The organism is Nocardia sp. NPDC050175 (assembly GCF_044459885.1).
Taxonomy (GTDB): domain Bacteria; phylum Actinomycetota; class Actinomycetes; order Mycobacteriales; family Mycobacteriaceae; genus Nocardia.
The window spans coordinates 558805-668644 of the sequence record NZ_JBITJI010000005.1 but is presented as its reverse complement, the minus strand read 5'-3'; the positions used below and the strand labels follow the sequence as shown (position 1 = coordinate 668644).

The 109840-nt window shown below is 66.3% G+C and carries 118 protein-coding genes (1 of these 118 cut by a window edge); 57 read left to right on the top strand and 61 right to left on the bottom strand.

Translation table 11 applies throughout. The annotated features are described in order from the left end of the window. From ACIBK2_RS20950 to ACIBK2_RS20935, 4 genes are all read right to left on the bottom strand, one after another. Positions 1–231 carry the beginning of a class I SAM-dependent methyltransferase gene (locus ACIBK2_RS20950; protein ID WP_396969181.1) on the bottom strand. 1074 nt of this gene lie to the left of the window's left edge, so the window shows 231 of its 1305 coding nt (coding positions 1–231); its start codon is at positions 229–231; its stop codon lies off the left edge, out of view. Between the two features lie 98 nt (positions 232–329). Then, the gene (locus ACIBK2_RS20945; RefSeq protein ID WP_396969180.1) at positions 330–608 is read right to left on the bottom strand and encodes a hypothetical protein; all 279 of its coding nucleotides are present in this window, start codon (positions 606–608) and stop codon (positions 330–332) included. After that, positions 605–1180: a MauE/DoxX family redox-associated membrane protein gene (locus ACIBK2_RS20940; RefSeq protein ID WP_396969179.1), complete on the bottom strand. Its 576-nt coding sequence runs from the start codon at positions 1178–1180 to the stop codon at positions 605–607. The genes ACIBK2_RS20945 and ACIBK2_RS20940 overlap by 4 nt, the downstream gene beginning before the upstream one ends. Positions 1181–1311: 131 nt before the next feature. Beyond that, on the bottom strand, positions 1312–2526 hold the full coding sequence (locus ACIBK2_RS20935; protein WP_396969178.1) for a M20/M25/M40 family metallo-hydrolase: 1215 nt from the start codon (positions 2524–2526) through the stop codon (positions 1312–1314). A 158-nt stretch (positions 2527–2684) separates the two neighbouring features. On the opposite strand from ACIBK2_RS20935, the gene ACIBK2_RS20930 reads away from it, so the two are divergent. Both ACIBK2_RS20930 and ACIBK2_RS20925 read left to right on the top strand, forming a co-directional pair. Then, positions 2685–2912, top strand: a complete 228-nt coding sequence (locus tag ACIBK2_RS20930; RefSeq protein ID WP_396969177.1) for a hypothetical protein — start codon at positions 2685–2687, stop codon at positions 2910–2912. Between the two features lie 82 nt (positions 2913–2994). After that, the gene (locus ACIBK2_RS20925) at positions 2995–4017 is read left to right on the top strand and encodes a winged helix-turn-helix domain-containing protein (RefSeq protein ID WP_396969176.1); all 1023 of its coding nucleotides are present in this window, start codon (positions 2995–2997) and stop codon (positions 4015–4017) included. A 24-nt stretch (positions 4018–4041) separates the two neighbouring features. On the opposite strand, the gene ACIBK2_RS20920 is transcribed toward ACIBK2_RS20925, so the two are convergent. Then, positions 4042–5046 carry a LacI family DNA-binding transcriptional regulator gene (locus tag ACIBK2_RS20920; RefSeq protein WP_396969175.1) on the bottom strand — a complete coding sequence of 335 codons (1005 nt, stop codon included), beginning with the start codon at positions 5044–5046 and terminating at the stop codon, positions 4042–4044. Between the two features lie 138 nt (positions 5047–5184). On the opposite strand from ACIBK2_RS20920, the gene ACIBK2_RS20915 reads away from it, so the two are divergent. From ACIBK2_RS20915 to ACIBK2_RS20875, 9 genes are all read left to right on the top strand, one after another. Next, on the top strand, positions 5185–6201 hold the full coding sequence (locus tag ACIBK2_RS20915; protein ID WP_396969174.1) for a substrate-binding domain-containing protein: 1017 nt from the start codon (positions 5185–5187) through the stop codon (positions 6199–6201). Further along, complete coding sequence (locus ACIBK2_RS20910; RefSeq protein WP_396969173.1) at positions 6198–7172, top strand: ABC transporter permease; 975 nt, start codon at positions 6198–6200, stop codon at positions 7170–7172. The genes ACIBK2_RS20915 and ACIBK2_RS20910 overlap by 4 nt, the downstream gene beginning before the upstream one ends. 7 nt (positions 7173–7179) lie before the next feature. After that, positions 7180–7965 carry an ATP-binding cassette domain-containing protein gene (locus tag ACIBK2_RS20905; RefSeq protein WP_396969172.1) on the top strand — a complete coding sequence of 262 codons (786 nt, stop codon included), beginning with the start codon at positions 7180–7182 and terminating at the stop codon, positions 7963–7965. Continuing rightward, a complete protein-coding gene (locus ACIBK2_RS20900; protein WP_396969171.1) occupies positions 7962–8948 on the top strand; it encodes a ribokinase in 987 nt (328 codons plus the stop codon). The genes ACIBK2_RS20905 and ACIBK2_RS20900 overlap by 4 nt, the downstream gene beginning before the upstream one ends. A gap of 14 nt (positions 8949–8962) precedes the next feature. Then, entirely contained in the window at positions 8963–9316 is a 354-nt protein-coding gene (gene rbsD, locus ACIBK2_RS20895; protein WP_396969170.1) for a D-ribose pyranase, read from the top strand. 103 nt (positions 9317–9419) lie between these two features. Then, positions 9420–10487: a hypothetical protein gene (locus tag ACIBK2_RS20890; RefSeq protein WP_396969169.1), complete on the top strand. Its 1068-nt coding sequence runs from the start codon at positions 9420–9422 to the stop codon at positions 10485–10487. Positions 10488–10559: 72 nt separating this feature from the next. Further along, on the top strand, positions 10560–11492 hold the full coding sequence (locus tag ACIBK2_RS20885; protein ID WP_396969168.1) for a DMT family transporter: 933 nt from the start codon (positions 10560–10562) through the stop codon (positions 11490–11492). A gap of 170 nt (positions 11493–11662) precedes the next feature. Beyond that, on the top strand, positions 11663–12298 hold the full coding sequence (locus tag ACIBK2_RS20880) for a vancomycin high temperature exclusion protein (protein ID WP_396969167.1): 636 nt from the start codon (positions 11663–11665) through the stop codon (positions 12296–12298). 15 nt (positions 12299–12313) lie between these two features. Beyond that, the gene (locus ACIBK2_RS20875; protein WP_396969166.1) at positions 12314–12766 is read left to right on the top strand and encodes an SRPBCC family protein; all 453 of its coding nucleotides are present in this window, start codon (positions 12314–12316) and stop codon (positions 12764–12766) included. A gap of 500 nt (positions 12767–13266) precedes the next feature. On the opposite strand, the gene ACIBK2_RS20870 is transcribed toward ACIBK2_RS20875, so the two are convergent. Then, a complete protein-coding gene (locus ACIBK2_RS20870; protein WP_396969165.1) occupies positions 13267–13908 on the bottom strand; it encodes an LppP/LprE family lipoprotein in 642 nt (213 codons plus the stop codon). 148 nt (positions 13909–14056) lie between these two features. Then, positions 14057–14788: an LppP/LprE family lipoprotein gene (locus tag ACIBK2_RS20865; RefSeq protein WP_396969164.1), complete on the bottom strand. Its 732-nt coding sequence runs from the start codon at positions 14786–14788 to the stop codon at positions 14057–14059. A gap of 360 nt (positions 14789–15148) precedes the next feature. On the opposite strand from ACIBK2_RS20865, the gene ACIBK2_RS20860 reads away from it, so the two are divergent. Continuing rightward, positions 15149–16048 (top strand): serine hydrolase, encoded by a 900-nt coding sequence (locus ACIBK2_RS20860; protein WP_396969163.1) that lies wholly within the window; start codon positions 15149–15151, stop codon positions 16046–16048. A 1-nt stretch (position 16049) separates the two neighbouring features. Here ACIBK2_RS20860 and ACIBK2_RS20855 read toward each other — a convergent pair whose 3' ends face one another. The 13 genes from ACIBK2_RS20855 to ACIBK2_RS20795 form a co-directional block, all read right to left on the bottom strand. Continuing rightward, a complete protein-coding gene (locus tag ACIBK2_RS20855) occupies positions 16050–16514 on the bottom strand; it encodes a group II truncated hemoglobin (RefSeq protein WP_396969162.1) in 465 nt (154 codons plus the stop codon). A gap of 146 nt (positions 16515–16660) precedes the next feature. Beyond that, the gene (locus ACIBK2_RS20850; RefSeq protein WP_396969161.1) at positions 16661–17236 is read right to left on the bottom strand and encodes a hypothetical protein; all 576 of its coding nucleotides are present in this window, start codon (positions 17234–17236) and stop codon (positions 16661–16663) included. After that, positions 17233–17745, bottom strand: a complete 513-nt coding sequence (locus ACIBK2_RS20845; protein WP_379288193.1) for a F0F1 ATP synthase subunit B — start codon at positions 17743–17745, stop codon at positions 17233–17235. Before ACIBK2_RS20845 ends, ACIBK2_RS20850 begins: the two co-directional genes overlap by 4 nt. A gap of 6 nt (positions 17746–17751) precedes the next feature. Beyond that, positions 17752–18009: a F0F1 ATP synthase subunit C gene (locus tag ACIBK2_RS20840; RefSeq protein WP_379288191.1), complete on the bottom strand. Its 258-nt coding sequence runs from the start codon at positions 18007–18009 to the stop codon at positions 17752–17754. 47 nt (positions 18010–18056) lie between these two features. Continuing rightward, on the bottom strand, positions 18057–18854 hold the full coding sequence (gene atpB / locus ACIBK2_RS20835) for a F0F1 ATP synthase subunit A (RefSeq protein WP_396969160.1): 798 nt from the start codon (positions 18852–18854) through the stop codon (positions 18057–18059). Beyond that, positions 18851–19252, bottom strand: coding sequence for a hypothetical protein (locus ACIBK2_RS20830; protein ID WP_379288189.1), 402 nt, complete (start codon positions 19250–19252; stop codon positions 18851–18853). Before ACIBK2_RS20830 ends, atpB begins: the two co-directional genes overlap by 4 nt. A gap of 406 nt (positions 19253–19658) precedes the next feature. Then, entirely contained in the window at positions 19659–20234 is a 576-nt protein-coding gene (locus ACIBK2_RS20825; RefSeq protein ID WP_396969159.1) for a DUF2165 domain-containing protein, read from the bottom strand. Positions 20235–20415: 181 nt separating this feature from the next. Continuing rightward, entirely contained in the window at positions 20416–21696 is a 1281-nt protein-coding gene (locus ACIBK2_RS20820) for an ABC transporter permease (protein WP_396969158.1), read from the bottom strand. Then, complete coding sequence (locus ACIBK2_RS20815) at positions 21696–22868, bottom strand: ABC transporter permease (RefSeq protein ID WP_396969157.1); 1173 nt, start codon at positions 22866–22868, stop codon at positions 21696–21698. The genes ACIBK2_RS20820 and ACIBK2_RS20815 overlap by 1 nt, the downstream gene beginning before the upstream one ends. Continuing rightward, positions 22865–24376, bottom strand: coding sequence for an ABC transporter ATP-binding protein (locus tag ACIBK2_RS20810; RefSeq protein ID WP_396969156.1), 1512 nt, complete (start codon positions 24374–24376; stop codon positions 22865–22867). The genes ACIBK2_RS20815 and ACIBK2_RS20810 overlap by 4 nt, the downstream gene beginning before the upstream one ends. 24 nt (positions 24377–24400) lie before the next feature. Continuing rightward, the gene (locus ACIBK2_RS20805) at positions 24401–25495 is read right to left on the bottom strand and encodes a BMP family protein (RefSeq protein WP_396969155.1); all 1095 of its coding nucleotides are present in this window, start codon (positions 25493–25495) and stop codon (positions 24401–24403) included. Positions 25496–25633: 138 nt separating this feature from the next. After that, a complete protein-coding gene (locus ACIBK2_RS20800) occupies positions 25634–26776 on the bottom strand; it encodes a metallophosphoesterase (RefSeq protein WP_396969154.1) in 1143 nt (380 codons plus the stop codon). A gap of 149 nt (positions 26777–26925) precedes the next feature. Then, positions 26926–27642, bottom strand: a complete 717-nt coding sequence (locus tag ACIBK2_RS20795) for a hypothetical protein (RefSeq protein ID WP_396969153.1) — start codon at positions 27640–27642, stop codon at positions 26926–26928. A 274-nt stretch (positions 27643–27916) separates the two neighbouring features. Between ACIBK2_RS20795 and ACIBK2_RS20790 the strand changes: the two genes are divergently transcribed. The 3 genes from ACIBK2_RS20790 to ACIBK2_RS20780 all read left to right on the top strand — a co-directional run bounded on the left by ACIBK2_RS20790 (position 27917) and on the right by ACIBK2_RS20780 (position 29982). Then, complete coding sequence (locus tag ACIBK2_RS20790) at positions 27917–28099, top strand: hypothetical protein (RefSeq protein ID WP_396969152.1); 183 nt, start codon at positions 27917–27919, stop codon at positions 28097–28099. 273 nt (positions 28100–28372) lie between these two features. Then, on the top strand, positions 28373–29359 hold the full coding sequence (locus ACIBK2_RS20785) for a hypothetical protein (RefSeq protein WP_396969151.1): 987 nt from the start codon (positions 28373–28375) through the stop codon (positions 29357–29359). 11 nt (positions 29360–29370) lie between these two features. Continuing rightward, positions 29371–29982, top strand: a complete 612-nt coding sequence (locus ACIBK2_RS20780) for an LGFP repeat-containing protein (RefSeq protein ID WP_396969150.1) — start codon at positions 29371–29373, stop codon at positions 29980–29982. 7 nt (positions 29983–29989) lie between these two features. Here ACIBK2_RS20780 and ACIBK2_RS20775 read toward each other — a convergent pair whose 3' ends face one another. Then, on the bottom strand, positions 29990–30910 hold the full coding sequence (locus ACIBK2_RS20775; protein ID WP_396969149.1) for an aldose 1-epimerase family protein: 921 nt from the start codon (positions 30908–30910) through the stop codon (positions 29990–29992). A 204-nt stretch (positions 30911–31114) separates the two neighbouring features. Here ACIBK2_RS20775 and ACIBK2_RS20770 point away from each other — a divergent pair, with 204 nt between their 5' ends. From ACIBK2_RS20770 to ACIBK2_RS20755, 4 genes are read left to right on the top strand one after another with little or no spacing between them, the layout of a single operon-like run. After that, on the top strand, positions 31115–31423 hold the full coding sequence (locus tag ACIBK2_RS20770; RefSeq protein WP_396969148.1) for a hypothetical protein: 309 nt from the start codon (positions 31115–31117) through the stop codon (positions 31421–31423). Continuing rightward, the gene (locus ACIBK2_RS20765; protein WP_396969147.1) at positions 31420–32781 is read left to right on the top strand and encodes a hypothetical protein; all 1362 of its coding nucleotides are present in this window, start codon (positions 31420–31422) and stop codon (positions 32779–32781) included. The genes ACIBK2_RS20770 and ACIBK2_RS20765 overlap by 4 nt, the downstream gene beginning before the upstream one ends. Beyond that, the gene (locus ACIBK2_RS20760) at positions 32778–33269 is read left to right on the top strand and encodes a hypothetical protein (RefSeq protein ID WP_396969146.1); all 492 of its coding nucleotides are present in this window, start codon (positions 32778–32780) and stop codon (positions 33267–33269) included. The genes ACIBK2_RS20765 and ACIBK2_RS20760 overlap by 4 nt, the downstream gene beginning before the upstream one ends. Before the next feature lie 31 nt (positions 33270–33300). Beyond that, the gene (locus tag ACIBK2_RS20755) at positions 33301–33651 is read left to right on the top strand and encodes a YbaB/EbfC family nucleoid-associated protein (protein WP_396969145.1); all 351 of its coding nucleotides are present in this window, start codon (positions 33301–33303) and stop codon (positions 33649–33651) included. A gap of 4 nt (positions 33652–33655) precedes the next feature. Here the strand turns inward: ACIBK2_RS20755 and ACIBK2_RS20750 are convergent, their stop codons facing one another. Both ACIBK2_RS20750 and ACIBK2_RS20745 read right to left on the bottom strand, forming a co-directional pair. Further along, positions 33656–34504: a slipin family protein gene (locus ACIBK2_RS20750; protein WP_396969144.1), complete on the bottom strand. Its 849-nt coding sequence runs from the start codon at positions 34502–34504 to the stop codon at positions 33656–33658. Between the two features lie 9 nt (positions 34505–34513). Continuing rightward, positions 34514–34969, bottom strand: coding sequence for a DUF5994 family protein (locus ACIBK2_RS20745; protein WP_396969143.1), 456 nt, complete (start codon positions 34967–34969; stop codon positions 34514–34516). Between the two features lie 116 nt (positions 34970–35085). Between ACIBK2_RS20745 and ACIBK2_RS20740 the strand changes: the two genes are divergently transcribed. Then, positions 35086–35817, top strand: a complete 732-nt coding sequence (locus tag ACIBK2_RS20740) for a TetR/AcrR family transcriptional regulator C-terminal domain-containing protein (protein WP_396969142.1) — start codon at positions 35086–35088, stop codon at positions 35815–35817. 5 nt (positions 35818–35822) lie between these two features. Here ACIBK2_RS20740 and ACIBK2_RS20735 read toward each other — a convergent pair whose 3' ends face one another. Further along, positions 35823–36638, bottom strand: a complete 816-nt coding sequence (locus ACIBK2_RS20735; RefSeq protein WP_396969141.1) for a TetR/AcrR family transcriptional regulator C-terminal domain-containing protein — start codon at positions 36636–36638, stop codon at positions 35823–35825. A gap of 94 nt (positions 36639–36732) precedes the next feature. On the opposite strand from ACIBK2_RS20735, the gene ACIBK2_RS20730 reads away from it, so the two are divergent. Together ACIBK2_RS20730 and ACIBK2_RS20725 are read left to right on the top strand one after the other, a co-directional pair. Then, the gene (locus ACIBK2_RS20730; protein ID WP_396969140.1) at positions 36733–38025 is read left to right on the top strand and encodes a fatty acid desaturase family protein; all 1293 of its coding nucleotides are present in this window, start codon (positions 36733–36735) and stop codon (positions 38023–38025) included. Next, entirely contained in the window at positions 38022–38516 is a 495-nt protein-coding gene (locus tag ACIBK2_RS20725; RefSeq protein WP_396969139.1) for a DUF5994 family protein, read from the top strand. Before ACIBK2_RS20730 ends, ACIBK2_RS20725 begins: the two co-directional genes overlap by 4 nt. On the opposite strand, the gene ACIBK2_RS20720 is transcribed toward ACIBK2_RS20725, so the two are convergent. Continuing rightward, a complete protein-coding gene (locus ACIBK2_RS20720; protein WP_396969138.1) occupies positions 38517–39326 on the bottom strand; it encodes an SAM-dependent methyltransferase in 810 nt (269 codons plus the stop codon). It abuts the gene before it with no gap. 94 nt (positions 39327–39420) lie between these two features. On the opposite strand from ACIBK2_RS20720, the gene ACIBK2_RS20715 reads away from it, so the two are divergent. The 5 genes from ACIBK2_RS20715 (at position 39421) to ACIBK2_RS20695 (ending at position 43294) form a co-directional block, all read left to right on the top strand. Next, the gene (locus ACIBK2_RS20715; RefSeq protein ID WP_396969137.1) at positions 39421–40602 is read left to right on the top strand and encodes a cytochrome P450; all 1182 of its coding nucleotides are present in this window, start codon (positions 39421–39423) and stop codon (positions 40600–40602) included. Positions 40603–40665: 63 nt separating this feature from the next. Continuing rightward, positions 40666–41271: a M23 family metallopeptidase gene (locus tag ACIBK2_RS20710; RefSeq protein WP_396969136.1), complete on the top strand. Its 606-nt coding sequence runs from the start codon at positions 40666–40668 to the stop codon at positions 41269–41271. 31 nt (positions 41272–41302) lie between these two features. Next, positions 41303–42271, top strand: coding sequence for a DNA polymerase domain-containing protein (locus ACIBK2_RS20705; protein WP_396969135.1), 969 nt, complete (start codon positions 41303–41305; stop codon positions 42269–42271). 55 nt (positions 42272–42326) lie between these two features. After that, positions 42327–42866: a hypothetical protein gene (locus tag ACIBK2_RS20700; RefSeq protein ID WP_396969134.1), complete on the top strand. Its 540-nt coding sequence runs from the start codon at positions 42327–42329 to the stop codon at positions 42864–42866. A 110-nt stretch (positions 42867–42976) separates the two neighbouring features. After that, on the top strand, positions 42977–43294 hold the full coding sequence (locus ACIBK2_RS20695; protein ID WP_396969133.1) for a hypothetical protein: 318 nt from the start codon (positions 42977–42979) through the stop codon (positions 43292–43294). A gap of 211 nt (positions 43295–43505) precedes the next feature. Here ACIBK2_RS20695 and ACIBK2_RS20690 read toward each other — a convergent pair whose 3' ends face one another. Next, positions 43506–44162, bottom strand: coding sequence for a TetR/AcrR family transcriptional regulator (locus tag ACIBK2_RS20690; protein ID WP_396969132.1), 657 nt, complete (start codon positions 44160–44162; stop codon positions 43506–43508). A gap of 149 nt (positions 44163–44311) precedes the next feature. Here ACIBK2_RS20690 and ACIBK2_RS20685 point away from each other — a divergent pair, with 149 nt between their 5' ends. Together ACIBK2_RS20685 and ACIBK2_RS20680 are read left to right on the top strand one after the other, a co-directional pair. Then, complete coding sequence (locus ACIBK2_RS20685) at positions 44312–44668, top strand: EthD domain-containing protein (RefSeq protein ID WP_396969131.1); 357 nt, start codon at positions 44312–44314, stop codon at positions 44666–44668. Positions 44669–44928: 260 nt separating this feature from the next. Further along, positions 44929–45204 carry a chitin binding peritrophin-A domain-containing protein gene (locus ACIBK2_RS20680; RefSeq protein ID WP_396969130.1) on the top strand — a complete coding sequence of 92 codons (276 nt, stop codon included), beginning with the start codon at positions 44929–44931 and terminating at the stop codon, positions 45202–45204. 349 nt (positions 45205–45553) lie between these two features. Here the strand turns inward: ACIBK2_RS20680 and ACIBK2_RS20675 are convergent, their stop codons facing one another. The 3 genes from ACIBK2_RS20675 to ACIBK2_RS20665 form a co-directional block, all read right to left on the bottom strand. Next, positions 45554–46546, bottom strand: coding sequence for an aldo/keto reductase (locus ACIBK2_RS20675; protein WP_396969129.1), 993 nt, complete (start codon positions 46544–46546; stop codon positions 45554–45556). 89 nt (positions 46547–46635) lie between these two features. Next, positions 46636–47127 carry a hypothetical protein gene (locus ACIBK2_RS20670; RefSeq protein ID WP_396969128.1) on the bottom strand — a complete coding sequence of 164 codons (492 nt, stop codon included), beginning with the start codon at positions 47125–47127 and terminating at the stop codon, positions 46636–46638. A 209-nt stretch (positions 47128–47336) separates the two neighbouring features. After that, on the bottom strand, positions 47337–48170 hold the full coding sequence (locus ACIBK2_RS20665) for an enoyl-CoA hydratase/isomerase family protein (protein ID WP_396969127.1): 834 nt from the start codon (positions 48168–48170) through the stop codon (positions 47337–47339). Positions 48171–48292: 122 nt separating this feature from the next. Here ACIBK2_RS20665 and ACIBK2_RS20660 point away from each other — a divergent pair, with 122 nt between their 5' ends. From ACIBK2_RS20660 to ACIBK2_RS20645, 4 genes are all read left to right on the top strand, one after another. Beyond that, the gene (locus ACIBK2_RS20660) at positions 48293–48673 is read left to right on the top strand and encodes a winged helix-turn-helix transcriptional regulator (protein WP_396969126.1); all 381 of its coding nucleotides are present in this window, start codon (positions 48293–48295) and stop codon (positions 48671–48673) included. 242 nt (positions 48674–48915) lie between these two features. Next, positions 48916–49326, top strand: a complete 411-nt coding sequence (locus ACIBK2_RS20655; protein WP_396969125.1) for a hypothetical protein — start codon at positions 48916–48918, stop codon at positions 49324–49326. A 448-nt stretch (positions 49327–49774) separates the two neighbouring features. Further along, on the top strand, positions 49775–50722 hold the full coding sequence (locus ACIBK2_RS20650; RefSeq protein ID WP_396969124.1) for a decaprenyl-phosphate phosphoribosyltransferase: 948 nt from the start codon (positions 49775–49777) through the stop codon (positions 50720–50722). A 260-nt stretch (positions 50723–50982) separates the two neighbouring features. After that, the gene (locus tag ACIBK2_RS20645; protein WP_396969123.1) at positions 50983–51531 is read left to right on the top strand and encodes a GNAT family N-acetyltransferase; all 549 of its coding nucleotides are present in this window, start codon (positions 50983–50985) and stop codon (positions 51529–51531) included. Between the two features lie 198 nt (positions 51532–51729). Here the strand turns inward: ACIBK2_RS20645 and ACIBK2_RS20640 are convergent, their stop codons facing one another. Continuing rightward, positions 51730–52038, bottom strand: a complete 309-nt coding sequence (locus ACIBK2_RS20640) for a hypothetical protein (RefSeq protein WP_396969122.1) — start codon at positions 52036–52038, stop codon at positions 51730–51732. A gap of 567 nt (positions 52039–52605) precedes the next feature. Further along, positions 52606–53190 (bottom strand): flavodoxin family protein, encoded by a 585-nt coding sequence (locus ACIBK2_RS20635; RefSeq protein ID WP_396969121.1) that lies wholly within the window; start codon positions 53188–53190, stop codon positions 52606–52608. A 126-nt stretch (positions 53191–53316) separates the two neighbouring features. On the opposite strand from ACIBK2_RS20635, the gene ACIBK2_RS20630 reads away from it, so the two are divergent. From ACIBK2_RS20630 to ACIBK2_RS20620, 3 genes are all read left to right on the top strand, one after another. Next, positions 53317–54069 carry a TetR/AcrR family transcriptional regulator gene (locus ACIBK2_RS20630; RefSeq protein ID WP_396969120.1) on the top strand — a complete coding sequence of 251 codons (753 nt, stop codon included), beginning with the start codon at positions 53317–53319 and terminating at the stop codon, positions 54067–54069. A gap of 333 nt (positions 54070–54402) precedes the next feature. Further along, positions 54403–54786, top strand: coding sequence for a hypothetical protein (locus ACIBK2_RS20625; RefSeq protein WP_396969119.1), 384 nt, complete (start codon positions 54403–54405; stop codon positions 54784–54786). Positions 54787–55239: 453 nt separating this feature from the next. Continuing rightward, positions 55240–56115, top strand: a complete 876-nt coding sequence (locus ACIBK2_RS20620) for an alpha/beta fold hydrolase (protein WP_396969118.1) — start codon at positions 55240–55242, stop codon at positions 56113–56115. Here ACIBK2_RS20620 and ACIBK2_RS20615 read toward each other — a convergent pair. The 10 genes from ACIBK2_RS20615 to ACIBK2_RS20570 form a co-directional block, all read right to left on the bottom strand. Further along, positions 56112–57599 (bottom strand): alpha/beta hydrolase, encoded by a 1488-nt coding sequence (locus ACIBK2_RS20615; protein ID WP_396969117.1) that lies wholly within the window; start codon positions 57597–57599, stop codon positions 56112–56114. The genes ACIBK2_RS20620 and ACIBK2_RS20615 overlap by 4 nt on opposite strands. Positions 57600–57653: 54 nt before the next feature. Further along, positions 57654–58217 carry a phospholipase D-like domain-containing protein gene (locus ACIBK2_RS20610; protein ID WP_396969116.1) on the bottom strand — a complete coding sequence of 188 codons (564 nt, stop codon included), beginning with the start codon at positions 58215–58217 and terminating at the stop codon, positions 57654–57656. Positions 58218–58270: 53 nt separating this feature from the next. Then, positions 58271–59173: an N-acetylmuramic acid 6-phosphate etherase gene (gene murQ, locus ACIBK2_RS20605; RefSeq protein WP_396969115.1), complete on the bottom strand. Its 903-nt coding sequence runs from the start codon at positions 59171–59173 to the stop codon at positions 58271–58273. 47 nt (positions 59174–59220) lie between these two features. Further along, complete coding sequence (locus tag ACIBK2_RS20600; protein WP_396969114.1) at positions 59221–60096, bottom strand: MurR/RpiR family transcriptional regulator; 876 nt, start codon at positions 60094–60096, stop codon at positions 59221–59223. Next, entirely contained in the window at positions 60083–61255 is a 1173-nt protein-coding gene (locus tag ACIBK2_RS20595; protein WP_396969113.1) for an anhydro-N-acetylmuramic acid kinase, read from the bottom strand. Before ACIBK2_RS20595 ends, ACIBK2_RS20600 begins: the two co-directional genes overlap by 14 nt. Then, positions 61255–62784: a sodium:solute symporter gene (locus ACIBK2_RS20590; RefSeq protein ID WP_396969112.1), complete on the bottom strand. Its 1530-nt coding sequence runs from the start codon at positions 62782–62784 to the stop codon at positions 61255–61257. Before ACIBK2_RS20590 ends, ACIBK2_RS20595 begins: the two co-directional genes overlap by 1 nt. Positions 62785–62857: 73 nt before the next feature. Beyond that, the gene (locus tag ACIBK2_RS20585) at positions 62858–63784 is read right to left on the bottom strand and encodes a BadF/BadG/BcrA/BcrD ATPase family protein (protein WP_396969111.1); all 927 of its coding nucleotides are present in this window, start codon (positions 63782–63784) and stop codon (positions 62858–62860) included. 196 nt (positions 63785–63980) lie between these two features. Continuing rightward, positions 63981–64535, bottom strand: coding sequence for a hypothetical protein (locus tag ACIBK2_RS20580; RefSeq protein ID WP_396969110.1), 555 nt, complete (start codon positions 64533–64535; stop codon positions 63981–63983). Positions 64536–64706: 171 nt separating this feature from the next. Continuing rightward, positions 64707–65312: an NADPH-dependent F420 reductase gene (locus ACIBK2_RS20575; protein WP_396969109.1), complete on the bottom strand. Its 606-nt coding sequence runs from the start codon at positions 65310–65312 to the stop codon at positions 64707–64709. A gap of 38 nt (positions 65313–65350) precedes the next feature. Further along, positions 65351–66163, bottom strand: coding sequence for an inositol monophosphatase family protein (locus tag ACIBK2_RS20570; RefSeq protein ID WP_396969108.1), 813 nt, complete (start codon positions 66161–66163; stop codon positions 65351–65353). Between the two features lie 116 nt (positions 66164–66279). Here ACIBK2_RS20570 and ACIBK2_RS20565 point away from each other — a divergent pair, with 116 nt between their 5' ends. The 4 genes from ACIBK2_RS20565 (at position 66280) to ACIBK2_RS20550 (ending at position 70305) form a co-directional block, all read left to right on the top strand. Next, on the top strand, positions 66280–67212 hold the full coding sequence (locus ACIBK2_RS20565; RefSeq protein WP_396969107.1) for a LysR family transcriptional regulator: 933 nt from the start codon (positions 66280–66282) through the stop codon (positions 67210–67212). A gap of 119 nt (positions 67213–67331) precedes the next feature. Next, entirely contained in the window at positions 67332–68939 is a 1608-nt protein-coding gene (locus tag ACIBK2_RS20560; protein WP_396969106.1) for an ABC transporter substrate-binding protein, read from the top strand. A gap of 129 nt (positions 68940–69068) precedes the next feature. Further along, positions 69069–69500, top strand: coding sequence for an anti-sigma factor (locus ACIBK2_RS20555; protein ID WP_396969105.1), 432 nt, complete (start codon positions 69069–69071; stop codon positions 69498–69500). After that, positions 69490–70305 (top strand): RNA polymerase sigma factor SigF, encoded by an 816-nt coding sequence (locus tag ACIBK2_RS20550; protein ID WP_396969104.1) that lies wholly within the window; start codon positions 69490–69492, stop codon positions 70303–70305. The genes ACIBK2_RS20555 and ACIBK2_RS20550 overlap by 11 nt, the downstream gene beginning before the upstream one ends. Here the strand turns inward: ACIBK2_RS20550 and ACIBK2_RS20545 are convergent. After that, on the bottom strand, positions 70294–70989 hold the full coding sequence (locus ACIBK2_RS20545) for a DUF998 domain-containing protein (RefSeq protein WP_396969103.1): 696 nt from the start codon (positions 70987–70989) through the stop codon (positions 70294–70296). The genes ACIBK2_RS20550 and ACIBK2_RS20545 overlap by 12 nt on opposite strands. Before the next feature lie 132 nt (positions 70990–71121). Here ACIBK2_RS20545 and ACIBK2_RS20540 point away from each other — a divergent pair, with 132 nt between their 5' ends. The 3 genes from ACIBK2_RS20540 to ACIBK2_RS20530 all read left to right on the top strand — a co-directional run bounded on the left by ACIBK2_RS20540 (position 71122) and on the right by ACIBK2_RS20530 (position 72800). After that, positions 71122–71739 carry a hypothetical protein gene (locus ACIBK2_RS20540; protein ID WP_396969102.1) on the top strand — a complete coding sequence of 206 codons (618 nt, stop codon included), beginning with the start codon at positions 71122–71124 and terminating at the stop codon, positions 71737–71739. Positions 71740–71798: 59 nt separating this feature from the next. Further along, positions 71799–71954 (top strand): DUF6131 family protein, encoded by a 156-nt coding sequence (locus ACIBK2_RS20535; protein WP_396969101.1) that lies wholly within the window; start codon positions 71799–71801, stop codon positions 71952–71954. Between the two features lie 99 nt (positions 71955–72053). Further along, on the top strand, positions 72054–72800 hold the full coding sequence (locus tag ACIBK2_RS20530; RefSeq protein ID WP_396969100.1) for an NYN domain-containing protein: 747 nt from the start codon (positions 72054–72056) through the stop codon (positions 72798–72800). Between the two features lie 13 nt (positions 72801–72813). Here the strand turns inward: ACIBK2_RS20530 and ACIBK2_RS20525 are convergent, their stop codons facing one another. Continuing rightward, positions 72814–74334, bottom strand: a complete 1521-nt coding sequence (locus ACIBK2_RS20525) for a multicopper oxidase family protein (RefSeq protein WP_396969099.1) — start codon at positions 74332–74334, stop codon at positions 72814–72816. 204 nt (positions 74335–74538) lie between these two features. Here ACIBK2_RS20525 and ACIBK2_RS20520 point away from each other — a divergent pair, with 204 nt between their 5' ends. From ACIBK2_RS20520 to ACIBK2_RS20500, 5 genes are all read left to right on the top strand, one after another. Then, positions 74539–75720 carry a sensor histidine kinase gene (locus ACIBK2_RS20520; RefSeq protein ID WP_396969098.1) on the top strand — a complete coding sequence of 394 codons (1182 nt, stop codon included), beginning with the start codon at positions 74539–74541 and terminating at the stop codon, positions 75718–75720. After that, positions 75717–76352, top strand: coding sequence for a response regulator (locus ACIBK2_RS20515; protein WP_396969097.1), 636 nt, complete (start codon positions 75717–75719; stop codon positions 76350–76352). The genes ACIBK2_RS20520 and ACIBK2_RS20515 overlap by 4 nt, the downstream gene beginning before the upstream one ends. A 95-nt stretch (positions 76353–76447) precedes the next feature. After that, positions 76448–76921 (top strand): helix-turn-helix domain-containing protein, encoded by a 474-nt coding sequence (locus tag ACIBK2_RS20510; protein WP_396969096.1) that lies wholly within the window; start codon positions 76448–76450, stop codon positions 76919–76921. A 64-nt stretch (positions 76922–76985) separates the two neighbouring features. Continuing rightward, positions 76986–77603 carry a PIN domain-containing protein gene (locus tag ACIBK2_RS20505; RefSeq protein WP_396969095.1) on the top strand — a complete coding sequence of 206 codons (618 nt, stop codon included), beginning with the start codon at positions 76986–76988 and terminating at the stop codon, positions 77601–77603. 123 nt (positions 77604–77726) lie between these two features. Further along, positions 77727–79493: a gamma-glutamyltransferase family protein gene (locus ACIBK2_RS20500; protein ID WP_396969094.1), complete on the top strand. Its 1767-nt coding sequence runs from the start codon at positions 77727–77729 to the stop codon at positions 79491–79493. Here ACIBK2_RS20500 and ACIBK2_RS20495 read toward each other — a convergent pair. The 3 genes from ACIBK2_RS20495 to ACIBK2_RS20485 form a co-directional block, all read right to left on the bottom strand. After that, positions 79475–80353: a hypothetical protein gene (locus ACIBK2_RS20495; RefSeq protein WP_396969093.1), complete on the bottom strand. Its 879-nt coding sequence runs from the start codon at positions 80351–80353 to the stop codon at positions 79475–79477. The two genes, ACIBK2_RS20500 and ACIBK2_RS20495, sit on opposite strands and share 19 nt — an antisense overlap. A 52-nt stretch (positions 80354–80405) precedes the next feature. Further along, positions 80406–83105: a discoidin domain-containing protein gene (locus tag ACIBK2_RS20490; protein WP_396969092.1), complete on the bottom strand. Its 2700-nt coding sequence runs from the start codon at positions 83103–83105 to the stop codon at positions 80406–80408. 140 nt (positions 83106–83245) lie between these two features. Continuing rightward, positions 83246–84193, bottom strand: a complete 948-nt coding sequence (locus ACIBK2_RS20485) for an SMP-30/gluconolactonase/LRE family protein (protein WP_396969091.1) — start codon at positions 84191–84193, stop codon at positions 83246–83248. A 246-nt stretch (positions 84194–84439) separates the two neighbouring features. Between ACIBK2_RS20485 and ACIBK2_RS20480 the strand changes: the two genes are divergently transcribed. The 3 genes from ACIBK2_RS20480 to ACIBK2_RS20470 all read left to right on the top strand — a co-directional run bounded on the left by ACIBK2_RS20480 (position 84440) and on the right by ACIBK2_RS20470 (position 88043). Then, on the top strand, positions 84440–84907 hold the full coding sequence (locus ACIBK2_RS20480) for a PaaI family thioesterase (RefSeq protein WP_396969090.1): 468 nt from the start codon (positions 84440–84442) through the stop codon (positions 84905–84907). Positions 84908–85333: 426 nt separating this feature from the next. After that, positions 85334–85660 carry a transglycosylase family protein gene (locus tag ACIBK2_RS20475; protein WP_396969089.1) on the top strand — a complete coding sequence of 109 codons (327 nt, stop codon included), beginning with the start codon at positions 85334–85336 and terminating at the stop codon, positions 85658–85660. A 439-nt stretch (positions 85661–86099) separates the two neighbouring features. After that, a complete protein-coding gene (locus tag ACIBK2_RS20470; RefSeq protein WP_396969088.1) occupies positions 86100–88043 on the top strand; it encodes an MFS transporter in 1944 nt (647 codons plus the stop codon). 8 nt (positions 88044–88051) lie between these two features. Here ACIBK2_RS20470 and ACIBK2_RS20465 read toward each other — a convergent pair whose 3' ends face one another. The 11 genes from ACIBK2_RS20465 to ACIBK2_RS20415 form a co-directional block, all read right to left on the bottom strand. Next, entirely contained in the window at positions 88052–88261 is a 210-nt protein-coding gene (locus tag ACIBK2_RS20465) for a molybdopterin-binding protein (protein WP_396969087.1), read from the bottom strand. A 53-nt stretch (positions 88262–88314) separates the two neighbouring features. Then, the gene (locus ACIBK2_RS20460; protein ID WP_396969086.1) at positions 88315–88893 is read right to left on the bottom strand and encodes a pyridoxamine 5'-phosphate oxidase family protein; all 579 of its coding nucleotides are present in this window, start codon (positions 88891–88893) and stop codon (positions 88315–88317) included. A gap of 103 nt (positions 88894–88996) precedes the next feature. Continuing rightward, on the bottom strand, positions 88997–89737 hold the full coding sequence (locus ACIBK2_RS20455) for an SDR family NAD(P)-dependent oxidoreductase (RefSeq protein ID WP_396969085.1): 741 nt from the start codon (positions 89735–89737) through the stop codon (positions 88997–88999). Next, positions 89734–90753, bottom strand: coding sequence for a phosphotransferase family protein (locus ACIBK2_RS20450; protein ID WP_396969084.1), 1020 nt, complete (start codon positions 90751–90753; stop codon positions 89734–89736). The genes ACIBK2_RS20455 and ACIBK2_RS20450 overlap by 4 nt, the downstream gene beginning before the upstream one ends. 40 nt (positions 90754–90793) lie before the next feature. Continuing rightward, a complete protein-coding gene (locus ACIBK2_RS20445) occupies positions 90794–91963 on the bottom strand; it encodes a thiolase family protein (protein WP_396969083.1) in 1170 nt (389 codons plus the stop codon). Positions 91964–92117: 154 nt separating this feature from the next. Continuing rightward, a complete protein-coding gene (locus tag ACIBK2_RS20440) occupies positions 92118–92816 on the bottom strand; it encodes a hypothetical protein (protein ID WP_396969082.1) in 699 nt (232 codons plus the stop codon). 306 nt (positions 92817–93122) lie between these two features. Continuing rightward, positions 93123–94172, bottom strand: a complete 1050-nt coding sequence (locus tag ACIBK2_RS20435) for an ABC transporter ATP-binding protein (RefSeq protein ID WP_396969081.1) — start codon at positions 94170–94172, stop codon at positions 93123–93125. Further along, entirely contained in the window at positions 94169–94978 is an 810-nt protein-coding gene (modB, locus tag ACIBK2_RS20430; protein WP_379288214.1) for a molybdate ABC transporter permease subunit, read from the bottom strand. Before modB ends, ACIBK2_RS20435 begins: the two co-directional genes overlap by 4 nt. Further along, entirely contained in the window at positions 94978–95757 is a 780-nt protein-coding gene (modA, locus tag ACIBK2_RS20425; protein ID WP_396969080.1) for a molybdate ABC transporter substrate-binding protein, read from the bottom strand. The genes modB and modA overlap by 1 nt, the downstream gene beginning before the upstream one ends. A gap of 11 nt (positions 95758–95768) precedes the next feature. Beyond that, on the bottom strand, positions 95769–96167 hold the full coding sequence (locus ACIBK2_RS20420) for a TOBE domain-containing protein (protein ID WP_357377790.1): 399 nt from the start codon (positions 96165–96167) through the stop codon (positions 95769–95771). 475 nt (positions 96168–96642) lie between these two features. Continuing rightward, entirely contained in the window at positions 96643–97899 is a 1257-nt protein-coding gene (locus ACIBK2_RS20415; RefSeq protein WP_396969079.1) for a PucR family transcriptional regulator, read from the bottom strand. A gap of 296 nt (positions 97900–98195) precedes the next feature. On the opposite strand from ACIBK2_RS20415, the gene ACIBK2_RS20410 reads away from it, so the two are divergent. Continuing rightward, positions 98196–99557 carry a lipase family protein gene (locus ACIBK2_RS20410; RefSeq protein WP_396969078.1) on the top strand — a complete coding sequence of 454 codons (1362 nt, stop codon included), beginning with the start codon at positions 98196–98198 and terminating at the stop codon, positions 99555–99557. Here the strand turns inward: ACIBK2_RS20410 and ACIBK2_RS20405 are convergent. Beyond that, the gene (locus tag ACIBK2_RS20405) at positions 99549–102710 is read right to left on the bottom strand and encodes a tetratricopeptide repeat protein (RefSeq protein ID WP_396969077.1); all 3162 of its coding nucleotides are present in this window, start codon (positions 102708–102710) and stop codon (positions 99549–99551) included. The two genes, ACIBK2_RS20410 and ACIBK2_RS20405, sit on opposite strands and share 9 nt — an antisense overlap. Positions 102711–102957: 247 nt before the next feature. Here ACIBK2_RS20405 and ACIBK2_RS20400 point away from each other — a divergent pair, with 247 nt between their 5' ends. From ACIBK2_RS20400 to ACIBK2_RS20380, 5 genes are all read left to right on the top strand, one after another. Further along, entirely contained in the window at positions 102958–103167 is a 210-nt protein-coding gene (locus ACIBK2_RS20400) for a hypothetical protein (RefSeq protein ID WP_396969076.1), read from the top strand. Between the two features lie 74 nt (positions 103168–103241). Beyond that, complete coding sequence (locus ACIBK2_RS20395; RefSeq protein ID WP_396969075.1) at positions 103242–104606, top strand: glutamine synthetase family protein; 1365 nt, start codon at positions 103242–103244, stop codon at positions 104604–104606. Next, complete coding sequence (locus tag ACIBK2_RS20390; RefSeq protein WP_396969074.1) at positions 104587–105351, top strand: gamma-glutamyl-gamma-aminobutyrate hydrolase family protein; 765 nt, start codon at positions 104587–104589, stop codon at positions 105349–105351. Before ACIBK2_RS20395 ends, ACIBK2_RS20390 begins: the two co-directional genes overlap by 20 nt. Further along, entirely contained in the window at positions 105348–106709 is a 1362-nt protein-coding gene (locus tag ACIBK2_RS20385; RefSeq protein WP_396969073.1) for an aldehyde dehydrogenase family protein, read from the top strand. The genes ACIBK2_RS20390 and ACIBK2_RS20385 overlap by 4 nt, the downstream gene beginning before the upstream one ends. Then, positions 106706–107503 (top strand): 3-oxoacyl-ACP reductase, encoded by a 798-nt coding sequence (locus ACIBK2_RS20380; RefSeq protein ID WP_379288093.1) that lies wholly within the window; start codon positions 106706–106708, stop codon positions 107501–107503. Before ACIBK2_RS20385 ends, ACIBK2_RS20380 begins: the two co-directional genes overlap by 4 nt. Before the next feature lie 115 nt (positions 107504–107618). Here ACIBK2_RS20380 and ACIBK2_RS20375 read toward each other — a convergent pair whose 3' ends face one another. The 3 genes from ACIBK2_RS20375 to ACIBK2_RS20365 all read right to left on the bottom strand — a co-directional run bounded on the left by ACIBK2_RS20375 (position 107619) and on the right by ACIBK2_RS20365 (position 109646). Further along, complete coding sequence (locus ACIBK2_RS20375; RefSeq protein ID WP_396969072.1) at positions 107619–108053, bottom strand: hypothetical protein; 435 nt, start codon at positions 108051–108053, stop codon at positions 107619–107621. 314 nt (positions 108054–108367) lie between these two features. Beyond that, entirely contained in the window at positions 108368–108847 is a 480-nt protein-coding gene (locus tag ACIBK2_RS20370; protein ID WP_396969071.1) for a hypothetical protein, read from the bottom strand. A gap of 328 nt (positions 108848–109175) precedes the next feature. Continuing rightward, entirely contained in the window at positions 109176–109646 is a 471-nt protein-coding gene (locus ACIBK2_RS20365; protein ID WP_396969070.1) for a hypothetical protein, read from the bottom strand. Positions 109647–109840 lie beyond the last annotated feature (194 nt).

Sequence of the window (109840 nt, the reverse complement as noted above, 5' to 3'; positions counted from 1 at the left end):
GTCCAGGTCGACCAGACCGGACACGAACGCCCGCCCGATGCCGAGTTCGCCTGGCGCCCAGACCATATGGCTCAGCGCGTCCTTGGAGTTGATCCGGATCGTCCCCGCGCTCGCGCCCTCGGGTTCGATCGAGCTGCCGTCCCAGAACTCGAATCGCACCGACGGATGCGCCCCGAGCGCGGCCCGTGCCAAAGGTTCGAACACCGCCGCGACCGTCGTCTTGTTACCCATGAGTCCACTATGGCCCGAGTCACCCACCGACCAGGTCAACGACTGGCGGAATTTCCGAGTCGTGCGATCGGTGGGTGCGGAGAACGTCGCGGGACAGGTCAGGGACAGGTGCTCGGTGCGGGCTCCCAGTTCTGGTTGTCCTTGGTGCACCAGCAGGCACGCGGACCGCCGTTCAGCTGCAGGCACTTGCCGTCTTTGTATCCGTTGCATTTACATCTCGCGGCGCACGGTGCATTGCTTGTGCCGCTACCGCACAGTGTGTTCGCTGGTGCGGCGTGCGCGAACTCGGGAAAGATCGCGGCGAGTGCGGTGGCGACGGTGCCACCGACGACGCCGAGACCGGTGCGCTGGAGAAAGGACCGCCGGGAATTGGTCATAGTGGTGGCATTTCTACTCGACGAGTATCGGGTGAATTGGCAGCTACCGGAATACGTTCGGTGTCATGCGCCGGGTGGTGCTGCCGCCAGGACAGCAGTGCGACGACCGCGAACAGCATGGCGATGACCACGAGCTGCGTCGATGCGCCGAACATCGTGATGGTCGCGCTGAGTCCGTGTGCGGCCAGCCCGCTGAGCGCGGCGATGAATAACAGGTTGCGGACGACGATCCGCCAGGAGATGAGGTCGCCGAGCGTCCCGAAGCATCCGCAGGAAACCTGCAGGCCGCGCAGCAGCGCACTGAACACCGCCACCGTCACGGTCACCAGGACCGCGACCGCGGCCAGCACGCTCACGCGGCCGAAAGCGCCTAGTAGTAGCCAGATTCCGACGACCACCTCGGTGAGCGGCACCGCCCACGCGATCGGCCGAATGAGCATCCCGGGAACGAGCTCATAGGACGCCAGCCAATCCTGCCGCCAGCCCGCGGTCGCGGATAGCTTGGCGAAACCGGCGGCGATGAACAGGGCGCCGACGATAGTGCGTACGAGAATTTCGATACCGATCCACACAGGTTCTCCCGCCACTCGGAGGAAAACGCAAAGGGAAGCCGAAAACTATTGCCCGCCAATCAGGTACTACTATCCCACAGCTAACGTCCAGCCATCGGCTTTCGGCGGAAATAGAGCCGACCGGTGCGACGTCACTGCAGCAGTTCCCGTGCGTAGAGGGCGTAAACGGCTGCGGCCGAACGCATCTCATGCTCGTCGACGTACTCGTGCGGCCCATGTGAGACATCGAGCCGCCCGGCGCCATAGGCGAAGGCGGGAATGTCGAGTTGGGCGTACCAGCGGGTGTCCAGGATGCCCGCGCACATCTCGAAGGATGGTTGCGCGCCCGTCGCCTGCGAGATGCATTGGGCGAGGGCCTGTCCGGCCGGATGGTGTTGATCGGTGCTCGCCGAGGGCTGGAATTGGGTCAGCTCTACGGTCACCTCGGCGCCGATGGAGTCGGCGGCGTTCTCGATGATCGTGGTCAGGTTCTTCAGTTCGACCTCGAGGTCTTCCTCGGGATTGAACCGGCTGTCGAGGGTGAACCAGGTGGTGCCGGGGACCACGTTGAAGTTCGACCCACCGCCGGACAGCCCGCCGACGACGACCATCGATCCGCGCGCATCCTTGCCATCCATCGCGTACGCCGTGTGCTTGTCCAGCATCGTGCGGACGTACTTCTCCAGCGGCGCCGCGATCCGCACCATGTGCTGGAACGAGTTGATGCCGAAGTTCGCCTGCCCGACATGCGCCTCGCGCCCATGCACGGTGACCCGCAAACTGACTGCCCCGCGCGCGGCGTGCCAGATCTTGCCCGCGCTCGGCTCCGCGGTGACCATGGCGACCGCGGTCGGATCGATCAGGCCGTGCTGCCGCAGAAAACCCGACCCGGCGACGCTGCCGGTCTCCTCGTCGCACACCAGGTGGATCACGATCTTGCCGTCGCCGAGCAGCCCGAGTTCCTTCGCCGCGGCGGCGCCGTACAGCATGCTGACGATCCCACCCTTCATATCGGCGGTGCCACGCCCGATGATCTTGCCGTCGGCCCGCCGGGCGGCGAACTGCCCGCGATCCTGCACCGGCACGACATCGAAATGCCCATGGAAATACAGGGTTTTCGCGCCGTCACCGACGGTCGCGCGGACGATGCACGGATCCTCCTGCGCGTCCACCGCGGGCACCCCGATGATCTCGCCGTCGAGACCGAGCCCGCCCATGGCCGCGCTTAACGCACGCGCGCAATCACGCAGCCCACGGCCGGGCGGATTCTCCGTCTCGTGCGCGACCAGCGCGGTCAGCAGGTCGGCCATCTCATCGGCGCGTGGTTCGAGCCAGGAACGCACCTGGGTGGAGCAGTCGATCGTCACGAATTCGAGTGTCGCCGACCGCGGATCATTCTGTGCGCGGTTCACTCCGAGTGCCTTTCGCTCGCCGGTTGCTCGGTGTTTCGGCCTGAACCGAATCATGGTGACCGCGCACCCTCCTCCTTCATAGGCTCTGAACAGTGATAACGAGGAGTTGGAAGATGACCGAAAACGTAGCGGTACGCGCCGACGGCGGTGCCGCGCTGGTGTTGACCCGACTGGCCGACAGCGTGCTGGCGGAATGGAAACGGGGGCGGCAGCGGTTGGCACCGATGTGGTCGCGTCGCGACGAGCTGGCGGCGCAGGAGTCGCTCGCTCCGGCGCATGTCGACGACCTTTTGATGGAGCTGGACCCGCTCATCGCGGTACGGTGGCGAGGTTCTTGGTGATCGGAGGTGCCGTCTTGCGGTATCGAATGGGCGGGGGACCGGGCGTGGCCGATCCGTCGGGGCGAAGGCGGGGTAGCCGCGGATGAAGCAGATCCACTGCACGCCAGAAGACTTGATGCGCGTCCGGATCGGCCCCCCGCTCGGCGCCATCGCGGAAACGATGCTGGCCACGCGCGTGATTCAACGCCGGAACATCGCGGGTTTCGCGGGCTGGCGTAGCCAGGTGCGCGGCGCGATTCCGGACAACTTCGGCGTGCTCGCCGACATCCTGCCCGCCGACGACGCGTTCCTGGACCTGATCACGCCCACCCTCGGTGCCCGCTCGATGCCCGCGGGCATCGAGGCGCTGCATCTGGCGTCCCGCGACGAACTCCGGATGGAGCTGGACAGCGTCGGCCGCCGCCGCGCGGAGGTCGGACAGCCGCCGTTGCCCTCGTGGACGCGGGAGCTGTCGGAGCGCGACGGTGCCGCGCGCCACAATGTCGCGGCGGCCGTGGAGGCCTTCCACTCGGTGGCGTTCGCCGGGCGCTGGGCGCACATCCAGTCCCATCTCGAAATGGCCGCCGAGCGGATGGCTCGAACGATCGCCACCGAAGGCGTCGAGCAACTGTTCGCCGGGCTGGCACCCTATGTGACCTGGCGCGCGCCGATGCTCCAGGTGCACAGGATGTTGCACTGTCACAACGAGAATCTCGGCGGCCGTGGCTTGGTCATCGTGCCCTCCTTCTTCGCCTGGCCCGAACCGCTGACCCTGATGTCCCTGGCGGACAAGGAAGCGCCGATGATGCTGGTCGTCCCGGTGATGCGCGATATCAGTGATTTCGCCGCCGCGTGGGGGCCGCGCGCGACCAACGAGGCATTGACCGCCCTGCTCGGCCGGACCCGTGCCGCCGCGCTGCAGGTGATCGCGGAAGGTTGCAGCACCACCGAACTCGCGCGCCGACTGAGTGTTTCACCCGCCACGGCGAGCGAGCACGCGTCGATCCTGCGCGAGGCCGGGCTGATCGACAGCTGGCGGCACCGCAACGCCATGCGCCACGAGGTGACGACCCTCGGCGCCGCACTCCTCGACGGTGATCTGAGCAGCAGCGTCCGTATCGCGTAATACCTTGCGTGCCAGGGGGATAACTCAGAACTCATCCGCACAGCCGCAGGAGCCGCGTGTCTTCAATTCCGCGCCGAGGCTGACCACGCCCGGCTCGGCGGATCCGGTGTCGATCTGCTTCAGCAAGAGTTCGACCGCCAGCTCGCCCATCTTCCGGGTGGGCTGGACCATGGTCGTCAAACCCGGCCTGGTGTAGCGGGCGTACTCGATACCGTCGAACCCGACGATCGCGAGATCGTCAGGGACGCGCAGGTTCGCGTCGTAGGCCGCGCGCAGCATGCCCATCGCCTGCAGGTCGCTGGTCACGAATACCGCAGTGGGCGTGGTCGTTCCGCTCATCAACTCGCTGAGCGCACGATAACCCGCGGCACCGCCGAATTCGGCACGCACCACGACACTTTCGGGCAATCCGGCGGCTGCCAGCGCCTGCCGATAGCCCGCCACCCGCTCGTCGGCGGTCGACACGTGCGGGCCACTGAGGCAGGCGATCTCGCGATGGCCGTGAGATATCAAATGCTCCACCGCGATTCGCGCCCCGGCGAGGGAATCACACATTACGTGCGCGCAGCGCGCCGGGTCGATGATCCGGTCCACCGCGACCAACGCCATGTCGGCCGCCGCGCAGGCGTCGGCGATGCCCGACTCCCAGGACGACGAAATCGCAAGCAGCCCTTCGACCCGGCGGTCGATGAACGCACTCACATACGCGCGCTCTCTCGCCTCGTCGCCCGCGGCATTCCCGACGATCAGCGGGAAGCCGCGCGCGAACGCGGCCGCCTCGACGACCGCGGAGAGCTCGGCGAAGAACGGGTTCGCGCCGTCGGGAATGACCATCCCGAGCGCATGCCCTCGATTCATCCGCAGGCTGCGCGCGGACATGTTGGGGCGGTAGCCGAGCTGCTCGATGGCGGCTTCGATGCGGGCCCTGGTCGCCGGCGCGACGCTGCGTGGGCCGTCGTTGAGGACGTAGCTGACCAGGGCGGGTGAGGTGCCTGCGAGCCGGGCCACGTCGGCTCGGGTGACTGCCATCGGGTCACTCCTGTCGTGCTGGCAATTCGTGCGAGCTGCCGAAGAACCCTTGACAGTCTCGTGATGCGGGTCACACACTACACATCAACTCGTGTTGTCAACACGAGTTGAACTCGTACAGGATAGGTCGAAAACCAGATGAGCACTCGATACCGGATCGGGCTTGTGGCCCTGGCCCTCGTCAGCGCGGCGGCCCTCACCGCCGGATGCGGCCGCGGCGGCGACGCCTCGTCCGACTTCAAGATCGCCGTAGTCACCCGCAACTTCACCAACCCGTACTGGGCGGCGCTGCGCGACGGCGCGCTGGCGGAGGGCAAGCGGCTCGGGGTCGACGTCGCAGTGCAGGCGGGGCAGTCGGAGACCGACGCGGACGGCGAGAACGCCCAGATCTCCACCTTGGCCGCGCAGGGCTACGACTGCTTCGGCGTGGTTCCGGTCAACGCGACCAACGTGATCACCCCGCTGGTTCCGGTGGCCCGCAAGAACATTCCCATCCTCAACCTGGACACCCAGATCGATGTGAACGCCTCGAAGCAGGCCGGGGTCGACTTCGCGAGCTTCATCGGCTCCGACAACCTCGCGGCGGGCAAGATCGCCGGCGAGAAGATGCTCGACGCGCTCGGCGGCAGCGGCAAAGTGATTGTGCTGCAAGGCATCGCGGGCGAGCAGAACGGCATCAACCGGGACAAGGGCTTCACCGATACCGTCGCGGGCAAGCTGGAGATCGTGCAGCGCGCACCGGCCGACTACGAACAGGACAAGGGCCTCACCGTCACCGAGGCGATCCTGAAGGCGCACCCCGACATCACCGGCATCTTCGCCGCCAACGACACCATGGGGCTCGGCGCCGCGCAGGCGATCAAGAACGCGGGCCGGACCGGGCAGATCAAGGTGATCTCGGTCGACGGCATCCAGGCGGCGCTGGCCGCGGTGAAGGCGGGCACCGTCTACGGCACCGTGACCCAATACCCTTACGCCGAGGGCCAACTCGCGGTCCAGGCCTGCCTTGCGAAGCATCAGGGCAAGACCATTCCGGACCGGGTGGTCGCGCCGATCGCGTTCATCGGCCAGGACAACGTCGACCAGCAGATCAGCGCGTTTCCCCAGCCCATCGCCACGTTCGACAATCCGCTGGCCGGGCTGGTGAACAAATGATCAGCATCGCCGAGGTCGCGCGCGCCGCACCCGGGCGGCTGGGTGAGCGGCGCATTCCGGCCAAGCTTGCGGATTACGCGGCCCCGATCGCGCTGGTGATCGTGTGGCTCGGCTTCTTCATCGCCACGCCGAACTTCTTGACTGCCAGCAACATCGACGATTTGCTCGTCGCGTCCACGATCCTCACCGTGCTCGCGCTCGGTCAGCAGTTCGCCGTGGTGGTCGGCGGCATCGACCTGTCGGTCGGTGCGACGCTGCCGTGGTCGGCGGCGCTGCTCGGCTATTTCACCAGTCACGGCTATCCGGTGACGACCGGCATCGTGGTGGCGATTCTGGGCGGACTGCTGGTCGGGGTGATCAACGGTGTGCTGATCGGGCACTTCCAGATGACCGACTTCGTCGTCACGCTCGGTTCGTTGAGCGTGCTCAGCGGCTGCACCCTGCTGCTCACCAGCGGCAACAGTGTGGCGGTGAATTCGTCGTTCCTGCAGAGTCTCGCGTTGGACGGTGCCGGACCGCTGCGCTGGTTCTGGCTGCTCGCCCTGGTCGCGGCGCTCGGTGTGGCGGGCATTCTGTTCCGGACCAGGGTCGGCACGCACCTGCTCGCCACCGGCGGCAATATCGACTCGGCCAGGGAAACCGGCATTCCGGTGCGCCGGATCCGGTTGCTCGCCTACAGCGCCTGCGGGCTGCTGTGCGGTGTCGCCGGGGTGATGCTGGTCGCCCGCAACGGCGGTGCCGACCCGTCGCTGCAAACCACCTATCTGTTGAGTTCGATCGCGGCGGTGGTGCTCGGCGGTTCGTCGTTGAGCGGCGGCAAGGCGTCAGTGCTCGGCACCGTGTGTGGCGCGATCCTGTTCACGTCGCTGATCAACGGGTTCACCATTCTCGGCATCTCGCAGTACTACCAGCCGATCGCGGTGGGCGCGGTATTGCTTCTCGCCGCGGCTATTTCGCGATTCCGGAAGTAGGTACGACATGACCAAGCCGATGCTCGAGGCGCGTGGGCTGACGAAGTCGTTCGACTCCGTTCGTGCGCTCGATGATGTCTCGCTGACGATTCCGGAAGGGGAGGTCACCGCGCTCGTCGGTGACAACGGGGCCGGCAAGTCCACCCTGGTGCGCTGCCTGACCGGTGTGCACCCACCCGATTCCGGGGAGATGCTGTTCGGTGGCGCGCCGGTGCGGTTCGGCTCGCCGGAGGATGCCCGGAAGATGGGGATCGAGACCGTGTATCAGGATCTCGCGCTCATCGACGATTTGACCGTGTGGCAGAACCTTTTTCTGAACCGGGAACTCGTCTATCCGTCCTGGCCGATCAAGATCGTCAATCGGAAGGCGATGATCAGCCGGAGCGGGGAGATCCTGCGGGATCTCGACGTGGACGTGCCCTCGGTCCGCACCACGGTGCGGCGGATGAGCGGTGGTCAGCGGCAGAGCATCGCCATCGCCCGGGCGGTCGCCTGGGGTAAGTCGATGGTGATCATGGACGAGCCGACCGCCGCGCTGGGGGTGCGGGAGACCGCTGCGGTGGAGAAGCTGGTGCGCGGGCTGCGCGATCGCGGGGTGACCGTGTTGATCATCAGTCATGATCTGGCGCAGGTGATGCGGATCTGCGACAACGTGGTGGTGCTGCGGCGCGGTCGCTCGGTGGCGGCGCATCGGGTGGGGGAGATCGATGGTGACCGGTTGGTCGCGTTGATCACCGGGGCCGCGCCGGGCAACCTGGAGGCGAAGCCTGCTGTGGAACAACAGGTCTCGTGACCGGGCGGATCACGGTCATCGGATCGATGAACCAAGATGTGGTCTGCGAGGTGGCCAAGCTGCCCGGGCCGGGGGAGACCGTGCTGGCAGTCGGGTCGCGGACGAACCCGGGTGGCAAGGGGGCCAACCAGGCGGTCGCCGCGGCGAAGGCGGGCGGGAGGGTGCAGTTCGTCGGCCGGGTCGGCGGTGATTCGGTCGCGGCGGGCCTCTTGGATTCGATGGCCGCGGCGGGGGTGAAAACGGCTGGGCTGCGGGAGGTTCCGGGCGTGCGGACCGGTCGGGCTTACGTCACGGTCGCTGCCGGGGAGAACCAGATTGTCGTTGATCCCGGTGCCAACTTCGCTTGGGAGTCCGACGCCGAGTTGGCGGTGCTGGCCGAGGCGGAGCTGATCACGTCGGCGGATGTGGTTGTTGCACAGCTGGAGATACCGCTCGCGGTGGTCACCTGGGCCGCAGGACTGGCCCGCCGGTTCGTCCTCAATGCTGCTCCAGCGGCGGAACTCGACGATGAACTGTTGGGTCGGTGTGATCCGCTCGTGGTGAACGAGTACGAGTTGGCCACGATCAGCGGGGCACCGACCGCGACCAGAGAGCAAGCAGGTCACGCCGCGCGGTCGCTGTGTTCGCGCGGGGCGCCGTCGGTCGTTGTCACGTTGGGTGCCGCCGGTTCGATCCTGGCCCGGCGCTCGGCAGGGTCCGTCGACGTCACGTATCAGCCCGCGCCGCAGGTGGACTCGGTGGATTCGACCGGGGCGGGTGACGCATACGTCGGTGCGCTGTCCACCGCGCTGGCCGATGGGGCCGATCTCGGTGCGGCGGTAGCCTTTGCCACCGCCGCCGCGGCCCTGTCCGTCCAGTCGCCGGGCACCCACGCCTCCTATCCCACACGGGAGCGGGTTGTCGCGGCGCTCACCGCGCTGCCGCCCGCCGACTCGAGTTTCCGCACAACCAGATTGGAAACACCTTGCGCACCGGTGGATTGATTCACGCCGAACTGATGTCGGCACTCGTCGCCCTCCGCCACACGGACACCTTCGCCGTCAGCGACTCGGGTCTGCCGGTGCCGCTGGGCGTGCCGGTGATCGATCTCGGAATCAGTTACGGCTTGCCGCGATTCGCGCCGGTGCTCGAACTGATCCTCGATGAAGTGGCCGTTGAAGCAGCGTGGGGGAGCGCCGACGTGGTCGCCGCGAACCCGGAGGCAGCCGATATCCTGACGCGGTTGCACGCCGAGTTGCTCGACCACGAGGAGTTCAAACGGCGGATCGGGCAGTGCCGCTTCGTCGTTCGCACAGGTGAGGCGCGGCCGTACGCCAATGTGCTGCTTCGTGCCGGCGTGCCTTGGTTGTGAATCGACCACCATGATGCGTGGTAATCGGACAAACTTTGTCTGACGGCCTTGTGCCCTGATCTAGACCGCATGTGGGGCTGTGCCACCGTCGGAGGAGGCAGAGATGACCAGATATCGACTGGTCGCGCTCGCGGCGCTGGTGATGCTCGTTGTCACCGGGTGCGCGGGCACACCGACGAGCGCGACCGAACCCGTCGCCAGCACGGACATATTCGCTTACGCGACAAGTACCGAACTGGTCGTCGCGGATGGCACCGCGACCTTGTCCCGAACGCCGGGATCTTTCGACACAACGCGTGACGTCGGCGTCACCAAGGACTCGAAATTCGCCTTCTGGAAGGAGGATTCGCGCGCCGGTGACGAGTCCTTCGTCGCGGCGGTGTCCACCGGAGCATCCGCGGCGCCTGTCCGGGTCGCCTGTGGTTGCCGTCAGGTTCTCCCGCTCACCGGAAGCGTCATCGTGTGGCTGCAAGCGCCGGGCACCGTGATGCGCATGGATCTCGGTGCGGCACAGCCGAAGCCGACGGCGTGGCGCACGATCACACCCGCGCCACAGGCGCAGGAGCGGATAGATCTCTTGGCTGTCCACGGGGATCAACTGCTGCTGAACCGCTATCAGATAGAGCAGCAGTACGACTCGATCAAATGCCAGCTCTTCACGATCGATGCCGACGGCACCACGCATACGCACGGACCGCTCTCCGACTTGAAGGCCTACTTCTACAGCGCCGTCTTCAGTCCCGACGGCAAGTCGGCCGCACTGTCCCAATACGCGGTGCCCAGCAGCTATCTGCGGGACATGGCGTGCAGCCTGGCGGTTGTCTACTTCCTCGACCTGTCGTCGGGCGATCTGCAATCCACGGTCCCGTCACCCGGGAACTGTTCCAGCGCACTGAAACTCCGCTGGGATACACCCGACGGGCCAACCCTGGCCGTCGATCGCTGGCCTGCGTTCACCAAACCGACCGACGCACAGACAACGCGTTGGCAGAGCAAGCAACGCACCTGGTCACCACTCGATCCGCCGATCGCCGACCGCGCCAAGACCTCTGCAGGCGCGACCGTCGAGCTCGCCAAGCCGGGCAGCGCAGGGCTCTACGACGTCTATTTCAATAAGAACGGTCAACGCACCAAGCTGGCCGAACAGGCCTATTCGATCGCGGTTCCGTAGGTGACGACCACGACAATCGCGGTGGCCGAAAACCGCGTGAGTTCGTGGCGTCGGTCATCTAGCGTTCGCTAGATGGAGCAAGTTGTTCGCTCGGGTGATCGGAAGGCCGTTGTCGCGGCCGCGGTCACCGTGGTGCTGTGGGCCTCGGCCTTTGTGTTCATTCGTGCTGCGGGGGAGGACTTTTCGCCGGGCGCGCTGGCGTTGGGGCGGCTGCTGACCGGGGCCGTCACGCTGGTGCTGATCCTGATCATCCGGGGCGAGGGCATGCCTGCCCGGGCCGCGTGGCGCGGGATCCTGGTGTCCGGAGTGCTGTGGTTCGGGGTCTACATGGTGGCTTTGAACTGGGGCGAGCAGCATGTCGACGCGGGCACCGCGGCGATGGTGATCAACATCGGTCCCATCCTGATCGCGGTGCTCAGCGGGCTGGTGCTGAAGGAAGGATTTCCGGCGCGGCTGATCGCTGGCATCGCGGTGGCGTTCGCCGGAGCGGTCGTGGTCGGGCTGTCGAATTCGAGTGGCGGAAGTGCCGCGGTGCTCGGTGTCGTCCTGTGCCTGACCGCGGCACTGGCCTGGGCGATCGCGGTCGTCGCGCAGAAGCCCGCGCTGGCCCACGCCTCGGCGTTGCAGGTGACCACCGGTGGCTGCGTCATCGGCACCATCGCCTGCTTGCCATTCGCGGGGCAGCTGTTCAGCGAGGCCGCCGCCGCACCGCTGTCCTCGACACTGAGCGTGGTGTATCTGGGCGTCTTTCCCACGGCTTTGGCCTTCACCACCTGGGCTTACGCGTTGTCGCGCACTACAGCGGGAAAGATGGGCGTGACCACCTATGCCGTCCCCGCCTTGGTGATTCTGATGGCCTGGATCGCGCTCGACGAGGTCCCCGGACTGCTTGCCGTGATCGGCGGTTTGCTGTGCCTGTCCGGTGTGGCGATCACCAGGTCGCGGGCGGATAAGCCGGTCGAGCCCGAAGATGCAGTGGCACAGGAAGTATCGAACCCGACGTAACAGCCACACCGGGACTGCTCGCGGGGACGGTCCATGGTGCGTTGGTCGACGACGTGGCGGCTGCTGCTGTGACCAGCGTGTCTACCAGGTCGCCTACGCTGGTCATTGATAACGACCGACGTCAGCCGTAGTCGGCGAGTGCACAGCGAGACCGACTGGAAGAGGTTGCTTTGGCGGACGATCGGAAGCTGCCGAGTGGTTCGGGGAAGCGTTGGACGCGCAGGCTGCTCGGGGTGACCGCGGTCGCGGCGACGGGACTGGTGCTGGTCGTGGTCGGCTCGAACGTCCGGCTGTGGATGGTGTCGGCGGGCCATCGGTTCGGCCCTGACGCCGCGCCGACGGTTCCGGTCGTGATCGTGCCCGGGGCGAAGGTCGGACCGGACGGTGCGCCGATGGCGTATCTGCGCGGTCGGCTCGATGTCGCCATCGAGCTCCTGGAGTCCGGCAAGGCTCGCGAGATCCTGGTGTCCGGTGACGCGGCCGGTACCTCAGGGGATGAGATCGCTTCGATGACACAGTATCTCGTCGAACACGGAGTCGATCCGGCACTCGTGCGATCCGACGGCGAAGGCTTGTCGACCCGCGCCACCTGCGAACGCGCCAAGCGGCTGTTCGGCATCGATCGCGCGATCATCGTCTCGCAATACCGCCACGTGCCGCGAGCAGTCGCGCTGTGCCGCGCCGAAGGCATCGACGCCGACGGAGTCACCGCCGATTGCGACTGCCGTCGAACAACATTGATACGCAACAATATCCGCGAATGGCTCGCCGCCCCCAAAGCCATCGCGGCCTTGATCGGTCGGTGATTCACCATGCGCCCCGTGCTAGTTACTGTCAGCGCCGACATTTCGGCTGCACCACAACGACTCTGGGACCTACTCACCGACTGGGAGAACCAGGGCGAGTGGATGCGCGAAGCCTCCGACTTCGAGGTGACATCACCACACCGCTCTGGCGTCGGCGTAACGGTAGCGACCACCGTCCGAATCGCCGGCATCGCCACCCGCGACCGGATCCGCGTCGACGTCTGGGAACCGCCGGCCGAATCGGCCCCCGCCCACCTCGGAATCGTGCACCTGGGCTGGGGCAAGGGCCGCGGCGACATCCACCTGACCGAACTGCCCAACGCCCACACCCACCTCGACTGGACTGAGCGCCTACAACCCCCACTCGGCCTGGCGGGCGCAGCCGGAATGCACTTGCTCGCACCGCTATTCGTCCACACCTTCCGCCGAGACCTCGCCCGACTACGCTCCACCGCAGAACACCCTTAGCCCCCCAAAAAATCCGCACCCCCTCTCGGGATCTGCACTCTTACTTGGGATCTGCACTCAGAATAGGGCCCTATTCCGAGTGCAGATCCCAAGTGTCAGTGCGGATTTCGCCGATAGCGCCACCCCGGGGGCCGTTGATCGTGTACCTGCGCACCCCTCTGTCAGCCGTACACACTTTCCGTACGCCTTACAGGGTATGTAGTCCTTCTAAGCCCGGACCAGTGCACCCAGAGACCCCCGGAAAGGTGCACCTATCGGGCAAGTGCTTCTTAGGACTTCGCAGGTGGGGCAGTTCATAGAAGCTGACGACCTGTCCACGTTTTCCCGTGAGTAGTGCTGGGCGCGTCGCCTGCCGTACCCGGCTTTAGGTGTGCGTCAGGTGCGCGGTGTTGCGTTCCCGCGGTGGTCATCGGGTTGGGGTTGCGTCCCAAGCGCTTTGGATAACGAAAATTAGGTGGGTGGGTCCTGACCGCCGGTGGGGCGGTCAGGATTTTGGTGGGTTAGTTGTCGGGTGGGAATTGGCCTCGGGCCTCGACTGTGGTTCCGTTCAGGACGTAGGTCACGATGCTCGGTCCGCCGGTGGGGCAGCACAGGGCGTCTTCGGGCTTGGCCCAGCGGTACTGCACCGCGAGGGTGCTTCTGGTTCGGTCCTGGACCTGGGTGTAGCTGTAGGGCTTCGAGGTGGCGGTGCCTAGCCAGGTTCCGTTGGCGAAGAACAGGATGTGGGTGGCGGGGTGGATGCCTTGCCACTCCACCGTCAGGTAGGACAGGACGCCGGAGCAGCCGCTGGAGATGGGCTCGGTGCCGCTGCCGACGACCTCCCATTGTGCGTTGCTGCCCACCGGGGGCGACGCCAGGCGCTGGATTGCGTTGTGGGCCAGTTCCGAGTTCACGTCGAAGCACAAGCCGTGTCCGCTGCCATTGGGTCCCTGGTTGGCGTTCTGCGGGGAAGTCGCCGGTTCTTTCTGGTCGACGGGCACGCTCGCCGGTGGCGGTGCGATGGTGGCTGGTGAATCGGCGGACTGGCCCGGCGATGCGGCCGACGGGATCGGCGCCTGCGGTGTCGAGTTGGTACCGCAGCCGGTCGCGCCGAGGACGACGCTCGCGGCCAGTGCGGCAAAAGCCCATGATTTGATGTTCATTTGAACCCCCGGAATCGGTGTGGTCGGTAGATAGATCGGTACTGCGATGTCCTCGCAACTGACCGGTCTGCCGAGGCACGAACGTGGTCCTCCATCCACGAACTACGACGACAAACCAGACATCAGGCGAAGCTTGGTGCGGCTGTGGTTACTTGTCCGGGTTCGGCGGGAACTGTCCCTGTGCCGTGACGGTGGTGCCGTTCAAGGTGAACGTCACGTTGGTCGGTCCGCCGGACGGGCAGCAGAGCGCGTCTTCGGGCTTGGCCCAGCGGTACTGCAGCGAAACGGTGTTCCTGGTCTTACCGAGCACCGTGGTGTAGCTGTAGTACTTGGACGTCGCCGTCCCCAGGTACTTGCCGTCGGTGAAGTACAGGACGTGGTACCCGGGATGGCTGCCGTCCCAGTTCACCACCAGGTAGGACAGCACGCCGGAGCAGCCCGCCGAGATCGGGTCGGTGCTCGCCTCCACGATGGTCCACGGGTAGCCGCCGGCGTTCGGCGCCAATCGGCCGACCGCGTTGTGGGCGAGTTCGGAGTTCAGGTCGAAGCACAACCCATGTCCGCTGCCGTAAGGCCCTTGGTTCGAGGCCGGCGGCGGGGCGGGTGCGGGTTCTTTCTGATCGACCGGCACGCTCGCGGGCGGTAGTGCCTCGTTGGTCTCCGGCGCATTCGTTTGCGCCTGCGGCGGATTGGCAGGCTGATCAGTATTGCCCGGCTGCGCAGGCCCCGGTGCGTTACCCGGCGTGCCCGGCGCTGCGGGAGCTGTCGACGGGATCGGTGTCCTGGTCGCCTGTGGCGCCGGGCTGTTGGAACCGCACCCCGTCGCGCCGAGCACGACGCTCGCGGCTAGTGCGGCAAAAGCCCATGACTTGACGTTCATTGAACCCCCGGAATCGGTGTGGTCGGTCTGTAGTTTTCCGTAGTGCGGCGTCTTCGCAACTGCCCCGGTCGCCCGAAACACGATCGCGGTCCTCCATCCACGAACCTGCGTCGACTAACTGGTCATCGGGTCAATTTCAGTGTGTGTTACTAAGTTTCACTCGATTCGAGGCGGAGTAAACATAGTGCCCCCAATGTCGGGGGCACCGACACGCCAGTTGCGATTTGCCGCCGCCCTGAGTGTCGGGTTGCTCCGGCGCGGTCTGCTGGGAAAGATGCAGACCATTGAGAAATACCGGTGACCTGCATCTTCTGTCTAGCGACACAGCCCGTCTAGCGACACAGCGAGGGATGGACGTTCATGCGGAAATCGAGGGTGCCCCTGGTGCTATCCGGTGTGCTGGTCGCCGGGGCACTGGTCGCGGCCGCGCTGATGTACGAGCCGCGCGGAGCGGAGCACGCGGCACCGGCGCCGACGGGTCCGGCGCGCGAGGCGATCGGATCACCGCGCGGTTTCGATCCCGCGTTCAGGTCGCGGATCACCCAGGCGGAGGCCTACGCGAAAAGCCGTCCCGGATTCACCGGCATCGTGGTGCGCGACCGCCGCACGGGTGCGGTGTGGCGCAACGCGAATGCGGCGACCCCGATCTGGGCCTGCTCCACGCCGAAGCTGGCGATGGCCGTGGACCTGCTGCTGCGCGACGACCTCGGCTCGATCACGCTGGGCGCCGAGGACCGCGAGCTGATGCACCGGATGCTGCACGCCAGCGACAACGACGCCGCGACCACCCTGTGGGAACGCTACGGCGGAGAGAAGGCGTTCGCGCCGCGGTTCCGGTCGTTCGGCATGGCGGGCATCAAGTTCGCCGACGGGCACCCGGATACCTGGGGCTGGATCCTGGCCACCGCCAACGACCTCGAGCAGCTCATCGACTTCATCCTGGAGAAGGTGCCCGCGCGGCACCGCGACTACCTCGTCGGCGAAATGCGCTCGGTCGACGGCGGCGACTCGCTCGACACCAACCAGCAGTGGGGTGTCTGGGGCGCGGGCGATAAGGCGGCACCGGGGAACAAGAACGGCTGGTCCGACGACAACGAGGACGGCTCGTGGCTGATGAACTCGGTCGGATTCGTCGGGCCGCGTGAGCAATTCACCGTCGCCATCATGAACAACACCCAGGTGGTCGCCGACGGCTACCAGGTCGGCAAGGAGACGGTCACCAAGGTCAGCGAGATCCTGTTCAAGGATTACTTCAGCTGACTCAGGGCTGGTACGGCGGCGCCTCGCCCCAACCCCAGTGCGGCATCGGCGCTTTCAGGGGTGGCGTGGCATCGGGCTGGGAGTTCGAATGGGCGAGGCGGGTGCCCCACTCGACGTAGGCGAAGAAGGCGGAGCGGAACTCCGGGTCGGCGGGCATGCCTACCTCGTCGGCGGCGTCCATGAGCAGATTCACCCAGCGACGGCGTTGTGGTTCGGTGATCGCCTTGCCGAGGTGCTGGCGGACCATATGCGCGTAGCCACCACGCTCGGTGCTGTAGGTCTCGGGACCGCGGAAGACTTCGGCCAGCCACATCGCGACATATTTCGGATGTCCCGGATCCATGCCGGCGAACAGCGGGCCGACCAGCTCGTCCTTCAGGACCTCGCGGTAGAAAACCTCGGTGAGCGCCTCGAAAGCCGCTGTGCCACCGGCCCATTCGTAGAGGGTGGGCGTTGCCTCCGTCATTATTGAACTCCGATCCATAACGGCATGGCAGTATTCGAACGAAAGCCAGCATAATGACCGCAGCCGCGGGAGGACGAGCGATTTTCTTGCCGGAGGGCCCCGCTCGAGTGCAGCGAGTGGGGCTCAGGTCCGTCGAGGGTGGGTTGTCAGTTCCACTGGGATTGCGTGTGCGCCCGGCCGGACGAGCCGGTGTTCGCCATCGCCTGCAGGTCGTCCAGGAACCGTTCGACCGCGTCGGACTTGATCTGCGGCGATTGGACCTGCTCGCGCACGCTCTCGGTGGTGTGCGTCATGACCTGCTTGGTGAAATCGGCCTTGAGGTCGCGGATCAGCTGCCTGCGCATCAACTCGATCTGGTCGCGGCCTTGCTTGCCGACCCGTTCGACCTCGGCGGCGGCGGTCTCCCGCATCTTCACCACGATGGCGTCGGCGTCGGCGTGCGCGTCCTCGAGTAGTTGGGCGAGTTCGGCTTTCGCCTCGGCCAGGCCCTCGTCGTACACCTGCTTGGCCTTGCTGAGCCGGACCGCCGCCTGCTCGTTCTCCTCGATCTGTTTCCGGATGTCGCCCTGCGCCTTGGCCATCATCCTTTTGACAATCGGCAGCAGGTACTTGACGAAAACCCAGATAATGACCGCGAAGCCGAACAGCTGGCTGAAGAACACCTGCCACTCGAAATGGATTTGGTAGATACCTTCGGCAAGGATGTCGCTGTTAGGAGTCATGACGACGCCCGTCCTGTCTGCTGGCCTCGGCTTGTTTGGGCCCGCCGCTCATCATCGACACCGACCACGCGGTCGGCCAAAGACCGAGCGAGTGGCTCGACCGTCTCACGCAACTCCGCGGCGATCTGATCCGCCTGCGCCCGCAATTGCGCCTCGGCCTCCGCGACAATGCCGTTGGCCTCCTGCTGCGCCTGCCCGCGCATTTCCTCGAGAATTTCCCGGCCCTCGGCGCGCGCCTTGCTCCGGATCGCGGCCGCTTCCGACCGCGCCTTCTCCAGTGCCGCTTGATGCTTGGCTTCGGCCTCGGCGAACAACTGCCTCGCCTCTTTGGTCGTCGCCATGGTCTCTGCGGCCCGCTCTTCGCGTTCCTCCAGCACCTTGCGGATCGGTGGAACGACGAAGAACCAGATGACGCCGAGCACGATCAGGAAGATCAGCAACTCGACGAAGAAGGTGCCGTTGGGGATAAGGAAGTTCTCCGCGGCAACTACATCGGTTCTCGGAGACATGCCCGGTTACTTGCCGGGAGTCGCGAATACGAAAAGCGCCATGAAGGCTAGGTTGATGAAGTAGGCCGCCTCGACCAGACCGACGGTCAGGAAGAAGATGCCGCGCAACCGACTCTCGGCCTCGGGCTGCCGGGTGACACCATTGATCAGCGCCGCACCGGCCAGGCCGTCACCGATGCCCGCGCCGATGGCGCCGCCGGCCATGATGATGCCGCCGCCGATGAGGGCGCCCTGGATGATGGACGCGGTGGTTGGGTCTGCCATTTTCTACTTCCTATTCTCGGATGTTGGCTCGATCGGCAATTCGCCGATCAGTGGTGTTCGTCTTCCAACGACATCGACTGACTGAAGTACAGGAGTGTCAGCAGCGCGAAGATGAAAGCTTGAATTGCGCCGACGAACAAGTCGAACATTTTCCAGATGGCATTGGGTCCCCAGCTGATCCAGAAGGGGAACAACGTGATCACGGAGAGCATCACGCCGCCGGCGAACATGTTTCCGAACAATCGCAGGGACAGCGACAGCGGCTTGGCGATTTCTTCGATGACATTGATGAACACCATCGGGCCCCAGCCCGTGTGCCCCTTCAGTGTCGCCTTCAGGTGGCCGAAGGGACCGCGCCGCACGACGCCTGCGGACTGGTAGGCGATGAACACGAACAACGCGAGCGCGTAGACGAAGTTGACGTCCGAGGCGGGCGGCGCGAGCAACTCACCGTCGCCGATCTGCACCGGCAGCACGGACAGCCAGTTCGACAGCAGGATATAGACGAACAGGGTGACCGCGAGCGGCAGCGCGAACGGCGCGACCTTCATGCCGATCGCGCTTTCCACCTGGGCGCGCGCCTGGGTCGTCACGGTCTCGAAGAACAGCTGCACGCCGTTCGGTACCCCGGAGGTGATCTTGAGCCGCAGGAAGAAGGCCAGGCCGAGCACGATCAGCGCGGCGACCGACGTGGACACGATGGTGTCGACGTTGAAGGCCATGCCGAAGGCGTGCGCGACCGCATGGTGGCCGACTTTGATCTTCGGTTCCTCGGCGGGCGCCTCTTGCGCGAGCAGCGTGACGCTCGAGGCCAGCTGGGTAAATGAAATGGCTGGGATCGTCATGGCGTCTGGCGAAGCCCTTTCAATTCAGGCAGGACAGTGTTGAGGACCAGGGCGACTTGAAAGAGCGCCAAGCCGAAGAAGATGCCGACGCCATTGGGGCGTGCGAAGAAAGCCACCAGGATGGCGACGGCGGTAATGCCGAGCAGGCGAAGCGCGGAGGAACCTACCAAACGCTGCTTGCTCGGCGCTTCGGAACTGGCAATTCGGGTGATGGCCCACAACGTGAGTTGGGCATTCAACCAACCGACCGCGAGTCCCGCGCAGATGAAGGTACCGAGCAACAGTCGGTCTATCAGGCCCGTTATGCCCAGAGCCAGCACACCCAGAGCGATCGCGGCAATAGCCGCGCGACGTATCTGGATCCTATTCACGTCCACACCGACACCGCCCTCGCCCATACCCCCACCTCATAGTGGGGGACGTGATGAATCGATAGCATACACATGCCAACCACCCTGCGTGGCAAGGTTTTTGATCTTTCTTGACTGGGTCTTGATATTAGCTACAGACATCATCTGGTTACTGTTGCGAACCGTTCTCGGCGCAGGTGCGGCGCCATTCCAGAAGTGCCGCAGAACCTTTTGGCAACGGGCTGACGTGGGAAAAGTCTGTCGCACACGGAATCGACGTTGATGCGGTCGGCGGAGCCTGGTTCTGCGTGCGAGGAGTATAGCCACTAAGGTGGTGAATCAGTGGCAACTTAGCGAAGTCCGTCAGGGGCCTTGTCCGTGATGTGTCGGTACAGAATTTCCAATTGCCCCGACTTATACGTTTTGTCCCTTTTGTCCGAATTTTGGATGCTGATTACTTGCTATCGGAGACGGTCGGTTCTACCGGTCGCGGCACGTCCCGCTCGGGCAAGTGCACAAGAATCAGCCCGACCCCGGCGATCAGGAAGTTCTGCAGCGCCGCGGACGACGCATTGACCTCTTTGTTCGCCCACATCCGGAACCATTCCCCGGCCACGGTCAAGAATCCGCCGAGGAACAGCAACATCACCATGGTCCAGCCGAGGCTCGACAGTTTCGCGGCCACGCCGGGACCGACCCGAAGGCGGCGCGGCCACCCGCTCAGTTCGCGCAGCCAGGCCACCGCGGCGGCCAGCAGTACGAAGGTGATCAGGAACTCCCAGATCACGATCAGGATGTAGGCGACGAGGGCGACGTTGCCGCTGGTGATGGCCCGCCAGTCGGTGCCCGAGTTGTGAATGGTGGACCGCATGGACAGCACGGCGGCCACCCCGCGCCGGTTGGTGACGGTGTCGGTGCAATTGGAGACCGCGACGAACAGGTAATAGAAGCCGGTGATCGCCGCCAGCACCGCGACCGCCGTCCGGCGACTACCTACCACGTCGAGCATTCGGGAACCGCTGAGTGTCATTTGCCCTGCCTCGGATCGACTATCGACGAGAAGTGCGGGAACGCCCCGGTTTTCGCGCGCCGGTCGGCGCCGAGCGCGCGGTCGAGATCGACAAACTGGGATCGGACCCCATATTAAGGGCAGCCGCGCGGTAATCCTGGCGATGGACGAGAAGCTGGTCTCGGCGGCACGCTACGCGTGATCAGCCGGGGACGTAGGGTTCGCCGTCGGCCTTCGGTGGCCGTACCTGCCCGACCGCGCCCGCCACGGCGATCACTGTGAGCAGGTAGGGGGTCATCTGCAGGACCTCGGTCGGGATGGGTGTCGCCAGTACCTGCAGTTGGCCCTGCAGAGCCTTGGTGAAGCCGAAAAACAGTGCGGCACAGGTCGCGCCGAGCGGGTGCCAGCGGCCCATGATCACCGCGGCCAGCGCGATGAAGCCGTTGCCCGCCGTCATCTCCTTGGTGAAACCGCCGGTCGATCCGATGGTGAAGTAGGCGCCGCCGAGTCCGGCTATCGCGCCCGCGAGCAGCACGGCCTGATAGCGGACGCGCAGCACCTTGATGCCGACGGTGGCCGCGGCACGCGGATGCTCGCCGACCGCCCGCACCCGCAGTCCCCAGCGGGTCCGATACAACACGAAGCCGAGCACGGCGACCGCGACGACCATCGCGTACACCAGCGCGGTCTGATCGAAGATCGTCGGCCCGATGATCGGGATCGAGGACAGCACCGGAATGGCCAGCGGCTGCATCGTTCCGGGGTTGTTGAACCGGGCCGGGCCGTCGGTCAGGCCGGTGAGCTGATCGAACAGGAAGCCGGTGATGCCGGTCGCGAACACCACCAGCACCACGCCGAGCACGATCTGATTCACCAGATAGCGGATCGAGAACACCGCGAGCAGCCAGGCGATGAACACGCCCGCGACCACCGCGGCCAGCGCCCCGACGAGGAAGCTGCCGCTCACCGTGGCGATGATCGCGGCCGCGAACGCACCGGCCAGCAACTGTCCCTCGATGGCGATATTGATGACACCGGCCCGTTCGCACAGCACGCCCGCCAGCGCGCCGAGAATCAGCGGCGTCGACAGGGCGAGGGTGCCCTGAATCTGGTTGGTGAGCGGGAAGATTTTGCCCGACGCCGCCCAGCACACGAACGTCACCACGAACGCGATACCGAACACGGTGAACAGCACCGCGGCCCACCGCCCGGTCAGTCCACGCCACAGGTGCGCGATCGCGATCGCGAGGGCGACCACCGACAGCAGCAGCGCCGCCGGTTTGGCGGGCACGTCGATATCGGACGGACCCGCGGCGTCCGGTGCGGCCAAGCGGAAGTCGACGTCACCCGACTTGGTGAACACCGCGAGGGCGACCGCGGTGACCGCGAGGATCAACAGCAAGATCCCCAGACGCAGCCGCTGCTGATGCTTCTCCGGTGATTCGAGCGCGCGAGCGGCGGCACCGGTTGTGGTCGTCACCATCAGTTCCACCCTTTCGCGAGTACCGCGTCCGCGCGCTCGGCGCGGATCCGGAAGACGGTGCGCACCAAGGCCGACGCCGCGACCAGCACGACGATCACCGCCTGCAACACGGTCACCAGGGTGAGCGGGGTGCCGGTGGCCGCCTGCATCTCGTTGCCGCCCGCGTTCAGCGCGCCGAAGAGCAGCGCCGCGTAGACCGTGCCGATCGGACTGCCTCGGCCGAGCAGTGCCACGGTGATGCCATCGAAGCCGAACGACCCGGCGATCCCGTTGGTCAGCGGCAGATCGGTGCCGAGCACCTGCTGAGCGCCGCCGAGTCCGGCGAGGCCGCCCGCGATGAGCATCGCCAGCACATACGCGCGCCCGACATTCATGCCTGCCGTGCGCGCCGCGTCCGGGTTGGCGCCGACCGCGCGCAGCTGGAAACCCAGCGTCGATCGGGACAGCAGCCACCACACGAACACCGCCGCGCCGACCGCGACCAGCAGCCCGAGATGCAGTCGGGTGTCGCCGAATCGGGGCAGTTGCGCGGTGTCGTCGACCACCGGGCTGATCGGCTCGTTACGGCCGGGCCGCTGCAACCATGAGGTGGTGAGCAGCCAGGTGAGCGCGTACAGCGCGACGTAGTTGCCCATGATCGTGGAGATCACCTCGTGCGCGCCGGTGCGCGCCTTCAGCAGCCCGACGATCCCGCCCCACAATGCGCCACCGACGATCCCGGCCACCAGGGCGACCACCACGTGCAGCACGGGTGGCAGATGCACCGAGAAACCGACCCAGCCCGCGAACAGCGCACCGGCGATGAGCTGACCTTGCGCGCCGATATTGAACAAACCGGTGCGGAACGCCAGCGTGACCGCCAGGCCCGTGCAGATCAACGGCGTTGCCGCTACCAATGTTTCGGCGATCTGATGCTTGCCGCCGAACGCGCCGAGGAACAGGGCCTTATAGGTGTCCGCCACCGCGTTGTACGCCGCCGACACCGTATCCATCGGCCGTGCGAAGAAATAGCCGAACGCGCCCGTCACCTTCGGGTCGCTGAAGATGATGAGCAGCGCGCCGACGACGAGCGCGAGCAGTACCGCCAGCGCGCTGACGATCAGTTCGCGCACCCATGGCCGGTCGAACCAACTCGCCACCCTGCTACCACCGCTACTCGATGCCCCGGTCATCGATCACGCCCCGGTGCCGCGCCCGCCATCATCAGGCCGAGCTGATCGCGCGGGGTGTCCGGGCCGACGATGCCGACGATCTGCCCGCGATACATCACGATGATCCGGTCCGACAGCGCGTAGATCTCGTCGAGCTCGGTCGAGACGATCAGTACCGCGGTGCCCTGATCCCGTTCGCGGACAATGCGTTTGTGCACGAACTCGATCGACCCGACGTCCAGGCCGCGGGTGGGTTGACCGGCGATCAGCACCTCCAGCGGCCGGGACAGCTCCCGCGCGAGAACGACCTTCTGCTGATTGCCGCCGGACAGGGTGCTGACCGGATCGGCGGTGGACCGGACGCGGATGTCGAACTCCTCGACCCGTCGCGCGGCATTGCGTTTCACCGCGGTGGGGGACAGCACGCCGTGCCGGGAGAACTCCGGGCGGTCGATCAGATCGAGCACGAGGTTCTCGGCGACGCTGAACGTGCCGATGCAGCCGTCGTGCGAACGATCCTCGGGCACATAGCCGATGCCTGCGTCCAGGTGCTGGCGCGGCGATCGGCCGACCACCTCCCACCCGCCCACCGTGACGGTGCCCGCCACCGGTGTCCGCAGCCCGAGCAGCGCGCTGACCAGTTCCGACTGCCCGTTGCCGACAACGCCCGCGATGCCGACGATCTCGCCGCCGTCGACGCGGAAGGACACCTCGTCGACCACCACGGTTCCGGCCGCGTCGACCACGGTCAGGTCGGTGACGACCAGGGTGGGTCCGGTGGGTGCGGCGGGTGTCTTGGCGACCACGAGTTCGACCGACCGGCCGACCATCAGCTCCGCGAGTTCGGCCTCGGGCGTGGCCGGATCGACGGTGCCGACCACCGCGCCGCGCCGGATGACGGTGATCCGGTCGGCGATCCTGGTGACTTCCTTCAGCTTGTGCGTGATGAAGATGATCGAGGTGCCGTTCGCGGCGATGGCGCGCAGCACGCCGATCAGCTCGTCGATCTCCTGCGGGGTGAGCACGGCGGTCGGCTCGTCCAGGATCAGCACCTCGACGTTGTTGGCCAACGCCTTCAGGATCTCCACCCGCTGCTGCTCACCCACCGACAGGTTCGCCACCAGCGCGTCCGGGTCCACCGGAAACCCGTAGCGCTGGGACAGCTCCCGCACCTGCTTGCGCGCCGCCGCGCGATCGAGCACGGCGAAACCCTTGGTGGGTTCCCGGCCGAGGATGATGTTCTCCGCGACGGTGAACACCGGCACCAGCATGAAGTGCTGGTGCACCATGCCGATGCCCGCGGCGATCGCGTCGCTGGGCGACAGACAGGTGACCGGCTTGTCATCCAGCAGGATCTCGCCGTCGTCGGGCTGCAGCAGCCCGTAGAGCATGTTCATCAGCGTGCTCTTGCCCGCGCCGTTCTCGCCGAGCAGGCAGTGTATTTCGCCCGGTTCGACCACCAGGTCGATGTGGTCGTTGGCCAGCAGGGTGCCGAATCTTTTGGTGAGACCGCGTAGTTCGAGCCGCATATCGCTCCCGGTGACGGCCGCGGCTCACTTGGCTGCGGGCTGGGCCTTCGACGTGAGGGTGATCTTTCCGCTCGCGAGATCGGCTGTCAGCGAGGTGATTTCGCTCTTCAGCTCGGCCGGGATGGTGGCGTCGAAGTCGTGGTAGGGCGCCAGGCTGACGCCCTTGTTCGCGATGGTGCCGACGTAGGCCTGGTTGCTGAACTGCTTGTTGTAGGCGTCGGTGATCGTCTTCGTCACCGCGATATCCATCGCCTTCTCGACGCTGGACAGCAGCGACGAACAGTATTCGGCGGCGCTCACGCAGCCGTCGGTGTCCACCCAGATCGCGGTGACCTTGCCGCCGGAGGAGTGCGCGGCCTCGAGCGCGCCGAGGCCCGCCGGACCCGCCACCGGGAGAATGATGTCGGCACCCTGGCTGATCAGGTCGTTGGCCTTGGTCTTGCCGATGTTCTTGTCCTGGAAGTCATTGGTGATCACGCCCTGCTGGGTGGCCTCGTCCCAGCCGAGCAACTGGACCTGCTTGCCCTTCGCCTTGTTGTAGTAGGCGACGCCCTCGGCGAAACCGTCCATGAAGATGGCGACGGTGGGGATGTTGATCCCGCCGAAGGTGCCGACCTTGCCGGTCTTCGTCTGGGCCGCGGCCAGATAGCCGGCCAGGAACGACGGCTGGGCGGAATTGAAGGTCAGCCCCTGCAGGTTCGGCAGCGGCGGGTTCTGCTTGGTATCGGTGTAGGCGTAGTCGACGATCGCGAAGTTGATATCCGGATTGGCCTTCGCCGCAGCGTAGGTGGCGTCGCCCTGCTTGAAGCCGATCGTCACGATGATGTTGCACTTCTGCCGGACCATCGTGTTGATGTTGGTCGGATAGTCGTTGTCCGACTTCGACTCCAGCTGCGCCTTCGCGATGCCGAGGGCGGCGACCGCGTCGGTGACGCCCTTGAGCGAGGTCTGGTTGAACGACTTGTCGTCGAACTTGCCGGAGTCCGACACCATGCAGGCCTTGAAGTCCTTGGTGCCCGCCTCGCCGCTCTTGCTCTGTTCGGCCGGCGGACTACCGCACGCGCCGACGGTCAGCACGAGAACACCGGCAGCGGTGAGGGTGTGCAGCCACCTACCCATATTTGCCTCCTGAAACGCGATACCCCGCAACCCAACTCACCGAACCTGCTGGGCGAGTGCAGTAGTGGTGGGAGTTTAAGACGCGGAACCGATCTTGGCTCGGTTTCCGCGTCATCTCCGATATCGGGTTCCGGCGGGCTAGCTGCGCGCGGGGGCCGAGCGCAGGATCAGCACGGTGACCTCGCTCGGGGCGAAAACGCGCAGTTGGGGACCCCAGAAGCCGGTGCCGCGGCTGGTGTAGAGCTGGGTGTGCTCGCCATGGCGGCTCAGGCCCGCGACGACGGGTTGGTCCAGGCGGACCAGGTAGTGGAACGGCCAGATCTGGCCGCCGTGGGTGTGGCCGGAGATCTGCAGCGCGACGCCCGCCTCGGCGGCAGCGGTGATCTGCTTGGGTTGGTGGGCCAGCAGCACCACCGGCAGTTGCGGGTCGGCGCCGGCGAGCGCGGTCGGCAGGTCGGGGCCGTGGCCGGGCAGGCCGACGCCGGTGGGGTCGTCGATACCTGCGATCACCAGACTGTCGCCGTTGCGGGTCACCGTCTGGTGCTGGTTGTGCAGTGGCTGCCAGCCGATCGAGGCCATGTGGTCGATCCAGCCCTGGGCATCGCCGAAGTACTCGTGGTTGCCGGTGATGTAGAAGCGGCCGAGTGCCGCGTCGACCTTGCCGAGCGGGTCGACCTGCGGGTGCCGCTTCGCGACCGAGCCGTCTGCGAGATCGCCTGCGTGACAGGCGATATCGGGTCGCTGCTCGTTGACGACCGCGACCACTTTCGCCGACCAGCGCAGCCGATCGAGTGCGGCGAAGTGGGTGTCGGTGACGACAACGAGTCGCAGTCCGTCGAGGCCGCGTCCGAGGCCGGGGATCGACACATCGACCGTGCGCACCCGCGGCACCCTTCGCGCCTCGATGATTCCCCAGATCACCAGGGCAACTGACACCGCGAGTACACCCACTGCCACGATGCGTGAGCGGGCCGGATCGTGCACACCGCCGACGGTCAGCGCCAGTCCGACGACGTTGCCGATCACCGACCAGCTGAACACCACCCACGCGATACCGAGCAACGTGTCGCCGACGATGGACGCCGCATCCGATTGCGCGGGTCCGTGCCCGAGGAACATCGACGCGGGCAGGCCGACGAAGGTCAGCGCGAACACCGCGGTACCGAGCCAGAACAACAATCCGGTGCCCTCGGTGGGCGCGCCGACCAAGGTCCACCACGGGACCAGGAACAGGATGGCGGGGATCGCCAGGAAAAGGGCAACGCGGGGCACGTATTTCAAGAGACCATCCTCGTCGGCGGGGGGTGTGCTTCGCGCGGTCCCTCCGCCCGGCGCGGGCAATACCGACGATAACAGCGCTGACGGGTCGGCTCAGCGACGAACCACACCGCACGGTCTGTGCGATGTGGTTCGGGTCGATTCGGTCCGGATCAGCAGGAGCCGCTGCCACTGCCTGCCGTGCCGGGTGCGCCCGCAGGGGCGCCTGCGCCGCCTGCGCCGCCTGCGCCGCAACTGCCGAGAACGCCGGTGCCGGTCTTGGCTCCGCCGTTACCGCCACCACCGCCCGCGCCACCGGTCCCCTGGCCGCTGGCGCCGCCGTTGCCGCCGCGTGCGCCCGCGCCGCCGTTGTTATTCGCGCCCGAGGCGTTGCCGCCGTTACCGGCCTTGCCGCCGCGTCCGGCGCTATCGGGAGCCACCGCGTTGCCGCCGAGACCGCCCGCGCCGCCGGAGGCGCCCGCCGAGCCCGCGCCGCCGATAGAGCCCGCGCCACCGTTACCGCCTGCGCCGCCTGCCCCGCCGGAGCCACCGATGGGTCCGGCGAGTCCGCCGAGGCCGCCTGCGCCGCCCGCGCCGAGGGCTCCGAGCCCGCCGTTGCCGCCGATACCGCCCGCGCCGCCTGCCCCGCCGCCGTAGCCTGCGCCGCCGTTACCGCCGTTACCGCCAGGGCAATTCAGGGTGCCGGGGCTGCCGTTCCCGCCTGCGCCGCCTGCCGGTTGTGAGGCCGTACCGGGGGCACCGTTGGCGCCGTTCATGGCACTGCACGTGGCGAAAGCCGGTGGGGCAATGGCGATCATGGCGCCGGTGGTGAGGATGATGCCGCCGAACAATGCGGCGATACGGGTACGTGCGGTGCGATTGTTGGTCATGATAATTCTCCTATATAGCTGATGCGCTGCGGTCGAAATGAATTCGGCCATGGTGGCGCGCGTCTTCGATTGCTCCGCTTCGGTGCGAAGTACGGCGAATGCGCGGCGCGTCACGGCGCATTCACCGGCCCGCTATTGATCGCGAGCCAATTACTTCGCCGGTTTCGTCAGCGCGTGTGAAGGCTGGAAATCTGCAGTGGACGTAGTCGTCGCTGAGTTCGGGCTGTCATGTGTAATCCGTTGCTACCGAGACTGTTACGGATGGCCGCATCGCGTGGCCATCATCGCTGTGGAACGTCTCGATGCCGGTAATGAAGCACTGACATTTGCGAATATTCATCCATGCTTTGACTCATCTGCCAGCAGTGGGCATCAATCTGATGCCGCCATGGGCTGGAGCAGCAAATTCAGCCTACGCCTTTTTGGTGCCGATTACTACGGAGCGTATGCGAGCTAAAGCGAATTGCGTATTTTCACATGGCATTTTCGAGAAATGCGTAGGGTATTGCTTGCGGCGTCGGCAACTTTGCTGGATCGAATCGAGACCGCGGCGCATGGGCTGGTGGGGGCGTAATCGGGTGTCTGGGCGGTTAATAGGGGATGGTCGGCAGGGTGCTTGTTTGTGACAACTATTACCGTGCGAGCGACCCTTTCCTATGTTGACGTGTCTTGAAACATGGCCCTAGCGTGGCGTCCCAACATCTTTTCTCTCGGACGAGGTATCAGCACGATGGATGTTCGAACCGCTGTACTGCCGCGTCTGTCCGGATTCGTTCTGGGCGTAGTTATTTCGGTGCTGGCCGGGAACGTCGCGCACGCCGACCCCGATACCCAGGATCTGGACACCCTCTTCGGCGGGCTGGGGCCGCACCAGGTGGTGCAGACCGCCGCGACGGTGCCCTGTCCAGGGCCTGGGGCGCTCAGCGGTGAGAACATGGTCGTTCCCCGCCGCTGCCAGGGCACCTTCCCGTTCGGGTCCGGATCGCCGGTCGGCGTCCAGTACTACTACCCGGGCGACATCGACCGGTTGGGCAAGGTGCCCGCGGTCGTCTTCACCCCCGGAATCCTTGCCGACCCAGGGTTCTACGACGCGATGCTGAAGCAGTGGGCCAGTTACGGATTCATCGTCGCCGTGTCCTTCGACTACCTCAACACCCTGTCGGAGATGCAGTTCATCGGCCTCGGTGGGCTGAAGGAGCGCGACCTCGATCCGGCCTCGCCGCTGGCCGGGAAGGTCGATTTCAGTCGAATCCTGTTGGCCGGTCAGTCCGCAGGCGGCGGCAGTGCGTTACTCGCCTCGAATATCGCGCCCCGATTTCGAGCACTCGACCCCACTTTCCGGGTGGTCGGATCGCTGGCGCTCGAGCCTGGTCCGTTGGCGCCCACCAACTTCGTGCCGACGCCCACCTTGATCATCCAGAACGCCAGGGATTCGGTAGTACCCGCCGGATGGTGGGTGGACTGGTATCAGTACCCAGGGCTGCGCGAGGCGCCCGCCTACGTGGCCACCCGTAAAGCGGTGACGCACAACGATGTAGAGAACGCGCTGCTCGCGCTGAACGGCGAGCACAGCCTCGCGCTGGCCTGGCTGCTCGCCGCGGGCACGGGGGATCCGGTGGCGAGTCGGTTCTTCACCGGCCCGGACTGGCAACTGCCGGATGACCCGAACTACCTGAACGTCCGGCGTAACACCAAGGCCGACCAATGGCAGCTCTGAGAGGTACGGCAATGCGGGACACTGTGATTCGGGTACTGGCGGTGCTCACCATCGGCGCGGCCGCAGGGGTCGCGGTACTGGCCGTGCCCGCCGGTGCCGAGACGGCCGTCGGCAAGTTCACGGTCGCCGGGCAGATCGAGCAGGCTTTCCTCGAAACGGGCGGACCGGCCGCGTGGGGTCTACCGCTGGACGACGCGCGCGCTACCGCCGACGGACAGTTCCAGCGGTTCGAACGCGGCGTTTTCTACACCGAGCCGAACATCAACGGCGGCAAGGCCTATGCCGTGAACGGGCCGATCCTCGCGAAATGGGGCGAGCTCGGCTGGGAGCGCGGCGCCCTCGGCTATCCGACCAGCGACGTGTACAAGCTGTCCACCGGAGGTTTCGCCGTGCCGCTGATCGGCTATTTCGGCGACACCCCCGGCCTGTGGAGCAAGTTCGAGCACGGGGTGATCTATTGGACCGAAGGCACAGGCGCGCATCCGGTTTCGGGCACCATCTACGACATCTGGCGCAGAGCTGGCTATGAGAGCGGCTCCTACGGGTACCCGATCGGCGACCAGTACCCCGTCGCCGACGGCCGGGTGGCGCAGCAGTTCCAGCGCGGCACCATCACGGCCTGAATCGCGGTCACGGCCGAGTGAGCCGTGCGCCCCACCTGGTCTGCACGGTGGCGCCCGGCGTCAGCCGGATCAGCCCGTCTCCACTCTGAAAAGCGTTGGGCGGGCAGGTCATCGGCTCGGCGGCCAGGCCGGTCCGGCGGTGCGACGGGGCGAGCGTGTCGGCGGTGAACAACTGGATCACCGAATAAGAATCATCCGCCCAGAGCTCGGCTACCGCTCCGTCGTTGCCCCGCAACCGAACCCAGGCCCGCCCGTCGTCATCGCGGGCCAGGTCGGTGAACGGATGGTCGATCGTCAACGCGCCCAGCGGCTTCGGTGTGGTGAAGTCGAACGGGGTGCCGCTGACGGCTTCGGTGCCGACCGGCAGCTGACGGTCGGGGTCGGTGACGATCCGGGTCGCGGCGTCGAAATGCAGGATCGCGGTATCGATCCCGCCCTCCCCAGGCGAGAGATACGGGTGGTGACCGCAGCCGTACGGTGCCGCGGTATCGCCGAGATTGGATGCGGTGGTGGTGACGGTGAGGCCGCCGTCGGACAGCGCGTAGCAGATGGCGACGTCCAGATAGAAGGGGTAACCCTTGCGCGGGTGCAGCGTGGTCCGCATGGTGACCTCGTTCTCCTGCGCGTCGGTCGCCCGCCACGGCCGCCAGCGCAGCAGCCCGTGGATGGCGGTGCGCTTCGCCGGTTCGGTCAGCGGCAGCTGCTGGTCGATGCCGTCGAAGCGATATTTGCCGTCCGCCAACCGATTCGGCCACGGAATCAGCGCGCCGCCGCGACCACCGTCGGCCATCGCCTGCACGTCATAGGGCTCCAACACGTCCCGGCCACCCACCCGGAACTCCCGGATGCCGCCACCGACCTCGACGATCACCGCCCGCTGGTCGCCGCTGCTGATCGAGAACTGCTGTCCGGACGGTGGCGGAGTCATAACCGAGGACGCTACCGCCGCCCGCTCGGCCGTTCTCGACCACCTCGGTGATCAGGCGGGCCGGGATTTGCCGGGAAGTTAGCCGCGTCGACACTGGCCGGGGCCGACCTGCCAATGGAAGTTGTGTCTTCTCAAGGGTTTTCGCCAGCTGTTACGGTGCCTGGTTGCGGGGGTGTGGTGCCCCTGTTATCCACAGGGGAGCTCATGGGCGACATCTTGCAGGCCGATCTCGAAGCGTTGCGCGGACTCGGCAAAGCCCTCACCGGACGTGCGACGACCATCGCCGGCATCAAGATCGACGAGCACACGACGATGCCGGATTCACCGGTTCAGCAGGCCATGTCGGGCGTCGGCCCGGCCGCGCTCGCCGCCTTCGGCGCGGTGGGCGGCAATCTCGAACACATGGCGGCGGTGACCAACTCCGGGGTGAAGGCGTACGGCGACGTCGAACACTACTTCGCCGAGCAGATCGGCAAGCTCGGCTCGCCGCGCCCGCACCGGGGGCAGGAATGACGACGACGATCAGCCACGTGCGCAAGTGCGTGCCATCGACGATGGTCACCTACGGCACCCAACTCGCCTCACGCACCGGCGATTTCGTGCGCGAGGTGGACGGCATGGGGCGCGAGGTGGACGCGGTGGCCAACGGCTGGAAGGGCGAAGCCGCCTCGGCGGCGTCGGTGCGCGCGGTAGGTGAGAAGTTGTCGGCCAACTACATCGATGAGGTGGCGGGCCGGATCGCGCAGTACTTCGCCTCGTTCGGCCTGCAGCTGGATCTCACCAAAACCTCGCTGCTGACGGTCGTCGACAACGAGGCGGCCGCCGCGGGCATGAAGGTCGCCGACGACGGCACGGTCACCGCACCCAAGTACCCTGGTAGTCCGTTCCTGGCGAGCCTCATGCAGGCGAAACTCGACGGGCAGGCCACCGATTTCCAGACCCGGATCCAGGCCCTGCTGAAGAGCTTCGCCGATGACGAGGACAAGGCGGCCGGATCCATCAACAAGGGGGTGGAGGGCTTGCAGGTGCTGGCGAAGTCCCCCGGGGCCGCGATGCCCCAGCTGCCCCCGTTGGAACCGCTGCACTCCACCGACGGCCGGTACGAGATCGGCCCGCCGCACGCGCCGAACCTCCCGCACAACGACACCTTCCTCTACAACACGAAGGAAGGCGGCTTCGACGACTGGCTGAACAAGCAGAAATGGCAGGCGAAGCTGGCCGCGGGCGAGGCCTTCACCGACCTCGACGACGCCACCTCGCTGTACCGCCACTACTGGGACAACGACGGCAAGCCGATGAAGTTCGACTACGCCGAGGCCTACAACGAGGACCCGTCGATCAAGCAGGCGGTGGACTACGAGATCGGCCGTTCCGCGGTCGCCGCCGACCAGTTCGTCCGGGCGGGCAACAAGAACTTCCAGATGAACGGCAAGCCGATCGGCGTCGGTAGCGATCCCAACGCGCCGTATCCGAAAACCGAGAACTGGCAGAAGGCGGTCGGCGGCTACCAGCAATACAGCCATTCGAACGTTCGCGTCGAGGGCAACCGCGTGATCATGGACGTCACGGTGGAGGCCCAGGACTACTACAACTTCGACAAGGGCAAGTCCGACATCGCCACCGGCGCCTCGGACGCCGAGAACGGCCGGTTCGCCGAGATCGGCTGGGCGAAACCGTTCGAATCGCACGGCAGCCTCACCAGAACCGTGTCCTGGGAGGTCGGTCACCCGCCCTCGACCGCGACCGTGGACAGCGGCTCCGATCCGGAGCGCAATCCGGGGCGCGAGGATCGCAGCGACAATCGTGACTCCGGCGACGGCAAGCGGATGCCGGACAACGACCGCGACACCGGCCGGTCGCGGCCGAAATGATGGTGCCGGCAAGAGCTTTGGTCACCGCGGCCGTCTCGGTCGCGGTACTGGCGCTGGTCGGTTGTACCTCGCCACTGTCCGACCCCGCCCACCAGGAAAGGACCAGCCAGGTGTCCGACGCCGTCCGCTCCGACCCCGAAACCTTGATGAAGTACTTTCCGCTCATCGGGCACCCGACGTCCGTCTCGTGGATCGGCTGGAACAATTCTTCCGGCGTTCCAGGGCCGACGATCTATTGGGTCGACGCGGTTGTGGAACTCGAGCCCGCGACCGCCGCGGATCTGCGCAGCCGGTACGCGCCCGCCGAGTCCGTCGCCGCTCCGACGCTCAAAGCCGGACTGCAACAGGCGGTTCCAGCGGCAACCTATGCCACCGGACCGGCGTTCGACGCCGCGCTCGGCGGGTCGGCGGAATGGGGCGGCACCGCGCGCGGCTACCTGCACCCGGATCGGCCGCTGCTGATCTTCCAGGCGTCGGCCGGCGGCTGACCGCGAATGTTATTGATCTAGTGAGGTTTCCGTGTCGCACCCATCGCACGATGAGTTGGGTCTGAAGGTCCAGCGAGCCCAATACGAATTGGCACAGATCCGCGGTGTCGGCAAGGTCGACGGTGTCCGGGTGGAGGTCGATGCCGACAACCGGCTCGTCTCGATCAGCGTGCCGAACGCGGAGCGCATCCTCGCCGCTTACGAGGCCGCCGTGCTGGACAAGCAGCCTCAGGTGGAGGAGGCGATGCGTGAGCTCACCGAGGACCCGCAGGTGAGTTCCGCGCGCATCTTCGCTGACGCCAATGCCGCCCGGCTGGAGGGGGAGCGGCGTGGACAGGACGCGCACTCCACCGGCAGCGGTCGTTTCGAATCGGGTTGGTGACGCCTCACTCCGGCGCGGTCGCGGGCGCTCCGTTGGGTAGCGTTGTGGCCGAACGGGTTTGGGTTGCCGCGTGCAGCGCGCCCGCCGCGGTGGTTTCGCGGGCGAAGAAGGTGCCGACGTCGCCGATCGCGCTCATCAGCTGAGCCGGGAAGACAACGGTGGTGTTCTTGTCGACACCGAGCTCGATCAGGGTCTGCAGGTTGCGCAGCTGCAACGCCAACGGGTGCGCCATCATCGTGTCGGAGGCGTCACCGAGTGCCGCCGCAGCCATCGATTCACCCTCCGCGGCAATGATTTTCGCGCGCTTCTCCCGCTCGGCCTCGGCCTGTCTGGCCATGGCCCGCTTCATGCTTTCGGGCAGTTGGATGTCCTTCAGCTCGACCAGAGTTACTTCGACGCCCCATTCCAGGGTGGTCGTGTCGAGGATCTCCCGGATGCCGGCGTTGATGACGTCGGTTTCGGAGAGCGCCTCGTCGAGGGTGTGCTGCCCGACGACCTTGCGGAGCGTGGTCTGCGCGATCTGATCGATGGCGGCGTAGACGTTTTCGATGGCGACAACCGACTTCTCGGCGTCGACGATGCGGAAGTAGGCGACGGCGGAGATGTCGACGCTGACGTTGTCCCTGGTGATGATGCCCTGCGACTGGATCGGCATGGTGATGATCCGCATCGTCACCTTCCGCAGCTGATCGACCACCGGAATGATGAAGTTCAGACCCGGCTCGCGGATCGAGATCACCCGCCCGAGGCGAAACAGCACGCCCTTCTCGTACTGGGTCACTATCCGAATAGATAGCGCCGCACCGATCAGCGCCAGCACGACTACAACCGCGATGATGACGAATACATTCATGATTTGCGCCTAACTCAGGGCTACTGGTTCGGGGTCGACGGCGGCCATCAGCGCCGCGTGCGCGCGGTCGTCGTCGGTGGCCGAGGGAATGACGCGCAGCACGATCATGCCGGTGTCGCGGCCGAAGACGTACATGGTGTTCCACACTTCGAAGCGATAGGCGTCGAGCCGGATTACCTTGTCGCCGATAGTCGTTTGCTGCGGTGCCGGCGACCAGCCCGCCGGGTCGTAGACGACCCGCCAGATCGGGCCGAGCCGGACGGTGAGTACGGCCAGCAGATCCGGCAGTTCCAGGGTGAGGTCGGGGGAGCGTGGCCACCACGCGCCGTCGACGTATCCGGCGCTGTCGGCTTTGGGCTTCAACCGCAGTCGTGGGGTGAATTCGGGTGGAACCGGATGTCGGGCCGACTGCGGGTGGCTCTGTGCCGGTGTGCTCCCGTTTCGGCCGCGCGGAGTCCTGACCATGACGATCCTCGGATCTGTGGGTTGCCTCCAGTAGACACCGCGTGTGGCATAGTGTCAACGTCGTAGGTCTACACCTGAGACCTACTGAGAACGCTGAGGGAATGAGGTTTACGCAAATGACCGAGCCCCCCGCGAAACGCGGAAATTCTCGATCGGGAAACTCGCACAACAACGGCGCGACGCCGGGCCGGGGCGAGAGTCCGGTCACCAGGGCCGCGGTGTTGGACGCGGCGCTGGCGATTATCGACAGCGACGGTGTGGACGGACTGTCCATGCGGCGACTGGCCGATGCGGTCGGCCGGGATCCGATGGTGATCTATCGGCATCTGCCGAACAAGGCCGCCGTGCTCGACGGTGTCGCCGAGATCGTGTTCGCTGAGTTGGTGGTGGATGCCGGCGACTCGGATTGGGTTGCCCAGTTGCGCAAGGTCGCGCGCGATTTCCGTGGACTGGCGTTGGCGCATCCGAAGGTGGTGCCGCTGTTGGTGACTCGCCCGCTGGCGACGCCGCTCGGTTTGCGCCCGACGTCGGTGGTCCGGCCGCTCGAGGACATGCTCGCCCTGCTCACCCGGGCCGGCTTCAGCGGAGCGGATGCGCTGCATATCTATCGCGCGCTGTTCGGGTTCCTCTACGGGCATGTGCTCAACGAGTTGCAGGAGATCGTCGAACGCCCCGACGAAACCGACGACGTGCTGCGGCTCGGGCTGCATCGGCTGCCGATCGCCGAGTTCCCGCTGCTGCGTGAGCTCGCGCCGGTGCTGGCCGCCTATGACGGCGCCGTCGAACTCGAACGCGGGCTCGACATCCTGCTCAACGGGCTCGCCGCCACCTTGCCAGGACCAGGCTGACGGGCTCAACCGGCGCCGCCCTCGGAATCCCAACGCTGGTGCGCGGCAACCATTTCGGTGGCTCGGGCGTCGTCGTCGAGTTCGCTCGATCGATCGGAGGTCGGGGTCATGGTGGTGTTGAGACCGTTGATCAGAATATCGAGGCCGAGTTCGAGTTCGGCGAGACCGTTGTAGGCGGCCAGATCCGACGCGAGGCCGCGCAGCAGCGGGAATTCGCCGATGGGCAGGCGGTTGAGGCCCATGCGCAGCAGGTCGGTGATTTCGTCGGGTCGTTCCACCACTTCCTGCAGCTCGGTCAGGATGTGGCCGTAGAGGAATCCGAACAGTGCGCGATAGATGTGCAATGCGTCGGTGCCGCTGAAATCGGCGTGCGCGAGCAACTCGAGCAGGTGTTCCAGCGGTCGCAGGGTGCCCGTGGGGCGCAACCCGATCGGCGTCGCCAGCGGCTGGGTGACCAGCAGCGGAACGACATTCGGATGGGCGACGGCCAGCCTTCGGAAATCGCGTGCGACGACGCGCAATTGGTGCTGCCAGTCGGGATCGGTGGCGTCGACCGACAGTTGGGCGAAGACGATCTCGGCGACACCGTCGAGCACCGCGGCCTTGTTCGCGGCATGTCGGTACAGCACCATCGGGTCGCGCCCGAGCGCCGCGCCGAGGCGGCGCATGGACAGTTGGTCGACGCTGTCCCTGTCGATGATCTCCAGGGCGGCCGCCAGCATCGCGGCCCGCGTCAGTGGGGTGTTCTTGCGGTTCTTACTTGCGGGCGGACCTACTTCGGCGTCCGGGGGGTCGCCGGGTCCGGCCCTGATTCGATTCATGGAATCGAGCACCTCGCCATCTAAAGGGTGCGTTGTCAACGATGTAAGCCTACGCTGTAGACATACGCTGTGACGGAACTCGAGGACACCAAGAATGGCAATTACTGAAGTCACTGCCTACGCGCACCTGAGCGCGGCGGATGTCGAGGCGCTCGGATCGGAACTAGACGCGATCCGCCGCGACATCCAGGAGCAGCGCGGTGCCCGCGACGCGCGCTACATCCGTCGCACCATCGCCTTCCAGCGGGCCCTCGATGCCGCGGCCAGGCTGACCATCGGGCTCAGTCGCAGCCGCACCGGCTGGCTCGCCGGGACGGTCGGGCTGGCCCTGGCGAAGAGCATCGAGAACATGGAGATCGGCCACAACGTCTGCCACGGCCAGTGGGATTGGATGAACGACCCGGAGATCCACTCCAGCACCTGGGAGTGGGACATGGCCGGGGTGTCGGCGCAGTGGCGCTATTCGCACAACTATCGCCACCACATCTACACGAACGTGCTCGGCATGGACGAGGACATCGGGTTCGGCGTCATGCGGGTGACCCGCGACGAACGCTGGAAGCCGGGGCATCTGCTGCAGCCGCTGCGGAACCTGTTGCTGGCGGCCACCTTCGAATGGGGTATCGCGCTGCACGGCCTGTATTCCGAACGCGACCGGGCCGAGGGTGCGGCGGAGAAGGCCGCGCAGACCAAGGCGTTCCTCGGCAAGATCGCCAGGCAGGCGGGCAAGGACTATCTGCTCTTCCCCGCGATGAGCGGGCGACGCTGGCGGCGCACGCTGGCCGCGGACGCGAGCGCGAATCTGCTGCGCAACCTGTGGGCCTACGTGGTGATCTTCTGCGGTCATTTCCCTGACGGCGCAGAGAAATTCGAGCCGACCGTGGTGGCGGACGAGACCAAGGGGGAGTGGTATCTGCGGCAGATGCTCGGCACCGCGAATTTCGACGCGGGCCCGATGCTGGCCTTCCTCAGCGGCAACCTCTGCTACCAGATCGAACACCATCTGTTCCCCGACCTGCCGAGCAACCGATACGCCGAGATCGCGCTGCGGGTACGGGCACTCTGCGAAAAGTACGACTTGCCTTACACCAGTGGGTCATTGCTGCACCAATATCTGCTGACCCTGCGCACCATCCACAAACTGGCGCTGCCGGACAGCTTCCTGACCGCGACGTCCGACGACGCGCCGGAGACCGCCTCGGAACGAAAGTTCTTCGGCGACAAAGCATTCGACGCACCCGAGGCCGGCAGGCCGCTGGGCCGCAATGGCCTGCGGACCGCGCTGCGCCGCGCCGAGAAGTCCCGCGTGGCCGTTCGCCGGTCACCGCGGCGCCCGATTCGAATCAATCCGGCCGATACTCGGCCCAGGCAGGAGGATCGGCCATGACGAAGACCCGTGTCGCTGAACGCACGCTGCGCCTGCGGCTCAAGCCCAAGGCGCCGAAGACCGGTTACGTCGACGGCGCTTGGTGGCCGCACAGCGATGAGCTGGCGGCCGAGCTGCCCGCGCTGCTCACGGCGGTCGCCGGGCGGATCGGGCCGATCCATCACGTGGCCTATCCGCTCGGCGAATGGGCCAGAACGTCCGGTGAACTCGTCGTCGCCGGGCAGACGGTGCAGGTCGAAGGCATTCGGCAGGGGACAGGGCACACCGTCGAGCTGCTCGGTGTGAAGAACCGCCGGATGGTGCTGCTGGTCGTGCCGCCCGCCACCGTCGAGCGCGACGCGGCCGCGACGATGACCTCGGCGTCCGCCGCGGACAACGAGTCGGCGGTCGATGAACTGCTGAGCGCCGGCACCCGCCAGCGCGGCGATCGCGCCGACGGAGTTACCGCGGTACAGCGTTGGGTTACCGAGGGCGGCGCCGACCGCAGGTGATCAGGGGATGCGGGCGACCGCGCCGAGCATGGAGACCGCCTCCGGCCTCGGGTGCGGTCGCCACTCGCCCGGCCGCCACGTCATCACCGAGCCGATGCCCGGCGAGACGACGTCGAAGTCGGTGAAGAAGCGGGTGAATTCCTCGGTGGTGCGTAATCGGAACGGGACCCCGCTGCGCAGGTTGGCCGCGTTCGTCTCGGCGAGTTCCTCGGCGGACAGATGGTCGCTGGTGGCGTGGGTCATCACCAGGTAGCTGCCCGACGGCAGCGCGTCGCACAGCTTGCGCACCAATTCGTACGGGCCGTCGTCGTCGGTCATGAAGTGCATGATCGCCACCAGCATCAGCGCCACCGGCTGGTTCATGTCGAGGACCCGGGTCAGGTCGGGGTGGTTCAGGATGCGGTCGGGATCGCGGATATCCGCGTCGAGATAGGCGGTCGCGCCCTCGGGTGAGCTGTTGAGCAGCTCGCGGGCGTGCACCAGCACGATCGGGTCGTTGTCCACGTAGACGACGCGCGACTCGGGGGCGATGCTCTGCGCGATCTCGTGCACGTTGCCCGCGGTGGGCAGGCCCGCTCCGATATCGAGGAACTGCCGGACGCCCTCGTCGGCCAGGTAGGCCACCGCGCGGCGCAGGAAGCTGCGATTCTCCAGCGCGGCCAGGCGGATGGTGGGAAAGGCCTCGGCGACCATGTCGGCGGACTCCCGGTCGGCCGGGAAATTGTCCTTGCCGCCCAGCCAGTAGTCGTACCGGCGGGCCGGATGCGGTTTCGACACATCGATCTTCGCGGCTACCGGTTCCGAGTCCACAACGCCCTCAATTCATCTCGACTATTGTCATCATGTCAGCTCGAGTTGCGAACCGGTAGCGATGGTGATGTCGCACCTCCCGGAAGGCTCCGCCATGCCACTGCAGTACAGCCCATATGATTTTGACGTACACCGCGACCCATATCCGTACTACGCCAAGCTGCGTGTCGAGGCGCCGGTCTACCGTAACGATACCGACGACTTCTGGGCGCTCTCCCGCCACGCGGATGTGCTTGCCGCACTGCGCGATTCGGAGCGATTCTCGAGCGCGAACGGTGCCATCCGGATGGAACCGGCGTTCTGGGGACCGCAGGCCGAGCAGATGTTCTCTTTCGTCGCGATGGACCCGCCGCGACACACCCGGCTGCGTGGGCTGGTCACCCGGGCCTTCACCCAGCACCGGGTACAGGGCCTGGAACCCCGGTTGCGTGAGATCGCTCGTCGGCTGCTGGACCCCCTGCTCGCGCGCGGCAGCTTCGATTTCATGACCGATTTCGCCGGTCCGTACCCGACCGAGGTGATCGCCGAACTGGTCGGCGTGCCCGAGCGCGACCGCGACATGCTGCGCAAGCTCGGCATGGAAATCATGTACAACGACGAGGAGTCCACCGACCTGCGCCCCGAGGCGATCCAGGCGATCGGCGCGATCATCGGCTACTACACCGAGCTGACCATCGAACGCAGCCAGGATCGGCGCGACGACCTGCTCTCCGGGCTGCTCGACGCGGCCGACGGCGACGATCGCCTCACTCCGGAGGAGATCGTCAGCGTGCTGATCCTGCTGATCGGCGCGGGCATCGAGACCGCCATGCTGACCCTCGGCAACCTCTGGCACACCGCGTGGCTGCACCCGGACCAGCGCCGCAAGGCGTTCGACGGGCAGATCGAAGCGTGGATCGCCGAGTCGATGCGCTACGAACCGTCCAGCCAGACCTCGCTGCGCACGGCCACCGAGGAGTTCGAGCTGCACGGGGTGACGGTGCCGGCGGGCGCGCGGATGCTGCTGCTGCTCGCCTCCGCCAACCGCGACCCCGCGGTGTTCACCGACCCCGACACGTTCGACCTGGATCGCCACACCAGCGCGTCCCTGGTCTTCGGCAGCGGTCGCCACCATTGCCTCGGCATCAATCTCGCCCAGCTGGAATTGCGCGTCGCGCTCGAGGAGATCGTCGCCAAGGTCGCCGACTACGAGATCGATCCCGAGGGTGTGCGCCGCATCCACGCGTCCAACAACCGCGGCTTCGCCGCCCTGCCCACCACCATCACGGCCCGCTGAGCGGACCGAGCCCGCACGTTCGGCGCCCTCCTCCCGATATCCGGATCGGAGAGGAGGGCACCCATGACCCGATACTGGCCCATCGCCCGAGAAACACTCACCGTCGGTTCGCCGTTCGGCCCGCGCGACGACGGCTTCCACAGCGGGCAGGATTTTCCCGCGCCCGACGGCACCCCGATCTATGCGTGCGCGGGCGGCACCGTGCTGTATCTCGGGGCCGCGGCGGGATATGGCGAGTGGATCGTCATCGACCATCCGGCCGCGGACGGTGGCGGGGTGAGCGAATACGGACACATGTGGGATGCGAGCGCGACCGGGCTGTCGGTCGGTGACCGCGTCGAGGCGGGGCAACTGATCGCCTACGTCGGCAACAACGGCGGATCCACCGGCCCGCACCTGCATCTGAGCGTCATGCCGCACGGGTACGACCCTGGCGCCAAGATCGACCCGGTGGCCTGGCTGGGAGCGGCCTGCTTTCCCGACGACTTCCTCTGGGCGCTCGGCGACGACGAACAGCGCGAACTGCTCGACCGCACCCGCGCGATCTGGACGCAGCTGTGCGGTCCCGACGGTATGGGCTGGCCGCAGCTCGGCCGCACCGCCGACGGGCGCCACCGCACGGTCGTCGATGCGCTCGCTGCGTTGCCGCCGGTAAAACACCCGGGTTGACCGCGTCCGCCGCGGCGGGCAAGGTGAGCCGATGGGCAGTGAAGAGGTCCGCGACGGGGTAACGCTGACCAATCTCGACAAGCCACTGTTCGACGGTGCCGAGGCGACCAAGCGCGATCTGGTCGACTACCTCGAGGCCGTCGGCGAGCGGCTCGTGCGGCAGCTGCGGGACCGCCCGCTGTCGGTGAAACGGGTCCGGCCGGGGCAGGAACCGTTCATGCAGAAGAACCTGCCCAAATACACCCCCGACTGGCTGCCTCGGGTGGCCGTGTGGGCCGAGAGTTCGCACCGTGAGGTGACTTACGCGCTCGGCAACGACGTGCGCACGCTGCTGTGGTTCGGCAATCAGCGCGCGGTCGAGTACCACCCGACGCTGCTGCTCGCCGATCGCAGCCAGGGCCCGACGCACATGATTCTCGACCTCGACCCGCCACCGGAGCAGCCGTTCCGTCAGGCCGTGCTCGCCGCGAAGCTGATCCGCGAGGCGCTCGCCAACGACGGACTCGCCGGTGCGGTGAAAACCAGTGGTGCCAAGGGCGTGCACGTCTTCGTGCCGCTGGTACCGGGCCTCGCCATCGATGATGTCGCCGCGGCGACCCGCGCGGTCGCGGCCCGCGCCGAGCGCCTCGATCCGGACCTCGCGACCACGGCCTTCATCGTCGAGGATCGTGGTGGGCGCGTCTTCCTCGACTCCACCCGCGCGGGCGGCGCGACGGTCGTCGCGGCCTACAGTCCGCGGATTCGGCCGGGCACCACGGTGTCATTCCCCGTCGGCTGGTCCGACCTGGACAACATCACGCCCCGCGATTTCACCGTCCGCAGCGCGCCGACCCAACTCGGCGACCGCGACCCGTGGGCCGACGAAATGCCCGAACCGCAAACGTTGCCCGCCGATCTCGTCGAGGAAGGGCACACCATTCCCGTCGCCCGCGTCCAAGCAATGCACGAGGGCAAACGCCGCGCCCGCGCCCGCCGCGAAAATCCGCAACCGGAGTCGTAAATCGAATTGCCGGGTCAATTCCTCCGCGTGCCCGCGCGGGTGCGCGCGAATTCTCTTGCAATACTGGCTGGTCGGTTATAGCGGCTACCGGAAATGGAAGGGACTCGAAAACGTGCTACCTGGAAAGATCCTGAGGTCCGTCAAGGGCTTCGTACTCGTGTTGGCTGGTGTGTTCGGAGTGGGAATGCTGGTCGGTGTTGCGCCGGCCGCACATGCGACTACCTGTGCGGCTGTGTCGGATCGCAACGCCTATGACGGGGGATGGAAAGGGGGCGAGCACAATACGCTGGTGACCGGATTCAACGGCATGATCGGCTTCGGGGAGACGAAGTACACCAAGGCGGGGTCCGAGCCGGTGGTCTGGCTCGGCCAATTCACGGTGGACGCAAAAAATCTGCTGACAAAATGGAGCGGAACACAGCTCATCGGCGACGGCAGCACAGTCGACGCCCTCGTATCGACGGTGACATGCGACGCGAACAACAAGCCGATCAGTTTCACCGCCGACGTAGTCAACACAACCACCGACCACAAGAAGACCGATCTCGGCACTTTCACCCTGAACCGGGTCGCGATGGGTTCAGTGTCGCAGTAGTAGATCCGGCCCCAGCCACAGTGCGGCTGGGGCTCCGGGGGTGGTACTCCAGCACCCGCCACCTTCGAAACAGCTGGTGGCCTTTATGCTTTGGCGCTGTTGATCAGCACGTGATCGGCGCCCTGCTCGTTGCGGACGCCGGCCTCATGGCCCCACTGGCGTCAGCGGCCCAGACCGCCACCGCTACCTCCACCGGGGTGGGAATGAAAGTCCCCGCCGGCAAGTCGCCAGCGCGCGTTCTCAGGAGCCGGACTCTCGATGACGGAACTAAGGTGGTTGTCGTGCCTTTCGAGGATAATTTTCTCATCGACGGCCAGCGCGTCGCCTACGTGAATGAGTACAGTTGCATCAAAACCGTGCGCACGGCTGGCAAAGTCAGCCAATATCGAGCGTCCTGCCTACCGGCAGTGGAAGTCGAGGCACCCTGAAAGTATTTCTGGTGAAGATCCCGCGACTTACCAAAGCGCAGTAGATCTGTAGAACCGGGAACCGCGTCACGTACCGATCCGAGCGTCGAGATAGCGGCACCGGCGTGCCTGAACGGTCTGCGCCAACACACAGAGTCGGCAATATTGTGCGTTGAGAAGCGCTGTCAGCCCACCAATTTGGACGACTGGCTAACGCGCGGTATGCGGCTAGTTATCGTGCGTTGCCTCTGTCGGATTTGTTGGTGATGATCGCGGTCATCGCGGCGGGGGTGAGGGGGTGGGTGGGGATTGCGGTGTTGTCGGCGAAGCCGAGGAGTAGTAGGTCTAATTGGCGGCGCCAGGCGTTGACGGTGGAGCCGCGGGTGACGTCGAGAATGCCGTGGATCGACCAGAGTGCAACGGCTACGTCTTCGCCGGTCAGGTCGGCTCGAATGGCACCGTGGCGGTGGGCGTTGGCTACGAGTTGCTGCTGGACTTCGCGGGAGCGGGTGATCATGGGGCCGTTGGCGGCGTCGCTCCACAGTCGGGCGAGGGCGCCGCGTTTGGTGGACAGTAGCTCGCATACCTCGTACAAGTAGCGGGTGAGTCCGTCGCCGTGGGTGTCGTGGAGATGTCGTTCGGCGATGGCGATGGTTTCAGCGAGGAGTCGGTCGATCAGTTCGGCGACGAGGGCGTCTTTGTTGGCGAAGCGCCGGTATATGGTGCCCAGTCCGACGCCTGCGCGTTTGGCGACCAGGTCGATGCTCGCGTCCAAGCCGTGCTCGGCGAAGACTGCTTCGGCCACGTCGATGATGCGATCGAGGTTGGCTTCCGCGTCGGCACGCAGCTTGCGCGGCCGAGACGGATTGGGTGCGCTGTTGTTGCTCATGTCCGGCCTTCTGGGTTCGCGAGGCTAAGCGGAAATCAGTTTCCGTTTAAGTGTAGAGTGGGTACGAGTCTTCCTGCGATCGCGCACCTCCTTCGGGTCGCGGCGCCGATAGCCGCGCCACCGGCAACGAACTCGAAAGGCGGACAGCAATGTTCACGATGATGACGGTCATCCGGAAGCGCCCGAATGTGACGACGGAGGAATTCCGGCGTTTCATGCGATACGAGTACGGACCGACCTACGTCGGCCTGCCGGAAACCAGATCCTATGTCCAGTACTATCTTTCCGACGTTATGAGCGACGGTGCGGAGCCGCCGATCGACGCGATCGTGGAGATCAGCTTCGATTCCGAAGCGGACATGCGGCGAGCCTTGCAGGCTGAGAGCTATCAGCGTGCGGCCGCGTTGCGGGCGGAGTACATGTGTGAGACGTCGGTCGGTGTTCACTCGGCGGTCCTCGACGAGAAGGTGGTTCTTGTCGGCGAGGGCAACGCGGCCCACGTGTAATCGGGTGACTTGCGCCCCGCCTAGCCAGGCCCCGAGAACTGCCCGATCTCTCAGGCAAACATCCAGCTGAGCTCGAGGGCATCAAGTGCGGGCTCATCGGTAGATGCGGACGTTCGCAGACGAGCCGCACGACTACCCGCAGACATTGGGATCGCCGGATACGCCGGTATCGAGCGCGCTAACATGCGACCATATACACCGGCAAGCTTGAAATCAGTTGGGGTGCAACGGCTGTCACTACTTCAGGCAGGGAATCCGGCATGACTAAGAATGAACAATGGGAAGCGGCTCTCACCGACGCACAGCGGGCGACCTTGGCGGAGTGGCGGGCACGGGACTTCTCCCAGTTGGCGAACGACGATTATCCAGATCCAGACGATGCCACCAGGTTCATCACCCGCGTGTGGGACAGGACCGTGGTGACGCCGTGCCCGTTACAAACCAACGGCAAGCGGCAGGTTTTCAACCCAACCCTGAAGGTCTGCGACTTCTCGGAGAACGTCTCCATCGACGACAATCCCGCCTTCAGGGAGTGACGATCGGGTGAGTTGAGCCCTGACCGAACATCCAGGTCGGACGGACATACTGGAAACGAACAACCCCTCCGCGTAGCGCGACGGAGCTGGCAACTGTCACCGAATACGCGCGCCGTGCGGCAAGAGCCGGTCGGGCAGTCCCGGTGGCCCCGGCAGAATGTGGGACTCTTCGACGAGATGGGCAAGTCAGCTCGCTGAAAGTTGCTGGGAGGCTGAAAGTCGCTCGAGGGCTCAGGCGTATCAGTCATGGGTCCGATCATCACATGAAGTGCGGATGGGCGAAGCCACAATCATGTTGCAGCAGTCCACTTTTCGGGCTCAGAGGGGAGTATCGAACCTGAAAGACCGGCTAACCCCGAGCGACCTCAGCGGTGTGCGCGGGGGTGTAGCGCTCGCCCGTCACCTGGTCGCTCAGCGGGTCCAGTGCGGCCAGCGCCTCGGCGTCCAGGGTGAGCTCCAGCGCGGCCGCGTTCTGCTCCAGCCGGGCCGGGCTGCGGGTGCCCGGAATGGTCGCCACCGCCACCCCGAGCCGCTCAGTCTGGGCGTACACCCAGGCCAGCGCCACCTGGGCCGGGGTGGCACCCAGCCGGTCGGCCACCTCGCGCACGGTCTGCGCGATCTTCTCGTTGGCCTCGCCCGCCTCGCCGGCGAAGCGGGGGTTGGTGCTCCGGAAGTCCTTGTCGCCCAGCGTGGAGCGGTCCAGGGTGCCGGTCAGGAACCCTCGCCCCAGCGGCGAGTACGGCACCAACCCGACCCCCAGCTCGGCCATCACCGGGGTGACCGCCTCGACGTCGCGGGTCCACAGCGAGTATTCGCTCTGCACCGCGGTGATCGGGTGCACCGCATGCGCCCGGCGCAGCAGTTCGCCGTCGACCTCGGACAGGCCCAGATGGCGCACCTTGCCCGCCTCGACCAGCTCGGCCATCGCCCCGACGGTCTCCTCGATCTCCACGTCCTGGGGCGGGCGGTGGGCGTAGTACAGGTCGATCACCTCGACGCCCAGCCGCAGCAGCGAGGCGTCGCAGGAGCGCAGCACGTAGTCGCGGGCACCGCGGATGCGGCGTGCCCGGTCGCCGGCGCTGCGATCGATGCCGAACTTGGTGGCCAACTGCACCTGGTCCCGGCGGCCGTGGATGGCCCGGCCCACCAGCACCTCGTTGTGCCCGGTGCCGTAGGCGTCGGCGGTGTCCAGGAACGTGATGCCCAGTTCCAGGGCCCGGTCGATGGTGGCCAGGCCGCCGTCCCAGTCGGCGGGGCCGTAGCTTTCGCTCATCCCCATGCATCCCAGTCCCATCGCGCTGACGGTGAGACCGGGCGAGCCGAGCGTGGTTCGGGTGATCATGTGCGGATACTCCTCTGCCCGGCGGACCGGGCGGTACCTCGAAGGGCTGACGAACGCCTCCGACACTAGGACTTGGAGCGCACTCCAAGTCAAGCCGGAGCACCGGCCCCGCCGGCGGGGCTGGCGCTGGGCCAGGCGACGCAATCGCTCGGCCTCAGGAGTTCAGCTTCGCTTCGGTCCAGCCACCGCCGATACCGCTGTGCACAGATCGTCGCGGCGGCTTGTTCGCGCTCGTAGGGCGTCTTGAACGATGCGGTGTCCTCGAAGGGGAGGGCGACCGGCTGGTACACCGCCTGTGCCGGATCCAGGCGCGGAGTCAGGGTGGCGGTGCGGTCCCGGATCTCGGTGTCGATGGGAAAGGTGAAATCGCCTACCCGGAAGGACAATTCGGTCCCGGCCAGCACCGAACCGTCGACAGATTCGATCTCGAGTGTGCCTTTCTCGACCACGAACGTGCCGGAGTCGACAGTGATGGTGGCCGATTCGTGGTCGGTAGCGGCGGTGAAGCCGATTGTGCCGGGGTCGGCCGGGGTGGTGGCGGCAAGGCCGACGGATGGTGGCGATGGCGGTGAGCGAGACAAAGGTGCGCATGACGAGAGGTCGTCTGATGCTGCTCGGGCGCGGGCTGCGCAAAAGCGCGCGGGTAATGGAATTGCGGTCACCGTTACCGTCAACGCACACCCCAGCAACAGTGGGGCCGCAACCGACATGCTGGCGGTGGTGGATCCGGCGCTGTGCCCGTCCAAGAAGGCGGGGTAGCAGAGACACGGCTGGACCGGATCCTTCAGTCCTATCCGGCCAGACCCCGAAGCAGCCCCTCCAGATCGCGCTCGCCCGCGCGGGTCTGGGCGCCGTTGGCCATTCCGCCGCGGATCAATCGCTCGGCCGCGGGACGGGCGAACGTGCCCGCCCAGGCGAGGTGCTCGCGCAGCAAGCCCTCGCCGAGGTCCTCGGGGGCGACGGCGCGCTTGGCCGCCGCGATCACCCCTTCGGGCAGGGCCGCGATGTTGCGGGCGAGGCGGTCGACCAGGTCGTCGAGCTCGTCGGCGGGAACAGCCCGGTTGACCCAGCCGTAGCGCTGCGCGGTCTCGGCGTCGAACAGCTCGGCACCCAGTACCGCCTCCAGCGCGCGGTGCCGTCCGACTCGGGCGGCCAGGTACTGTGTGCCACCACCGCCAGGGACGATGCCCATGAGCGCTTCGATCTGACCGATCCCTGCCCGACCGATCGCCGCGAACGACATGTCCGCGGCCGCAACGAATTCCGCTCCGCCACCGCGCGCTATCCCGGCAAGTTTGACGATGGTCACCTGGGGTTGGTGCCGGAGCAATTCGCCGAGGGCTTGGAAGACGTTGACGCCGTCCGGCAGGTCGGCCGCGAGTTCCGCGAAAGCGTCCGGTGTGTCGACCAGCGACATGTCGACGTGCGCGATGAAGAACTCCGGGTCGGCGCTGTCGAACACGATCACCCGGATCGAATCGTCGTCGCGCACTGCGGCCAGCAGGTTCCGCAGGTCGCTCATCAGGGCGACGTTCAGCACGTTGACCGGCGGGTTGTCGAGCGTGACGTAGGCGATGCCTGCCGCACGGCGCACGTGCAGGGTCGTGTAGGCGTCATGGTTCATGGAGATCTCCGATCCGTACCCGATAGGCATCTAGGTTCCCGATGCATACTTACCCTGCGGCGACGGGAGACCGGCGTCAATAACGCACTTTCAGCATCGTAAGGATGGCGAAGGATACCGATATGACCAGCTCAGACCCCGCCATCGTGTTCCGATCCGACTGCCCGAGCCGCCCGATCCTCGATCAGATCGCCGATAAGTGGTCGATGATGGTGATGACGATCCTCGACGAGCCCCGCCGGTTCAACGAGATCAAGCGCCGCCTCGAAGGTGTGACCCAGCGGGTCCTGACCCAGACCCTGCGCCGTCTGGAACGCAACGGGATGATCGTTCGCCGCGTGCTGGCGACGTCCCCGGTCGGGGTCGAGTACTCGCGCACCCCGCTCGGCGAATCCCTGCAGGAGCCGTTCGACCGGTTATACGCCTGGACGGTCGCCAATGCCGACGAAATCCAAGCGCGCCAAATGGATTACGACCGAAGAGAACCCGCGCCGAACCCGTGACAGGATGTCATCCGAACGCCGAAAGAACGGGTGCGCGTTGCGTTTTCAGTCACCGCACGACAGCGCCGATGTGGTCGACCATAACCGGCCGGGTGAAGCTGCGGCTAAACGGTTTCGGGTGTCGCCCGTGACCTCGCGGTATAGGTCACTGGAGAGCCCGGTGCCGGGAAAGCCGGCACGCCGGGTTCGGCTAGTTGCGGACGTGCTCGCCGGGTGCGGTGGTGCGGTGGTTCAATCGCTCGATGCGTGGTGACGAGATCATCGGTCAGTGGAGTGTGGAGGCCGGGTATCACAGCTCGATGGAGGATGAGCAGTTCGTCTTCTGGGGTGATGGTGTGGGGTTGGTGGAGTACGCGCGGCCAGGTGCGAGTGCGTGTGTGCTGTTCCGATGGGCGCGGACGGCGATTCGGACGGTGCGGCTCGAACCGTATGGGTGCGTCCGGCGCGACGGCGGTGGGGTTGTGGATGATGATGTGCCCGAGGTGGTCGAGATCGGTTATCGGATCACGCGGGAGAAGCGGGCGTTGATCGGTGAGGTGCTGCCGGTGCTGTATCTGCCCGCTCCGTTCGCGGCGACTCCGGACGGCGGGTACGGGCTGATCACGCGGGAACCGGCGGCGTATTTCACGAACATGCGGCGCGCGAGTTCGTGAATCGAGGCATCGTCAAAGTCTGTGCGACCGTTTCGAAACCTGGATTCGGAACGGCCGCAACCAACTTTCGCTTGCGAGCAACAGGCGGCCCCTGTGCCTTGGGGCGCGCGCCGACGCCGGTATTCGGCATGTGCGGGCGTTGGGAAGCGCTGTCAGCCAATCGATTTGGACGGCCGACCAACGCGCGCCCAGCGGCAGAAGCGGACGTTCTGCGAGGCAGTCGATCTCGACTTGCCGATCGCTCGCTCAACTGCCTGTGCTGCTGGCTTCGCGCCCGTTCCGTCGAACTGGCGGAGGTAGAAGAAAGATTGACCGAAGACATACGGGTGGATGTTTGGGAGTATGTCGTGGGCGGTTCTACGGTCGACACAATCCCGGCGGCGTAATGGCGGCAGTGCCAGCCGCGCAACGAGATTAGTGCACCGCGACGGGAAGCAGGCAGGTTGATATGAGTGAAGAGCCAACAACCATCGAACTCGACGACGCTGTCCTTTCCGGACCGCCCAAGACCATGGCTGGTGGACTGGTCAAAGCTGTGCGGCCACGCCAGTGGGTGAAGAACGTCTTGGTGCTGGCCGCGCCGCTGGCCGCAGGCACGATTCCGGGAACTGACACCTTCGTCTTGTCCGACCTGACCCGCGTCCTTCATATCGGTATCGCGTTGGTGGTGTTCTGTGTGGCGGCCTCGGGGATCTATCTGGTCAACGACGCGCTCGATGTGGAGGCAGACCGAGCGCATCCGACCAAACGTTTCCGGCCGATCGCCGCCGGTGTCGTGCCGGTGAATCTGGCGTACGTGCTGTCGGTGGTACTCCTGGGCGCCTCGATCCTGATCTCATTCGCGGCCACGTGGCAGCTGGCAGTGGTGATGGCGGTGTACATCGGTATCCAGCTCGCCTACTGCTTCGGGCTCAAGCATCAAGCGGTGCTCGACATCTGCATCGTGTCGTCGGGCTTCGTATTGCGCACGGTCGCTGGTGGTGTGGCGGCCAACATTCATCTGTCCCAATGGTTCCTGTTGATCGCGGCCTCCGGCTCGCTGTTCATGGCCGCGGGCAAGCGCTATGCCGAGCTGAGGATCGCGCTCGACACCGGTGCCAAGATTCGCAAGTCGCTGCAGTACTACACGCCTACCTATCTGCGTTTCATATGGACCTTGTCCGGTACCGCGGTCGTGGTCTTTTACGGGCTGTGGGCGTTCGAGCCCGATCACCAGGACAACCCATGGTTCGCAATCTCGATGATTCCCTTCACGATCAGCCTCCTGCGCTACGCGGTCGACGTCGATGGCGGCCAGGCCGGTGAACCCGAAGAGATCGTGTTGGACGACCGAATTCTGCAGCTCTTAGCCGCAGCGTGTCTCGCAGCAGCCGGGATGGCCGTCTATCTCAGCTGAGCAGACATCCGCGCCTCAACCCGACCGCGATCGGCCCCCACGGTCCGGCCTTCACCCACGACGTGAAATCGGCAGTTTCGGCGTTGAACCCAGCCTCGGATCGGTACTGCTGGTCGATCTTCCGCAGAGCCGCACTGGCCGGTTCGATCAGCGCGCAACGCGGCAGAGGCGGACGTTCGCCCAAGCGCGATAGGCGGCATGAGCTTTCGGTCGCAAGTTGCGCGAGAGCGCGCTCGCCCGGCGTGCGATAGGTTGCCGCCATGACCGAGCTCGGACCCGTCGCCTGGCCACCTTCTCCGATCAGCACCGAGCGGCTGGTCCTGCGCGGGTCCGCAGCCCGGGACCGCGCGGCGTTCATCGAGCTGTTCACCTCACCCGAGGTGGGTACCTACGTCGGCGGCCCTCGACCAAGTGATGCGCTCGAGCGTGAGATGCCTGAGGTACCAGGGCGGCGTCCTGGCGTTTTCGTCGTCGAGCTCGACGGGACGATGATCGGCATGATCACTCTCGATCGGCGCGGCACAGCGCGTCCGAGTCGCGTCCGTCCGGATGCCGGGGATGCCGAGCTTGGCTACATGATGTTGCCGGCGGCGTGGGGACGCGGGTATGCCGCCGAAGCCTGCACAGCCGTCCTCGACTGGTTCGCTGCCGCACTTCCCAGCGAGCCGCTGGCGCTGTGCACCCAGACGGCCAACGATCGCGCGATGCGCCTCGCGGCGAAACTGGGATTCACCGAGGTGGAGCGGTTCCAGGAGTACGGCGCCGAGCAGTGGCTTGGCCTATGGTCCTCGGTCACGCAATCCAGTTGAGCTCGTGCTCGACAGCGTGCGACGGCCGCTGCGAACACAACATGATCGGCAATATCGGACGTTCTGCGCCGCAGTCGATCTCGCCACGCAGAACGCGCGCCACGCGGCATTACCGCTCATTAGTCCTGACTAGAGTCAGCGCGTACAGACGTGACGCAGAACGTCTTACGCTGATAAGCGATGTTCAAGGGGCTGCGGCTACGACCCCTCGACATCACCAACGATGACATCGCCCGGCTTGAAATCTGATTTTCTAAGCGCTCGGAAGACCAGACCGATCGGTGCAGGCTGATCCGGTTGCCACCCGCCTTTGTTCACGGCCTCTATGGCCCAGCAGATATCCGACGGCCCTAGTCTGCCGTCGGCTCGTACTAGCCGCAGCCGATCGCCGACGGACGTCACGCCGGACTCGACGTATCCAACGACAGCGGTCCCGCGACCTGTCACGGTGAAAGCCGCCTCGACGAGAAACCGAAACTGCTCACCGTCCGGGCTTTCGATGACCATGACAGGCATCATGCCTGCCAGCTGAAGGCGTCTGTTCGCGACGCCCCATAGCCGGTTGGAATCGCGCGGTTCGCGGCATGTGCGGATATCCGAGGGGGTCCTGGGGAACGCGCTGAGCCGACATGCAGGGTCTAGCGTTGTCCCCCATAGCGAGCAAAGAGATTGTGGTGACCGTCGGCGAAGACGACTGGCGCACCTTGATCGACACTGCGGGCATGTCGGTGGAGGCATACGCCTCGTGGTGTATTCGGATCTTCGCATTGCAGGCCCGTCCGGGTGGCGGCAAGCGGGCAGGCGATCTCGGTCAGGCGAAAACTGCGAATCGAACCCGGAGATCGACGACGACTCCGAGTCGGCTGCATGGGGCGGAAACTTTCGCCGAGCGGTTATCGCATCGCATTGACCACAATTCCGAGATCTGATCCGCGGCGGCTGTTACCCCTTCCAGAAGCGTCGTTCGGCCGGTGCGGGATGCCCGCGGCCCGTTGACCTTTCGAGTGCTTGCACGGGCCGTTCCGAACCGAGCAAGATGGACGACCCGGAACGCGCGCCGGGAAACAGCGGGGTCTATGACGCGACAGGATGTCGATAGCGCAGTGCTTGAGTTGCGACCCGGGCTCCGAGGTGGCGGACGGTGGTTATGTCGGCGGTGTGGACGGCGTCCGGTCCTTGGTCGTTCCAGGTTTGGGCGCCCGCGCCGAGGTAGAACCCGAGCCGATTGTCGTCGTGTTCGCTGCTGGTTGTGGTATTCCAGCCGGGCAGCAGGCCCAGACTGACCCAGTGCATGCCATGTTGGGCGGCCAGCAGAGCCAGGTATTGCAGCGTGTGCAGCTTGTCGCCGCTCATCGATCCTGAGTTGGTGAAGCCGGACGCGAGTTTGTCCAGCCATTGCTGGGCCATCCAGCGCTTGGAGGTCGCTTCGGCGAATGCGTGGAACGCCCCGGATGCCGATCCCATGTAGGTCGGCGTTCCGAAGATGATCGCGTCAGCGGAATCGAGGATCGCCCACTTGGCGTCGGTCATGTCGGCGACATCGACCATGTCGGCGCAGGCCTCGGGTACCGACTCGATGCCGTCGTGAACGGCCTTGGCGAGCTCGAGGGTGTGCCCGTAGCCGGAGTAGTAAGCGATAGCGACGTGAACGGAGGGCATGTTGGATCCTTACGTCGTGCAGGGCGGCGGGGTTCTCTGCCACTTCCACCTGTTGTTGACATTGATAACGCTATTACCATGACAGTGTCATTGTCAACGTCAACAACTTTCCGTTACCATCGAAACATGTCATCACTGGATCGACGCGGCAGCTCGGACGATCAACGCGAGCGCATCCTGAGCGCGGCAGTGACCTTGCTCGCCGACGCCGGGCCATCCGGGCTGTCCACCCGCGCGGTCGCGACAGCGGCCGGAGTTCAGACACCGACGCTGTATCGGTTGTTCGGCGACAAGGACGCACTGCTCGACGCGGTGGCCAGCTTCGGTTTCGAGAGCTACCTCGCCGAGAAGCGTGCGTTCCTGCCTAGTCAGGACCCGGTCGAGGATTTGCGCCGAGGCTGGGAGACGCACGTCGAGTTCGGCTTGGCCAACCCCGCGATCTATACGCTGATGTACACGAACCTGCGACCGGACCGCCACCCCGCGGCAGTAACGGAAAACCGGGCCATCCTGCGCGGCATGCTCGAACGCGCCAACGAACAAGGGCTGCTCCGGGTGCCTGTCGAGGCGGCCATGGTAGCCATTGAGGCGTCCACGACCGGCGCGGTTCTACTCTTGCTGGCCCAGCCGGAACAGTCTCAGGACGCCCAGTTGATCCGGCCGTTACGCGACATCGTGCTCGACGCCCTCACTGAGCAAGCCGCACCCCGCGCCGACGACCGCTCCCCCATCGCCGACCGTGCACAGTCACTACTCGGAATCATCACCCCCGCTGGCAACGCTGACCCCGTGACCGACGCGGGCTTCAGCGTCTTCGAAGCCGGCCTGCTGCGCGAATGGCTCACGCGTCTCGACCAGACCCACCGATCCCGCCGGTAGCAGCAAACGGAATCTCCGATAACCAGGGTGTACTTGGCTGCGATCGGCCATGAATTCGCCCGTAGAAGTGAACTTTTCGTGCAAGTCGCGCGTGGATTTGCGGAAACCCGTCGGAGAGTGCCACGGATCGAAGGGAAAGTTCACCGCGGATCGATGCACGGTAATCGGCAATACCGGACGTTTGCGGGGCCGCAACAGTCGAGTCTCCGGACGAGTTCTTCGCGTGTCAGGCAGTTTCACCAGGTCCTCGCCGGTAGCGTCTGCGGCCCTGGCGCTATCGGCTTCGAGAACGATGACGAGCGCCGATCCCATCGAAAGCAAGGTAGGGGAACTGTGCAATCTCGCCGTCTGCTCGTTGCGACGTTGACTATCGCCACACTTGCGCTGACCGGTCCTGTCGTGGGCGCAGCGCACGCGAAACAGACAGAGCTCCAGATGAAGAAGTATGTTACGTGCCTGAAGGCGGAGCTTCACAAGCCCCACGAGGGGTACACGCTGACCGCCAAGCAGCTGAAGGTACTCGATGAAATCCTCGACAGCCAGGCACTCGAGCGACCCCCGACGGAACTGCCGGTCGAGGAGCAACGCAAGGTCAGCGAACAAATGGAGGCAGAGATCACGAAGAGACTGCCTGACCTTTCGACGAAGACCCGCGCCAAGATCAAGGCGGACCTCGAGCTGGTGGCACCGCAATGTTCTAGCGACGCTTTTGGGTAGGCAGCCACATAACGGGGCCGTCGCCGTCCGGCGGTAGTCGTTGCCGCTCGGAGGGGCTTTGGCCGCGAACCCCAGGCTGGTCTATCGGCGAATGGGTCCAAGCGCAATCTAGTTGCCGAGAGGCCGATCGCCCGCCAGATTGTCCGAGTCTCCAGAGAGATGCACGGAATTCGGCATTACCGCGCGTTCTCTGGACGTCCGCTGGTCGGCCTGACCACCGGTAAAGCGGCTGTGGTTGGTCGTGGCTGGGGTGTTGGCAAAGGGAACCCCCGGTTGATTGAGCCGTGAACCGATGGGGTTGGCTCGCGGACATCGACATCGGAAGGCCGTAGGGTGTGTCTCCCATCTAGGCCGAACGCAGTCATCGGTAATGGAATGCCTGCGTACTCCCGGTGGTTTCACAAGTTCCGGCGCTGCGGCGCCGGGCTTGGGCTATCAGGAGAAGGATCAGCTATGCCGGTTAATGATTTACCTCGGGTCGAGCACAGGTTCGTCGAGGTCGATGGTGTTCGGGTGTTCTACCGGCAGGCCGGGCCCGACGACGCGCCGGTGTTGCTCCTGCTGCACGGTTTTCCGTCGGCCTCGCACCAGTTTCGTCGGCTGATCGACGCGCTGGGCAGCAGCTATCGGCTCATCGCGCCCGACTATCCGGGCTTCGGGCACACGGAGGCGTCCGAGTCGTTCACCTACTCCTTCGATCGGCTGGCCGACATCGTCGAAGGATTCCTGGAGCGCCTGGAACTCACCCGGTTCTTCTTGTACGCCTTCGATTTCGGCGCGCCGGTCGGCTTCCGCATCGCGACCAGGCACCCGGAATGGGTGGCGGGGCTGGTGGTGCAGAACGGCAACGCTTACAAGGAAGGCCTTTCCGACGGGGCCCGCGATTTCGTCGCATTGCGCCCGGACCAGCCCGAGGCCGAGCCCGCGATCCGTGACCTGCTCACCCTTGCCGGCACTCGCGGCCAGTACGAGCACGGCGTCTTCGATCCCGACCTGCTCGCGCCGGACGGCTGGACTCTCGACCAGCACTTTCTCGACCTGCCCGGACGCAAGGAAGCCCAAGTGGCCCTTGCCTTCGACTACCACGCCAACGTCGCGCAGTATCCGCGGTGGCAGGACTGGCTGCGCACCGCGACCCCGCCGACCCTGATCATCTGGGGCCGCAACGACCCTTTCTTCCCGGAACCCGGCGCGCACGCCTACCTCCACGACGTCCCCGACGCCGAACTGCACCTCTTCGACACCGGCCACTTCGCGCTCGAGGAAAAGCTGCCCGACATCGCGCCGCTCATCGCCGACTTCCTCGACCGGCACTGGCCGAAGGACTAGTCCGGTAGCACGATTCCCGCGGCCGGTGCGGTGCCGTCGATGAGATAGCGGGCGATGGCGTCCTGCGTGCGGCCCGGGCGGAGGAAGGACGTGTGTCCGTCACCGTCCCTGGTCAGCAGGACGGCTCCGCGGATCTGGGTCGACAGCAGTTGCGCCCAGCCGTAGGACGTCGACGGATCGTGGGTCGCGTTGACGATCAGCGGTGTAATGGTGGGCTTGGCAGTGGTTTCCTTTGGGGGATTGGTGAATTCGGCAGGCCAGCCCTGGCAGCGCGTGATGTAGCTGTAGGACTGGCTGACGCCGCGGGTGTGCGGTGCGATGGTGGCAAGCAGGGTCTGCTGGGACTTCAAGGCCGGATAGGTGTCGAAATCGGACCGGAAGTCCGCGCAGCCGACGGCCAGGTCGGCATAGTTGGGCGCGTCCGCGGCCAGGTCGCCTGCATCACCGTTGCGGGCCTGGTCGAGCAGGGTGGCCAGGCCGGGCCAGCCGTTGATGCCGATGCTCGGGATGGGATCTTTGAACAGCAGTTGGCCCTGGAGGTTGGTCAACAGCGCGACGACGCCTACCGGGGAGCGGCACGCGTCGGCGGGGCGGCAGCTCGGCGCTGGCAGCGGCCGCTGCTTCGCCCGGGTGACCAGATCGTCCAGGACCTGCGACGGATCCTGTTCGCGCAGTGCGCATTCGGCGGCGGATCGGCACCACTGCGCGAACCGGTTCCAGCTGTCCTCGAAGGCGATGGACTCGTAGTAACTCATGGTGCCGGCCGGTTGCGAATGCACGAGCGCGCCGTCCAGGGCCAGGGTGCGGCTCTTGTCGGGGAACAGGCGGGCGTACTCCGCGCCGATCTCGGTGCCGTAGGACAGGCCGAGGTAGTTCAGTGGTGCCCCGCCGAGTCGTTGGCGTAGCACCTCGAGATCGCGGGCGACATGCACGGTGTCGACATGGTCGAGCAGGTCACCGGTCTGTTCCTGGCACGAGGTGCCGAATGCTTTGTTCGCTGTCACCAGATCATCGAATTCCGTTTGACTGCTAGGGAATTGATCCAGGTGGTGGGGGTAGGTCGGATCGCATCGGATGCCCGGTCGGCTGGTGCCGACGCCGCGCGGGTCGTAGCCGATCAGGTCGAAGCGCTGCCGGATGCTGGTCGGGAAGAGGCCGGGCCGGGCACCTTCGGCGGCCACGATCTCGGTGCCCGCGCCGCCGGGCCCGCCCGGGTTGAACACCAGATCCCCGATCTTCCGCGCCGGGTCGGTCGCCGGGAGCCGGTTGACGCCGACCTGAATCTTCTTGCCGCCCGGGTTGTTCCAGTCGAGCGGCACATCGACGGTCGCGCACTGCACCGCGTTGCCATACTCCGCTGGGCAGGAGCCCCACGTGATGGGCTTGGTGTTGTCGGACTTCTCGTCGGAGCTACATCCGGCGCAGCACGCGACCGCGGCCAGCGCGGAAAGTGCCAGGCGCGCAGCGGTTTTGATACCCGTCACGGATACCCCCTCCATATCGGTGAGATCGGCTCAGCCCGATCTATTGTGTCGCGCTCAGACCGAGAGCGGGAGCATCGGGATGGACTCGTCGCCGAAGTCGACCGGTGGTGCCTTCATGAGCTGTAGTTCGCGTTCCTCGGTCCAGGCGTAGTGGCGCAGGGTGTTGAACTGGGCGACGAAGTGGTCGCGCCAGGTCTGCGCGCCGAAGTTCATCGCGGTATTGACCTGCAACCAACCGCTGGTGCTGAAGTTGACCGAGCCCTCCCAGCACTGCGGGCCGGTCGGCGCGTCCACCACCAGACCTTTGGTGTGGCAGATGTATTTGCGGCCGCTGGTGCTGGTGCCGATGGTGACCTCGACGCCCGCGTCGACGAGCCGCTGCACGATCGGCTTCTGGGTGTGCCCCGAGGATTGGGTGTAGTCGAGATACAGGTGCAGCGGCACGCCCTTCTGGTGGGCGGCGATCAGGTTGTCGGCGGCGTCGGTCAGCGTGAAACCGTAGGCGATGAGCCAGGTTTCGCCGGGCCCGGCGACCATTTCGAGGAACCGTTGCTCGGCTTCCGCGTGGTCGTCGGGCATCAGGTAGCACGTCATCGGACCATCGATCACGAAGGGCATGACTGCACCGTACCGGCGGGTGCGGCGCCGACGCCGGAGGCGACCTGGCGCGCCTACCCGTCGCTGCGGACGGCGGCCCGGACGAATCCACCGGCCCCCGCGAGCAACCGCCGGGCCGTCGCCACGTCGGCGCCGGCCAGCTGCATGACGATCGCGGTCTTCGGGTGCCCGTCGGCCGCGTCGAGCAGCGCGGCGGCGGTGGCGAGGTCGACGCCGGTGGCATCGGCGATGATGCGGCGCGACCGGTCGACGAGTTTGGCGTTGGTCGGCTTCAGGTCGACCATGAGGTTGCCGTACACCTTGCCGGACTGCACCATGGTCGCGGTCGACAGCATGTTGCACACCATCTTCTGCGCCGTGCCCGCCTTCAACCGGGTGGAGCCGGTCAAAACCTCGGGGCCCGTGTCGATTTCGATGCCGACGTCGGCGTACGCGCTCAGCTCGGCGCCGCGATTGCACGAGACGCCGACGGTGGCGGCGCCGATGGCGCGGCCGTGCCGTACCGCGCCGATCGCGTAGGGGGTGCGGCCGCTCGCCGCCAGCGCCACGATCACGTCGTCGGCGGTCAGGTCGATATCGGTCAGGTCATTTACGGCCCGCGCCGGGTCGTCCTCGGCACCCTCGACCGCGTGCGCGAAGGCGACCGAGCCGCCCGCGATGAGCCCGATGACCTCGTCGGGCGCGGTGCCGAAGGTCGGCGGGCACTCGACCGCGTCGAGCACGCCGAGCCTGCCGCTGGTCCCCGCGCCGACATAGATCAACCGGCCGCCGTGCCCGCGCGCGGCGACGATCAGGTCGACCGCCCTGGTGATCTCCGGAATCGCCTGTGCGACAGCGGAAGCTATGCCCGCGTCCTCGGAGTTCATGGTGCGCAACAACTCTTCGACCGACATGGAGTCGAGCGCGGATGTCCGCGGATTCGCCTCTTCGGTAGTCAAAGTGCTGAGCTCGCGCATATCGCCTCCTGGGTCATACGGCAGTGCCGGTCGAACGAGTGGGGCAGTCATGGCGCCTTTCTGGTGCCGCGCGAGATCCGGCGATCCGCCACGGCGTCGTAGGTTCGGCGCAGCGCGATCGCGGCCGAAGGTGTGCGTTGCAGGACGCCGATATAGAGGGCATCGACGATGAGTAGCTGGCTCATCCGGCTCGCCATCGCAGCGGATCGGAAACCGTCCTCGCGCCCGGCCACCAGCACCGTGTGTGCCGCCGACCGGGCCAGCCTGGACTGCGCGCCCGCGGTGACGGCAACGGTCGTGGTCTGCCTGCCCGCGGCGCGGTCGACGGCGTCGATGACGGCGGCGGTCTCGCCCGAATGGGAGAAGGCGATGATCACGTCGTCGGCCTCGAGCAGGCTGGCCTGGACCAGCGCGTCGTCCTCCGAGGTGCAGGCGAAACACCACATGCCGATCCGGGTCAGCTTCTGCCCCATGTCCATCGCGACCAGTCCGGACGCGCCGATCCCGATGAGCTGTATCCGCCGCGCGTGCACCAGGGCGTCGACGACCGCGCCCATGGTCGCCGGATCGGCGAGGTCGGCGGTGGCCACCATGCCCTCGGTCTCGAAGGCGGTGAGCTTGTGCAGCACCTTCGACAGCGGGTCGTCGACGGCGATGTCGGTTGCGAACACCGGCGAGCCGTCGTCCTTGCTGGTGGCCGCGAGCGCCAGCCGCAGCTGCGGATAGCCTTCGTAGCCAAGGGCTTTGGACAATCGGACGACGGCGGAGGTGCTGGTCGAGGCGCGCTCGGCGAGCTCGCTCACCGTCAATTGCGCTGCGGCGGCGGGATCGTCGCGGATGACCTGGGCGACCCGCAGCCCGGTCGGCGTGAGCCGCGGGATCGCCCCGAGTAAGCGCGTGCGAACGTCGTCACCCTCGGACATGGCTCACCAGCCTCAGCTGTCGCGGTGCCGCGCTGGGCGTTTCGGGCAGCGTGAGCCGGCCCGCGCCGGGCGTGATCGAACCGAGCACCGTCGCACGCGTCGCGCCGGTGCACGCCGCATGACTACCGGGCAGCCCGTGCATCGTGAGGAAACCGAGCACGGCGAACGCCGCGGCCTCCTTGGCGGCCGATGGCAGCCCGAGCTCGTCGGAGGTGCATAGGGTCGCGGTACCCAATCGCGCGCCGAGCATGCCCATCAACGTCGGATTTCGGGTCCCGCCGCCGGACACGATCACTTCGTCCGGCTCGTAGGGTGCCACTGCGTCGGCGATGGTATGTGCGGTCAGGGCGGTCATGGTGGCGACGATATCGTCCGCGGTGAGCGGGTAGTCCGGCAACACTCGCTCGACATAAGCGCGGTTGAACAGCTCCTTGCCGGTCGTCTTGGGCGGCGCCGCCCGGTAGTAGCTGTCGGCGAGAAGGGCTTTCAGCAGCTGTTCGTCGACCGTGCCCCGGGCGGCGCGCACGCCGTCCCGGTCGAAGTGTTCCGTGCCGCCGGTCGCCAGTTCGACGGCCGCGTCGATCAGGGCGTTGCCCGGGCCGGTGTCGAAGGCGACGGGGGAGGCGCCGGTGACGGTCGCGTTCGCGATGCCGCCGATATTGAGTGCGGCCGAGCGTCCGGGCCGACCCGCAAGCCACAACACATCGAACAGCGCCACGAGCGGCGCACCCTGCCCGCCCGCGGCGATATCGCGCGAGCGGAAATCGCTGACGACCGGCAGTCCGGTGAGCTCCGCGATCCAGGACGGTTGGCCGAGTTGTAGTGTGCCGTAAGCCTTTCCGTCGGCCACCCAGTGGTAGACCGTCTGTCCGTGCGACGCGACGAGATCGGCTGTGCCGCCGAAGAACTCGCGTACCGCCGCATCGGCGGCCGCCGCGAACTCCTGGCCGATCGCGGTATCGAGTCGGCACACCGTGGCCATATCGACCGTGCCGGGCGGCAGTGCGGCGATGAGTTCGGCGCGCAGTCGATCGGGGTAGGTGCGGCTGAGCTGCCCGACCACCTCGACGTGAATGGTGCTGTCTCGCAGGTGAATATCCGCGCCGACCGCATCGATCGCATCGTGCGACGTGCCGGACATCACACCGATGACGCGCACTAGGCCACCGCCTCGACCGACTCGGCCGGCGTGGGTTCGGGCGCCGGATGGAACAGGCTCGACACCCCGCCGACGACCAGCGTGACGAGCACGCCGATCGGCACCAGCCATTGCGCGGCGATGCCCTTCTGCGTCATCTTCCCCGCGACGGTCACATCGATCTTGATCACCCGCACCACGAATGTCATCACGATCACCGTGACCACGAACGCCAGCACCGCGTCGAACTGGTTGGCGCGCTTGATGAGTCGGCCGAGCAGGAACGCGCCGAGCAGCGCGCCGTAGGTGTACCCGGCGATGGTCAGCGCGGTGAGATACACATTGCCGGTCGTCGCGCTGAAGCCCATCGCGAACAGGGCCATCAGCACCGCCCAGACGAGCGTCATGTAGCGGGCCAGCTTCAGCAGCGCGTCGTCGGAGATCTCGCGGCGGGAGAAGCTGCGGATGATGTCGGCGACGGTCGAATTCGCCATCGAGTTCAGCGCCGAGGACAGCGAGCCCATCGCGGCACCGAGGATGCCCGCGACCAGCAGCCCGGAGATCACCACCGGCAACCCGTGCAGAATGAAGTTCGGGTACAGGTTGTCGGTGGTGGCGAGGCCGAGCTCCTTGGGCGTCTTACCGCCGTTGTACGACCACAGCAGCGCGCCGACCAGCGAGAACGCGGCGAACTGGATGGCGACGAAGATGCCGGAGCCGATCATCGCCTTCTGGCTGTCGCGCAGCGTTCGCGTGGACAGGATGCGCTGCACGATCAGCTGATCGGAGCCGTGCGAGGCCATCGCGAAGATCGCGCCGCCGATGATCGCCGTCGGCAAGGCGAAGGTGCTGGTGAGCACGTGCGCCAGGCCGAAGTCGGTATCGAAGATGTGGAACTTGCCGTTGTGCAACGCGTCCGACCAGCCCTTGGCCCCGACGTGGCCGGTGAGCACACCGATCGCGATGATCGCGCCGGACAGGTACAGCCCCATCTGCAGCGCGTCGGTCCAGATGACCGCCTTGATGCCGCCGAGGTAGGTGTACACGACGGTCAGCAGCGTCAGCACGATGATGATGATGTCGTAGCCGAGGTCGAGGCCGAACTCGGCGAGCAGCAGCTTGATCGGGATGGCGGACGCGAACAGCCGCACGCCCTCGGCGAGCAGCCGGGTGAACACGAACGTCACCGACGCGACACCCTGCAGGTAGCGGCCGAAGCGCAGCTCGAGATACTGGTAGGCGCTGACGAACCCGCCGCGCTTGTACAGCGGGATCAGCGCGGTGGCCACGATGGTGCGGCCGATGATGTATCCGATGGCCAGTTCGACGTTACCGAAGGCTTGGTCGGTGTACGCGCCGCCGGGCACCGAGATGACCGTGAGCACGCTGGTCTCGGTCGCCACGACGGAGAAGCACACCGTCCACCACGGCATCTTGCCCTCGCCGACGAAGTAGTCGGTGCTCGACTTCTGTTTGCCGGAAAGGCGCAGGCCGATCCACGCGACGACGATCAGGTAGACGACGATGACGGCGACGTTGAGTGCGTTCATCGCAGCTCCTCGGTAACGCGACTGGCGGAATGAAAGTAAGTGTCAGGGTCGATGTGGATTCTGTCAACGAGTGTCACGTGATTCGCACCACCAATGTCTCCAGCACTGTTGTCGTGTCAACCGCGAGCAGCGCGGCACCGTCGATCGGGTCGCCGAGCGCGGTCCGGCGGTCGATCACCTGCGCTATCGCCGCGTCGAGCGGATCGAGCAGCGCCGGGCCGAGGTTGGCCAGTCCGCCGGTGATGGCATAGGGCACCGGCGCGGCGAGGCCGGAGCGGTTGATCGCGGCGCGGACAGTGCGCCCGAGTGCGCGTCCGGCCGCGGTCATGATGGCGGCCGCGGTGTCGTCCGTCGCGGCGGTCGCGGCGACGACCGGGGCGAAGCGGGCGGCGAGCAGGGCCGGATTTTCGTGCTGGCCGAGGTGTTTCGGCAGTTCGTCGAGCCGCACCCCGTAGTGCTCGGCGGCCTTCGCCGCGAGTTCGGTGTGTGCGCCGCGCCCGTCGTAGCTGCGCAGCGCGGCGCGCAAGCCTTCGACGCCGATCCAGGCGCCGCCGCCTTCATCGCCGAGCAGCGGGCCCCAGCCGTCGGTTCTGGTGAATCGTCCCGTCGCGTCGACCGCGGTGGCCACGGCTCCGGTCCCGGCCGCCAAGACGACGCCGGGTGCGCCACCGAGCGCCCCGGCGTGCGCGGTCACCGCGTCGGAGGTGACCGCGACTGCTTGCGCGCCGGGGATATCGGTCAGCTGTCGCGCGAGGAGTTCGGCCGCGTCCGGCGCGGCGGCGGCACCCGCGGCACCGATGAACAGTGTGAATGTGGTGTCGGCCAGCGCCAATTGACCGACCACAGCGCGGATAGCGCTTTCCGCCGCCGCGACACCTCCGGCGTACGCCAGCCCGGGCGCGCCGGGCCCATCGGCGGATCGCGTCTCGCGTCCGTCGAGCCGAAGGGAGCCGCGGCACCCTGTCTTACCGAGGTCGATCGCGAGCACGTGGTCGGTCATGCCGACCATCCTCGCGCGCTTGCTTGTTTTCCGGTGTCCTACGTCTGGAACATTCGCTCGACACGTGAACTGGGGAAATGGTAGCGAGCGTGGTCGCTTACACAGTTGTATTGCGGCGGGCGTGACGCGCACCCGCCGCAATGCTCGGCTGACGCGGACAGTCTGCGGGTGTCCGCGTCAGCCGAGGTTCAGGGAATCACGGTGTGGAGTAACCGATCAGGGCGCCGATGCCCGCGCCGATGGGGATGGTGACCAGTGCGCCGACGCCGCCGAGGAAGAAGCCGATCACCGCGCCGATGCCCGCGCCGATCAGGGCGCCGATGCCCGCGTTGTACTGCTTGCGGGCGGTCGTGTCGTCTTGCTGATCGACGAGTTGTGCCAGGTGCGAGCTGATTTCCGGGGCGCTGACGGGTGTCATCGTCAGGGTGCGCCCGGTGTCGCTGATTTGTGGCCGCAGGCCGAAGGTTTGGCCGTTGGCGGTGAACGAGGTGGGCAGCGTCGCGATGACATTGCCGACGCCATCGGTCAGGGTGACCGCGGCGGCGTCGCTGGTCAGCGTGAAGACACCGGCGTCGACGGTGGTGCTCACCCCGCTGCCGTCCGTCGCCGTGGTGTATCCGACTCCATGATCGACGCTGGACACGCTGACCTCGGCCGATGGTTGCATAACTGGCTGGGCGTTGACGATGCCCGCGGTGATTCCGGTGGCGCCTACTGCGAGCAGGGCGGTGGCAAATCCTTTGACTTTCATCGTGTTTCCCCACATGTTCTGTCGGCCACGACAGCCGATACGTCCCCGTGAAGCCGGATCAGGCCACCTCCATTCTCACTCCGCGACCCGCGTCGAGTGATCGATTCCGCGAATTCCGCGCAACGAAATCCGGCGAATTTATTTGTCGGAAATCGCCAGGGCGCAGGGTATTCAGGCCGCGATGGTCAGTGCGAAAGGGACGAATCCCCGATTTCGAATCAGCGAAGGGACAAGCAGCATCAGGGCTTCCGTGCCGCGGGCCGTGGTGAGGTCGCCCAGGTCTTCGATCCATTCGGTGGGCCAGCCGAGGTCGGTGAGCAGCGTCGTGACCACTGCTTTCGCCGATGTGTCGGTGCCGGAGAGGAATACGGTGGGTGGCACGCGCAGGCTGTGCGGGTCGGTCATGACGGTGAAGAACATGGTGTTGAGCGTCTTCACGACTCGGGTCGCGGGCAGTTCTGCTTGGAGCTGTTCGGCGAGGCTGTGTCCGGATCCGCTGGGGCTGTGGGAGTTCGAGACATCGACGAGGATCTTGCCGTCCAGCGCGGCGGACAGTGCGCCGAGTCGTTCGACCGCGCCGTCACCCGGGGTGGCGTTGATGATGATTTGTGCGCGCCGTGCCGCAGACTCGTAATCGGCGATGGCGACGGGGGAGCCGGTCCAATTTACTGCGTCGACATTCCTGGTGCCGACGACGATGTCGTGTCCGGCGGTGGCCAGCTTGTTCGCCAGCCCGGTCGCGACGCGTCCGGATCCCAGGATTCCGATGGTGCTCATGATGCGTTCCTCAGTGGTTGCGGGACAAAGGGTTTCGGTCAACGGATGGTGGCGAGGACGCGCTGCGCGGCCGCGTGCACGCCGGGCGCCGCCGCGAGGAAGTCGGGGCTGCTCAGTTGCCATGGATTGCCGCGGGTATCGGTGACCGTGCCGCCCGCCTCGGCCACCAGTAGCGCGCCGGCCAGCAGTCCCGAGCGGACGTCGCTGTACTGCCAGAACACCTCCGAGCGCCCAGCCGCGACCTGGATCAGCTGCAGCGTCGCCGGAACCGACACCTTGGTGACGAGGGCGGCGTCGAGCATGGCGGTGACCGATTCGCCGATGCGGCGGAAGGTATTTCGGTCCTCGCCCGGCTTCGCCTGCCCGGTGCCGACGAGCGCGGCGTCGAGTTGCGTCTTGGCCGACGCGTGCAACGCGACACCATTGCGGAAGGCGCCACCGCCCAGCACCGCGGTGTAGGTGTCGTTCACCAGCGGGAGGTGTACCGCGGTCAGCACCGGCTGGTTGTCGCGTACGAGGGTGGCGGTCACCGCCCAGTCGGTCATGCCGTGGATGTAGTTGATATTCCCCTCCACCGTGTCGGCGACCCACCATTCGCCCGCGGGCAGGTCGCCTGCCGCCAGCTCGTCGTCGATCCAGCCGGAGCCCGGCCTGGCCGCCAGCAGCGGTTCGCGCAGGAACGGCAGCGATTCCGCGTCGGCGGCGTGGATCGCGGCGACTACGGCCTCGAGATCGGCCAGCTCGGTGCTCGGCACAAAGCGTTCGCGTAGGTGTGCCCCGGCGGCGCGCACTGCGGTAACCGTTGCACCAAGCAGTTCTCGGTCCGTCTCGGTATTCAGCAAGTTCGACATCGTGATCCTGTTCGAAAGAGAAATCGGGAGAAGTGTTTTCGTGAGTTGCTACCTCAACGCTAGGATCCGTGACCGTTGTCGTCAAATGCATTCCAGTAAGTAATAGAATTACTCCCATGCAATTGGACTTGAACCTGCTGACCGCGTTGGACGCGCTGCTGGAAGAGGGCAGCGTGGCCGGTGCGGCGGATCGGCTGCATCTCACCGCACCCGCCGTGAGCCGCGCGCTCGGGCGGATCCGGCGGGTGATGGGCGACGAGATCCTGGTCCGCACCGGCCGGACGATGACGCCGACGCCACGCGCCCTCGCGGTCCGCGAACAGGTGCACGCGCTGGTGCAGCAGGCGCAGCTGGTGCTCTCCGCCGAACACGACCTCGACCTGGCCACGCTCGATCGCACGTTCACGCTGAAATGGCATGACGCCGTGGTCAATACGATCGGACCCGAGCTACTCGCGGCGGTCCGCGCGCAAGCACCCGGCGTCCGGCTGCGCCTGCTGGCCGAGACGGACGCCGATACCGACGAACTGCGGCACGGTCATGTCGATCTCGAGATCGGCGCGAATCCGCCTGTGTCGGCGGACATTCGGCACGACGTCATGGCGCGCGACCGCCTCGTGGTCGCCGTGCCCGCCGACCATCCGGCGCGCACCTTCACCATCGAGAATTACGTTGCCGCGGAACACATCACGGTGTCCCGGCGGGGACGCCTGCACGATCCGATCGATGAGCTACTGCACGCGCGCGGGCTGACCCGCCGCGTCGTCGCCACCGTGCCGACGGTCGCCGCCGCGCTGCGGTTCGTCCAGCGCGGCGAGCTGGTGGCCACCGTGCCGGAGCGGATGACCGGTGCGGTGGCGGCCGAACTCGGACTGCGGCTGGTGCCGCTCCCGCTGGCGCCGATATCGATTCCGGTGATCGCGGCCTGGCATCAGCGCTACGACGGCGACCGGGCCCACACCTGGCTGCGCGAACAGCTCCGCGCCGCCATCCATCAGGCCGTGGCCAGTCCGAACGCCGCCCAGAACGGCCGGGAGCTGCCGATCTGATGACAGCGCTCGGCGGAATCGCTACTGTCCGAGGACATTCAAGGCAGATCGTGTCGGCAAGCGCTGGTGACCTCACGCGTGTCGCGGGTTCTGCCCCTTCTCGACCTGGGGAGAACGCAGTGAGATTCACAAGAGCTGGTGCGTTGGCGGCGGCGGCATTACTGGCCACAAGCCTGGGATTGGCCGGATGTTCGTCGGACGACAGCACCGACGCGGGCATCGTCACGACCAATATCACCGAGCCGCAGAACCCGTTGCTGCCGGCCAACAACAACGACAACAACGGCAGCCGCGTCGTCGACCGGCTCTTCGCCGGGCTGAAGTATTACGACGCCAACGGCGAGGCCCATGACGACATGGCGCAGTCGATCGAGACGACGGACCGGAAGAACTACAAGATCACCCTCAAGCCGGACTGGAAGTTCACCGACGGCACCACGGTGACGGCGAAGTCGTACGTCGACGCGTGGAACTACGCCGCGCTCGGCACCAACACGCAGCTGCAGGGCTACGTCTTCTCGAACATTGTCGGCTACGACGAGGTGGCGGCGGAAAAGCCGACGGCACAGGCGATGTCGGGCCTGAAGGTGGTCGACGACCGCACCTTCACCATCGCGCTGAAGAGCCCGTCGATCGACTTCGAACTCGCGCTCGGCTTCACCCCGTTCTATCCGCTGCCGGAGGCGGCGTTCAAGGACATCAAGGCGTTCGGCGAGAACCCCATCGGCAACGGCCCGTACAAGATGGCGCGCACCGGCGCGTGGGAACACAACGTCAAGGTCGATCTGGTGCCGAACCCGGACTACAAGGGCGCGCGCCCGGCCAAGAACAAGGGCCTGCGGTTCACCATGTACCAGTCGTTCGACACGGCCTACGCGGATCTGCTGGCGGGCAACCTCGACACACTCGACACGATCCCGGACAGCGCGGTGTCGTCCTACAAGAAGGACCTCGGCGATCGCGCGATCACCAAGCCGACCGCGCAGAACCAGCACATCAGCAGCCAGACCAACATCCCGCACCTCGGCGGTGCCGAAGGCGTGCTGCGCCGCAAGGCGCTCTCGATGGCGATCAACCGAGACCAGATCTGCGACAACATCTTCCACGGCACCAGGGTGCCGTCGCGCGACTTCACCGCGATCACACTGCCCGGCTTCGACGGGAATCTGCCCGGTTCCGAGGTGTTGAAGTACAACCCGGAAGAAGCCAAGAAGGTGTGGGCGCAGGCCGACGCGATCTCGCCGTGGTCGGGTCGCTACGAGATCGCTTACAACTCCGACGGCGGCCACCAGGCCTGGATCGAGGCGGTGGCCAACAGCATCAAGAACACGCTCGGCATCGAGGCCATCGGCTCGCCGTACCCGACGTTCAAGGACATCCGGACCGCGATCACCGCGCGGACCATCGGTAAGGCGTTCCGCTACGGCTGGCAGGGCGACTACCCGACGATGCTGCAATTCCTCACGGCGGAGTACTACACGGGCGCGGGGACCAACAATGTCGACTACGCGAACCCCGAGTTCGACAAGCTCATCGACGCCGCGCTGGCCGCGCCGTCCCCGGCGGAGTCCTACAAGCTGGTCGCACAGGCGCAGGGCTTGCTGTTCCGCGATATGGCCGACATTCCGGTGCTCGATTACATCGCCACCGCGGGGCGAGGGACGCAGGTGAAGAAGGCCGAACTCACCTGGAACGGCCAGTTCGATTTCGAGAATATCGAGAAGTAACACCCCGATGCGTCGCGCCGTCGGCAACGACGGCGCGGCGGCACGGGTGTGCCCGCTGCCGGGTTCGGTGCGATCCGAGTAGGCTGACCCGTCGATCGGACACGCGCAGGTAAATGAGGTGGTGGCGGAATGAGTGAACGGGTATCCGAATCCGTGACGGGGACAACCACGGTCGCCGTCACGGTGCCCGCGTCTCCGGAGCAGTTGACGATGCTGCGCGCGCTCGCCGAGACCGTGCTGCTGATCGCCGATTTCGGGCTCGACGAGGTGACCGATATCCGGCTCGCGCTCGACGAGATCGCGACCGTGCTGATGCAGGACGCGGCACCCGGTTCGACGATCGATTGCGCGTTCTCCTATCGCGAAGGCGTACTCAACGCCAATATCCGCGCGGTGGGCTTGTCCGAAACCGAGGTCGGGACAGGCAGTTTCGGCTGGCACATCGTGCAGACCCTGACCGAATCGGTCACCGCGACCAGGGCGCCGTTCGATGACGCTGTCTCCGGCTACCCGACTGTCGTCGACTTCGTCTGGGCCCGGGGCGACCTCGATGAACAATGAGGCAACGGCGTCGGGCGTAGGCCATGAGCCGCGCCGACGCGGTGGGGACAGCTACGACAATATCGAGCCGCTGTTCCACGAGCTGAGCGAGCTCGACGCCGACGATCCGCAGCGGGTAGTGGTGCGCGAGGAGCTGATCAGTCGCTGCCTGCCGCTGGCCGAGCACATCGCCCGCAAGTTCACCGGGCGCGGCGAGAACTTCGACGACCTGTTGCAGATCGCCCGTGTCGGCATGGTGGCTGCGGTGGATCGTTTCGACGCGTCGCACGGTTCGCCGTTCCTGGCGTTCGCGGTGCCGACCATCATGGGTGAGGTGCGCAGGCACTTCCGCGACTACACCTGGTCGGTGCGAGTGCCGCGGCGGCTCAAGGAGATTCAGCAGACCATCGCGCCGACCATCGAGACGCTGGCGCAGCGGCTCGGCCGGATGCCCAAGGCGCGCGAGATCGCCGAGGAGCTCGGCGCCGACCTCGTCGAGGTCACTCAGGCGCTGATCGCCCGCAACGCCTACCAGACCTCCTCGATCGATGTGGGTCTGGACAGCGATGATGACAACGCGCCGCGCTCGCCGCTGGACACCCTCGGGGCCGAAGAGCCGGAATATCAAACCGTCGAGGACTATCTCGCGGTGAAACCGCTCATCGCGGCGCTGCCGGAACGCGAACGCCAGGTGCTGATCATGCGCTTCTTCGAGTCCAAGACCCAGGATCAGATCGCCGCGCAGCTGGGCGTCTCGCAGATGCAGGTCTCGCGCATTCTGTCCAAAACACTGAGTACGTTGCGGGAACAGGCTTTACGCGACTGACCCGACCGGCTCCGGTGTTTCGTAAATGAGCGGTGGCCGGATCAGCTGACGCACGGCGTCGCGGACCGGACTGAGCGCGATGGCGGCACCGGTCACCGCCATCCAGGTCGGCAGCGGGTAGAAGACGAGCCGCTCGGTGATGCCGATCTGCAGGCCGACGGCCAGCACAATCATGCCCGTGATCCCGGCCAGCGCGCAGACGGCGGCCCAGACCGCGGCGAGGCGACGCTGTTTCCACAGCCAGACCGTCAGCAGGATCAACACGATGTGCCGCGACACGAACGCGGGCAGGACGGCGAGGAAGTGCACGACCACGCCGTCGCTGGACGGGACCAGGCCGGTTGCCGCGGTGCTGAGGCCGATGATGATCGCCAGCGCCACGATCGCCCATTGGCGGCGGCCGCACGGCAGGAAGTCGCGGAATCCGATGGCGCCGGCGATCGTCACCAGGCCGAGCGTCACGAAGGTCGCGTTCATGACCAGGTGCAGTGGGGAGCACATGTTCGGCGTGCAGGCCGTGACGCCCAGGTCGCTGATGGTGTCGTGGCGGAAGCTGTAGGCCTTCTTCCAGGCCGTGGCGGTGACCAACTCCGCGAGCAGATAGAGGAACGTCATCGCCCAGGCGATGCCTGCGGCGGTGTGCCGGAAGTGTGCGGTGCGGCCGTCGACGGGCTGGGGATGCACGAGCGCCTGATTTCGGGATCGCGGTTCGGAGCGTGCTGTCTCAACTGTAGTTCATCAGTGTAGGTCTACACTGTTGACATAGTGGCCTGGGCGGCGTGTACTGGGAAGACACCCACAGATCCGAGGATCATCATGATCGTCATCATCGGGCTCGTCGTGCTGCTGGCCGCCGTCATCGTCGGGGTCACCGGCGTCTTCGCCAACAGCGGCAGTACGCACGCGCTCACCGACAACTTCGGCGTTTTCGGCTATCACGTCACCGGCTCCACCGGAGTGCTATTCCTCTACGGCGTTGTCGTCGGCGCCATCGGGCTGGCCGGGCTGAGCCTGCTACTCGCCGGGGCCAGGCACACCGCCCGCCGCGGTGCCAGCGCGCGCCGCGAGCTCAAAGAAACCCGCCAGACTCCGGTGTACGGCAGTCGGCGGATGCCAGATCAGCCGCCGCCGAATATGCCCGTCCGCACCGATCCCACCGGCACCGACGCCGGGTCTGGTGCGGTCCGCAACGTCGCCGGGCAGGGAACAGGCGGTCAACCCCTACCCGGCGGCCAAAGCCGTCCGCCTGCTGGACCGCAGCCCTCCGAGACTCAGCCCGCGCGCGGTAGCCAGCGCCGATTGTTCAGGGCGAAGCCTGCCGGCCCGCTCCCGGCCGACGCCGCGGGTAACGATCGGCCCGCAACCGGTAGCCAAGGTCGATTGTTCAAATCGAAGCCTGCCGACTCCCAACCCGTGGACACCGCGCGCGGCTGATCGTGCAGTTATCTCAATCCTTAAGTCATTCAACGTAATTCGAAATCGGGTAGCTGTTCATGATCGTGCTCGGCCTGGTCTTTCTCATCGCCGGATTCTTCCTCGGCATCCATTTCCTCACGGTCGCCGGCATCCTCGTCCTCATCCTGGGTGCGGTGCTGATGGTCGCGGGCGGCACCGGCCATCCGGTGGGCGGCAGGCGGCACTACTACTGAGCGCCCAGTCCCTGATGCCACGTTCTGTGGTGTCGGTCGGTCGGCGAGGGCCTGGCGGGCTACCGTTGTCCGGTAGCCGACCGACGAATGGGGAATGCCTTGAGCAGCGACAACGCTACCCGGCTTGCGGTGCTGATCGACGCCGACAATGCCCAGCCCGGCATCGCCGACGGGCTGTTGGCCGAGGTGGCGAAGTACGGGACGGCGCACGTCAAGCGGGCCTACGGCGACTGGACCAGCACGAACCTGAAGGGATGGAAGGATCAGCTGCTCGCGCAGTCGATTCAGCCGATCCAGCAGTTCGGCTACACCACCGGCAAGAATGCCACCGACTCGGCGATGATCATCGACGCGATGGATCTGCTGTACACCGGCAATCTCGACGGCTTCGTAATCGTGTCCAGTGACAGCGATTTCACCCGCCTGGCCAGCCGCATTCGCGAATCCGGGCGCACCGTCTACGGATTCGGTCAGCACAAGACGCCGAAGCCGTTCGTCGCCGCCTGCGACAAGTTCATCTATACCGAAAACCTCACCGGCACAACGGACGAGTCGCCGACGCCGACGCGGCGGCCCGCCGCCAATCAGCTCAAGGGTGACGCCAAGCTGATGAATCTGCTTCGCAATGCCGTCGATGCCGCCTCGGATGATTCGGGCTGGGCGACGTTGTCCAGTGTGGGCTCGATCATCAACAAGCAGCGGCCCGACTTCGACCCGCGCACTTACGGTTACAGCAAGCTCGGTGAACTCTTCGCCGCTACAACGCTTTTCGATCTGGATACGCGTAGCCCCGGGGAAGGTAAGCAGGCTGTCACTTACGTTCGTGACGTCCGTAACCGCTCCTGACCGTCGGTGCGGGTCAGCCGTGATGACCCGGTTTGCTCCCGGTCGTCCCGGAACCCATACCGGGCATGTCCATTCGCATCGGCGCGGCCTGCTGGCCGGGGGCGAGCACCAGGAATTGGCCCATCATGCCGTGGTCCTCGTGCAGCAATAGGTGGCAGTGGAACATGTAGGGATAGGTCGGGTCGCTGTGCTGCGCGAAACGCATGGCCAGCCGGTAGGTGAATTGTGGCTCGGTGTAGAGCGTGTCCTTCCAGCCTGCCAGGGCGGGTGGTGGGGCTTGTCCATCGATGTCGACCACCTGGAACTGGACGTCGTGCACGTGGAAGTTGTGCGGCCAGTTGTCGTTGTTGCGCACCGACCAGACCTGTGTGCTGTCGACGGGGATGGTCATGTCGATCCGGTTCATGTCCATCTGACGGCCGTTGATCATGAACCACTTCAGTTCGAAGGTGTAGTCCGGTGTGGTTCCGGGTGCCGCGAGAGCAGGGATCGTGGTGAGCGAATCCGGCACGGGGGCAGACTGTTCGAGCTTTCCCGCGCGGAGCTGCAGGATGTCGAAGGTGTCGTCGAATCCGAAGGCGGCGGCGCGATCGATGTTCCTGCGCTGCTCGATCGGCAAGGAGCGCAACATGATTCGCTCGTCACTGGGTAATTCGACCACGATCTCGACGCGTTCGCCCGGACTCACCTGGATGTCGCGCAGCGTTGCCGGTGCCGTGAGCAAGCCGCCGTCGGTGCCTATGAGCTGGAAGGCGCGCTGGTCGTCGAAGGCCAGGTTGTAGATCCGGCCCGACGATCCGTTGAGTACGCGCAGGCGAACCCGGCCGGTGCGAACGTCCAGATGCGCGCCCGCGATGCCGTTGACGACGATGGTGTCGCCGAGCAGGCCGACGTCGGTGGGATCGGATTCGTCCAGTGCGCCGGTCGCTGTGAAGCGCCGATCCTGGATGACGAGCGGAATGTCGTCGACCCCATACTCTTTCGGCAGATCCAGGGTGTCGGTGGTCTCGTCGTCGACGAAGAACAGCCCCGAAAGTCCTCGGTAGACATGCTTTTCGGTGGCGCCGTGCGGATGCGGGTGATACCAGAGCATCGCGGCCTGCTGATCGATGGTCCACGCCGGTTCCCAGGTGCCGCCGACGGCGATCGTCTGGTGCGGGCCACCGTCGCACCGGGCGGGCACGTGCATGCCGTGCCAGTGCACCGTGGTCGGCTCCGGCAGGGAGTTCTGGATGGTGAACGCCACCGACTCGTGGCGCTTGGCCCGAAGTGTCGGGCCGAGGATCGCGCCGTTGTAGCCCCAGGTCGGCGTGCGCTTGCCGGGCAGGATCTCCGACGTGCCCTGCTGGATGTCGAGGGTGAAGCGGCGGACGCCGTCGGCACCCACCGACGACGCGGCGAGCGGCGGTATCGGGAGTGGCCTGGTGGCTGAGGCGTTCGTCACGGAACCGGGGGTCGGCGCGCCGGATCGCGCCGCGCATCCGGCGAGCGGCACTACGGCGAGTCCAGCGAGGAAGCCTCGTCTCGAGACCACGGTTTACTCCTTCGATCGGTGTCCCATCCAGCTTTGATTGCCGAGGGGTTGCAGAGATCGTTCGAGGAGTCGCCTTTTGTGGGTGTTCGCTCCGCCCGCGGACCCTTGTGGAAGCGGGCACGACGTGCTAGCGGCAGGCCGCCGTGCGGTGACGCGCCCGGTGCCATCTGCGGCGGCTGATTCGCAGTCCCCTACCGTTGACGTGTGACGGAGATCCGGGTGCGGCGCGATGTGCGGCTGATCGTGCGCTGCCTGCCGCAGGTGCTGGTCCCGGTGCTGTTGGTGGCGAGCACCTTCCCCGGCCAGTACCAGGTGCCCTGGAGTTACTGGCTGCTTGCCATGTTCGCGTGCTGGTCGTTCCTGGTGGGGGATCGGTGGCCGCTGGCCGTCTCGATCGCGCTCTCGGCCCTCGCCGTGCCGATGTTCCGCATGCACCCGTGGGGGTTGTCGGGACTGGTGCCGTTTCTCGGTGCCGTCGCGCTGGTCGAAGTGGCGATGCGCACCCGGCAGAACTGGCGGGTGGCGGTCGCGGCGGCCTGCTGGGCGCTGGCCGTGCTGCTCGGCCAGTGGGGCAGCCACGAAGCCACCCTCTGGGGTGCGGCCACCGTCGTCGAGACGGGCACCTACGTCGGTGTGCCCTTGCTACTCGGGCTGTACCTGCGCGGCCAACGCGACCTCGCCGCGAGCCTGCGCCTGCGCGCGGCCGACGCCGAAACCCGCAGGGCCGAAGCCGAATTGCGCACCAGGGCGGCCGAACGCAGCGCCATGGCACGGGAGCTGCACGATCTGATCGCGCACCATATGGCCTCGATCGTGCTGCGTGTCGGCATCGCCCGCCATGTCGTCGCCGATCAGGATCCCCGGGTGAACGCGGTGCTCGACGACGTGCGCGCCACCGCGGCCGACGCGCTCGCCGACATCCGCCGGTTGCTCGCCGCGCTGCGCGATCCCGCGCTCGGCGAGGTCGCGCTGGTGGACGCGGACGCCGTGCGGACCGAGCTGGCCGCGGCGGTGCGCCGCGTCGAGGTAGCCGGGTTCACCGTCGAGTCCGACATCGCACCGGAGCTGACCGGACTCGACGCGATCGGCAGGCTCACCCTGCTGCGGCTGGTGCAGGAATCGCTCACCAACGTGATGAAGCACGCCGAGCCCACCACCCCGGTTCAGATTCGGGTGGTCCGCCGCGCCGAGGGGATCGCCGTCCACGTCCGCAGCGGCACCGCCGTCTCCGGCACGAACCCCGCCGGTCACGGCATCATCGGCATGCGGGAACGAGTCGAACTCGCGGGCGGTACGTTCGCCGTCGGGGCGACCGCACAAGGGTGGGAAGTCGACGCCTGGCTCCCCGGCGTCGAGACATCGATCGGAGCGGAGGCCACGCGATGATCACCGTGCTACTGGTCGACGATCAACGCCTGGTCCGCGCCGGCCTGCGCATGCTCATCGAATCCACCCCCGATTTCGCGGTCGTCGGCGAGGCCGCCAACGGCATCGAAGCCATCCGCCTGAACGCCGAACTGTCGCCCGACCTGATCCTGATGGACCTGCGCATGCCCGGCCTGGACGGCGTCGCCGCCACCGAACAGATCGTCGCGGCCCGCCCCGAGGCAAAAGTCCTGGTACTCACCACCTTCGACGACGACGATCACCTCTTCCCCGCCCTGGCCGCAGGCGCCACCGGCTACCTCGTCAAGGACACCGCCCCCACCGACCTGCTCACCGCCATCCGCCGCACCGCCGACGGCGACATCCTCTTCTCCCCACCCCTCATGCGCCGCCTGGTCGACCGCGCCATCGAAACCCGCCCCACCCCCAAACCCCAACCCGCACAACCGCCCCTGACCCCCCGCGAACACGAAGTCCTCACCCTCATCGCCGAAGGCCTCAGCAACCAAGAAATAGCCACCCACCTCCACCTAGGCATAACCACCATCAAAACCCACGTAGCCAACCTGATGGACAAAACCGCCTGCGACAACCGAGTCCGCCTAGCCGTCTACGCCCACAAACTCACCTGACCCGCCCGAGGTCCGCCACGCCCAAGTTGGTTGCACTTATAAGTGCAAAGAGCTACGTTGGACTGACCACCTATCGCAGGAAGGAGCACGAGCCGATGGGCGAGACGATCATTCGCGACGACAGGGCGGTCCTGTCGATTAGCTCCAGCGAAGTCGAGCAGGCTCGTGTGTTCAAGGCCCGCGTCGACCAGGTCCAGCATGCTGCCGCAGACGCGGATGCGGCTGGAGTTCTGATCGGTCTCCGCGGCGGCGACACCGTGGAGATGCCTGCCGAACTGTCCTCGCTCATCGGCCAGGTTCTCGACTTGGTCAGCCGTGGCTGCACGGTCACCGTAGCCAGCGTGCCCAACGAACTGACCACAACGACCGCCGCGAAGATTCTCGGTATGTCTCGCCCCACCTTGATGAAGTTGGTCAAGGAGGGCGCAATCCCTGCGCACAAGGTCCGATCCCACACCAGGCTGCTCAGCAAAGACGTTTTCGCATTCAAAGAACAGCAAAGCGCAGAGCAACGTCACGCCTTCGACGAACTCCGTCAACTCGAAGACGACTTGGGCCTGGTCGACTGACCAATTTGCCTGCATAACAGCCCATTTCGGTAACGCACATGCTGTCGCTTGTACCATGCTCGGCATGGTCAGCGGGTGGGGTACGAACGTTCTGGTCGACGCCAACATCTTGTACTCACGCACGCTCCGTGACTGGCTAGCCTTGCTGTACCTGCAGGGTGGCGGCGAGATGTTCGAGGTCATGTGGACCGACGACATCATGGCAGAGTTCCACTATCACCTGCGTAAGAAGAACCCGTTCCTCGATGACGCTCAGGTGGGTGGTATCCGGCGCAGGCTGGAGAGTGTGTTCAAGGCCGGACGGATCAGCGGTTACCCGGTTGATGCCGCTGGGACGTATCCGGATCCGGGTGATGCGCACGTCCATTGTGCCGCTGTCCATGGCAACGTCGATATCCTGCTGACAGACAACGTCAAACATTTCCGCGAGATCGACGATCTCCCGTACGAGATCTACTCGGCCGACGAGTTTTTCGAGCTCGTCGACGATACCGCCCCGCATGCCGTGCTTGCTGTGACGAGGGAACAACTCGTCTACCACGTTCGAAGGAGTGGCAATGGCAGCGTGTCCCTACCTGAGATGTTGAAGAAGGCCGGTGCGCCGTTGTTTGCCGAGCGGGTTCGGCAACACCTCAACGCAGTCGACCTCACAGCACTTCTGAGCGCGCCCGCATCGTCGTAGGCCACACGCTGCTAGAGGGCGCGCCGTTGTGTGGACGGGTGTAGGGGGTATGGCGTTGGGGTCGGTACTTTTTCATGGGTATTCGCGCCTGTCCGGGTGCGGAGTGAGATCGGAGGGGTTGGGATGTTCACCACCAGGCCGACATTGCGGGGGACGTTCGGGATGGTGTCGTCTACGCATTGGCTGGCGTCGCAGTCGGCTATGGGGGTGCTCGAGGGGGGTGGGAATGCGTTTGATGCGGCGGTTGCTGCTGGGTTCGTGTTGCATGTGGTGGAGCCGCATTTGAATGGGCCTGCGGGGGAGGTGCCGATGATGCTGGCTCCGGTGGGGGAGTCGGTGCGGGTGTTGTGTGGGCAGGGGGCGGCGCCGGCGGGTGCGAGCGCGGCGCATTATCGTGGGCTGGGGCTCGACTTCGTGCCCGGTACCGGGCCGTTGGCGGCCGCGGTGCCTGGCGCTTTCGATGCCTGGATGGTGTTGTTGCGTGATTACGGCACAAGGTCTTTGGCTGAGCTGCTGCGTTATGCCATCGGGTATGCCGAGGATGGGCATCCGCCCGTGCCGCAGTTTCAGCAGCAGGTGGCGAAGGTTCGCGAGCTGTTCGCGACCGAGTGGACCTCCTCGGCGGAGGTCTATTTGCGGGACGGCGCGGCGCCGAAACTCGGTGAGCTGTTTCGCAATCCGGCGCTCGGTCGGACCTGGCGTCGGTTGATCGATCAGGCCGTTGCCGAGGGTGGTGGCGACCGAGTCGCCGAAATCGAAGCGGCACGGCGGATTTGGCGCACCGGGTTCATTGCCGAGGCGATCGTGCGGCAGTCGGCGCGACCCACCCTCGATACCAGCGGCGAGCGGCATGTCGGCACTTTGGCGGCGGCGGATCTGGCCGACTGGTCGGCGACTTACGAATCGCCGACGACCTACGACTGGCAGGGGTGGACGCTCTGCAAGGTCGGGCCGTGGAGTCAGGGGCCTGCCTTCCTGCAGCAGCTCGCCCTGCTGCCCGATGAGCTGCCCGCGTATGGCTCCGCCGAGTACGTCCATCTGCTCATCGAGGGCTGCAAGCTGGCGATGGCCGACCGCGAGGCGTGGTACGGCGACGTGCCCGATGTGCCGGTGCCCGTGCTGCTTTCGGCGTCGTACAACGCACAGCGCCGAAAGCTGATCGAAGCGAAGGCGTCCTATGAGCTGCGCCCCGGCCGCCCGGATGGACGTACACCGCTGCTCAGCTCGCATATCGGTGGCTCGGAGCCGGTACCCGAGGCAGTCGGTGCGGGTGAACCAGCTCTCGCCAGCACCGGTGAAGTACGCGGCGACACTTGCCATTTCGACATCGTCGACCAGTGGGGCAACATGATCTCGGCGACCCCGAGCGGCGGCTGGCTGCAATCGAACCCCGTCATCCCGGAGCTCGGCTTCCCGCTCGGCACCCGCCTGCAGATGGCCTGGCTGGACGAGGGTTTGCCGAACACCCTTGTCCCGGGCCATCGTCCGCGCTCCACCTTGACTCCCGCACTGGCGCTGCGCGACGGCGTGCCGGTGCTGGCCTTCGGCACCCCCGGCGGCGATCAGCAGGACCAGTGGCAGGTGCACTTCTTCCTGTCCGTCGCCTACGGCGGCCTCGACCTGCAGGCCGCGATCGACGCGCCCAACTGGCACAACTCGTCGTTCCCCAGCTCGTTCTACCCGCGTGAGATGGAGCCGGGCCGGGTCGTCGTCGAGTCGAGGATGGACGAGTCGGTCATCGAAGACCTGCGCCGCCGCGGCCACGACGTCACAGTTGGCGGACCGTGGTCGGAAGGTCGCCTGTGCGCTGTCGCGCGTGACCCGGAGTCTGGGATGCTGTCCGCGGCGGCGAACCCGCGTGGCATGCAGGGTTACGCCGTCGGCCGCTGAACCCGGTCCGCGCGCTTGGCCCGGATCCGCCGGTCACCACGAGTGCGAGTGGCGGCCGCGACAACACGGGTGAGCGCGTCGGCCTCGAGTTGTGTCGGATCGACGGTCGGTCCGCCATAACGGAACAGGTCGCCCTCGACGAGCGCCGCCAGCCGCGGTTCACCGAGGCTGTTCGCGGCGAACGTATAGACCGGGACCCGTTTCGGCAGGATCAGACCGAAGTCGATGGCCCGAGCCGCGCGTCCCTCGTCCGCGAGCAACTGGTGAATCGAGTAGTCGTGCAACGGGTATCGCCGTGGGAAGACATTGCGCAGGTCCAGGAACAGCCCGACCGAGCTGCTGCGCGGATCGGCGACGCGCGGCCCGAGGCGGGCAAACCGGCCGAGGGCCAGGGCGGGGCACTCGATCAGGGCATGGGTGAACAGCACCCGAGCCAGCGTCACGTTGATCATGAGCTGCTCGACCTCGAGTTCGGCCTCGGCCAGCTGCTGGTTCTCCAGATAGCCCGCGACGATGCTGAGGTTGTGCGCCCGATACCAGCTGACCGGCGACGGTGCGGCGAGAAACCGCTGCCACAGTCGCGCACCGGGCGTCGACGCGGGACTGCTTGCGCCGAGCAGCGTGGCTTCCAGTTGATCATGCAGGAGACGATCGTTGACCGCGCGCCACCACGGACTACCCGAAACCGGGTGCAGGACGCCGCGGGTCAGTTCCCAGCGGAGAAAGGTCAGTTCGGCGCGCGCGTAGGCGCTCAGCCGCGCCGGATAGCAGCCGGACGCCAGCGCCAACCGCTGCTCGGGGTCCGCGTGCGCGGCTGCCACCCGTTGCGCGGCAAGCTCGCTGGCACGATCGGGGTTCATCGTCGCTCACTGTACCGAGACTGCGCGGACTCGGCTCGGGACGAAGCGAGGCCTACTTCGGTGGGGCGGCGATCTCTAGCTCGCGCAGACCTGGATGGACAGTCGGGTCCGCCGCCGCGATGTCCAGCCGGACGTAGCGGGCGGAGATCGGGCTCGCCAAGGTCCCGGTTGCCGGGTCGACGGTGACTGCCGTCCAGGTCTTGTTGTCGGGAGACACCGCGACGGAGGGTGCCGTCGGCGCCGGATCCGACCAGTGCGGAAGTATCCGTCCGACCGGGGTTTCCGTGCCCAGGTCGACGGTGAGCGTGCCTCGATCGGCGTCGGGCGCCCAGCCGGTGGCGATGCTGCCGTCGACCGCGGCCTCGGCGTACCGGCCCGGTTCGGCCGAACTCGCGGATACGGACTTACAGCGGGCGAGGTTGTCGGTGGGCGTCAGGTCAGGTCGACGGGTCTTGACGCTCAGCGGCTGGTCGCGGCTGACCAACTGGGTGCCGGTCGCGGTCCGGACCTGCATCGCCGCACCGTCCTTCAGCGTGATCTTCGTGTCGTCGGGTCCGATCTCCGCGTCGAAAGTCCTTCCCTGCCAATGCATGCCGCGAATACGCAGTCCCGCGCTCAATTCCGGCGGCAGGGTCGGATCGATGCGAACCTCGTCGGCCCGCAAGCGCAACCCGAGCAGACCATTGGTGAACGTCTGCAGGAATCCGCCTGCGGCGGTGACGAAGGTGAAGGCGGGCGCACCCGCGAGTGCGTCCTTGACGCCCGCCTTGTTGCCGCGGGCCTCCGCGAACTGCCCGAACGGTGCGCGCTCGAACGGCCGAACCGCGCGTTCGAGGTAGGTGTCCGTCGCACAGCCCGGCGTGCCGATCGCCGCGGCATCGATGGCGTGCACCGAGTCGGTCATCGCCGGACCGTCGGGATCGGTACGCTCGGCATAGTATTCGAGAGTGTTGGCCGAAACATCCTGCGACATAGGCCATTCCAGCGGATAGATCAGCAGTACGGTATCCGCTTGTTTGATAGGCGTCCCAGGATAGCCGTCGTACTGGGCGAATATCTGCCGCGCCGGATCGAAGGGCATACGCAAGTGGTCGGCGATCGCGGTCCACTCCGGCGGGACGGGCTGGCCGAGGATCTCGGCGGCCCGGGCCGCATTGCGCAGTGCCAGTGCGGCAACCGCGTTGGTGTAGACCCCGTCGTTGACGCCGTTGCTGTATTCATCAGGGCCCGCGACATTTTCGATCGAGTAGCTGCCGTCGGGATTCGGCGTGACCCGCGAGGCCCAGAATTCGGCCAGGTTCCGCATGATCGGCCAACCGCGGCCGCGCAGGTAATCGGTGTCGCCGGTGGCCAGGTAGTACTGCCAGGCCGCGAGCGAGATATCGCCCTGCAGATGGACCTGGGTCAGGCAGTGCGGCGGATCCCAGCTGTGACATTCCGCGAGGGCACCCCGGCTCTCGCTGGTCCACGGATAGAAGGCGCCGCGATAGCCGAGCTGCTGGGCGTTCGCCTGCGCGGCGGGCAGAGTCTTGAACCGGTAGTCCACCACGGATCTGGCGAGATCCGGCGCCAACTGGAGCAGGCCAGGGAACATCCAGATGTCCGCGTCCCAGAACACCGCCCCCGCATAGTTGTCGCTGCTGAGTCCGACGGGCGAAATACTGTTGTCCTGTTGGGAATTCGTGCTCGAGTACAGCGAGTAGAGCGCGCCGCGGGCCCACGTCTGCAGGTCGGAGCCGCCCGGTATCTCGATGTCGCCGCGCCACAGCGAACGCCACTGCGCCGCCGTGCCCGCCAGCAGCTCCGGCCAGCCCTGTCGCGCCGCCCGCTGCGCCGCGTCCTGAGCCGCGGCGACGGGATCTCGCGCGGTGAGCGCGGTGTCGACGCCGACGAATTTGGTTACCTCGTAAGTCCTTCCGTCCCGCACGGTGAGCCGGTTCTGCTGACTGACGGTGAGATCGCGCGCCGGGGCAGGCTGCTGCGCAGCCCCGGTGCTCAACACGGACGCGACCGCACCGACGACTCCGGTGCCCTCGGTGCGGAAGCCGACCCGGATAGCGCCATCACCCGCGCCGCCTTCGGTCTGCGTCATCCGGCGGGCGCCCGCGCCGTCGAGCAGATCGGTCACCGTGATCGCACCGGACCAGTGCGGGACGAGCGTGAGATGCACCGCGCCCACATGCTGATCGACCCGATCTGTGACGACGTCGTACACCAGATCGGTGGCCTTGCCGTCCCGGCTGGTCCAGGTCAGCGTCGTGCGCACCAATCCACAGCGCAGATACCCGGTCTGCGAGAAGTTGGTGATCTGGGCGGCCGGTGTGCTCGCGGAGTACGTGTCGTCACCGACGCCGACGTTGAGTGCGGACCAGTTCGGCAGCGCCGCCGCGACCTCACGATCGTCGGCCAGCCCCGGCGTGTGCCCGTACAAACCGGCCACGAAGGCGCCGTCGTACCGGGGCGTGTACAGCGGCCAGCCGCTCATCTCGCCGGTCGACACGTATCCCGTGCCGCGCGGCGGCACCCGCAGCCCGAGGTAGCCGTTGCCGACGAACGGATGCTGCTCGAACCCGGCGGCCACATCGGTATTCGTCGACGTCCATCCCGGCGCGGACGAGGCCTCGTCACCTGGGCAGATCGGTGCGGCCTCGTCCCGTGCGGCGTCCCGGACGGCGAACAGGATCCCACCGGCCACCAACGCGATCGCCACGATCAATGCGGTGCCGATCAGGATCTTGGTGCGAGAACGCAATCCGTACCTCCATGTGCCGCATGGACGATGTCGTACTCGGCTACCCGGCCCGAGTTCCATGCGGCCACGACCCGGAACAGCTCTGCACCAGCCATCCTATGATCGGCTGGGCGGCCGCCGAATAGCGGTAGGTCTCGGCGTCAGGGGGTCGCGGTGCGGGCGTTCGGGTCGAAGCCGCCGGGGATCTCGTAGACCACGCCAGTGAAGGTGGCACCGAACAGGCGGCCCGCCGAGAAGCCGCTCGTGCCGCGGCCATAGGTGAGGACGCTGGTCAGTGGGTTGCCGCCGCCGAGGACGCAGTACTGGTTCGGGGCATCGATCCGGATGACCTGCCCCGCGGTATTGAGGGGGACCACCGGGCGATCCAGGGAGTCCAGGGTCAGGCCGTCGGGTGCGGCGAGCGCGTCGCCGCCGCCGAGATCGAGCAGTGACTGGGGTGCGCCGGGGTTGGCGGTGGGGATCCGGCTCACCCCCGGGTTGGCGAATGTCCTACTGACGTACAGGTATTCGTCGTCCTTGCCGAGGACGGCGCCGTTCGCACTCGGGAACGATGTCCAATCGGCCTGCACCGCACCGTTCGGATAGACGCGGCCGACGAGATTGCCGAAATCGTTGGTGGCGTAGACGGTTCCGTCCTGCGCGACGTCCATGCCGTTCGCGGCGCTGAGTCCCGCGGCGAAGGGCCGGACCGCGCCGGTGTCCGGATCGAGTTCGATGATCCCGGCATGGCGCAGGGTGTCGCCGACGAAGGATCGTGCGTCCGCGCCGTAGCCGACCAGCAGTTTGTCGTCCGGTGTCCAGGCGAGCGCGCCGCCACCGCCGCTGGGCACGGTCGCGATGGGGACCGGGGCCGCGCCCGGCGCGTCGATCCGATACACCCGACCGGTCGCCAGGTCTGTTGTATAGGCCCGCCCACGTGCGTCGACGGTCAATCCCTCCAGCGCACCGGGCAGTGCCGCGGCCACCACCGTCGGCTGGCCTGCCCCGCCGCACACCGGTGCGGCACTCGCCGCGGGCGCGGCAACCGCCGACAATGCGGCGAACGTCAGCGCCGCCACGGCGACCGTTGCCTTGTCCATGCTGGTCATTGCACACCTCGGCTGTCTGGTGATGGGTGCGATTCGCCGCGACAGAGCACGAATCGCCGAATGGGCCTGGCGAACCCAGTGCAGTATGCGCCCGTGGCGTGCGAGATTCACGCAACGCCGGTGATCCTGGCGTGGCACCCGCGAGACGGTCAGCGCCGCACCGGGTTTGCCATCGGGCGGGCTACGCTTCGGTGAGGCGGCCGAGACGAGGTGCTTGTCGCCACCGGCGCGAAGGGATGATGCGGGATGAGTGACGAGGTGGAGACGCCGCCGTTCGCGGAGATCGTCAACGGGGCACTGGAATTCACCATTCCAATCGCGCACCGGATGGGCGTGACGGCGGTCGAGGTGCGGCCGGGGTTTGCCGCGACGACGGTGCCGATCGAGGGCAACGGGAACCACTTCGGCACGATGTACGCGGGAGTGCTGTTCACGGTGGCGGAGATTCTCGGTGGCGCGATCGCGATCGCCACGTTCGACAACTCCGCGTTCTATCCGCTGGTCAAGGATCTGCACGTGTTCTTCCGCAAGGCCGCGAAGACCGATGTGCGCGCGGAGGCGAGTTTGCCCGCGGCGGAGATCGCCAGGATCGCCGAAGAGGCTGCCGCGAACGGGAAGTCGGACTTCACCTTGCGCGCGGTTGTCACCGATGCCGACGGCGTGCTTGTCGCGGAGACCGAGGGGCTTTATCAACTGCGGGCGCACGGCAAGTAGGAGATTGCCGAGGTCGGCGTTCATCGCGCGGTTCGCCGCGTATTCGAGTCGTACATAGCGAAGTTTTCATCGGCGTCCCGCTGAGTGGGACGCCGATGCCCGGCGTGCGACCGACAACACAGTCTATCCGTGATCTCGGGCACATAACGTAACAATTGACTTTTGCCTGATCGATTCCTTTTACCTGCTCGTGATGCATAAACGGGATAACCCTCTACTTGCGGTCTAGAGAGTTTCGATGTGATCGAAGCGTGATTCGCAGCGACTTCTTCGCTACCGTCGCCGGAGCCCGATCTACGACGGGCCCGAACTCGAACCGCTGAATGCCGGTAACCCTGTCCCGCGGTTCGAGGATCCCCGACCTACCTGGGGGCAGGGACACGGCGAGCACGTGCCGTGCCGGTGGGCGCAGGCAGGAAATCCGCCATGTCGCATAACCGCAAGTTCACCCGCGTCCTCGGCCTCACCGCCGCACTGGGCGCCCTCGTGGCCGTCCCGTTCGGCCTGTCCACCGCCACCGCGTCGGCCCACGACTGGGACGCCGTCGCACAGTGCGAGAGCGGCGGCAACTGGGGCACCGAGACCGGCAACGGCTTCTCCGGCGGTCTGCAGTTCACCCAGAGCACCTGGTCCGCCAACGGCGGCGTAGGCAGCCCGAGCAACGCCAGCCGGGCCGAGCAGATCCGCGTCGCGGAGAACGTGCTCGCCACCCAGGGTCCCGGTGCCTGGCCCGTCTGTGGCGCCTACCTGTAAGCGTTACCGGCGCTAGCCCGCCGCTCCGCGTATTCAGGCCAGACTTAGGTGCGGGGAGCTGCCGCCTAGGCGGCAGGCGGTGACGTCGTGGGGCAGGTTGGCCTGTACCCGACGAGTTACCCATGTTCGTGCGAAATCAGATGTCCCGTCGCATCGAGTTGTTCGGCTACTTTGGAGCGACTGGACATCTATAGCTCTGCTGCCCTAATGGATTCGATATCGCAAGGGTGAATGTGCCCTTGCGATATCGAATCAGGTTCTGCTCTGGCGAATGCTCAATTATTTCATCCCACGAATTATAACTAGAACACGTTTCGGTCTCGTGTCGCGAAATGCCTGCGGGCAGTGGTGCCAATCACTAGCCTGTTGCCACCCGGTCCTTCGTGCCGGCTCGAGGTAGAGCCGGACGAGATGCCGTGGCTAGAAAGGCATCTCGACCATGAGTTCGACCCAGACCGCCGCACCGCCCACCATTCTCACCGGGCTGTGGCAGCGCAAGCTACCGCACTATCCCGATACGCCCGCCCGCTCCTGGTATCTGACCGTTGTGGTCATCGCGTCGATCGGGCTCTACTACCAGTTGTTCGTGACCGGCGCGGTGGGCAATGAGCTGATCGCCTATTTCCACCTGTCGTTCGCCTACTTCGTCTGGATCTTCATCATCGGCGCCGCGTTCGGCGCGGCCGCCTCGGTGCTGGCCGGCCTGCTCGACCGGTGGGGCCGGGCCAACATCGTCGCCTACGGCGTGGTGATCTGCTCGCTGCTGACGCTGTTCGCGGTGCCCGCGACCACCACGAAGGAGCAGTACCTCTTCGTCTACGTCGTGGTGAGCATCGTCGAGGGCGCGGTGCTGGTGGCCACGCCCGCGCTGATCCGCGACTTCTCGCCGCAGCTCGGCCGGGCCTCCGCGATGGGCTTCTGGACCCTCGGCCCGGTGATCGGCGCCCTGGTCACCACCCAGATCTCTACCCGGTCGCTGGACGCGCACCCGGACTGGCAGTACCACTACCGGCTGTGCGGCGTGATCTGCCTCGTCATCGCGGTGATCGCGCTGGTCGGCCTGCGTGAGCTCAGCCCGCGGCTGCGCGACCAGATCATGGTGTCGCTGCGCGATCGGGCGCTGATCGAGGCGCGGGCCCGCGGACTCGACGTCGGGAAGCTGGAGCAGGGGCAGTGGCGCCAGATGCTGCGCCCCAACATCATCGGTTCGGCGTTGGCGATCAGCCTGTTCCTGGCTTTCTTCTATACGATCGTGTCGTTCCTGCCCGTTTATATGGCGACCAACTTCGGCTTCAGTCCGGCCAAGGCCAACGCGCTCGGCAACTGGTACTGGACCGCCAACGCGGTCGCGCTGGTGCTGGCCGGGATCGCCTCGGACTACCTCAAGGTGCGCAAGCCGTTCATGATCGTCGGGGCGGTGATCAGCGTGATCGGCATGTATCTGTTCATCGGGTACACCGACAAACCGGACACCGGCTACTACACCTTCGCCTGGGTGTTCGTGATCATTGCCGTCGGCACCGGCATCGCCTACTCGACCTGGATGGCGAGCTTCACCGAGACCGTCGAGGAACGCAATCCGGCGGCGACCGCGGTCGGTCTCGCGGTGTGGGGCGGCACGCTGCGCAGCGTCGTCACGGTCGTGCTGTTCGGCCTGCTGGTGGTGGTGAACGCGGCCGGTCCGCTGGTCAATTACGGTCCGCGGCTGCAGGAGATCCAGGCGAAGTACGGCCCGCAGCTGGCGACCATTCAACAGGTCGGGCCGGAAACCCTTGCGGCGCTGAGTAAGAACCCGAACGACCAGGTCGCCCAGGTGACGGCGTTGACCAAGCTGACCGGCGCGTCACCCGCCGAGATCCAGACGGCCTTCGGGCTCACCGTCCGATACTCGGAGGAACTCGCGACACTGCAGGCCATCGAACCGGCCACGCAGGCGGCGCTCGCCGCGAATCCGAGTGACGGGAACGCCGGACTCGCGGCGGTGGGGCAGGTCGCCAAGAAGTTCGGCATCCCGGTCGATCAGGCGATCGCGCGGCTGACCGCCGTGCAGCAGATTCCGCCCGCCGACCTCGCGGTCCTCGGCACCGTCGGCCCGAAGCTCGCGCAGGCGGGCGCGCAACTCCAGTCGGTCGGCACCATCCCCGCCGACGACCAGGCCTACCTCGCCGCGCACGCGACCGAGGTGCAGCAGGCCAAGGCCGATTCGCCGCATCAGTGGGCACGCTGGTGGTGGATCTGCCTGATCGCCCAGATCGTGTTCCTGCCGTTCGTCTTCCTGATGGCAGGGCACTGGAACCCGAAGAAGGCCGCGGCCGAGGCGGCGGCGCACGACCGGCTGGTGCAGCAGGAGCTGGCGGAGTTGACGCCGATACCCGCTCGGTAACCGGCTGGCTACTCGACGCCGAGGGTGACCTCGGTGGACTTGATCAGCACCTTGACCTGGACGCCGTCGGCGAGTTGGAGGTCGTCGACGGCGTCGCGGGTGATCGAGGAGGTGATCTCGTCGCCGCCCGCGAGGCGGACCCGGACCACCGCCATGGCCTCGCCGCGGGTGACCGAAATGACGGTGCCGTCCATCTGATTGCGGGTGCTCAGTCGCATGTCGGCGAGCATACGCAGACCGGCACCGACGAGGCGGGATATGCGAACGGTGTCTAGCGGGGAATGGCCGAGGGCAGCGGGTGGTCCGGCTCTAGCGCGGGCAGGCCGTCGAGGCTGATCGAGTTGTCGCCCGCGATGCGGCGCGCGAAATCCTCGTCGGTGCGGCGGTTGTGCAGCGCGTCGAGCACCGGGCGTTCGTCGACGAGTTCGAAGTAGGGGACCGAGTAGCCGCAGGAGTCGGCGATGCGCTCGACGTCGATCACGATGGCGGCGCGCAGGCCGGGGTGCTGCAGGCCGAAATGTGGTCGCAGGGTATCGAATTCGGCGGAGTCGGGGCGCACCACCCGGCCGGTGCCGAAGAGGCGCAGGATCTTCGAGGTGCGGTCGAACGAGCAGAACATGATGGTGATGCGGCCGTTTTCGCGCAGATGCGCGATGGTTTCCGAGCCGCTGCCGAAGAGGTCGAGGTAGGCGACGGTGTGATCGTCGAGGACGGCGAAGGTGTCGCGATAACCCTTGGGAGACAGGTTGACCAGCCCGCCTTCGACCGGTGCGGTCGCTACGAAGAACATCGACTGCTCGCTGATGAACTTGCGTAGCGCGTCATCGAGATGCGAGAAGACCTTCGCCATCAGGGCCCCTTCCCTAGTCGTCCCATGAACAGGACTCGAGGTTCGAGCGTAACTCCGGGCCAGGTCTGGATGGGCGGCTGAGGCTCAAATCACGTGGTCGAGGCTAGGCCCGCCAGAGTTGGTCTCCGGCGCGGGAGATGACGATGTTCGGCACCACCGCGTTGCGGGAGAGCCGGGTGATCGCGAGGACCATCTCGGCGATGTCGCCGGTGGTCAGCATGGCCGACTGATCGAGGACGTCGCGTTTCCACGCGGTCATGTCCGTGTCGACGTAGCCGGGGGAGATGGCGGTCGCGCTGACGCCGTTGGCCGACTCCTCCAGCGAGAGGGTTTCGCAGAGCGAGATCAGTGCGGCCTTGGTCGCGCCGTATGCGGCGAGACCGGCCTCGCCCGCGACACCGGTAATGGAGGCGAGGGCAATAATTTTCGCGCCACGGTGCGGATCGTCCTGTGCGCTCTTGCGTAGCAGCGGGAGTGCGGCCTGGATGAGGGTGATGGGTGCGCGGAAGTTGACGTCGAGCATGCGCTCGTAGGTTTTCACCGGCATGTCGGCGATGGTGCCCGCGGTGCCGGTGCCCGCGCTGAGTACCAGGGCGTGCAGGCCGTCGAAGCGGTCGGCGTGCGCGTGGACCAGCGCGCGCACCTGGTCGAGGTCGTTCATCTGGGCGACAACGGGATTCACCTCGACGCCGGTCTCGTCCTGCAGTCGGGTCGCGGTGTCGGTGAGCACGTCCTTGTTCCTGGCCGCGATGGTCAGCTGGTAACCCTCGTCGGCCAGGCGGCGGGCCACCTCGGCGCCGATGCCGCGTGAACCGCCGGTGACCAGGGCGCTGCGGACGGTCATTCGAGCATCTCCAATCCGGCGTCGAGCAGCAGCGGCACGGCCGCGCCGATGGTGGCGAAGCCGTCGCCGACCGTCTTGCCCGCGAGGAAACGTTGGTGAATGCCCTCCGCGATGACCGCCAGCTTGAAGTAGCCGAGGGCGCGGTAGAAGGGGAGGTGTTCGAGGGGGTAATCCGTTGCAGCGGCGTAGCGTTCGGCGATCTCGTCGGCCGACAGGAAGCCGGGGTTGGCGCTCGGGGCGTGCCGGACGCCGAGCACCGGCTCGCAGCGGGCGTCCCAATAGACCTGGAGCAGACCGAGATCGGCGAGCGGGTCGCCGAGAGTGGCCATCTCCCAGTCGACCACGGCGGCGATGGTGCCGAAGTCGTTGCGGTCGACGATCGTATTGTCCAGGCGGTAGTCGCCGTGCACGATGGTTTCGGCCGCCTGTTCCGGCAGTGCGGTGCGCAGGGCGTCGGTGAGGCGGTCGAGGGCGTCGAGTTCGCGGGTGGCGACCCGGTCCCACTGGCCGCGCCAGCGTTTCACCTGACGGGCGAGATAGCCGGCGGGGCGGCCGAATTCGGCGAGGCCGACGGCGGTGTAGTCCACCGCGTGCAGTGCGGCCAGGGTGTCGATCAGGGCCTCCGAGCAGGCGCGGGCCTGGTCGGTGGTGAGTGCGGCGGTCTGGTCGCCGTCCTGGAGGACGTGACCGTCCATGAAGGAAACCACCGCGAACGGGACGCCGATCACCTCGGTGTCCTCACATAGCGCGATCGCCTGTGCGACAGGGACGTTCGTGTCCTGGAGGGCTGCGACGATGCGGTATTCGCGGGCCATGTCGTGCGCGGTGGGGGTGAGCGGGCCGAGTGGTGGGCGGCGCAGCACCCAGTCGTTCGTTCCGTCGTTCAGGCGGTAGGTGAGGTTGGACTTGCCGCCTTTCAGCAGCGAAGCGGTGAGTGGTCCGGCGGTCTGCGGCACGTGGGCCTCGAAATACCGTTGCAGCGCTGGCAGATCGAGGCCGGCCAGGGCCGCCGTCATCGGTTCGCCTCGTCGAGGGTCCGTCGCCTGACAGCGGGCGTCATCCGAGGCGCTCGATAATGGTGGCGTTCGCCAATCCGCCTGCCTCACACATGGTTTGCAGGGCGTAGCGGCCGCCGGTCTGCTCGAGATGGTTGACCATGGTGGCCAGGATACGGGTGCCGGAGGCGCCGAGTGGGTGACCAAGGGCGATCGCGCCGCCGCGCGGGTTCAGCTTGGCCGGATCCGCGCCGAGCTCGTGCTGCCACACCAGCGGCACCGGCGCGAACGCCTCGTTCACCTCATAGGCGTCGATATCGTCGATGCTCAGCCCGGCGCGTTCCAGGACCTTGCGGGTGGCCGGGATGACGGCGGTGAGCATGAGCAGCGGGTCGTCGCCGACCACCGAGAACGAATGGAACCGGGCGCGCGGACGCAGGCCCAGCTTGTTCGCCGACTCCTCGCTCATGATCAAGGCGGCCGAGGCTCCGTCGGTGAGCGGTGAGGAATTGCCCGGCGTGATCAACCATTCGATCTCCGGAAACCGCTCGGAGAACTGCTCATCCACGAACGCGGGCTTCAGCCCCGCCAATCCCTCGGCGGTCGTCGTCGGGCGGATCGTCTCATCCGCGGTCAAGGTGCCCGCGGCAACCAACTCGTTCGCGAACCCACCCGCCGCGGCCGTCTCCGCCGCCAGCCGATGCGAGCGAGCGGCGAATTCGTCGAGCGCCGCCCGATCGAACTTCCACCGCGCACTGATCACCTCCGCCGCAATCCCTTGCTGCACAAGCCCTTCCGGATACCGATGCGCCAGCGGCCCCTGATTCGGATCCTTACCCTGCGCATTCGAGAACATCGGCGCCCGGCTCATCGACTCCACCCCGCAGGCGATCGCAATGTCATACGCCCCGGCGATCACCCCCTGCGCCGCGAAATGCGCCGCCTGCTGACTCGACCCACACTGCCGATCCACCGTCGTCGCAGGCACCGACTCCGGAAACCCCGCAGCCAGCGCCGCCGTCCGACTGATGTTGAACGCCTGCTCCCCACTCTGCGTCACACACCCGCCGACCACATCATCGACCAACGCCGGATCCAGCCCGTTCCGCGCCACCAACTCCGCCAACACCCCGGCAAGCAAGGTCGCCGGATGCACCCCCGACAACCCACCCCCAACCTTCCCCTTGCCCGAAGGGGTACGAACGACATCGACGATGACGGCAGACCGCATGGTCGCCTCCGATCAACTAAGTTAGTATCGATTCCGATCTAAGTTAACACGGATTCGCCTCGTGGTGGCATGGGAAGCTACCGTCCACCAGGAGGCGACCGTTTGCCCCTGAACGAGTCCTGCCACGGCCATCTGGACGTCGAATCTGGCTCGGTCAGTGGCCGAAGATCGTATCCAAGGAATCGGCGACTACTGCTTTGTCGAACCATGTTTCGAGCTGTTCGGTGTTCGAGGAAGTCAGGATGTGCCCGCGGAGATCGTCCGAAACTTCGAATCCGCGTGCGACGAGGAACCGCACCAGCATCTTTGCCTCGCCACGAGCCTCGCCACGAGCCTCTCCTTGCTCGAGCAGGCCATCGACGAAGTCATCTCGGTAGGTAGGGCTGGCCATGAGCTCCTCCAGGGCTTTTCTAGCCGCATCCGATGCGGCGTGCTGGACAAATCGAGTGTAAGTCGTGCGGGTCTCGCGATCGAGGGTGGCGAGTTTGTCGAGGACCAGGCGGCGGTTGGTGTCGTCGGTCAGGTCGAGGGCGTGGGTGAGAGCGGCGAGGACGGTGAGTTCGGGGGCGACGCCCGCGAATGCCGGGTCCGTGGGATCCGGGGTGTTGTGCGGGCCGATGACGATGGGATCGAGGCTGAATCCTGGGTGCCCGGTGTGGATGGTGCGGCGGCAGGCGTTCGCCGTGGCTTGGCTCGACGCGATGACGACCAGGACGGCATCGCAGTCGTGCTGGGATTGGGCTACTGCCACGTAGGCGGGCCACGCCCTACGTTTCCCGCGTTTGGGCGCGGCCGACTGAGATTCGGTGATGACGGCCAGCTTGCTGCCGTCGGTGCCGCGCAGGAGCGTCACGGCGTCGGCGCGGAATTCGGGTGGGTTGCAGGTGCTGAGGTTGCTGTCGCTGACCGTAGCCCTCGCTCCGGGGGGGGTAGCTCGACGCCGGTATCCGTCAACAGCGCGGCGGCCAAATGAGGGTTGTGGCGCAGCAATTCGAGAGGGACTTCGTGGCGGATGCTCGGCATGGCGGGAAGATTGTCATGGGCCACCGACAGGTTTTTGTGGCTCAGGTCGTGTCGGCTGTGACACGCCGATTAGCTTGGCACACAGTTTATTTCGGCATCCGAGGTATGTGCTGGTGGTTTTGCACCAGACTGCGGATTACGCAGGATATGTATGTGTTTCGGTGGCTTTCACTGCGGCCCAGAGTTGGCGGCCGGGGCGGAGGCGGAGGTCGGCGACGGTGGCGGGGGTGACGTCGGCGAGGACGGGTGGGGTGCCGTCGAGGCGGAGGCGGATGGTGTGTGCGTGTTGTTCGATGTCGGTGATGGTGACGGGCCAGGTGTTGCGTTGGCTGCCGGTGGGGCGGTCGGGGTGCAGGCTGACGGCGGTGGGGGCGAAGGCGATGTGTACGGCGCCGGTGCCTGGTTCGGCGGCGGTGAGGGTGCCGCCGGTGTCGAGTTCGACGGTGGTGCCGTTGGCGGTGCCGCGATAGAGGTTGAGGCCCACCAGGTTTGCGACGTAGTCGGAGCGGGGGCGGTGCGCTACTTCGCTCGGGGAACCTTCCTGGACGACGACGCCGTTTTCGAGGATGACGAGGCGGTCGGCCAGCACCATGGCGTCGAGCGGGTCGTGGGTGACCAGCACGGTGTGGCCGGAGTAGTCGGCGAGGTGATGGGCGAGGTCGGAGCGCACGCGCAGCCGGGTGCTCGCGTCGAGGGCGGCCAGGGGCTCGTCGAGCAGCAGCAGCGCGGGGTCGGTGGCGAGGGCGCGGGCGAGGGCGACGCGTTGGGCCTGCCCGCCGGATAGGGCCCGTGGTTTGGCGTGCTGGTGCTCGGCGAGGCCGACGCGGTCCAGCCACTCGGCGGCACGGGCGCGGGCGGCAGTGCGGCGTTGGCCGCGAGCGCGCAGGCCGAACGCGACATTGTCCAGCGCGCTCAGGTGGCCGAACAGCAGGTAGTCCTGGAAGACGACGCCGACCTCGCGCCGCTCGGCGGGCACGAACACCTTCGGCGGTGCGTCCCAAGTCTTTTCGCCGATCCGCAGCACGCCGTCGGTCAGCGGCGTGAGCCCGGCCAGCGTCCGCAGCGCGGTGGTCTTGCCCGCCCCGTTGGGGCCGAGCAGGGCAACGACTTCACCCGGTGCCACGGACAATTGCAGGTCGAGCTCGAATTGCCCTCGGGTGACCCGCAATTCGGCGTGCACGGTCATACCGCGCCTCGAATCCACCGCTCGCGCAACGCGACGAGCACGGCGACCGACACCGTGAGCAGCACCAGGCTGAGCACGATCGCGTCCTCCGGATCAGCTTCCAGCGCCAGATAGACCGCAAGCGGCATGGTGGTGGTCTTCCCGGGAAAGTTGCCCGCGAACGTGATGGTGGCGCCGAACTCGCCGAGCGCCCGCGCCCAGCACAGCACCCCGCCCGCGACGACACCGGGCAGCACCGACGGCAGCGTCACCCGCCGGAAGGTCAGCCACCGCGACGCGCCCAGCGTGGCCGCTGCCTCCTCGAAACGCGGATCCGCCGCCCGCAGTGCGCCTTCCACCGAGATCACCAGAAACGGCATCGCCACAAACGCTTCCGCGACAACAACGCCTGCAGTCGTGAAAGGCAGTGAGACACCGAACCATTCGTACAGATAACGCCCGAACAGCCCACGCCTGCCGAGCACGAGCAGCAGCGCGACACCGCCCACAACGGGCGGCAGCACCAGCGGCACGGTGACCAGCGCCCGCAGCACCCCGCGTCCCGGCACCTCGCCGCGCGCGAGCAGCCACGCCAACGGCACCCCGAACACCAGGCAGAGCAGCGTCGCCAGGCTCGCGCATTGCAGCGAAAGTCGCAGGGCCTGACCGACTTCGGCGTTGAACAGCCGACTCGGCAGACCGCGCCACGGCGCCCGCCATAGCAGCCCTACCAGCGGAACGAGCAGAAACGCCAGTGCGCACAGCGCGGGCAGCACCAGAACGAGCGGTCGCCGTCCCTGGGCTGCCCGTCGCCGCGGCACCCGCATCACGGGGCGTCGAATCCCGCCTTGGCGAACACCGTCTTCGCCTGATCGGACTTCATGAAGTCGACGAACGCTGCGGCCGCAGCCGAATTCGGCGCGTGCGCGAGCGGCGCGACCGGGTAGTCGTTGATCGCTTTGGACGCCTCGGGGAAGTCGATGCCCTCCACCTGCGCACCCGCGGACAGCACGTCGGTCCGGTACACCAGCGCCGCATCGACCTCGCCGAGCTTGACCTTCGTCAGCACCGCCTTCACGTCGGCCTCGCGGGTGTCGGGCTGCGGGTTGACGCCGGCGACGTCGAACACCGTCTTGGCGGCGGCACCGCACGGCACCTGCTCGGCGCACAGCGCGATCTTCGGCTCGGTCTTGCCGAAGTCGGCCAGGCCGGTGATGTGGCCGGGGTTGCCCTTGGGCACCGCGATCTCCAGCCGGTTGCGCACGAAGGTGAACGGCGCGCCGGTCACCTCGCCCTTGTCCTGCACCTGCTGCATGTTCTTCGGGGCCGCCGAGGCGAAGACGTCGGCCGGGGCGCCCTGGTTGATCTGCTCGGCCAGCGCGGAACTGGCACCGAAGCTGTAGACCACCTTGACGCCGGGGTGCGCGGCCTCGAACTGCTTGCCGAGCTCGGTGAAGGTCTCGGTCAGCGAGGCCGCCGCGAACACGGTGACGGTGCCGCCGACCTTGTCGGTGGCCGCGGGCGCCGCCTTGTCGTCGGAGCCGCAGCCGACCAGGGTCAGCGCGGCCACACCGGCAACGGCGGCGACGCTCAGCGAACGAATCATTTTCGACCTCATCAACTTTCTGGAATTTCGACTACGACATGTGTCGACTTGACCGATGCCACCGCGACGCTGCCGACCTCTAGCCCGAGCTCGTCGACCGACTCCCGGCTCAGCAGCGAGACCAGCCGGAACGGTCCGGCCTGCATCTCGACCTGCGCCATCACCGTGTCCTTGACTACCCGCGTGACGATGCCGCGCATCCGATTGCGGGCGGACGCCGCCACGGTGACGCCCGGCTGCGGGGTCTCCGCGGTGGCCTGCAGGAATTCGGCCAGTTCCCGGCCGCGCACGCCCTTGCGTCCGTTGCCGAGCTGGATCGCGGTGAGCTTGCCCTGATCGATCCACCGTCGCACGGTGTCGTCGCTGACGCCCGCGAGCACCGCCACCTCACTGATCCGCAAATCTGACACGATCCGTAGTTTATTGCCGCATCTGCGGAAAGCAAGGGGCAAACGTGGGCGGCGTGGCGCGACCGCCCGGCTCGTCTCTGCTACGCGGCCCGGCCGACGCCGACCCTCGTGCCTGGCGTACCGCGACCGATTCCTCCGGTATGGGCCTGCTGTGGTTGCTGTGGCGGAATTTCCGGTGAACTGTCTCACAACGGCCACGGTCCGATCTATTGGCCGAGTTCTTCGGCGGACACTGAAAACCCTGTCCGGCATATCATTTCGCGACGTAGCTACGAATCATGTGATGCCGATTCCGTTGATCCAACAGCCCGGACACCGCTCGCGATCATTACATTGGAGGGGATTTCGCAGTCCCATCTGATGGAGGAATTTCGGTGCCGCTTATCGATCTGGGTTCGTCAGCGTTGAATCTCGCGAACGTCGTGACGTCCATTGCCGCCAACATCACCTACCTGTTGCAGGCCTGGCACGTCATTTAATCGACCCCGTGACCCGGCGGCTGCGCGTCGGCCGCCGGGCACAGGCGCTGGATCGTCAACGCCGCCGCGAGCAGCCGGGAGTCGGATGGTTCGGTCGGATCGATGCCGGTGAGTTCCGCGATGCGGCGCAGGCGATAGCTGAACGTATTGGGATGGACGTGAATCTCCGCGGCTGCGGCCTTGCGGTCGGACCCGTGGCGCAGGTGCGCGTCCAACGCATCGATCAAATGTGGGCTGGACAGGATCGGCGCGATCCGCTGCACCAGTCGCTCCCGCGCAGGACCCGGCCTGGTTAGCTGGTGTTCCAGCAATAGATCGTCGAGGCGATAGATGCCCGGCGGTTTGCCGAGCAGCCGGGCCAGTTCGGCGAGATCGGTCGCCTCGCGCGCCGCCTCCGGCACGGATTCCCTGGCGACCGAACGATATTCGGCCACGAACACCGCGACACCGAACTGCTCGGCGAGCTCCGCGGCCAGGTGCTCGTAGCGCTGCTCGGCGAGGTCTGCTTCGGATGCGTTGGGCAGCAACGCGATTCCGGTCGAGCCGTCGAAGGTGGCCAGCGCGGTGGTGCCGGTGAGACCGTCCAGCGCCCGCTGCAGGATTCTGATCCGCCGCCTGCTGATCAGGGTGTCGACGGTGCTGGGCTGCTCGTCGTGCCGAATATGGATGGCCAGCACGGTGTATCGCTCGGCCAGCGCGGTATCGGCCCGCGCGGCAAGCTCTTCGGCGGGTAACCCGCCGAGCAGCGCGGCGCACAGGGCCCGCCGGGCCTCGCGCTCGGCGTGGTAGATCGATTGTTCGACCTCGGTGTAGGTCTCGACGACGGTGATGTTGATATGCATCAGTAAGTCGAGCAGTCGGCCACCGATAACAGTGAGATCGTGCATCTCCGCCGTCGTGGCCAGCGCCACCGCCTCCTGCAGCACCGATTGCGCGGAGCCGTGGATGGCCTCGAACAGCAGCGGCAGCGGAATCCGGTCCTCCGCATGCCGTTGCGCCACCGGAACGACGAAGGCCGCGACCTCCGCCCGGGTGAACGGCCGCTGCTCGCCGATGGCGTGCAGAACGGCCCGGCCGCAGGCGTAGATCGCGGGCAGCACCTCGGCGGTGAAGTGGCCCTCGGGCAGATCCGCGGCGGGTGGGGTGGCGCCGAGCCCCGCGGCGAGCATGCGTTCGGCGATCTGCGGCCAGCGGGTGAGCAGCCGGGTGACCAGGGACGCGTTGCCGGTCGGCGGGGAAAGGGCGAGGGACATGCATCGATTGTTTCCAACGACAGGTTTGGCGGCAAGATAACCCATGCATCGGCCGGAACTTTGTCTCGGACAACAACTTCCCGTGCGGATTCTGCTCTCCGGCGTGCAGTGACAGCGGTTTGCCCGTACCTGGCGTGCGCGCGGCGACGGCAGTCGCCGAGTGCTGCGATGAAGAAATATCTGCGCACGAATTGTCTTCCACGCCAATTCTTTTCCCACCGGCTAGTTCGCTAGCTTGAACGTGGGCATACACCGACGGCGCGACGATGCCGGACGCCATCGAGAGGATGAACAACATGAGTGCCGACCCCGCGCTAGGCGTCATCGGCCCCCTGATCGAGCCGCGCTCCACCTATCCGCTGCTGCCCGAAGCGGATCCGTTCTACGCACCTCCGCCCATGCTCGGCCAACTGCCGCCCGGCGCCATCGTCCGCACCCGAGAGATCGAGATCGCGCTGTTCGGCCTTGTGCCGCAGCGGATTTCCGCCTGGCAGCTGCTCTACCGGACCTGCGATCTGGACAACGTCCCCGAGGTCGCGGTCACCACCGTGCTGTTGCCGTGGGGCGCCGACCCCGCGGAACCGCGGCCGCTCGTCTCGTTTCAATGCGCGATCGACGCCGTCGCCTCGAAATGCCTTCCCTCCTACGCCCTTCGGCGCGGCGCGCGGGCGGCGGGCTCGATTCCGCAACTGGAGCTGCCACTCATCGCCAGCGCGCTGGCCCGCGGCTGGGCGGTATCGGTGCCCGACCACGGCGGAACCACAGGCCGGTTCGGGGTGGCGCGCGAACCAGGACACCGTGCGCTGGACGCGATCCGGGCGAGCCTGGCGTTCGAGCCGCTCGGCCTCACTGCGTCGACACCCGTTGCGCTGTGGGGCTATTCGGGCGGCGGCCTTGCCACCGCATGGGCTGCGGAACTGGCGACCGAATACGCGCCGGAACTCGACCTCGTCGGCGCCGTCGCCGCCTCGCCCGTCGGCGACCCCGCCGCCGCCTTCATCCGCCTCAACGGCTCACTGTTCGCCGGATTCGCCGCCGTCTTCACCGCGGGCCTGCGCCGCGCCTATCCCGACCTCGACCTGCTCCTGCGCACCCACCTGGACGCGCGCTACCTCGCCTGGCTCGCGGAAACCGAGACCACCGCGACCATTCCGCTGCTGTACCGCTTCGCCCGCCGCGACATCGACAAGCATTGCCGCGGCGGCCTCACCGCCCTCCTGGAAGCACCGGAACTCCAGCGCGTCCTCGGCGACATCCAGCCCGGCCGCCGCACCCCGACCATGCCGATGCTCATCCTGCAGGGTGTCTACGACGAGGTCATCGCCGTCACCGACGTCGACGCCCAGGTAGCCCGCTACACCGCGGCAGGCACCCACGTCCGCTACCTCCGCGACCGCCTGAGCACCCACCTCCTACTGCAATACATCGCCCTCCCGGTGATGATCGACTGGCTCGCCGACCGCCTCGCCGCCCGCGAACTACCCGCCGCGACCACCGAAACCGCCTGGTCACTGGCCTTCTCGCGCCGCGCCATGGCAGGCCACCTCGACTTCGCCCGCCTCCTCACCCGAATGCTGTTCGCCCGCCCGATTCGGCTATTGCGAGAACCGGCTGGGATACAACGTCTTGATGATCCGGCCAGCAAAGTTTCACAATAGTTTGTCTCGATCGGGTGTGCGTGGCTGTGACGTGCCGCGAGCTTCTTCACGCCAGTGGGCAATGCTGGCTCGGGTCAGCCGCGTAGAGGGATGATCCGGCCCGAGGATGCGGAGCTGATCACGAAGTAGACTGTCGTATTGCGCTACAGCTCTTGCGAAGTCGCCGACCTCCCCGCTCCAACGGGCGATGCTGTTACGGGTGCGTAGTGAATGCGGATGGTCCGGCCCGAGTAGGCGTTGCTGATCCGCGAGAAGCAGTTCGAACTCCTCGATGACCCGCCCCGTGTCGCCCGCCAGGGCACGGCATCTGAGAAGATTGTGGCGAGTGATGAGAGTATCCAGGTGATCGGGACCAAGGACGCGAAGGCGGTCTGTCAGCAGGCTGCCGAGTTCAGTGATTGCGAGTGCGAGATCGCCACTTTCGCCGCGCCAGTAGGCGAGATTATTCCGAGTGCGGAGTGTTCGTGGATGGTCAGGCCCGATGATTCGTTTCTGATCGATGAGTAATTGTTCGAATTCGATTATGGCGCGGTCGAAGTCGCCGGATTGTGCCCGATACCTTGCGAGATTGTGGCGGGTGACAAGGGCGTCGAGATGGTCAGATCCGAGGATTTGAATCTGCTCTACGAGTAGCTGCTCGAGCTCCGCAATGGCCTGGTAGAAGTCGCCGACCTGCGCGCGGTAGATCGCAAGGGTGTTTCGCGTCTGCAGTGTAAGGCGATGGTGTATGCCCAGAATTTCCTGTTGATCCACGAGCAAGCTCTCGAGTTCCGTCACAGCTTGCACGAGATTTCCCTGGATACCGACGAAGCGCATGAGGTTGCGGCGGCTGTGCATACAGTCTGGATGATCCGGACCCAATATGCGAGTTTGGTCGTTGATCAGTTGCTTGAGTTCGAGGATCGCGTCAGACAAGTTGCCTTTGATCCCGTGGCATTCAGCCAAACTGTAACGGGTGCGAAGGGTGTCGATGTCATCGGCGCCAAGGATGGTCTGCTGCTCGTTCGCGAGCTGCTCGAGTTCGGAAGCGGCCCTGTTGAGTTCGCCACTTTCGGTCCGCCACGATGCGATCTTGTGCCGAACGGCCATCGTCTGTCGATGGATTGATCCGATGGTTTCAACGAACGCGGGGAGCCAGGCCGCCCATTGGTCGCGATTGTCAGCGGCCCTCGGGGTCTCCATACGTTCGAGGAACTGGAATGCGGCTGCAGAGTCGCCGTTGGCGAGGTAATGACGAGGCGCCGACTTGCGAGCGTATTCGACAGCTTGCGTACTGGTGCCGACTTCTATTGCTGCAGCAAGCGCGCGATGGGCGATGCCGGCGGTCGTATGATTCTGGTTGATCCACGACTCCAGCGGGCGAAGTAGAGCGTTGTGGGCGATACCGAGCATCTCTTGCGGTTTGCCAGCATGGCCTCGACTTATCAGGGCGCCCAAGGCCACCGTCACATCACGAATCTGTTTCGGACTCAATATGACAGCACGAAACGTAAGCGCGGCTCGAAGCAACTCGACGGGAAGAACCGGACCCGCTCCTGCGGCGACGAGGATTGCGATTATCTCGGCGACGGTCGGGTCTTTTGGTGGTGCCGCCGTCTGCGTGGCGGCACGGACTCGGGCGATGACGACTCCATCGAAACTTGTTTGCCCATACAGCCACGAGCTGGGGGCTTGGTGTAGGTCCAGCTCCACCAAAAGACGAGGGAGAAGCCAACCGCCTTCTGGTGACCGCTCGATGAGTTCCGCCATGACATTGTGAATCCAACCGATCCAGCTGTTCGGCTGGGCGCTACCGCGTCGGGTCGAGACAACCTCGGCGATGTCGCGGGGCGTCGGCGCCTGCAGGTCGATCCGGGCCATGTGGCTGAGCTCTGCAGAGCGTTCAACTCCGGCTCCTTCCCTGATACCGACGATCAATCGAACATGGGCTAGGTCGTCACGACGAGTCAGTTCAGCGATTGCTGCGCAGATTAGCTTCCTGGTCCCCTCTTCAGGCTGGTCGAGGCCATCGATCACGATGTGGAGGCGCAGTCCAGGCTTGCCGATTCGAGCGAGTGGCTCGAGCACCGTCAAACCAAAACGGTTCTGCTTGGCTCCGCTACTGTCCGACTGGTGTTCGACGAGTTGAGCGGCTGCCGGGAAGTCGGTTACTCGCTGGCGCAACTGAGTCGATACCTCATCGGCGAAGGACTCCATGGAACTCGTCACATCGAGGAAAATCGCCGCAGTGATGTATTTGGCAGACAGATCTGTCAAGTTGTCCGCCAGGCGTGGACGAATCAGCATCGCCATCAAGGTTGATTTGCCAGCGCCTGCTGGCCCGACTACCACGCGGAGGCGTTGATTTCCCGCGTCCACGACCTGGGCCAATCGGTGGCGTAACGTGTCGGTCATCACCAGGCGCCTGGTCAACTGGTCGACAAGACCGGCCGCTGGCCGCCCTGCTACGGCATCGTCTCGGCGAGCGGCGTTGGGTACGAGCCAAAGACCAGGGTCCCCGCCATACGCCAAGCTCAAGTGTTGCGGCTCTTGCCGGCGGCACCTTTGTGCGATCGGCGCGCGAAGGTCTGACGGCAGCAAATTCTCGCCGCTCATTGGCAGGCCGTGGAAGAAAATATTGACTAACGACCGCGTGAAGCAGCCGCTATAGGCGGGTCCGTCACCAGTGGCCACAAGGAGTTCCATCCGCCCGGCGGCGAGGTCGACCTTGTCTGGCCAGCGGCTGGCGGCGCCCACCACACTCTGCTCCGTCTCACAGGCATCGACCAGCACGATCAAGCCGTCCAACTTTGCGTTGTCCAAACGTTCGCGGATCTCCTGCGGTAGGTGAAAGGCGTTTCGTGAATTCGGACGTTCCGGCGAGTCGGAGACGAGCAGGTAGAAGTCGGCAGCACCGGTCGCCCTGCCGTGCCCGACGAAGCTGAGCAACAAGGTGGCTTGCTCCTCGGATGCGGTGGCGAAGGCCTCATCGACAGCTGCCTGCAACTCGGCGACAGTTGGGTTCAGAATCGGCCCGTCACGTTTCGTCGCGGGCTCCCACCCGCCGAGCTCACAAAGACTCGAATACAGCTCACCCGCAAGTTGTTCAGGGAAGTCCAATGTTGGCAGCGCATCGCATTCCGATCCGATTACGACCGCAAATCGCCCACCCATGGCTGCGAACCTAACTCACTGGAGGCGGCTGCGGGCCCATTCGTGTGCCACCGATGGTGGTGGTCGGGCGCCATATGGTCGGGGCCGGTTGGTTTGCCTGTACGGGACACCGGCGCCCGTTTTGCCTCGTGCCACCAATTATGTTGTCCCAGAGCCGAATCCGTCTATTTGGCGTGAGTAAGCCCTGACCTGCCATCGATACGGCCTGCGCAGCCTGGCCGCCACCACGCCACTGAAGCGCATCCAGGTGAACGCGACCGTCAGCGGCTTCTCCGCGGCGGGCACGACGGTGCCAAGGGCGGGCGGACCGATCATCTTCGACAACGGCAGTAGCCGCACCGGTCGAGGTCCGCAGGTCTTCCAGCTGTGCCCGATCTCCGCTGCGGCGGATGGAGCGCAGAACGTGTCGACCGTTGAAGCCCGGGCCGATGAGTCCATCCCGGACTGTCCGCGCTGAAGTTTGTGTGTCCGATCACGAATGTCCGGGTTTTGCTCTAGCGTGGGCACGATTGGTGCCGAGAGGGGCTGTGGATGCGTAGCGGGATGTTGAGTCTGGCGCGGTTGCGGGAACTGGTCGCGGTCGGGGAGATCGATACGGTGTTGGTCGCGATGACCGACATGCAGGGTCGGTTGCAGGGAAAGCGTTGCGCGGCACAGTATTTCCTGGACGAGGTGGTGCGGCACGCGACCGAGGCGTGCAACTATCTGCTCGCCGTCGACGTGGACATGGCGACGGTCGACGGGTATGCGATCTCGTCGTGGGACACCGGTTACGGGGACTTCGTGCTCCGGCCGGACCTGACCACGCTGCGGCAGGTGCCGTGGTGGCCGGGCACCGCGCTGGTGCTGTGCGATGTCGAGAAGGTATCGCCGGAGGGCGAGCCCGTCGGGGTGTCGCCGCGGCAGGTGCTGCGCGCACAACTGGACCGGCTGGCCGAGCGCGGGCTGCGCGCGTTCGTCGGGACCGAACTCGAATTCCTGGTGTTCGACGACAGTTACGAGGCGGCGTGGACCGCGGGCTATCGCGATCTGCGCCCGGCCAATCAGTACAACGTCGACTACTCGCTGCTCGGCACCGGGCGCATCGAACCGCTGCTGCGCCGCATCCGCACCGAAATGGACGGCGCGGGAATGTATGTCGAGTCGGCCAAGGGGGAGTGCAACCCCGGTCAGCACGAGATCACCTTCCGCTTCGACGAGGCGCTGACCACCTGCGACAACCACAGCATCTACAAGACCGGCGCGAAGGAAATCGCCGCCCAGGAGGGGCGCAGTCTGTCCTTCATGGCGAAATACAATGAGCGCGAGGGCAACTCGTGCCACATTCATATCAGCCTGCGCGGTGAATCCGGCGAGGCCGTGCTGGCCGGCGACGAGGCCAACGGATTCTCGCCGCTGATGCGGCATTTCGTCGCGGGCCAGCTGGACTGCCTGCGCGAGTTCACCTATCTGCTCGCGCCGAACATCAACTCCTACAAGCGATTCGTACCGGGCAGCTTCGCGCCGACCGCCGTCGCCTGGGGCCGGGACAACCGGACCTGCGCGCTGCGCGTGGTCGGGCACGGGCAGTCGCTGCGGCTGGAGAACCGGGTGCCCGGCGGCGACGTGAACCCCTATCTCGCCGTGGCCGCCGCCATCGCGGCCGGGCTGCACGGCATCGAGCATCGGCTGCCGCTGGAGCCGGAGTTCAACGGCAATGCCTATCGATCGGAGCGGCCGCGGGTGCCGCGCACGCTGCGCGAGGCCGCGCAGCTCTTCGGGGACAGCAAGGTGGCGCGGACCGCGTTCGGTGATGATGTAGTGGAGCACTACCGCAACGCGGCGAAGGTCGAACTGGACGCCTTCGACGCGGCCGTCACCGACTGGGAGCGAATTCGTGGATTCGAACGACTCTGAGGCTGTCCCCGCTGGAGTTGTGCACACCGGGCCGCGTCCCGTGATCGGCCTGCCGACCTACCTGGAGCCTGCCCGTTTCGGCTCGTGGCATGTCGACAGTGCCGTGCTGCCCGCCAGCTATGTCCAGATGGTGGTCGAGGCGGGCGGCATTCCGGTGCTGCTGCCGCCGGTCGGGGTGGCCCGGCCGGAGCTGGTGGCGCGGCTGGACGGGTTGGTGCTGACCGGCGGCGCGGACGTGTCGCCGTCGCGCTACGGCGCGCAGGAGCACGAGCAGACCTACACCCGGCCCGATCGGGACGAGTCCGAGTTCGAGCTGTTCACGCTGGCGCGCGCGGCGGAACTGCCGGTCCTCGCGGTGTGCCGCGGCTTGCAGGTAGTGAACGTCGCCCTGGGCGGGACGCTGCTGCAACATCTGCCGGACGTCGTCGGGCATGCCGAGCATTCGGGCACCGTCGGCGGGTTCACCGCGACCGAGGCGGTGACGGTGGCCGGGAGCAAGGTCGCCGCGATCGCGGGTCCGCAGGTGAAGGCCAACTGTCACCATCATCAGGCGATCGACGTGCTCGCCGCGGAGTTGGTGGCGACCGCGCACGCGGCGGACGGCACCATCGAGGCGGCGGAAACGGCGGACGGCCCGTTTCTCGTCGGCGTGCAATGGCATCCCGAGGTGGATGCGGTCGACCGCCGGTTGATCAGGGCACTGGTCGCGGCGGCCGAAGACTATCGAAGGGAGCGGAATTCGTGACGACAGCGCAGGTGGTCAACCCGGCGACCGAGCAGGTCGTGGCGCGGGTCGAACTGGTCGGCGTGGCCGAGACCGACGCCGCGATCGAGCGGGCCCAGCGGGCGGCGGTCACCTGGCGCGAGGTGGCGCCGGGGGATCGGGCCAGGTTGTTGCGCCGGTTCGGGGACGTCGTCGACGCGCATCTGGAAGAGCTGGCCCAGCTGGAGGTCGCCAACTCCGGGCACACCATCGGCAACGCGCGCTGGGAGGCGGGCAATGCCCGCGACCTGCTGCACTATGCGGCCGGCATCCCGGAACGGTTGCTGGGCAACCAGATTCCGGTCGCGGGCGGGGTGGACATCACCTTCCACGAGCCGCTCGGTGTCGTCGGGATCATCGTGCCGTGGAACTTCCCGATGCCGATCGCGGCGTGGGGATTCGCGCCCGCGCTGGCGGCGGGGAACACCGTGGTGCTCAAGCCCGCCGAACTGACGCCGTTGACCGCGATTCGCCTGGGTGAGCTGGCGCTCGAAGCAGGCTTGCCGGAGCATGTTTTCCAGGTTCTGCCGGGTAAGGGTTCCGTGGTCGGGCACCGGTTCGTCACCCATCCCGCGGTGCGCAAGGTGGTGTTCACCGGTTCGACCGAGGTCGGCACGCAGATCATGGCCGGCTGCGCGCAGCAGGTGAAGCGGGTGACGCTCGAACTCGGCGGCAAGAGCGCGAATATCGTGTTCGCCGATTCGGATCTGGAGCGGGCGGCGGCCACCGCGCCGTACGGCGTGTTCGACAATGCCGGGCAGGATTGCTGTGCTCGGTCGCGGATTCTGGTGCAGCGCAGTGTCTTCGACAAGTTCCTCGAGCTGCTGGAACCTGCGGTTCGCGGGGTGAAGGTCGGCGATCCGGCGCACGAGTCCACCGAGATGGGGCCGCTGATCTCCGCCGCTCACCGCGAGCGAGTCGCCGCGTTCATCGAGCCGTCGACGAAGGTCGCGTTCATCGGTGAGCGGCCGGACGGGCCCGGATTCTGGTATCCGCCAACGGTTGTGCTGCCGGACTCGCCGACCGATCGGGTGTTGACCGAGGAGGTGTTCGGCCCGGTGGTCGCGGTGCTCCCGTTCGAGGACGAGGCCGACGCCATCCGGATCGCCAACGACACCGAGTACGGGCTGTCCGGCTCGATCTGGACCAACGATGTCGGCCGCGCGCTGCGGGTTTCCCGCGCCGTCGAGGCAGGCAACCTGTCGGTGAATTCACACTCCTCCGTGCGGTATTGGACGCCGTTCGGCGGCTTCAAGCAGTCCGGGCTCGGCCGTGAGCTCGGCCCCGACGCCGCGCTCGCGTTCACCGAAACCAAGAACGTCTTCATCGCCACTCAGTGAACCAAACCCCATACCCGACAGGAGATGCCTTGCAGCGCTTACAGGATCGAGTCGCCGTTGTTACCGGCGGCGGGAGCGGCATCGGCCTCGCCACGGTCCGCCGCTTCGCCGCCGAGGGGGCGAAGGTCGTCGTCGCCGACATCGACGCCACCACCGGTGAGGCGGCGGCCGCCGAGGTCGGCGGCTTGTACGTCAAGGTCGATGTGACCGATGAGGCACAGGTCCAAGCACTGTTCCAGACCGCGGTCGATACCTACGGTGGTCTCGACATCGCCTTCAACAACGCGGGAATCTCACCGCCGGAAGACGATTCGATCCTCACCACCGGCCTCGACGCCTGGAAACGGGTTCAGGAGGTCAACCTGACCTCGGTCTACCTGTGCAGCAAGTACGCCATCGGGCACATGCTGGAACGCGGCAAGGGGTCGGTCATCAACACCGCCTCGTTCGTCGCGGTCATGGGCGCCGCCACCTCACAGATCTCCTACACCGCCTCCAAGGGCGGCGTGCTCGCGATGAGCCGCGAGCTCGGAGTTCAGTTCGCCCGCAATGGAATCCGGGTCAACGCACTCTGCCCCGGACCGGTGAACACGCCATTGCTGCAGGAACTGTTCGCCAAGGACCCGGAGCGGGCCGCGCGTCGTCTGGTGCACATCCCGACCGGCCGCTTCGCCGAACCCGAGGAAATCGCCGCCGCCGTAGCGTTTCTCGCCAGTGACGATGCCTCGTTCATCACGGCATCCCAGTTCCTGGTGGACGGCGGCATCTCCGGCGCCTACGTGACGCCGCTGTAATACCGCCCAAAAGTGAACTCCCGCAACCTTTCCTGAGGAAAGATGCGGGAGTTCGCTGTGGCCGGGCCGCAGGATCGCAGGATCCTACGTCGCGGGTCGACCAGACGCTGAAGCTCTAGGGCGCGGCCGGGGGAGCTGCGGGCGGGGCCGCGGGCGGGGCTGCCGGGGGACCCGACGGCTTCAGCAGGTTGTTCAGATCGTTCAAGCTTTGCGTCAGCCTGCCCAGGTTTTCCGTCAGGCCGCCGCCGTTCGGTGTCGCCGGGTTAGCGGGGTTGGCCGGATTGGCTGGGTTAGCCGGGTTAGCGGGCGTGGCCGGATTCGCAGGTGTGGCCGGGGTTGCGGGCGTGGCCGGGGTGGCAGGTGCCGGTGCGGCAGGCGCTGCTTGCCCGCCCGGTGTCGCCGGTGCCGGTGCTGCCGGTGCCGGTGCGGCTGGCGCGGCGGGTGCGGGTGCCGCTGGTGCCGGTGCCGGTTGGTTCGCCGCGGCGACGCCGGTGAGCAGCAGTGACGCGGTCAGCCCTGCGGCGGCCGCGGTTCCTAGCAAGATCTTCATGTGTAGCCCCTTCTCGTCTCGAAGTGGTACATGAGTGCAGTTTCATCAAACGCTCAACCCGCTAGTCGCTCGGCAGAATGCGCAAAAACGTCCGACTTGCTGGGCTTACGCCGTCGACAGTTACCCGCGGCCCGATGGGGCGGTCATGGTCCTCTATCGGATCGGTCGGGAGTACGGCCGAGCGTCGTCGCCGAGCAGCACATTCGGCGACGACGCCGACCAGCTTCGATTCCGCGGCTAAGGCCAATCCGGATCGCTCGAGCGCAAGCGGCTCTGCTGCGCTCCGGCTGGACTGGCTGCGTCGCTCAGGGTGTTCAGCCGCCCAAGCGAGGCAGGTCGCCGAAGCTCGGCATGCTCGGTGCGCCGCCCTGCGGTGCGGGTGCGCCGCCCTGCGGTGCGCCGCCTCCGCCCTGTCCTGGCATGCCCGGGAGATTCAGCGGGGGCACGCCTGGGATCTTGGGAAGGTTGAGGCCGCCTTGTGCGCCGCCGCCCTGTGGGTTGACCTGGGCGCCGCCTTGTCCGGCACCGCCGGGGGTCTGGACGCCGCCTTGTGCGCCGCCGCCCTGTGGGTTGACCTGGCCGCCGCCTTGTCCGGCGCCGCCGGGGGTCTGGACGCCGCCTTGTGCGCCGCCGCCCTGCGGGTTGACCTGGCCGCCGCCACCCGCACCGCCCGATGGGGGTTGGCTGACCGAAGTGAATCCGCCGGCCTGCGGGGTTTCGGCCCCCGCGATACCGGCGAATATGAGTGACGCGGTCAGCCCAGCGGCGGCCGCGGTTCCTAGCATGATTTTCATGTGTAGCCCCTTCTCGTATCGAAGTGGTACATCCGTACATGCTGATCAAACGTTCAACACGATAGTGGCTCACATCACAATGAGCAAAACTGGTCGGTATGAAATGGGTGTGACGTGGGGGAATTGGTCCGTGTCGGCGAGGCGTTTCAGCGCCATTTCCGGCGGACAGTCGCGGAAGCGGGCGGTAAGAAGGCCCGACTGTTGGATTTGGTGAACTCGACGCAGCTGAGGCGGAGTTGAAACCGGTGCGCGTCGTCGCCGGGCGGAACCACGGCGACGACGCCGAACAGCTCGTCTGTTCAGTTGCAGGACTGCACCAGGGTGAGTCTCAGCGAGTGGTGGTGAAGCCGTTACCCGGGGCGGTCGTGCCCGCGCCGGGTGTGCCTGCGCCTGTTCCGGGGGCGGTGCTGTTACCTGTGCCTGCGCCGGTGCTCGGGGCTTCCGCGCCGCCGGTGCTCGGCGAGCCCGCGCCGCCGGTGCTTGGACTCCCGGTGCCGTCGGAGCTCGGGGTATCCGCACCTGTGCTGGGCGTATCAGCGCCCGTGCCCGGGGTGGCTTCGCACTTCTTTGTCTTCGGGTCGGCCTTCTTGGCGCCTTCGTCGCCGGTCTTGCCGGTCGCGCTGCCGGTGTTCGGCAGGATGCCTGCGGCCGGCTCAGGTGCGTTCTGCGCGGGAGCCGGGTTGGGGCTGGATGGGTCACTGCCTGGTGCGGGGTCACTCGGAGCCGCACCGCCCGGGGCCGGTTCGCTCTTCTTCTTGCCTTCCTCTTTGCACTTCTCGGGGTCTTGCTTGCTGACCACCGTGAATCCACCGACCGATTGATCGGGCTGGAATGTATTCGCTCCGGCGGCACCGGTTAGCAATAGTGTCGCGGTCAGCCCTGCGGCGGCCGCGGCTCCGATCTTGCAAATCATATGTGTAGCCCCTTCTCGTTTCGAAGTGGTACATGCTGTACAAACGTTCCACACGTTAGTGCCGCTACTTCGAAATGAGC

Excerpts from the sequence above, each read along its gene's own strand:
- ACIBK2_RS20535 (WP_396969101.1), top strand. The coding sequence starts at position 71,799 with ATGATCGTGCTCGGCCTGGTCTTTCTCATCGCCGGATTCTTCCTCGGC.
- ACIBK2_RS20715 (WP_396969137.1), top strand. The coding sequence starts at position 39,421 with ATGCCACTGCAGTACAGCCCATATGATTTTGACGTACACCGCGACCCA.
- ACIBK2_RS20640 (WP_396969122.1), bottom strand. The coding sequence starts at position 52,038 with ATGGTCATCGAAAGCCCGGACGGTGAGCAGTTTCGGTTTCTCGTCGAG.
- ACIBK2_RS20470 (WP_396969088.1), top strand. The coding sequence starts at position 86,100 with ATGAGTTCGACCCAGACCGCCGCACCGCCCACCATTCTCACCGGGCTG.
- ACIBK2_RS20810 (WP_396969156.1), bottom strand. The coding sequence starts at position 24,376 with ATGCGGCTCGAACTACGCGGTCTCACCAAAAGATTCGGCACCCTGCTG.
- ACIBK2_RS20680 (WP_396969130.1), top strand. The coding sequence starts at position 44,929 with ATGACTAAGAATGAACAATGGGAAGCGGCTCTCACCGACGCACAGCGG.
- modB (WP_379288214.1), bottom strand. The coding sequence starts at position 94,978 with ATGCGGGTGCCGCGGCGACGGGCAGCCCAGGGACGGCGACCGCTCGTT.
- ACIBK2_RS20635 (WP_396969121.1), bottom strand. The coding sequence starts at position 53,190 with ATGCCCTCCGTTCACGTCGCTATCGCTTACTACTCCGGCTACGGGCAC.
- ACIBK2_RS20465 (WP_396969087.1), bottom strand. The coding sequence starts at position 88,261 with ATGCGACTGAGCACCCGCAATCAGATGGACGGCACCGTCATTTCGGTC.
- ACIBK2_RS20730 (WP_396969140.1), top strand. The coding sequence starts at position 36,733 with ATGGCAATTACTGAAGTCACTGCCTACGCGCACCTGAGCGCGGCGGAT.
- ACIBK2_RS20775 (WP_396969149.1), bottom strand. The coding sequence starts at position 30,910 with ATGACTCCGCCACCGTCCGGACAGCAGTTCTCGATCAGCAGCGGCGAC.
- ACIBK2_RS20550 (WP_396969104.1), top strand. The coding sequence starts at position 69,490 with ATGAACAATGAGGCAACGGCGTCGGGCGTAGGCCATGAGCCGCGCCGA.
- ACIBK2_RS20905 (WP_396969172.1), top strand. The coding sequence starts at position 7,180 with ATGACCAAGCCGATGCTCGAGGCGCGTGGGCTGACGAAGTCGTTCGAC.
- ACIBK2_RS20480 (WP_396969090.1), top strand. The coding sequence starts at position 84,440 with ATGAGTGACGAGGTGGAGACGCCGCCGTTCGCGGAGATCGTCAACGGG.
- ACIBK2_RS20780 (WP_396969150.1), top strand. The coding sequence starts at position 29,371 with ATGCGGGACACTGTGATTCGGGTACTGGCGGTGCTCACCATCGGCGCG.
- ACIBK2_RS20910 (WP_396969173.1), top strand. The coding sequence starts at position 6,198 with ATGATCAGCATCGCCGAGGTCGCGCGCGCCGCACCCGGGCGGCTGGGT.
- ACIBK2_RS20555 (WP_396969105.1), top strand. The coding sequence starts at position 69,069 with ATGAGTGAACGGGTATCCGAATCCGTGACGGGGACAACCACGGTCGCC.
- ACIBK2_RS20820 (WP_396969158.1), bottom strand. The coding sequence starts at position 21,696 with ATGGTGACGACCACAACCGGTGCCGCCGCTCGCGCGCTCGAATCACCG.
- ACIBK2_RS20805 (WP_396969155.1), bottom strand. The coding sequence starts at position 25,495 with ATGGGTAGGTGGCTGCACACCCTCACCGCTGCCGGTGTTCTCGTGCTG.
- ACIBK2_RS20785 (WP_396969151.1), top strand. The coding sequence starts at position 28,373 with ATGGATGTTCGAACCGCTGTACTGCCGCGTCTGTCCGGATTCGTTCTG.
- ACIBK2_RS20865 (WP_396969164.1), bottom strand. The coding sequence starts at position 14,788 with ATGAACGTCAAGTCATGGGCTTTTGCCGCACTAGCCGCGAGCGTCGTG.
- ACIBK2_RS20415 (WP_396969079.1), bottom strand. The coding sequence starts at position 97,899 with ATGTCCCTCGCCCTTTCCCCGCCGACCGGCAACGCGTCCCTGGTCACC.
- ACIBK2_RS20590 (WP_396969112.1), bottom strand. The coding sequence starts at position 62,784 with ATGAACGCACTCAACGTCGCCGTCATCGTCGTCTACCTGATCGTCGTC.
- ACIBK2_RS20435 (WP_396969081.1), bottom strand. The coding sequence starts at position 94,172 with ATGACCGTGCACGCCGAATTGCGGGTCACCCGAGGGCAATTCGAGCTC.
- ACIBK2_RS20750 (WP_396969144.1), bottom strand. The coding sequence starts at position 34,504 with ATGAATGTATTCGTCATCATCGCGGTTGTAGTCGTGCTGGCGCTGATC.
- ACIBK2_RS20375 (WP_396969072.1), bottom strand. The coding sequence starts at position 108,053 with ATGAAGATCTTGCTAGGAACCGCGGCCGCCGCAGGGCTGACCGCGTCA.
- ACIBK2_RS20495 (WP_396969093.1), bottom strand. The coding sequence starts at position 80,353 with ATGAACCCCGATCGTGCCAGCGAGCTTGCCGCGCAACGGGTGGCAGCC.
- ACIBK2_RS20565 (WP_396969107.1), top strand. The coding sequence starts at position 66,280 with ATGCAATTGGACTTGAACCTGCTGACCGCGTTGGACGCGCTGCTGGAA.
- ACIBK2_RS20395 (WP_396969075.1), top strand. The coding sequence starts at position 103,242 with ATGCGTAGCGGGATGTTGAGTCTGGCGCGGTTGCGGGAACTGGTCGCG.
- atpB (WP_396969160.1), bottom strand. The coding sequence starts at position 18,854 with ATGACGATCCCAGCCATTTCATTTACCCAGCTGGCCTCGAGCGTCACG.
- rbsD (WP_396969170.1), top strand. The coding sequence starts at position 8,963 with ATGTCGGCACTCGTCGCCCTCCGCCACACGGACACCTTCGCCGTCAGC.
- ACIBK2_RS20795 (WP_396969153.1), bottom strand. The coding sequence starts at position 27,642 with ATGACCAACAATCGCACCGCACGTACCCGTATCGCCGCATTGTTCGGC.
- ACIBK2_RS20405 (WP_396969077.1), bottom strand. The coding sequence starts at position 102,710 with ATGGGTGGGCGATTTGCGGTCGTAATCGGATCGGAATGCGATGCGCTG.
- ACIBK2_RS20650 (WP_396969124.1), top strand. The coding sequence starts at position 49,775 with ATGAGTGAAGAGCCAACAACCATCGAACTCGACGACGCTGTCCTTTCC.
- ACIBK2_RS20850 (WP_396969161.1), bottom strand. The coding sequence starts at position 17,236 with ATGACTCCTAACAGCGACATCCTTGCCGAAGGTATCTACCAAATCCAT.
- ACIBK2_RS20460 (WP_396969086.1), bottom strand. The coding sequence starts at position 88,893 with ATGGCGAAGGTCTTCTCGCATCTCGATGACGCGCTACGCAAGTTCATC.
- ACIBK2_RS20915 (WP_396969174.1), top strand. The coding sequence starts at position 5,185 with ATGAGCACTCGATACCGGATCGGGCTTGTGGCCCTGGCCCTCGTCAGC.
- ACIBK2_RS20760 (WP_396969146.1), top strand. The coding sequence starts at position 32,778 with ATGATGGTGCCGGCAAGAGCTTTGGTCACCGCGGCCGTCTCGGTCGCG.
- ACIBK2_RS20830 (WP_379288189.1), bottom strand. The coding sequence starts at position 19,252 with ATGGGCGAGGGCGGTGTCGGTGTGGACGTGAATAGGATCCAGATACGT.
- ACIBK2_RS20890 (WP_396969169.1), top strand. The coding sequence starts at position 9,420 with ATGACCAGATATCGACTGGTCGCGCTCGCGGCGCTGGTGATGCTCGTT.
- ACIBK2_RS20690 (WP_396969132.1), bottom strand. The coding sequence starts at position 44,162 with ATGAGCAACAACAGCGCACCCAATCCGTCTCGGCCGCGCAAGCTGCGT.
- ACIBK2_RS20840 (WP_379288191.1), bottom strand. The coding sequence starts at position 18,009 with ATGGCAGACCCAACCACCGCGTCCATCATCCAGGGCGCCCTCATCGGC.
- ACIBK2_RS20475 (WP_396969089.1), top strand. The coding sequence starts at position 85,334 with ATGTCGCATAACCGCAAGTTCACCCGCGTCCTCGGCCTCACCGCCGCA.
- ACIBK2_RS20870 (WP_396969165.1), bottom strand. The coding sequence starts at position 13,908 with ATGAACATCAAATCATGGGCTTTTGCCGCACTGGCCGCGAGCGTCGTC.
- ACIBK2_RS20860 (WP_396969163.1), top strand. The coding sequence starts at position 15,149 with ATGCGGAAATCGAGGGTGCCCCTGGTGCTATCCGGTGTGCTGGTCGCC.
- ACIBK2_RS20485 (WP_396969091.1), bottom strand. The coding sequence starts at position 84,193 with ATGACCAGCATGGACAAGGCAACGGTCGCCGTGGCGGCGCTGACGTTC.
- ACIBK2_RS20645 (WP_396969123.1), top strand. The coding sequence starts at position 50,983 with ATGACCGAGCTCGGACCCGTCGCCTGGCCACCTTCTCCGATCAGCACC.
- ACIBK2_RS20930 (WP_396969177.1), top strand. The coding sequence starts at position 2,685 with ATGACCGAAAACGTAGCGGTACGCGCCGACGGCGGTGCCGCGCTGGTG.
- ACIBK2_RS20825 (WP_396969159.1), bottom strand. The coding sequence starts at position 20,234 with ATGACACTCAGCGGTTCCCGAATGCTCGACGTGGTAGGTAGTCGCCGG.
- ACIBK2_RS20580 (WP_396969110.1), bottom strand. The coding sequence starts at position 64,535 with ATGAAAGTCAAAGGATTTGCCACCGCCCTGCTCGCAGTAGGCGCCACC.
- murQ (WP_396969115.1), bottom strand. The coding sequence starts at position 59,173 with ATGCGCGAGCTCAGCACTTTGACTACCGAAGAGGCGAATCCGCGGACA.
- ACIBK2_RS20745 (WP_396969143.1), bottom strand. The coding sequence starts at position 34,969 with ATGGTCAGGACTCCGCGCGGCCGAAACGGGAGCACACCGGCACAGAGC.
- ACIBK2_RS20685 (WP_396969131.1), top strand. The coding sequence starts at position 44,312 with ATGTTCACGATGATGACGGTCATCCGGAAGCGCCCGAATGTGACGACG.
- ACIBK2_RS20500 (WP_396969094.1), top strand. The coding sequence starts at position 77,727 with ATGTTCACCACCAGGCCGACATTGCGGGGGACGTTCGGGATGGTGTCG.
- ACIBK2_RS20655 (WP_396969125.1), top strand. The coding sequence starts at position 48,916 with ATGCGTGGTGACGAGATCATCGGTCAGTGGAGTGTGGAGGCCGGGTAT.
- ACIBK2_RS20855 (WP_396969162.1), bottom strand. The coding sequence starts at position 16,514 with ATGACGGAGGCAACGCCCACCCTCTACGAATGGGCCGGTGGCACAGCG.
- ACIBK2_RS20925 (WP_396969176.1), top strand. The coding sequence starts at position 2,995 with ATGAAGCAGATCCACTGCACGCCAGAAGACTTGATGCGCGTCCGGATC.
- ACIBK2_RS20815 (WP_396969157.1), bottom strand. The coding sequence starts at position 22,868 with ATGACCGGGGCATCGAGTAGCGGTGGTAGCAGGGTGGCGAGTTGGTTC.
- ACIBK2_RS20665 (WP_396969127.1), bottom strand. The coding sequence starts at position 48,170 with ATGAACCATGACGCCTACACGACCCTGCACGTGCGCCGTGCGGCAGGC.
- ACIBK2_RS20920 (WP_396969175.1), bottom strand. The coding sequence starts at position 5,046 with ATGGCAGTCACCCGAGCCGACGTGGCCCGGCTCGCAGGCACCTCACCC.
- ACIBK2_RS20945 (WP_396969180.1), bottom strand. The coding sequence starts at position 608 with ATGACCAATTCCCGGCGGTCCTTTCTCCAGCGCACCGGTCTCGGCGTC.
- ACIBK2_RS20845 (WP_379288193.1), bottom strand. The coding sequence starts at position 17,745 with ATGTCTCCGAGAACCGATGTAGTTGCCGCGGAGAACTTCCTTATCCCC.
- ACIBK2_RS20450 (WP_396969084.1), bottom strand. The coding sequence starts at position 90,753 with ATGACGGCGGCCCTGGCCGGCCTCGATCTGCCAGCGCTGCAACGGTAT.
- ACIBK2_RS20370 (WP_396969071.1), bottom strand. The coding sequence starts at position 108,847 with ATGAAAATCATGCTAGGAACCGCGGCCGCCGCTGGGCTGACCGCGTCA.
- ACIBK2_RS20505 (WP_396969095.1), top strand. The coding sequence starts at position 76,986 with ATGGTCAGCGGGTGGGGTACGAACGTTCTGGTCGACGCCAACATCTTG.
- ACIBK2_RS20515 (WP_396969097.1), top strand. The coding sequence starts at position 75,717 with ATGATCACCGTGCTACTGGTCGACGATCAACGCCTGGTCCGCGCCGGC.
- ACIBK2_RS20770 (WP_396969148.1), top strand. The coding sequence starts at position 31,115 with ATGGGCGACATCTTGCAGGCCGATCTCGAAGCGTTGCGCGGACTCGGC.
- ACIBK2_RS20410 (WP_396969078.1), top strand. The coding sequence starts at position 98,196 with ATGAGTGCCGACCCCGCGCTAGGCGTCATCGGCCCCCTGATCGAGCCG.
- ACIBK2_RS20710 (WP_396969136.1), top strand. The coding sequence starts at position 40,666 with ATGACCCGATACTGGCCCATCGCCCGAGAAACACTCACCGTCGGTTCG.
- ACIBK2_RS20740 (WP_396969142.1), top strand. The coding sequence starts at position 35,086 with ATGACCGAGCCCCCCGCGAAACGCGGAAATTCTCGATCGGGAAACTCG.
- ACIBK2_RS20585 (WP_396969111.1), bottom strand. The coding sequence starts at position 63,784 with ATGACCGACCACGTGCTCGCGATCGACCTCGGTAAGACAGGGTGCCGC.
- ACIBK2_RS20660 (WP_396969126.1), top strand. The coding sequence starts at position 48,293 with ATGACCAGCTCAGACCCCGCCATCGTGTTCCGATCCGACTGCCCGAGC.
- ACIBK2_RS20445 (WP_396969083.1), bottom strand. The coding sequence starts at position 91,963 with ATGCGGTCTGCCGTCATCGTCGATGTCGTTCGTACCCCTTCGGGCAAG.
- ACIBK2_RS20705 (WP_396969135.1), top strand. The coding sequence starts at position 41,303 with ATGGGCAGTGAAGAGGTCCGCGACGGGGTAACGCTGACCAATCTCGAC.
- ACIBK2_RS20885 (WP_396969168.1), top strand. The coding sequence starts at position 10,560 with ATGGAGCAAGTTGTTCGCTCGGGTGATCGGAAGGCCGTTGTCGCGGCC.
- ACIBK2_RS20455 (WP_396969085.1), bottom strand. The coding sequence starts at position 89,737 with ATGACCGTCCGCAGCGCCCTGGTCACCGGCGGTTCACGCGGCATCGGC.
- ACIBK2_RS20510 (WP_396969096.1), top strand. The coding sequence starts at position 76,448 with ATGGGCGAGACGATCATTCGCGACGACAGGGCGGTCCTGTCGATTAGC.
- ACIBK2_RS20570 (WP_396969108.1), bottom strand. The coding sequence starts at position 66,163 with ATGTCGAACTTGCTGAATACCGAGACGGACCGAGAACTGCTTGGTGCA.
- ACIBK2_RS20610 (WP_396969116.1), bottom strand. The coding sequence starts at position 58,217 with ATGCCCTTCGTGATCGATGGTCCGATGACGTGCTACCTGATGCCCGAC.
- ACIBK2_RS20540 (WP_396969102.1), top strand. The coding sequence starts at position 71,122 with ATGATCGTCATCATCGGGCTCGTCGTGCTGCTGGCCGCCGTCATCGTC.
- ACIBK2_RS20575 (WP_396969109.1), bottom strand. The coding sequence starts at position 65,312 with ATGAGCACCATCGGAATCCTGGGATCCGGACGCGTCGCGACCGGGCTG.
- ACIBK2_RS20735 (WP_396969141.1), bottom strand. The coding sequence starts at position 36,638 with ATGAATCGAATCAGGGCCGGACCCGGCGACCCCCCGGACGCCGAAGTA.
- ACIBK2_RS20630 (WP_396969120.1), top strand. The coding sequence starts at position 53,317 with ATGTCATCACTGGATCGACGCGGCAGCTCGGACGATCAACGCGAGCGC.
- ACIBK2_RS20600 (WP_396969114.1), bottom strand. The coding sequence starts at position 60,096 with ATGTCCGAGGGTGACGACGTTCGCACGCGCTTACTCGGGGCGATCCCG.
- ACIBK2_RS20675 (WP_396969129.1), bottom strand. The coding sequence starts at position 46,546 with ATGATCACCCGAACCACGCTCGGCTCGCCCGGTCTCACCGTCAGCGCG.
- ACIBK2_RS20725 (WP_396969139.1), top strand. The coding sequence starts at position 38,022 with ATGACGAAGACCCGTGTCGCTGAACGCACGCTGCGCCTGCGGCTCAAG.
- modA (WP_396969080.1), bottom strand. The coding sequence starts at position 95,757 with ATGATTCGTTCGCTGAGCGTCGCCGCCGTTGCCGGTGTGGCCGCGCTG.
- ACIBK2_RS20765 (WP_396969147.1), top strand. The coding sequence starts at position 31,420 with ATGACGACGACGATCAGCCACGTGCGCAAGTGCGTGCCATCGACGATG.
- ACIBK2_RS20620 (WP_396969118.1), top strand. The coding sequence starts at position 55,240 with ATGCCGGTTAATGATTTACCTCGGGTCGAGCACAGGTTCGTCGAGGTC.